We start from the raw sequence: 115,011 nt of genomic DNA on the forward strand, positions 1-115,011 counted from the left end.
GTCCCGTGACTTGCCATGGTGCAGGCGGTACGCCTCGGCGACCTGCCAGCCGACGCTGTAGTACGGGTTCAGCGCGGAGAGCGCGTCCTGGAAGACGAGCGCGATGTCGTTGCCGCGCACCTTGCGGAGTTCGTCGCTCGGCAGGCCGACGAGATCGCGCCCGTCCAGCAGCACCTCGCCGGTCACATCGGCATTGCCCGGCAGCAGGCCCATCACCGCGGCCGAGCTCACGCTCTTACCCGAGCCGGACTCGCCGACGATGGCGAGCGTCTCGCCGGCCGCGACGGCGAAGTCGATGCCGTCCACCGCCGGGACCAGCCCGCCGTCGGTCCGGAAGGTGACGTGGAGGTCGTGGACTTCCAGGACCGGCCTAGCCATGACTCACCCTCGGGTCGAGCACTCCATGCACGATGTCCACCAAAAGATTCGCGAGGATGATCAGGAAGGCCGAGAAGAGCGTCGTACCGACGACGACTGCGACGTCCAACTGAGCGACCGCGCTGATCAGCAGGTCGCCCAGCCCCTGCATGCTGAACACCTTCTCGGTCAGGATCGCGCCACCGAGCAGACCACCGAGGTCGAGCCCGAACAGCGTCACGATCGGCACCAGCGCACCCCGCAGGCCATGCGTCAGGACCACGCGCGCCTCACCGGCACCCTTCGCCCGGGCCGTCGTGATGTGGTCGAGGTTCAGCTCTTCCATCATCTGCGCACGCGTCAGCCTGATGTACGACGCCGCCTGCAGAACGGCCAGCACGAGCCACGGGGTGACCAGGTGCCAGGCCCAGTCGACCGGGCTGTCGGTGAGCGGGATGTAGCCGCTGACCGGGACCATGTTGAGCCAGAACCCGAAGACGAGGATCGCCAGCAGACCGATCAGGAACGACGGCGACGCGACTCCGACCAGCGCGAACCCGACGCTGAGCCGATCGAGCGGCCGGCCACGGTTGAGCGCGGCAACGACACCGAGCGACACCCCGATGATCAACCACAGCACCGCCGCTCCGAGCGCGATCGACGCCGTGATCGGCAGTCGCTCGAGGATGAGCGTGGTCACCGGGCGCGCCAGCGGGAACGAGTAGCCGAAGCAGGGCGCGTTGCAGTGCACGGCCGCGGTGCCGTCGCCGAACGTGCGGCCGGCGAAGATGCCTTTGAGGAAGTTCAGGTACTGCTGGATCGTGCTCTGATCCAGCTGCATGAAATGCCGGGCCTGCTCGAGCCGGTCCGGCGTACACGGTTTACCGCAGGCGAGATTCGCCGGGTCGGCGGGGATCGCATAGAAGATCAGGTAGACGGCGAAGCTCAGCGCGAGCATCACCAGTACGGCCGCGGCAAGACGTCGTACCACGAACCAGGCAAGGTCGGGCATCTCAGTTCGCCCTCCGCAACCGCACGTCGAACGCGTCGCGGACACTGTCGCCGAGCAACGTGAACCCGAGTACGGCGAGGAACAGCGCAGCGCCCGGGAAAACCAGGAACCACGGATCGGCGCCGGTGTAGACCCAGGCGATCGAGTCGGAGATCGAACGTCCGAGGCTCGGCGTCGGCGGCGGTACGCCAACCCCGAGGAACGACAGCGCGGCCTCAGCGCCGATGTAGCCGGGCACGGCCATCGTCGCGACGACGAGCACCGGGCCGAGCAGATTCGGCAGCAGCTCGCGGGTGACGACGTGCCAGCCGGAGGAGCCGACGCTGCGGGCCGCCTCGACGAACTCGCGGGCGACCAGCGAGCGCGCCTGGTTACGGATCAGCCGGGCCAGACCGGCCCAGCCGAAGACGCTGAGCACCAGGATCAGCAGCAGCCAGCGCGGGAACCCGCCCGGGACAATGATGCCGAGGGCAATCATGAAGACGAGCTGCGGGAAACCGAAGAGGAAGTCCACCAGCCGCGAGACGACGGCGTCGTACCAGCCACCGAAGTACGCCGCGCTGATGCCGACCAAGGTGCCGACCACTGTGGTGATGAGGGTCACGACGACCGCGATGAACAGCGACGTCCGGAGGCCGAGCACCACGATCGAGAACAAGTCCCGCCCGGTCAGCGGCTCCACGCCGAACCAGTGGTCGCCGCTGACTCCACCGATCGCACCTTTGGGTGCGTTGCCGCGGGCGGGATCGAGGAGGTCGATGTGGTACGTGTACGCGTCCTGGCCGGCCAGCTTGACCAGCAGCGGCGCCGCGGCCGCGACGACGATCAGCCCGACAACCAGGGCGACACCGGCCCGCGCACTCCGATCCCGCCGTACCCGGCGCAACGCCAGCCGGGTGGGCGAAACGGCCCCGGCGACCGAGGAACTCACAAGCACTCCTCACGATGGAAACATCCAGCCGGCAAACGCTAGGCCGCTTCCACCCGCCACTCCGACCACATCCCAAATCTTGAGAAAGCCGACTCAAGAACTTCACATTGAGCTACGCCTAGGCGAGGCTGATCCACGGCGGAACCGCACCTCCTGGCTGGCTGCCCTCGGTTTCCGGCTGGCCGACGTACGGATGCCGACGAGCATCTGGTTCGGGTCCGGCGACGACCGAGCCCGGAAGTACGCCTACCGCGAACTGCTGCATGGCTTGGCGGCTTTCAGAGCGGCAGCTGATACCGGCTCACCCACGTCGAGGGGCCGTGCCGGTCTGCGACGTCGCCTTGGTGCTGGAAGCCTCGGGACTCGTAGTAGGTCCTGAGTCGCCGGTTGGTGCTGACGCAGTCGAGGCGGAGATAGGCGCAGCCGAGGGCTTGGCTAGTCGCGGTGGCCCAGTCGTGGAGCGACGCGCCGAGACCGGCGGCCGAGCGTCTGACCGCCAGTTGGTGCACGTAGCCGGCGTGGGCCTCAAGGCCGGACCAGGGGGCGTCGTCCCAGTCCAGCGTGATGGTGCCGGCGACGACACCGTCGAGACGGGCCAGCCACGTATCGCCACGGTCGATCGCGGGTGCGATCCACTCCGGCTTGAACCGCTCGGGCCATTGCTCGATACCAGACGCCCGCAGCCAGGCCGCCGCCTCATCCAGTACGGCAAGTACATCGTCGACCTCGATCGCGGGCTAGATGGTCAGCACCTTCCCTTGCCAGTTCATAGCGGTCAGTGTGGTGACTCGGGTTGTGGTTGTCGACGGCAACCGGATCGCCGTACGGGACAACCTGTTTCATCCTCAAGGTGGTGGACAGCCGGCGCGGATCGAGGGTGGATCGGCGCGGGTGAGGTCCGGCCGGTGCGTGTTGAGGACCGGCTGGTGTATCTGGACGGCTCGACTGGCGAGTTGAGTGAAGGCGACATCGTCCGCGCGCGGGTGGACGCAGAGCTTCGGCTGTTGCATGCGGCTCTGCACACCGCCGGGCATGTGGTGGACGGGGTGGCTCGGGCCGAGGGGTGGTCGTGGGCCGGGAACAACCACTTCCCAGGGCAGGCCCGGATCGAATTCACCGCACCCGATCCCGTTGAGCTGACCGGCGCCGCCGAGCGGATCCAAGCGGGTGTTGATGCGGCGATAGCAGCAGACCTGGCTGTGACAGCGGTCGAGAGTGACGGGCATGGGACGGCGCATCAGCGGTGGCAACAGCCTGGAGATCTGGCGACTCCGCCTCCCACCCAACACCTCGGTCGAAGGCGTCCCCCACGCCCCCGGCACCAACGAACATCTCCTGGTCGCCGCCGGGCGCCTGACAGCCGGCCCAACCAACGACCCGCGCGAACTCGCCGCCGGCGACCTCCTGGCTTTCGCCGGCGACGCCCCCCACACCTACCGCACCACCAAGACGGCCGCCGACGTCACCGTCGTCATCGCCTCCCCTGTCCAAACCTGAAACTCAGTGGAGCCCGACGGCCACGCACCCGGACACTGAGATGATGATTCAGGACACAGCACAGGCGGCAGACGTCGCGCGCCGGCTAGTGATGGAGCAATTCCCCAGCGCGCTCGCAGCGTGGCTTGGTGGGAGTGTGGTGCGCGGGGACGCGTCGGCGACCTCGGACCTCGACATCACCGTGCTGCTCGACGGACTGCCGGCACCGATGCGGCGGTCAATCGAGTACGGCGGGTGGCCGGTGGAGCTGTTCGTTCACACAGAGGCGTCACTGGCGCACTTCTGCGAGAAGGACCGGCAGCGTCGACAGCCCACCATGATGCGACTGGTCGGCGAGACAGTCATCCTCACCGACACCGACGGCTCCGGCGCACGACTGCAGCAGGCTTGCCTCGCAGAGGTCGAGGCCGGCCCGTCCGCACTCACCACGGCTGAGCTCGACCTGCTCCGCTACACGATCACCTGCCTCCTCGACGACCTCGCCGATGCGTCGACCGACGACGTACGCACCGCAATCGCATCCGTCCTCTGGCAAGACGCGGCCCGCCTACTACTCACCGGCGTACGGCGCTGGTACGGCACCGGCAAGGGCCTCCTCCGCGAGCTCTCCGCCTACGACGCAATCCACGCCACCAACCATGCCCACGACCTACCCGCCGGCGTCCGGGCAGCAAGCGCTGGAGACAGCAGCACCTTGATCGAGCACACCGAGCAGATCCTGAACCTTCACGGCGGCCGCCTCTTCGCCGGCTTCGAACTCGCCGCCGAACCTGTCTGACGGCGCAGCCGTTGCTCGAGGAGACCGACCAGATCCCGGACCCACACGGCGCCACCTCTTCGCCGGCTTCAGCCTGACCGCCGATCCCGCCGGAGCCGGCCGCTGGTCAGCACCCACGAGCCGACAATGAACACACGAACGCGCGCCCACCCCGCCGGTCGCCCCGAGGACTGAAGGCCCACGCCGTGATCTGGGCGAATTGCTCTGGCCGCGCTGTCCGGGGCGGGACCAGCGCGTCGCTTCGTGTGCAACATCGCGTACGCAAGCTTTCGACATGTGCACCCCGATCGGATTCTCGTGGCGGCTCGGCCGGAGCAGTGGGGCGGGATCTCAGGTGGGGTCGGGCGTTCGTTGTGGCGTGGGGATGCGATGCGTCCCGGTGGGGTCGACGTGGAAGACGAAGCCGTGGGGTGTGGTCCATTCGAGGGTTTTGGGGTCGAGGCGGCGTACCTTCCAGCGGCCATGGGTTTTGAGCCGGTGGTGGTACCGGGTGAGGGGTACGAGGTTGGTGGTACCGGTCTGCTCGGTCGGGTCGAGCGGATCGTAGGGCTGGATGTGGTCCAGGTCGGTGGTGTTGGTGGTCTCCGCGGTGCCGTAGGGGAACTGTTCGGCGGGGTGGATCAGCTTGACCCGTTCCCGGATCCGGTCGGGGATCTCGTAGGCGTCGACGCTGGCGGGCTCGTTGAGGTCGATGACCGGCTTGACCACGTACGGCCCGTGGCCGACGAGTTCGGCGAGCTGGCTGGCCAGGTGCGGGCCGAGTTCCTCGACGCGCAGGACGCCGGTGCCGGTGGCGAGGGTGTGGTCGGTGAGGTGCACATAGATCTCGGTCTTCCCCGGCTGCAGTCGTCCACCACCCGCGCGACGACCCGTGCGACTGCTGGGGCCGCGGGTGCTTGAGGGCACAGCGGTCCCGTCAGTGGGCGTGGGTGTGCCGCGACAGGGCACAGCGGTTCCGTCAGAGGGCATGGGTGTCCCGCCGGAGAGTCTGGGTGTCTCGCCGGAGGGCATGACGGTTCGGCCGGACGGCACAGGTGTCCTGCCCGAGGGCATGGGTGTTGCGCCGGAGGGCATGGGTGTTGCGCCGGAGGGCAGGTGTTTCCCGCTGGGGGGCGTAGGGGTGCTGTTCGTGGTGGCGGCGTTTCCGTGGTGGTGTCTGGTGGTGTGAGCCGCAGGCGGGGTGGTGTGGGCGTCGTGCTTGATCTGGGCGAGCCGGGCCTGGAGGGCTCGCCATGCGGCCGGGTCCATCGGCTGTCCGGTGTCGTTGTCGGTGTGTGAGCTGTCCTGGTCCCTGGGTTCGGGGATGGGGCTGGGGGTGTCAAGGGGGTCGGGCAGGTCGGTTTGGCTGGGGTGGGGTGCATCGCGGTCGGCCTCGTCGTCCGGGCCGGGCTCGCTGTACTCGCTGGCCCAGTCATTGAGCAGGGCATCGTCGTCGCTGGACCTGGGCCTCTCGGCCGGCTCCGGGGAAAGGCGCACTCCTGAACCGTCACTCGGGGTGGAGGCCGCCTGGTGCCTGCTCGGGTCGATGCTCGGGGCAACACTGGATCCGTGGGGACCGCCGCCGGAGTCGCAGGAGTTGGTTGCCGGAGGCACCGGGCTGGGTCCGCCGGCGCCGTGGGTGCGGTCGGTCGTCGCCGCAGAGTCGCTGCCCGCGGCAACCCCGGATTTGGCCGAGTTGTTGTCCGGAGTGGTGGGGTCGGCGTCGCGGTCGGCGTCGCCGTCTTCCGCACTGGCGTCGTCGGGGTCGGCGGTGGATTGGGCGTGGTGGTGTTGGGCTTGGAGGAGGAGTTCTTCGGTGTAGCGGGGGTCGGCGACGATGCCGACGGCTTCGGCGCGGCGGGCGTTCAGGCCGCGGGTGTCGCCGAAGACCTTCAGGGCCTCGGCGATGCCGGCGATGGTGGCGTCGTAGCGCTTCGCGTTGCCGGTGGAGGTGCGGATGTAGATGGTGGTGGTGCCGTGGTCGTTGCCGCGGGCGACGAAGACGCCGCGTTCACGGGCCTTCTCCTCCGCGTCGGCGCGTGCGGCTGCGGCGTCGGCGTGGTACCGGGCGGCGGTGATGATCTTGTTCAGCCGGTACGGGGTGAGGGTGTCGACGATGCTGGCGACGCGCCGGTCGACGTAGCGGGCGGCGTCTTCGGACAGTTTCAGGCAGGCGACAGCGATCTGCCGGGCCTTCCACGGGGTCGCCTCACCGGCTTGCACCTTGGCCCAGGTGAAGGGGAACCGGTGCCGCAGTGCGAGGGCCTCGCCGATCAGCCGTGTCGCGACGCCGGTGGACACCCCGACCACCACGGCGAACTCGGCGGGGGCGAACTCGGCGATCTCGGGGCAGCCGTCGCCGCCGAGCACGATCGCGCGTTCGCGGCCGCCGGACGACTTGCGGCCGGGGCGGGTCGGGCAGTTGTCGGGGTGGAAGCGGTCGGCGTAGATCTGGGCGTGTTCGAGGAGCCGCGCGTCGACCCGGTTGGCCGCGGCGCGGTGGTCGGCGGCGGACTCGAGCAGGTCGGCCGTCGACAGCGAGGTCAGATCTCCTTCGAACATGTGTTCGATCTTACCTGTCCAATTGGCCGCCTGCCAAGTAGCTAAACCGCCAGAATCCCTTATCCACAAGGGAAAACATCACACTGAAAGACCCTGAGAAAACGGATATGCCGCACCGCGCGCTACTCCGCGTCGACGAGTTGCCAGTCGCGTCGCTTCGGGAGGAACCGGACCGCGCTCACCGCGACCACCACACCGAAGAGGAAGCCGGGGATCGTCCAGCGCCAGCCGGTGAAGGGCGACTCGGCTTCTGTGGATGCTGCTTGCGTGGTCTCGGGGGCCGGGGTCTGCGGGAGCTGGCTGGTGGGGCCGCTTGGAGCTACCTCGCCGGAGAGGAGGCCTAGCGAATCGAGCAGCTTGAGTAGGCGGACGGGGTCGGCGGCCCGATGCCAGGTGGGCTCGGGTGTTGGGGAGCCGGGCGTGATTTCGCTGGTGGCGATCCAGGGGCCGCCGGGCGCGTCCGGGTAGATGAAGTCGAGCCGCCACGGCGTCATGTCGTGGATCAGCCAGGTGGCGCGGACGAACCTGCCGACGTCGTGCCGCTCACTGCCGAGTCTGTCGAGCGACTCGATCCCGGTCAGCTTCTGCAGATCGGCGTACCGCTGATCCTCGTAGCCGACGGCAACCAACTTGGGCGGCGCGCTGAGCAGCACGCTGGTCGGACCACCCGCTCCGGCCGGCAGCGCGCCGACGCAACCAACGGCAAGTACAGCAACCAGGAGCCCAACGATGCGGCGGTACATGGCAACCCCTCCCTCGAGACCTACCCCAGATACACCGCCGAGGGTCAGAAGGTTCCGCGGGCCAACCGGACCGCACGGTCCTTGTCGGTGATGCCTTCGAGCCGGAACGTCACGCCGTTGCGGACCCAGACCAGCGTCGGGCCGGCGATCCGCACGCGGCGTTCAGCGCCGGAAGGATCTTCCAGGACGAGCTCGTGCGGGGTGTCGAACCAGTAGCCGCTGACCTCCTGGATGTACTCCAGGCTCGAGTAGTACTTCTTCACGTACAGCGGCGACACCTCGGCCCGGAACTGCTCCAGCCGCACCCCGTCCCAGCCGATCGCCACAAACGCCATAGATGCCTCGACACCACTGGGCGCACCCAGCTCAGCAGGCAGAGCCGGCTTGAACCCAGCAGTCCGCTCTGCATCCTCCAACGACAGCTGACCAGTCACAGCCGGTGGTCCGGCCGCGGCACTGGTCGGTGCGCTCGTGACCGGTTGCGCCCGTACTCCCCCGATGTCCAGCCACTCCGCCACAGCCGCCCGTACCGGCGGCGTCAGCGCAGCACCGGAAAGCAGCACCAGGAAGCCAGCCACGAAGGCCCGCCACCTGTCTCGCAGCCGACGACGCACAGGTACGCCGGCCACCCGCGACAGCACTGCAGCAGTCAGACCCTCCTCCACGGGAGGTACGACGGCAGAACGGCCGAGAGCCCGTAGCTCGTCGTCCAAGCTCATCGCTGCACCTCCTTGTCGGGCAGTGAGTCCCGTAGACGTCCCAGAGCGCGGTGCAGCCGCGACTTAACCGTCCCACGCGGCCAGCCGAGCACCACGGCCGTCTCCTGCTCATCCAGATCCAACAGGTAGCGACACGTCACCACCAAGCGGAAACTCTCCGGGAGCGCCCGCACAGCCGCCAAGAGCTCGCGACGCCGCTCCAGCGACACTGCCTCCTCAGCCGGATCCAGTACGACGTCCAGCGGCGCGGCCAGCTCTTCCCGGCGCGAGCGGCGACTGCGGGACCGGATAGCGTTCCGCGTCTCGTTCGCCACGATCCGCAATAACCACGGCCGGAACGCGGCTCCCGCCCGGAAGCTCCCGAGCGCCCGATAAGCCTTCACAAACGATTCCTGTACGACGTCGTCCGCGTCAGCCCCGGCCCCGAGGAACACCGCCGTACGCTTCGCCACCGAGGCATGCCGCACCACCAGCTCGCCGTACGCGGCGGACTCCCCACCCCGCACCCGAGCCAGAATCTCCGCCTCGTCGATCTGACTGATCGCGCCGCCTCCCAGTCAACTTCCAACTATTGTGACTACACCGTGCGCGGTCGGTGGGTTCCCGTGTATAAGGTCGGGATCGTGCCCGAAGTCGATGCGTCCTTCCTCGCCCTTCCCCGTCACGAGCTCGCCGAGGCCGCCCTGCAGCGGGCCAAGGACCTCGGTGCCTCGTTCGCCGAGTTCCGGCTGGAGCGAATCCGGTCGGAGTCCATCGCCTTACGCGACAGCCTGCTGGAGAGTGCCACGGACGACGAGGACCTCGGCCTCGCGGTCCGGGTCATCCACAACGGCACCTGGGGCTTCGCCGCCGGGGTCGCGCTGACGAAGGACGAGGCGGTCCAGGTCGCCGAGCAGGCCGTCAACATGGCTCAGGTGTCACGGCCGATCAATGCCGAGACGATCGAGCTCGCCGACGAGCCCGTGTACGACGACGTCACCTGGATCTCGTCGTACGAGATCGACCCCTTCAGCCTCCCGCGCGCCGAGAAGGTCGCCCTGCTGACCGACTACAGCGACCGCCTGCTCAAGGCCGAGGGTGTGGCGCACGTGAGCGTGCATGTCGCCTCGGTCCACGAGTGCAAGTACTACGCCAACTCCGCCGGCACCAGCTTCACCCAGCAGCGCGTCCGGATCGGCCCGGACATCACGGCGTACGCCGTCGACGCCGAGACCGGCCGGTTCGACTCGATGTCCAGCAACGTGCCGCCGGCCGGCCGCGGCTGGGAGTACATGACCGGCACCGGCTGGAACTGGGACGAGGAGCTCGCCCAGATCCCCGGCTGGCTCGCCGAGAAGATGGCCGCGCCGAGCGTCGAGGCCGGGGTGTACGACGTGGTGATCGACCCGACCAACCTCTGGCTCACCATCCACGAGTCGATCGGCCACGCGACCGAGCTCGACCGCGCGCTCGGCTACGAGGCCAACTACGCCGGCACCAGCTTCGCCACCACCGACAAGCTCGGCACGCTGAAGTACGGCTCGCCCGTCATGCACGTCACCGGCGACCGCACCGCCGAGCACGGCCTGTCCACCGTCGGGTACGACGACGAGGGTGTCGCCGGCCAGCAGTGGGACCTGGTCAAGGACGGCATCCTGGTCGGCTACCAGGTCGACCGCCGGATGGCCAAGGTGAACGAGGACCTGCTCGGTACGCCGCGCTCCAACGGCTGCGCGTACGCCGACTCGTCGGGCCACATCCCGATCCAGCGGATGGCCAACGTGTCGTTGCAGCCGGCCCCCAACGGTCCGTCCACCGAAGAGCTGATCGGCCGGGTCAAGAACGGCATCTACATCGTCGGCGACAAGTCCTGGTCGATCGACATGCAGCGGTACAACTTCCAGTTCACCGGGCAGCGGTTCTACAAGATCACCGACGGCAAGCTCGACGGCCAGGTCCGCGATGTCGCGTACCAGGCGACCACAACCGACTTCTGGGGCTCGATGGAGGCGGTCGGCGGCCCGCAGACGTACCTGCTGGGCGGCGCGCTCAACTGCGGCAAGGCCCAGCCGGCCCAGTCCGGCGCGGTCAGCCACGGCTGCCCGTCCGCCCTCTTCCGCAACGTCCGCATCCTCAACACCACGCAGGAGGCCGGCCGGTGACGACCGCCATTCAGCTCACCCCGCAGGACACGATCGAGCGCGGGCTGGAACTGGCCTCGGCCGAAGGTGCTGACGGCTGCGTCGTCATCGTCGCCGAGACCTCCAGCGCGAACCTCCGCTGGGCCAACAACACCCTCACCACCAACGGCGCGATGCGCGGCTCCAGTGTCACCGTGATCGCCACGGTCGGAGCCGGCGAGGGTACGGCGGCCGGCATAGTCGGCAGGTCGTCCGTCACCGACGCCTCCCTCAGCGAGATCGTCTCCGCCGCCGTCGCGACCGCCCGCTCGTCGAGCCCGGCCGAAGACGCCCGGCCGCTCGTCGACGGCACGGCCGGAGCGGGCTGGGACGAGGAGCCGGACGAAACCTCCGTCAGCGTCTACGAGAAGTTCGCCCCCGCGCTCGGCGAGACACTCAAGCGAGCCGGCCACGAGAACCGCTGGCTCTACGGCTTCGCCGACCACGAGATCACCACGGTGTACGTCGGTTCGTCCGCCGGACTGCGGCTCCGTCAGGCGCTGCCACGCGGCTTCGTCACCGCGACCGGCAAGTCCGGCGACCTGAGCCAATCGGCCTGGGTGGGTGCGGCGACCCGCGACTTCACTGACATCGACGCCCTCGCGATCGACGCGGAGCTGACCCGGCGACTCGGCTGGGCCACCCGGACCGTTGCCGTCGACCCCGGTCGGCACGCCACAGTGCTACCACCCGCAGCTGTTGCGGACCTGACGACGTACCTCTTCTGGAACCTGGACGGGCGGGATGCGTTCGAGGGACGCAGCGTCTTCTCGAAGAAGTCGGGCGGGACGCGCATCGGTGACACGCTGTCGGAGCAGCCGGTCAACCTCCGGTCGGATCCGCACCTGCCCGGGCTGGAGACGTTTCCGTTCGCGGTGGCGCGCTCGTCGGGCCGGTCGTCCAGCGTGTTCGACAACGGGCTCACGCTGACCGCGACGGACTGGATCCGCGGCGGCAAGCTCGAGGCGTTGATGACGAGCCGGCACACCGCCGAGCTGATCGGCGTACCGGAGGCGACGCCCGACATCGAGAACTATGTGCTGTCCGTGGACGGCGCGAGCGGCAGCACCGACGACCTCGTCGCCGGGCTCGAGCACGGCTTGCTGCTCACCTGCCTGTGGTACATCCGGATGGTCGATCCGCAGACGCTGCTGCTGACCGGTCTGACCCGTGACGGCGTCTACCTGGTCGAGAACGGCGAGGTGACCGGTGCCGTGAACAACTTCCGCTTCAACGAGAGCCCGGTCGACCTGCTCGGCCGGTTCACCGCGGCCGGTGCGACCGTCCCGTCGTTCTCCCGCGAGTGGGGCGACTACTTCTCCCGTACGGCGACCCCGCCACTGCTCATCCCCGACTTCAACATGTCGAGCGTCAGTCAAGCCAGCTAGCACAGCAGAACGCCCCCGCATCGGCGGGGGCGTTCTGCGCTGTACGACGATCAGACGGTCGGGTAACCCGGCTCGGCCGGACCGGCACCCGGCTGGCCGAAGCGCTCCGCGGCCTTCGGGTCGGGACCGTAGTTGTTGTCACCGGCGGTGCCCTCCTGGGCGGCGAGCACGATGTACCAGATCCAGCCGATGCAAGGAACGAGGCTGATCAGGATCCACCAGCCGCTGCGGTTCGTGTCGTGCATGCGGCGGATGCCGACGCCGATCGTCGGCAGCAGCACGGCCAGGCTGTAGATCGTGCTCAGCCAGCCGCTGCTCGACGCGCCGCCGAAGTCCGTGCCGATGATCCGGTCGATGATGCTCAGGATGATCGAGATGATCGTGCTGAACAGCGCGAACATCCAGAACTCCTTGCGCCGTGCCCGCCCGTCGAACACGGTGTACTTCTTGAGGACGTCGAGGTACCACTGCATTGGGATTTCTCCGATGGTCGAAAGGTGAGACGCGGACAGAGCCTGTCGGAACCGGTCGGGTTCGTCAATGCAACTTTTCGGTTTGGTGACGACATCGCAACCTGGCACGCCGAAGCTAGAGTGAACTTCACCTACTCGGAACGCGCCAGCGTGACCCGCCACATCCGGCGGGGCTCCGGACCTTCGTCGTACGGCGTCGCGTCGTCGAGCCGCCACCGGTCGGACAAGTCGTGGATCAGGGCTTCGTCGAAGAACCGGCCGACGAACCCGTCCTTGCGGGCCAGCCCGTCGTCCAGCTCCTGCCAGTGGGCGGCACAGCCGTCGTCCGATGACCAGACGGCGTACACGAAGAGCCCGCCGGGCCGGAGCACGCGGCGGATCTCGGCGACCAGGGAGCGCAGCTCGGCGCGCGAGAATGCCATGTTCAGCAACAGGTTCGCGAAGACCGCGTTGACCGTGGCGTCGGCCGGCGGCAGCGGATCCCGTACGTCGTGCAGCGCGGCCGTCAGGCGGTCGTCGAGGCCCTCGCGCTGCGCGTCCAGCCGCAGTTGGTCGAGTGCGGTCTCGATGATGTCGGTGGCGTGCACACTGAATCCCTGCCTGGCCAGGAACAGCGCGTCGCGGCCCTGCCCCGCGCCGAGCTCCAGCACGTCATCGATGCCCGCGGCACCGAATACCCCGGCCGCCCATTGGGCCGCCACGGACGGTTCGGTGCCGTGCAGGTGCGGGTGCTGCTCGTACGCGGTCTGCCAGCGTTCCTGCTGAGCCCTTGCGAGCTCCACATGCCCAGTACTCATGTTGCTCCCCGTGTTCGTCACGCCGGCCTGGACGACCGGCAGACCGCAGCAGCCTACGCGACAATTTGAGTAGACGTACTCACGCGGGCACCCGTTCCGGCTCGGGATAGTTGATTCGAACCCGAGGAGGAGCGATGCCCACCGCCACCGTGACCTGCCCAACGTGCAACACCACGCTGCAACTCACCGTGGAAGCAATGCCTCCGGTCTACCCGGCGCCTCCACCTCGCGGTTTCCCAACACCCCCGGTCTACCAGCCACCGCCGCCGCCCCCGATCTATCAGCCGCCGGTGCCCCAGCCTGTCGCAGCCCGCGCCACTCCCCCACGTACGCCGGTGTTCTCCGCCCAGCGCCCGCTGCCGCCACCACCGCAACCGGTCAAGCAGGTCAAACAAACGACCCACCACCGTCGCCTGAGCCCGCAGGCCACTCTGCTGAGCCTCGGCGTACTGCTTCTTCTCGCCGCCGGCGTCACCTTCCTCGCCGTGACCTGGGACAGCCTCCCTGTCCCCGTCCAGGCAGGCATCATCGGCACCCTCGCCGCGCTCGCCTTCGCCGGCTCGATCCCCGCGTCCCGCGGCAAGCTCGCCGGCACCGCCGAAGCCCTTGCCATCCTGGGTTGCGGTCTCCTCACAGTTGACCTGTACGGCGCCCGCGCCCTCGGCCTCGTCGATCCGAACGCAATCGACGGCCTCACCTACAGCGCGATCGTCTTCGGATCCGTTGCCTTGGTCAACCTCCTGATGACCCGCCTGGCCCCGAAGGTCGTCACGTACGGCGTCACCACGGTCATCGCCGGTCAGTTGCCGCTGCCGCTCGTCCTGATCGACCGGACCAGCGTGCCGGTCCTGCTGCTCGCCCTGCTGGCGCAGGTCGTCGCCACTGTCTTCCTGTCTTCCAAGGGCACCGCGATCGTACGGCGTACCGGCATCATCACCTCGACGGTCGTGTTCTGCGGCATCCTCGTCGCAGGTGTGGCGCGCGTGTTCGCCGGTCTGCTGACGAAGTACTCCTTCGACTACCGCGACCTCACCGGCGACGTGTTCACTGACGCGGTACTCAGGTCAGTCGTCTTCACCGCAGCAGTCGTTTGCTTCGCTGCCCTGGTCGGCATCGTGCTGCTGCGGAAGGTGTCCGTCTCCCGCGGCGTCGGCGAGGCGGTCTGCGCGATCGCGGCTGGCCTCGCGGTCGCGACCTGCCTCCCGCAACTCCCCGGCCCCGGCCGCTGGCTGACCACGGGCGTCGCCACGGCCCTCGCGATCACCGAGATCCTGCTGCGCTTCCGCCGTACGGCGGCGATCCTGCATGCCGCCGCCATCACTGTTGCCTCGGTCAACCTTTTGGTCTGCGTGGCGCTGGAGGATGCCCGGCAACTCGGCTTCATGGCCGCGATCCTCGCCGTCCTCGCGATCTTCGCCGCGCTCCGCAAGGCCGTCCACGAGGTCCCGGCCGCCGCGGTCGCCGGCATGAGCGCACAGGTCGCCATCGTCGTCTTCACCCTGGACGACTTCATCAGCCTCTGGGCCGGCGCCATCAGCATCGCCCTCGTCGGCGCCTGCTGCATCGGGCTGGCGTGCCGGTACGTCGGTGCGCCGCTCGAGCGCATCCTGATCGGGTCGGCGGCGAGCGCCGTACTGCTGGCCGAGATCGTCGCCCTGATGGTGTCCGCGGACACCGGCACCGGGGTCGTCCTCACCATCGCTGCCGCACCACTGGTTGCCTACGGCATGATGCCTGACCGCCGGCCCGCGCTGCTGCTGGCCGGGTTGTTCCTGATCATCGCGAACACCGCCTTCGTGCTGGCGGCCGGCGGTACGGCGATCGAGTGGTACACGGTGCCGCCCGCGGTCGTGATGATCGCCATCGGCGTGCTGGCCTGGCGAGACCAATCGAGCTGGGTCTTCCTCGGGCCCGGTCTGCTGATCGGCCTGGTGCCGTCCACGTTGATTGCCGATGGCAACGACAGCTGGATCCGGGTGACCTTCGTGGTGGCCGCGGCCTTGGCGGTCGTCGTACTCGGCGCTCAGCTCGGGCTGCAGGCACCGTTCGTGGTGGGCGCCGCCGTACTGGCCAAGGTCGGCATCTGGCAGTTCCTCGAGGTCGCCCCGCTGATCCCGCGCTGGATCACGCTGGGTGCTGCTGGCGCCGTCCTGCTGGCGGTCGGGGCGACGTACGAGCGGCGGCTCTCCCAGGCCAAACAAGCGGCGCGCTGGTTGTCGGCACTCCGGTGAAGTTTCCCCGGTGGCCCGCTGGTCCGCATACTTGGTTCGAGGAGTACGACGCGACTCGGGGGCCGGATGACCAACCGCAGCGACAGGCAGACAGCCGACGTGCTGGTGCTTGCCAATATGCTCGAGAAGCTGCGCACGCATGAAGGTCTCACCGTCGCCCGTCTGCACGCCGGCCGGTCCGGGATCGCGGAGCCGCTGATGGAGCTCGCCGCGACCCGCCGGTTCGCGAGCGTGCACGAGCTCGACGTCGCCACCGCGGCCTTCGACCTGGTCGTGAACTGCGTCCGCGACGACCTGCACGGCACCCAGCAGATCGTCGCCGACGCGATCCTCGCCCTCGGCCTGCACGCCGATACGCACGCCCGCTTCGGCGTCGACGACCGGGTCATCCGCTCCCTCTACAGCACCTCCCTCGGCCGCCGACGGGAAGCGCTGCTCAACCACTGGCACCGGTTGCACGAGGCCGTCGGTCACCAGCCGACCGAGGCCCCGAGCGACCGGGCCCTCCGCGGTACGACGGAACCCGCCGTACTGCGGGAGCTCGCCAACCAGCTCGTCCGCCGCGAGATCTACTCGGTCGGCTCGAAGACCGTCGTGATGCTCGACGCGGCGCCCGCAGCCGCCACCCAGCCCGCCGCGCCGCCGGCCGGCCGGGTCGTGGTGGTCGGCGGTGCGGTGATGGACGCGACGTGGCGGATCAAGAACCTGCCGGCGCCGGAGACGTCGAGTGAGGCCTACGGCTTCGACCTGTCACCCGGCGGCAAGGCGCTGACGCAGGCGGTCGCGACCGCGCGGCTCGGGCTGCAGACGTCACTGATCGCCGCGGTCACCGACGACCGGTTCGGCGAGGAGATCATGCAGTACCTCGAGGACGAGGGCGTGGACACGTCCCTGGTCAAGCGGGTGCGCGGCCGCCGTACGCCGTTCACGGGAGTCTTCGAGAAGGAGCTGGGCGACAGCATCGCGGTCAACTGGCGGAACCAGAGCGACGTACATCTGGCGCCGGAGGACATGGACGAGCGGCGCGATCAGCTGGTCGACTGCGACGCGTTGCTGGTGACCTTCGAGGTGCCGCGGGAGACGATGCAGCGCACGCTCGCACTCGCGCCCCGCGGTGTGGACAACCGGCCGATCGTGGTCGTCACACCAGGTCAGCCGTACGTCGACGAGCGCATCTCGCGGGACGCCTTCCCCCGGATCGACTACCTGGTGGCGCACCCGTGGGAGCTGAGGAATTTCACGTCCCAGGGCCAGATGCCGTTCGATCCCGACCCGGTCGCGCGGAACCTGCTCGCGTTCGGGGTGGAGTCGCTCTGCATGCTGGTCAACGGCGGCTGCACGGTCTATTCAGGCCCCGCCCACGAGGTCATCAGCGTTCCGACCATCCCCTCGATCTACAAGGAGTCGGCGACCTCCCGCGACGCCTTCTGCGCGGCGCTGGCGGCCAAGCTGATCGACAACGGCGGGAAGTTCTCCGGTCAGGTCGCGCTGTGGGCGGCGGCCGCCATGTCCTGCGCGACCGCCGACTTCCCACTCACCAACTCGATGCCGGACCGCAAGCGCATCGACGCATTGCTGGCCCGCTCGCCGTTCACCGTCAACGGCGGAGGCGGCGTCGGCTAGCCGCCGGCACCGGCTCTGTTTCACCCTTGACACGGCAGCAGAAGATCAGCGAGTCCAGCAACTTGGCTCGGCTCTGCTCGAAGCGGCCGCCGGGATTGGCCTTGCGGAGCTCACTCAGATTCGCGCCGCCGAAGCGGGTGCGCAGTTGGCGCGGGCTGGCGTAGACGCTGTCGACGTACAGGTAGGGACGCGCCTCGATCGACATCCATTCCTGCCAGTTGGCAGCCCGGTAGCTGGATCCGGTGAAGCCGAGATTCGGATCGACGGCGGTGGTGAGCAGTTGCACGCCCGGGACCTCGCGCCGGACCACCTGCCGGACTTTCGCCAGGAGATAGGAGATCGCATTCACGGGGGCGACGTCGAAGGAATACACCCGGGACACGTCCCAGACCGCCTGCATCGGTACGTCGAACTGGGTCTGCAGTTGCCGTCCGACCTTCATCCATTCCAGCGGCGAAACGCTGCACAACGTCACCGGCAGCAGGTTCACCGGGTCCACCAGGGCGAAGTTCAGCGAGCCGGCCCGGGCGCTGCGCAGGTAATGCAGATTGCTGAAGATCTGGTCCGCGTCACTGCTCGGAACCCGCACGAAACGCAGGTCGGTGAGATCGAATTTGTCTTTCGGAATGAGACTTTCGATATCGCGTTGATCGCGCCGTAACCGGGCCGCGTTGCGATTCAGTTCGGCGATCACCTGAGTCCGGCTTACTGTTCCGTTGGGCCGCGCCAGCCGGGGTAAGTGAAGCAAGGTCCGGACGCTCAGCGCGCGACTCGGAACGCCGTGCCTGCGCACGGCGTCGGTCAGCAGGTCGGCGAAGCCCGGTGCATGCATTCGGCAATCATCGAGCGAAAGCCGAGGCGCTTGAGGTGGCACTGGGGACCTCGGAGCTACTGGGACTGGAGGCGGTGGGACGACCGCGGAAGCCACCGGACCGGTGGGCGTGATTACCACCCGAGAATGCTAGCGGACAGTTGCCGCGACCTCGCAACTTCCCAAGCAGACGAGTTTTGGCGGCGTGTTGCCACCCTTCCTGCCAGTTGGCAAGCGCAGGTTTGCCAACTGGCGGCGAACGGTACGCCAAAAGCTACCGGCGTATCGCCGGCCGTTGCCAAATCCTCACCTCCCGGTCGGGGCAATGCGCCAAAATCATGTCCGGACAAAGAAGACAGTGCCAAATTTTCTGGATTGACAACCGATTGTCGCGGCGTTCACTGAAAGCGTAACCACCACCGCCGATCAGCCGCCTCACTCTAACCCAGCAGCGGCAAAAGACAAGTAGCCCAAGGGAAGTGAACCGAAGGAAAAGAGGACACGCCATGCCTCCCAACGAATTCGTCGCGACAATCGTCGTCCTGGCCAGCGCGATACTCCTGATCTCCTTCTGGAAACAGATTCTGTTCATTCTGCTCTTCGGAGTGGTCATGGTCTTCTGCTTCGGCCTCTACAACGTCGCAACCGCCATGGGCCGCTGACGTCCCATCGCACGACGCCCCGCCCGGGACTGTCCCGGGCGGGTATTTTTCGTAGGCTCGCAGACGTGAGTGACTCCGCCGCGGATCTCAGCCTGACCGAGGTGCTCCCATTACTGGAGCAGCGCAAACTCTCCGCGCGCGAACTCGTCGAGGATTGCCTGCGCCGGATCGACCTCGCCGAGGCCGCGATTCGGGCCTTCGTCACCCGCACTCCCGGACTTGCACTCGCCGCCGCGCAGCGCGCCGACGAGGCCCGGGCGAAAGGTGAGCCGTGTGGACCACTGGCCGGCGTACCGGTCGCGGTCAAGGATCTCTTCCTCACCAAAGGAGTGCTCACCACCGCAGGAAGCCAGGTCCTCGCCACCTACGTCCCGGCCGAGGACGCCGCCGTCTGGGAGCGTCTCGCTGCCGCCGGAGCGGGCCTGCTCGGCAAGACCACCACGCACGAGTTCGCCTACGGTACGGCGTCCGCGCCGACAGCCAACCCTTGGGACGTACGCCGTACTCCCGGTGGATCGTCGGGCGGATCCGCAGCCGCGCTGGCCGCACGCATGGCGCCGATCGCGACCGGGACCGACACCGGTGGTTCGCTGCGCATCCCGGCCGCGGCCTGCGGGGTAAGCACTCTTCGCAGCGCCCACGGCCGCATCTCCCGGTACGGCGTGATCCCGCTGAGCCCTTCGTTCGACGTCGCCGGGCCGATGGCACGCCGGATGCTCGACATCTCCATCCTGATGCGAGTGCTGGCCGGACGTGACCCCCGTGACCAGGCGACGCGTGACGAGCCATGTCCGTCGTACCCACTCGAACCGCCGCGCGATCTCGCCGGGGTCCGCATCGGCCTGCCGATCGATATGTCCTGGAAGCACGTGGACGAGCGAATCGCGGTCGTCTGCCGGGAGGCGCTCGGACTACTGGTCGCGCGGGGCGCGCAACTGGTCGAGATCGACACCCCGCCGAACGCGAAGGTGGTCCTGGAGAAGTCCACCGGCGTCTTCGACACCATCAACGAGACCGAGGCGCACCAGATCCACGACCCGCTGGTCCCGCACAGCCACCTCTACACGCCGCAGGTGCGCGAACGCGTCCGCAAAGGCGAACAAATCAGCAAGCAGCGGTACGACGAAGCCCTCCGCCTCCGGCAGCTCTGGACGCAGGACTGGCGCAGCATCCTCACCACGCACCGCCTGGACGCGATCGCCCACCCGACAATCGATGCGGCCCCTCCGCTCATCGATCCCGCCGGACCGCCGAAAGGACCACGGATCCGGCTCTCGGTCCCCTGGTCGATCGCCGACTTCCCAGCGCTCAGTGTGCCCGCCGGGTTCGACGAGCGCGGCCTACCGGTGGGCCTGTCGCTGGCAGGACTCCCCGAACGCGAAGCGGAGCTCCTCGGCCTCGCCATCCTGATCGACGAGGAACTGCAACTCTGGCGACACGGCCCGCCTGTCTAAGGCCTGTGCAGTGGGTTCGGGATGCGGCCGGTGGCCGGAATCGGCGGGCGGGTGTCGAGGTCGGCGTACCCGAGCGTCAGGCGGTAGCCGTTGAGGGGGTAGCGGGCGAAGGTTTCGTCGAGGAGGCCGGTCGCGGCCAGGCGGTCGGCGTACTCGGGATGTTGGTCGGTATAGAGCACGACCTCGCCGCGGACCATGTCCCAGAACTCTTTTCCGGAGAGCAGACCGGCATCAGCCAGTAGATCGGACAGTGGGTTGAGGACGCCGAGCAGCAGGGCGTCGACCAGGTACTGGCGGAGGATGTGCCAGGGCTTGCGGGGTAGCACGCGGTCGTGCGAGTCGGGTTCGATGCCGCGGGCAACGACCGGATCGGTGGAGACGTTGATGTCGTCGACCAGGTCCTTGATCACGAGCCGCGCCGGCAGCCCTTCGGGTCCGCAAATCACCGCCAGGTTCTCGCCGTGCGGATTGACGGTGATGCCGTAGTGGTGCATCAGATGGAGCAGCGGCTTGAGCAGGACGGACAGCAGCTGCGCCACCCACGCCCGAGCGTCCGCACCGGACTTCGCGATCAAGGCTTCGACGAGCGGTCCGCTCGGAGTGACATGCAGTACGGCGGCCAGCGGCCAAGCGGACTCGTTGGGCTGCAGCCGGGGGTCGAGCGGATCACGCCAGATGCAGCCGAGCGTCTCCGTCCACTGGTACGGGATGCCAGCTGCGGACAGTTGCGGGTGGCGGACAGTCACAGACGCGACCTCACCGAGCAGCTCGGTGCACCTGAGGACTTCGTCGCGTTGCCAGAGGCCACGCAACCACTGGGTGATCATCGGCGCCGCCAGCGTGCAGTGCGTCGGGATGCCGCGGTACACCGAGGTGTTGAGGATCTTCAGCGGCAGCTTCACCTGGTACCGCTGCGGCTGCGAGATGTTCACCATCGTCCGGATCGACTGCGTCGGCAGGTACTCGTCCGGGCCCTCTCCGAGTACGACGATCTCGCCGCTAGCCAGCTCACGCGCCCACTGCGTCCGTACGACGTGGTCCAGCTGCCACGGGTGACATGGCAGCCACACGTAGTCGTCTAGTTCAGCCTTGAAGGCGTCATGCCCCAACTCACGTGCGACCACAGCATGCTCAGACAGGTCCGGCGTACCCCGGAACTCCGCCAGCCCACGTCGTACGGCGAGCCACACCAACCGCAACGGAGTACGAGCCTCTGGGGCATAGCGCGCACTGTCTTCCGCCGAGAAGCCCAGTCGCCCCTTGTTGGCCACCAGCAACGGATGGCCGGTCAGATGACCCTCCAACCGGCTGTGGTGCAGGTCCAACAGCTCGGACTGGTCAACAGCAGTAGTAGCCATCCGTACGTCGGCAGCCAGCGTGCTGGAGAGTTCTGCGACGTACCCGGCCACCGTGGACCCGTCGATCCCCAGTACGACGGCCGCGTCGACGAGGAACTGCACTGGGTCGGTAGCGATCTCACTCTCGTCGTTGCCCAAGATGCCGGCGGTGGTACGACGTACTGAGTCAGGAGCGACCCGCCAGCTGCCGAACGCGCCGCGGGTGGCGGAGAAGGTGTACGAGACGTGGCCGAGGTCCAGGCGGTTGTCGACTGGCTGCAGCAGGTTCTCCGTGCAGAACTGGGAGATCAGCTTCGCCAGCAGCTCTGACGAACAGCGGGTCCAGACAGTCATGCGGGAATGCTGAAGCTGGTGAAGGCAGTGGACTTGGGCAACCGGAACACCTCACGTCCAGCGACGGCGTTGAGGATCGTTGCGTTCCGGATCGCCCCGATGCCGAGGTCAGGCGCCGCGACGCCGTGGCTGTGCAGATCCGCGTTGGACACGAACAGCCGACCGGCCAGTGCGTCGTCCGTCTCGACACTGTGGTCTCTGTTGATCACCCAGCGCCCTGCGGCGTCACGCCGTACTGAGTCTTCCAGCGAGGTCATGAAAGGCAGTCGACGGTTGCGGTAGCCGGTCGCGGCCACGACCGCCTCTGTCACGTGCTGGAAGGTTTTGCCGCTGTCGGTGTGCTGCAGCGTCATCTCGATGCCGTCTGCTCGAGTAACAGCCGACACCACGGCCACGCCACACTGCAGCTCGACCGGTGCGATCGGCACGGCGCTGAAATCCCGCTGGTAGAGCACGTCGTGGATGTCGTCGAGTGTGTCCGACGAGATGCCCTTGTAGTGCCGCCACTGCTCCTTGACCAGCTTGTCGCGCGTCGACTCGTCCAGCGTGTGGAAGTAGTCGACGTACGACGGTGTCGTCATCTCGAGCACCAGCTTCGAGTAGTCCAGCGGTGCGAAGGACGGCGTACGGGTCAGCCAGGACACTGCGGGTCCGCCGGCTGCGTTGGCCCGCAGCAGGTCTAGCGCGCACTCAGCACCGGACTGACCCGAGCCCACAACTGTCACTCGGCCCGTCTGGAGCAGGTCGTCGCGACGGAACAGGTAGTCGGCAGAGTGCAGGAAGCGCTCCTCGGGGAGTCCGGCGAGCGCTGCGGGCACAGACGGCTCGGTGCCGACGCCGACCACCAGATGCCTCGCTTCAAACGTCTCGATGGAGTCACCGCGCTCCACGGTCAGTGTGAAGGCGTCGTCTTGCCACGACACGTCCCGGACGTGGTGACCGAAGTGCAAGGAGTCCAGCTGCGCCGCGCACCACCGCAGATAGGCCTCGTACTCGCGTCGGGTCGGGTGGAACTTCTCCCGGACGTAGAACTGGTAGAGCCGGTCGTTGTCGCGCAGATAGGACAGGAAAGACAGCGGGTGGGCCGGCTCGACCAGGCTGACCAGGTCGGCGAGGAACGACACCTGCAGCATCGCGTCGTCGAACATCAGCCCGCGGTGCCAGGTGAACTCCGGGCGGCTGTCCAGCACCGCCAGGCGCACGTCGTCCACCCCGTCGGCCAGTGCGGCGAGCCCGAGGTTGAAGGGCCCGCAGCCGATCGCGATCACGTCATACATGTCATGCCTCCCTATTGCTGCATGGTCCTGGTGCGGACCATCAGTAGTGCTGTCTTCTCGGGTAGCTGTAGCTCCCCTTGCTGGACGAACCCGGCCGCAGCGAACGCACGGACGGACGGCGTGTTGTCGATGTCGGGCTCGGCCACGACGCGCTCACACTGTGGATCGGCTCGCAGCAACGCGTCAGCCAGTGCACGGAGCAGCTGGCGGCCCAGGCCTCGGCCGACGCGGGTGACGTCGCCGATGGCGACATGGACTCCCCAGTCGTGGTCGTGGCTGGCGTAGTACTCGGCCAGCCGGTCGTGCCGGACCCGGTAGACCTCTACGTACCCGAAGTCTTGGGAGTCGACTGCGGCGACACATGGGATCGAGTGCTCACCCGCGGACTGTGTGCTGAGCTCCTGCGCCCAGCGCTCCACCGGCCAGTCCTGCTGCCACCACCGCTGGATGTGCGGCTGTGCCATCCACAGCGCGATCCTGGCGGCATCCGCAGGTACGGCGGGGCGGAGGTCGAAGCCGTTGTCGAGATGCAGCATCGGCGCGACCTCACACCTCACTTGTCACCTAGCCGTAGGGGGTTGGGGATGTCTAGGTAGACGGACTGCGCGTCCAGGGGTGCCACGACCTCGTCGATGCCCTTCAGCCGCGTGAGCATGTTCGCCTTACAGGGCAGGGTCTCCGCGTCCAGCCAGCGTCTCGGCAGTCTGTCGCCGTCAGGGCCTGCGGCCTTCAGTAGCGGCAGCGCCAGCGTCAGCCGGTCGCGCACCACTGCGAGCAGCTCATCCTCATCTGCCACACCATCCGCTGCCAGACAGCCCACAACAGCGAGCGCCTGGTTGTGCAGCAGGTAGTAGGTCAGCCGGTCGTCCACAATCGCGTCCTCGACCACAGCCAGTGTGGAGTCCCGCAGACCAGTCACAGCCAGCAGTCCACGCAGGTACGACGAGGCGAGGTAGTAGCCCTGGTTGTCGCGGTAGGCACCACCCTTGATCCGCCCAGCGCCGTCCATCCGCACCAGCGTGTTCTGCTGATGCGCCTCCAGCCCGATCCCCGTCTCGGCGTACAGGTGCAGCATCGGCACCAGCACGTTGTCGATGTACGACGCCACCCACGCGGCCGGGTCCTCAGCGGCGTACTCACTCAGACGGCTGACCCCACCGGGCCGCGGTGCGACCAGTCCGGCGACGCACCCGTAGCTGTCGACGTCAGCCGGCACCTCCCGCACGGCGACGTCCAGGCCGGTGAGCGCCGGTCCACCCTCGTCCAGGGCCACCCAGGCCGGGTCTCGGACGATGGTGAAGCGCGGGTGCGCGGTCGCCGTACCGGCGTTGTACGCCGCGTCCAGCAACCTGTTGATCTCCAGACCGCGCCGCAGCTCGGTCGGAGTGGACTCACGCTTGGAGTTGGTGATGCGCAGCCCGAGGGACAGCTTGAGCATCACCGGCAGGTCCGGGTGGTAGACGGTCCGCAGGCTGGAGGTCGGGTACCACTGGGCTCCCTGCGGACCGAGCGCTTTCACACGGCCCGCTTCGACCAGCTTGGCCACTCGCGGCCGCTGCAGGACCGCCTGAGCCTGCCATGGGTGCGCAGGGATCAGCACTCGCCCAGCCGACGGAGTGATGCCGGCCAGCGCGCCCATCAGCTGCAAAGCGTCCAGTCCCTGCAGCGAGGGCGCGCCGGCCACCTGGTCCGACGACACCAGCTCGGCATCGGCTTCGAACCAGTGCACTGCGAAGCGGCCGCCGAGCTCCGGCGAGTACGCCGCCAGCTCGTCACCGCTCAGCCCATCCCGGCTCTTCGGCGCCGGATGGTTCAGATGACCGAACAGCAGCGCCTGCTCAACCTCCAGAAAGCGACCAGGGCCGCGGTCACCCTGGTCCGCCACGAAACGCGCCACGTTCCGGACCGACTCCGCCGTACGCGCGGCGAGATCGTCGACCTCACCCGGGTCCGCACCCTTGGACAGCAGCCTGACCAGTCCCTCCGGAGCCGGCGGCGTGCCGTCCACCAGTACGTCGGTGAACTGATGCAGGCCGGTCCGCGACGCATGCTCGACCCAAACCGTCACGGTCGACTCATCGGCTTTGAATGTCAGCGGCCCAACCGCGACCGGGATCGCTGTCTCTCTGGTGTAGCACCGCAGGATCGCATTGAGGTGTGCAGCAACCGCTATCGATGTCACGCCGCTCCTTCGCCACTCTCCGCCCGGACGTCGAGACCGGTGGCCACGACCTGATCGAGGAGGTCCTCGATGTCCGACGCGGTGGCGTTCGGGTTCAGCAGCGTCAGCTTCAACGCGACCGCCGCCGGACGGCCGCCGCGGGCCGGCAGCTTGGTCCGGCCGATCAGCACCCGCCCGGACGTCAGCAACCGGCGCCGGACCTCTCCCTGGAGACCGTCCACCTCGGCCGCCTCCAGGCCCTGCCCGGCGACCCGGAACAACACCGTGGTCAGGGTCACCGGCGCCAGCAACTCGAGGTTGCTATCGGCAACGACCCGGGCCGCGGCGGCGTGCGCGAGCTCGTGGCAGGTGTCGAGCATCTTGCCCAGTCCGGCGCGTCCGTATGCCCTCAAAGTGGTGGCGACTTTGACCGCGTCAGGGCGGCGGGTGGTCTGCAGGCTGCGGCCGAGCAACCCGTCGAGACCGGAGTCGATGTCGTCGGCCGGGTTCAGGTAGTCCACCGAACGCCCGAACGAGGCGAACCGGTTCCGGTCCGCCACCAGCAGCACGCTGGTCGCGGCCGGCTGCCAGCCGATCTTGTGCAGATCCAGCGTCACCGAGTCGGCATGCGGCAGCTCGGCGAGCAGCGGCGCGAGCTGGTCGGAGAACAACGCACCGAACCCGTACGCCGCGTCCACATGCATCCAGGCGCCGTACTGCCGGGCCAAGGCCGCGATCTCCGCGATCGGGTCGATCGAGCCGTAGTCCGTCGTACCGGCGGTGGCGACGACCGCGACCGGCGTACGGCCAGGCTTGGCGAGCTCGTCCTCGAGTACGTCGGTCCGCATCCGGAAGTCCTCGTCACTCGCGATCGTAATCGCCGCCTGCTCCCCGAGCCCGAGGGCGGCACAGGCTCGCTGGACGGAGAAATGCGCCAACTCGGAGCAGAACACCACTGGCTGATCGAGCCCCTGCAGCCCATTCCGTCGTACGTCGACACCTGCCGCGGCGGCGGCGCTGTCGCGGGCGATCAGGACGGCGAGCAGGTTGGAGATCGAGCCGCCGGGCGTGAGTACGCCGTCAGCCTCGGGACCGAAGCCGCCCAGCCCGGCCAGCGCCTTGACCACCCACTGCTCGATCGCGAGCGTCGCCGGGCCGGAGTCGTACGTGTCCATCGAGGCATTGCTCGCCGACGCCAGCGCATCCGCATCCACCGCAACCTGCAACACCGGCGGCTGCAGATGAGCCGCCGCGTGCGGATGACTCAGATCAATCCCGCTCTCCGCCAGCAACCCCGCAATCAAATCAAGCGCCGCCGACTCCCCCACCCCGGTCGCCGGAACCCGCGCCTCCCCCAGCACCTGCTGCGCCCGCAGCAACACCTCACCCGGCGACCCGTGCGGCAACGGTCCACGGGCACGATCCGACACAGTCGAGGCCAGCGGCCACGGCGAATCGGAGGGGCTGCGCACGGGCGAAGGCAGCGCGGTCAGACGCGCGAACTGCGGCATCCAGATCTCCCGGGAAGTTGTCGAGTAAGGCAACCCTTACTAAGGCAGCCCTAACTTTTGTCCCGGCTCACACACGGTGTCAACTCCACCACCCCCGACGTGGCGAGACTCACTGATCGTTCAGGTCCTGTTCAGTACGGCGGTCGCACGCTGAGGTCGAGGGAAGGGACCGCGATCATGTTCGCTTGGATCGGTAAGACTGCCGCGCTCACAGCGCTGGCTTTGATCACCGCCGTCATGCCGGCATCCGCCGAGGCGCACCGGCAGTGCCCGTTGCCCGTCTTCGGACCGGGCAGTCAGTACCACCCGCAGTTCAAGCCGTCGCACTTCACGGCCAACGTGACCAACCCGTGGTTCCCACTGAAGCCCGGGCGCACGCTGGTCTCCACCGGCGTAAAGGACGGCCAGAAGGCGCTCGACCTCTTCGTCACCACGTCACGGACCAAGGTGGTTGCCGGTGTCCGCACCCGGGTGGTCGAGGACCGCCTATACCTGAACAACGTCCTGCGCGAACGCACCAGCGACTACTACGCCCAGGACCGCTGCGGCAACGTCTGGTACTTCGGCGAAGACACCGCCGAGCTGGACAGCCACGGCCGGGTCATCAGCACCGAAGGCTCCTTCCACGCCGGCATCGACGGAGCCCAGCCCGGAGTATTCATGCAGGCCCACCCCCAACTCGGCCGCAAATTCCGCCAGGAGTGGTACGCCGGCCAAGCCGAAGACGTCTTCTGGACAATCGACCGCAACGCCAAGATCACCGTCCCCTACGGCACTTTCCACCACGCCCTACGCACCCTCGAGACCACCGCGCTGGAACCCGAGGTCGTCGACACCAAGTACTACGTCAAAGGCATCGGCCAAGTAGCCGAACTCTCCCTCCAAGGCCCCCACGAAGCTTTACGCCTAGTGGAAATCATCTTCTAGCTCACTCGGCTGGCACCAGTGTGGGCCGACGGTCCAGCCGAGCAGCCGTCGGCCGCCGGATCCGATGCGTCCGGAGCCGTCGAACCGACCGCCCTCGATGACCGCCTCCAGACCGTCGACGGCTGGCGCGAAGCGCGGCCCGAGAACAGCCGCACGATCGCGGAGCCGTGCCATCGACTCGCGCTGCGTGGCCGGTTCGCAGAAGCTCAGGAAGAAGATCGCCTGCCGCCAGGCGTAAGCCGCGTTCTTGATCGCCTGCAAACCGCTCACCCAGGTCGGCGCAGGCTGCGAAAGGCGACGCACCAGCCAGGCGAAGGAGCGGTCCGCGAGCTCGCCACCGGCATCGCGAGCCCAGTCGGTCAGGTCCAGCGCATCGACCAGCACTGCAAGATTGTGGCTGGTGAGGATCTGGCTCTGTTCCAGTACTACGCCGTTGCTCGCCACGTAACTGCTGTCGCCCCCGGTCCGGGCCTCCTGAGACCGCTGCACGCACAACGCGGTGAAGTCCTCGGCGGTGGACTTCCGCCAGCGCTTCCGGGCCTTCTCGGCGGCGGGCCATTCGCCGGGAAGGTTGTAGTACCGCCCGTACAGAGTGCCGCTCAGCGTGCGGCTGGCGACTGTCGCGGCATTCCGCCACTTCGTCGTGAACGTCCCCATGAAGATGTCCGCGGCAACCTCTTCGACCAGAGGCAGCCGGAGACCCGCCTGCGAAGTGAGCGCGCTCAGCTCCCGCAGCAGCGGGTTCGGAAGGATCGCCTGTGGAAACGCACCGAGGGCGAGGACGGTCGTCTCTCGGAGCGTCTGATCCGCAGCCCGGGCCACCTGCTCGCGTTCTGCCCGGAACGGCGCGATCGCGGCGATCCACGGCAACTCGTCGAACCGAACCTGGTGCTCGAGGTTGAGCAGCAGCAGGCTGCGGCGCCGCCGGAACGCGCCGTACGTCCGCGCGTACGCCGATGCCAAGGCATTGTCGTCGATGTTCGCGGCGAGCAACTGGGACGTTATCTGGGGCAGGACCTGGGCGAGCACTTCGCCGGACCCGATCACGCCGCGATCCACCAACTCACCGACCGGCGCCTCCAGAGCGCGCGCTGCTTTTGCGAGCAAGTGCGGCGGCATCGGACTCCCAGGGGACGCAACCGATGCTTCCTCCTCGGTGACGTCCGCCGCGATGGGGTCGAGCGACGGCAGTCCACCGTCATCGGGATACCGGTCCATCCGAGCGCTCAGCACCCGGGCGAGCGCGGCGTACGTCGGGCGGACGGCGACAGCTGCCTGAGTGGCCCGCAACGCGGCGCGGGTCTCAGATCCCGGCGCACCGTGCGCGGTGATCGTGTTGGCCAGCACCCGTCTGATCCAGCCGACCTCCCGGCCGGTCAGCGCCGCACTGTCCTCCGGGCAGCGCTCGAGGGCAGACCGGAGCCGGGCGAAGTTGCTCTTCGGGTGCCGATGGGCGTCTGCGTAGCGATTGTTCTCGGCCGCCGCCCGGTAGTCAGCAAGCCACTGCCGGCGTCGCTCGGTCCAGTCCTCCGGCCACATCCGGCAAGGCCATCCACCCACAACCCCGGCAGAACCAGCCAGCTCCGGCAGATCGTCCTCGACGGTCTCGCACCACAGCTCGACGAGCCTGTCGTACAACGGGTTCCAGACCCGCAAGGTCTCCAGCATCGCGGCGATCGCCGGCCTGACGGTTGCCTGGCGCAACGAGTCTCGGATCTCGCCGACCGGCTGGAGCCGGACCACCGCACCGGACGGCACCGACGCGGCCTCGAAGCGCGGGGTGAACCGCAGCCGGTGCATCAACGGGCGCAGCTCGGCGACCAGGTCGAGAGCCGCCGCGTCGCGACCGTGCTCGAGTAGCCACGCGACGACCAGCAACGCCCCTTCCTCGGGTACGTCGATCCGGTACCGACCGGTGCGCAGCGCATCGAGGAGTTCGGCCAGCCCTTCGTCGCCGAGGTACCAGAGGTTGAGGCGCTCACGCTCCGAGGTTCCCGGCGCATCGCCAGGAACTGCGCGAAGTCGCGCGAGCTCGTCGTCACCCAGCGCGGACTCGGCCAGGAATCGTCCGGTCGCGAACCCACCGTGCGCAACCTCCAGGGTCACCCAGGCCGGGGTGTTCGCCACCGGCGTCCGCGAACCGATCGTGAGGCGTCCGGTCGCGACCCCGTCGAGCACAGCACGCCACATCTCGGCCCGGCCGACGGCCCGGCGGCGTACGCCGGCATCATCGGCGGCGAGCGCGCGCTCGAGGGCACGCTGCAACTGCCCCACCGCGTAGGCGGGAGAAGCCGTCACCTCTGCGTCATCCGGCACAGGACTCCCCGTTCTCTCGACCAGACTTGGAGGCGAGGATCGAACTCGCGCCCTCCCGGTTGAGAGCCGGGTGCTCCACCTCTGAGCTACTCCAAGCGACATGGAGGCAGGACTCGAACCTGCGCCCTCCCGGTAAGCAGCCGGGCGATCTACCCCTGATCTACTCCATGAAGTGCGCCACAGCCTAGCCATGTTGCGTAGCGGCGGGCGACCCGTTTCCAGCCACCTGTGGACAACCGGCCCTTCCCGCAGAGGGTCCCGTGCTGCGTGCTCTCAGGCGATCGCGGCGACGTCGCCGTCGTCGAAGTAGATCGCCTGATGAAGGCGACCACCGAGTGCGGACACGTAGCGGAGCAGGACTTCCTGCCCTGAGATCTTCCCTTGCTCGATCTGGGAGATCCGGCCCTTGGTGACGCCCATCCGCTCCGCGACCTGGGCCTGGGTGAGTCCACGGCTGCGCCGGATCTCGGCCAGCCGGTGACCTTGGACCTTGGCAAGCAGTTCCTGCTTCCCGGCCTCGACGCTTTCCTCACCGCCGGCCCGCGCGACCTCGCGATCGCGGATGTCTCGCCAACGCACATAGCCGCTCATCGGGGACCGTAGGGTTCGCGCGTGAGAACGAAGGTGGCGAGATTCAGGTGGGTGATGGCGCGCCCGTCCCGCACCACCCGTAACTTCTCGCCGGCGAAGTAGCCGTCGCGGCCTTGGTAGAGGTCGGGGGCTACGGGTGAGAAGCGCGACGTCAGGCCGCTTGTGAGCTGCAGGATGCCGCTGGAGACCGACATGGTGAGTGGGGTGTTGCCCCAGTACCAGTGGCCTAGGAGTTCCGAGCCTTGGTCAAGGGTTGGTTCCGGGACCCACTCCTGGGGGAGGACTGGCTCGTGGGCGACCAGGGTGCGGAGCAGGTCGGGTGGCAGGGAGGCGACCTTGCCGTACGTCGCGTTGCCCAGGGTTACGGCGCCGATTCGTCGTACTCGGTCGACGAAGAGGCCGGCGAGGAAGCCGGGCATGGAGCCTGTGTGGCCGATCAGGAGGTGGGGGTCGGCGGCGATCAGTCTGAGGCCGAGGCCGTACGACGCGGTGAGGCCTTCGCGTGGGTCGGAAGCCGACGGCGACGCCATCTCCTCGACGCTCTCGCGGCTCAGGATTTCGGGCGCCGGGTCAATCCAGAACATGGCGTACTTGGCCAGATCCTCGATCGTGCTCCACAGCTGACCGGCCGGAGCCATCGCACCCGAGTCGTACGCGGGCTCCTCCACCAGCTGACCGCTGAAGGGATGCACCGAGAAACCCTGCGCCGCCGCACCGGAAGCGAAGTACGTCGTACGGCGCATCTCCAACGGCTGGAGGATCCGCTCCTGGACCAACTCAAGCCAGGACGAGCCGCGCAGCCGGGCGACGACCTCGCCGAGCAACCCGTAGCCGAGGTTCGAGTAGTGATGCCGGCGATCGGCTGGGCCGGCCGCCTGCGACTCGTCCATCGCCGCCGTCAGCTGGTCGAACGTGACGCCCGGATTGCGTTCCCACCAAGGACCTTCGGGCTCGGCGTTCATACCGCCCGAGTGCGCGAGCAGGTGCCGGATCGTCCGGTCCCCGAACGCGATCCCGGGCAGATGCTTGCCCACAGCATCGTTCAGCGAGAGCAACCCGTCATCTCGGCACTGCATCACCAAGAGCGCGGTCATCGTCTTGGTGATCGACCCGATCCGGTACTGCACGTCCGCCCCCGGCGCACCACCGGTGGCGGTGGCGAACTGCCCCCGCGACCCGTTCCACACCAGCGAACCGTCCCGGACCACCCCGGCGTTGACCGAAGGCAGCTTCCACTCACTCTGAGCCGCCGCCACCTCGGCGTACAAGGCGGCGGCGGTGTCAGGACGAACAGAGGTCACTCAAAGGCCTCCGGGGCGGGGCAGGAGCAGATGAGGTTGCGGTCGCCGTAGGCGCCGTCGATGCGGCGGACCGGGGGCCAGTACTTCGAGGTCCGATCGACCGAGCGCGGGAACGCGGCCTCCTCGCGGGTGTAGGCGTGCTCCCACTTGTCGTTGATCACCGACTCGGCGGTGTGCGGCGCGTTAACCAGCGGGTTGTCGCCGGCCGGCCACTCCCCCGCCGCGACCCGGTCGATCTCGTGCCGGATCGCGATCATCGCGTCGCAGAACCGGTCGAGTTCACCGAGGTCCTCGGATTCCGTCGGCTCGACCATCAGCGTGCCGGCCACCGGGAACGACATCGTCGGCGCGTGGAAGCCGTAGTCGATCAGCCGCTTCGCGACGTCGTCGACGGTGATGCCGGTCTCCTTCGTCATCGGCCGCAGATCCAGGATGCACTCGTGCGCGACCAGGCCGTTCTCACCCGTGTAGAGCACCGGGAAAGCGCCCTCGAGCCGGTTCGCCACGTAGTTGGCCGTGAGTACGGCGGCCTTCGTCGCGTCGGTCAGGCCCTTGGCGCCCATCATCCGGATGTACGCCCACGAGATCGCCAGCACACCGGCGGACCCGAACGGCGCCGCGCTGATCGGGCCGACGCCGGACTCCGGACCGGCCTGGTCCAGCAGCGGGTGGTTCGGGAGGTACGGCGCCAAGTGCTCGGCGACCGCCACCGGGCCGACGCCCGGGCCACCACCACCGTGCGGGATGCAGAACGTTTTGTGCAGGTTCAGGTGGCTGACGTCGCCGCCGAACTCGCCCGGCTTCGCCAGACCGAGCAGCGCGTTCAGGTTCGCGCCGTCGACGTACACCTGACCGCCGTGGTCGTGGACGATCCGGCAGACCTCGGTGACGCTCTCCTCGTACACACCGTGCGTCGAGGGATACGTGATCATGATGGCGGCAAGGTTCGCCGCGTGCTCACCAGCCTTCGCCCGCAGGTCGTCCAGGTCGATCGTGCCGTCGTCGTTGCCCTTGACAACAACAACCTTCATGCCGGCCATCACCGCGGAGGCGGCGTTGGTGCCGTGCGCACTCGCCGGGATCAGGCAGACGTTGCGGTCTTCGTTGCCCTGGGCCCGGTGGTAGCCGCGGATCGCGAGCAGACCGGCGAGCTCGCCCTGGGAGCCCGCGTTCGGCTGGATCGACACCTTCGCGTAGCCGGTCACCTCGGCCAGCCAGCGCTCAAGCTGCCCGATCAGCTTCACGTAACCGGCCGCGTCCTCGATCGGCGCGAACGGGTGCAGGTCAGCGAACTCCGGCCAGGTGACCGGCTCCATCTCGGTGGTCGCGTTCAGCTTCATCGTGCAGGAGCCGAGCGGGATCATGCCGCGGTCGAGCGCGTAGTCGTAGTCGGACAGCTTGCGCAGGTAGCGCAGCATCGCCGTCTCGGACCGATGCGTGTTGAACACCGGGTGCGTGAGGTATTCCGTCGTACGGCGAACGGCCTCGGGCAAAGCGGTCGTGTCGAGCGAACCGTCGTACCGGACTCCGAAGGCGTCGCAGACCGCACGCAGCGCGTGGCTGTCGGTCTTCTCGTCGCAGGAGATACCGACGTGGTCGGAGTCGACGAGGCGCAGCCAGACGCCGTTCTGCCGGGCGGAGTCGACCACGTCGGCAGCACGACCCGGCACGCGGGCGAGCACGGTGTCGAAGAAGTTGTCGTGGACAACCTCCACGCCGCCCTCACGCAGCGAAGCGGCGAGCTTGCCGGCGGAGGAATGCACCCGCTCGGCGATCGCCTTCAAGCCGTCCGGCCCGTGGTAGACGGCGTACATCGACGCCACCACAGCCAGCAGGACCTGCGCCGTACAGATGTTGGACGTCGCCTTCTCGCGACGGATGTGCTGCTCGCGCGTCTGCAGCGCGAGCCGGTACGCCGGTGCGCCGTCGGCGTCGACGGATACGCCGACGAGGCGACCAGGCAACGATCGCTCGAGACCGGCGCGGACGGACATGAAGCCGGCGTGGGGGCCGCCGTAGAACAGCGGTACGCCGAAGCGCTGGGAGGAGCCGATGACGATGTCGGCGCCGGCCTCACCCGGTGCCTCGAGCAACGTCAGCGCGAGCAGATCGGAGGCGACGGCAACGAGCGTGTCCCGCTCGTGCGCGGCGGCGATCAGCGGCTCGAGGTCGCGGACGACGCCGCCGGAGCCCGGGTACTGCACCAGGAAACCGAAGAAGTCGCCTTCGGGCAGACCATCGGTGGTGTCGGCGACGACGACCTCGATGCCGAGCGCCTCGGCCCTGGTCTGGACCACTGCGATGGTCTGGGCGAAGCAATCCGCGTCGACCAGGAACCGGTCCGACTTGCTCTTCTTGTTGGAGCGGTGCGCGAGCGTCATCGCCTCGGCGGCCGCAGTGCCTTCGTCGAGCAACGACGCGTTGGCGGTCGGCAGGCCGGTCAGATCGGAGACGGCGGTCTGGAAGTTCAGCAGCGCCTCGAGCCGGCCCTGGGAGATCTCCGGCTGGTACGGGGTGTACGCGGTGTACCAGGCCGGGTTCTCGACCAGGCGGCGGACGATCACCGACGGGGTGAAGGTGCCGTAGTAGCCCTGGCCGATCATCGTGGTGGCGACGCTGTTACGCGCGGCGAGCTGGCGAAGCTCGGTCAGCGCATCCACCTCGGACGCCGGCTCAGGCAGCCGGAGCGCCTCGGCAGACCGGATCGAGGCCGGTACGGCGGCATCGACCAGTGCGTCGACATCGTCGTACCCGAGGGCTTGCACCATCCGCGCGACCTCGTCGGGACGCGGCCCGATGTGGCGGTCGGCGAACGTGGCGGAGAGTTGTTCGGTCATCAAGAGGCTCCGTTGCTGACTGTGCTGCGGTCGCCTCCCCCTCTGTCACGCGGCACGCGCTCCAGAGTTGCCTGTGGCACTCGGTCCATGGGCCTGAGAGGTTCCGGGGAGGAATTGCCCCTTCGGCGCCCGCCTCGACGGGTCTCTCCCGAGTGCTGTCAACAGCTACCGCCGAGGCTATCAGGAATCTCCGAACAGTTCGGGCACCAGCCGCCGTACGACCGGCCGCGCGGCCTCGACGTCGGCCTGGGTCGCGGACGTCATCGGCCAGCGAACCCGCGTGCCGACGTCAGCCCAGCCACCGACCGCAGCCAGGAACTTGTCCAGCGCAGGGTTGGAGAGCCCCGCCTTCTGCAGCGGCGCGATGTGCTGCCCGAAGAATTCCCCGATCCGCCGCTCCACCTCCAGGTCCCGAGCCCACCGGACGGAACCATTGGGCGACAACGCCGCCACATTGGAGTAGCTGCCGTGTGCACCGAGTAGCGACATACTCGCCAGAAAGTGCCCGGGCACGAAGATCGACAGCCCTGACTTGGTTGCCTCGTCGAACCACCTCTTGTCCCCGCCGGCGGTCTTCAGCCCGATCAGCTCCGGTACGACGCGCGCCAGCTCGGCAAGCAACTGAGGGCCGACCTGCGTCTTCGCGTGCGGTGGGTTGTAGAGCACGAGCGGCACGCCGTCAGACGCGTCCGCCGTACGCCGCAGGAAGTCGAGCACCTCGCGATCGTTCAGTGGCAACCAGTCCGGCACGATCACCTGGATCGCACCCGGCTGGAACTCGGCGGCACGCCGTACTCTCGCCAACTGGACCTGCGCCGAGGGATGGCTGGCACCGATCTGGAACGGCTTGCCGGCCCCCGCGAGCACCTCGTTCACCCGATCGAACTCGTCTTCGGACAGCGTCTGAAACTCTCCCGCCGTGCCATGCGCGTACAGGCCGTCCAAGCGACTGGAGCTCAGCACTGCCGCCTGTGCATCGAGGCGGCTGTAGTCGATGGAGTCGTCGGCGTTCAGCGGTAACAACAAAGTCGCCCACACACCGCGCAGGGTTTCGGCGGTGAGTGGGCGCACTGTGTCGTGAGTGGGTCAGCCGGTCATGCGGGCACGGCGGCGGGCGGCCAGTTCGTCGTTGGCGTGGGTGTCGGACTCGCCGTCGGCGCGCTCCTGGGGGAGCTCGGACAGGGAGCCTTCGACCTCGCGCCAGACACCGCCGAGTGCGATGCCGAACACACCCTGGCCACCGGCCAGCAGGTCGATCACCTCGTCCGGCGAGGTGCACATGTAGACCGAGGCACCGTCGCTCATCAGCGTGATCTGGGTCAGGTCGTCGATGCCGCGCTTGCTCAGGTGGGCGATCGCGGTCCGGATCTGCTGCAGCGAGATCCCGGCGTCCAGCAGCCGCTTGATCACTTTCAGCAACAGGACGTCACGGAAACCGTACAACCGCTGCGTACCGGAGCCGGTCGCCGGCCGGACAGACGGCGAGACCAGGCCGGTGCGGGCCCAGTAGTCGAGCTGGCGGTAGGTGATCCCGGCCGCGGCGCACGCCGTCGGACCGCGGAAACCGACATCCTCCGGCATCGGCCGCAGGTCGTCGTCGAAGAGAAGACCCTGTACGCCGGCGGTAGCGGCCGCCTCGGCGTGTGCTTCGGACGTCGACTGCGCCGTCAGATCCGTGTCGCCGGTGCGTGTCACGCCTGAGCCTCCCTGGGTACCGACTGGAACGGGTCACATCCGTGGAGTGACAACACCCCACAACTCCTTCAAGGTAAGCCGCCGACCAGGGAGGGTCAACGATCACAGCCCTGGTCCGAGAGCGTGTCGCAATCCCGACCTCAATTGTTACCTGCCGTGCCTTGTACCAGCCCGTTCAAATCTGGCACCCGCCCGGCTGGTCCCGGTCAGCTCTTGTCGAAGTCTTCTGGCGTCACCTGGTCGAGAAACTCGCGGAAGCGCTCGACCTCCTCTTCCTCCTCCACCTCGTCGGCGCCGGTGTCCTCACTGTCCGGGACCGGAATGCCGGCCTCGGCCAGAATCTCCTCGGTGCAGAACACCGGGGTGCCGGTGCGCAGCGCGAGGGCGATCGAGTCCGACGGCCGCGCCGAGATCTCGGTCTTGTCGTCGAACACCAGGATCGCCTCGAACACACCGTCGGTCAGGTTCACGATCCGGACCTGGCTGAGTGTGTGCCCGAGCACCCGGATGGTCTCCGCGAACAGGTCGTGGGTCAGCGGCCTCGGTGGTTCCATGCCCTGCTGGGCGAAAGCGATCGCACTCGCCTCGGCCGCGCCGATCCAGATCGGCAGATACCGCTCGCCCCCGACCTCCCGGAGCAGCACGATCGGCTGACTCGAGGGCATCTCAACCCGGACTCCGACCACGTCGACTTCGCGCACCCCTTCAGCCTACTCCGCGGGCCAGGCCCGGGCAGGCCCACGGGTGCGCCGATGCCCTCAACGCGGCAGCCGGGACCGGACCAGCGCCGCGTGCAGACGTACGGCGAGGGCCGCGAGCTCCTCGGTGCGGTCGGTCCGCCGGGGCCCGGTGACCTGCTCGATCAGGCCCACTTCGCGGTCGGCCGCCGTACGGAAGGAACGCAGGTGGCGGGGCTCGATGCCGAATCGGGCCAGCTCGCCGGCCAGCTTGGCGATCACGATCGCGTCGCCGTCGTAGTGGTTGCCGCGGGCCACGACCAGGCCGTGACTCTCCACCTGGTCGAGCAGTTCCGCGGCGATGCCGGCGGCAACACGCAACTCGTCGCGGGTCAGTTTGAGCTCGGTGCCGGTGGCACCGAAGTCGTCGGCCACCGGCAGCCCGGCCGGCTCGGGGATGGTGGCCGGTGCGACCGGCGGACCACCGGCAGTCGGCCGGAGTCCGCGGTCCATCGCACCGAGGTGTTCCTTGATCACTTTCAGCGGCAGGTACTGGTCGCGTTGCGCGGTCAGTACGTACCGCAACCGCTCGACGTCAGCGGCGCTGAACTTGCGGTAGCCGGAAGCCGTCCGGGCCGGCGTCACCAGTCCCTCGGCCTCGAGGAACCGGATCTTGGAGATGGTGACATCGGCGAACTCGGCCTGCAGCAGCTGCAGCACCTCGCCGATGCCGCGGCCTTCGACGGACGGCTCAGCGCTGGCCACTGGCGTAGTACACCAGCCGGTACTTGCCGATCTGGACCTCGTCGCCGTTGCGCAGCACGACCTCGTCGATCCGGTCCCGGTTCACGTAGGTCCCGTTCAGGCTGCCGACGTCGCGGACCTTGACGCCGCCGCCGTACTCCCGGCGGAACTCCGCGTGCCGGCGGGACACCGTCACGTCGTCCAGGAAGATGTCGCTGTCCGGGTGCCGGCCGGCGGTGACCACGTCGGTGTCGAGCAGGAAGCGGCTGCCCGCGTTCGGCCCGCGCTGGACGATCAGCAGCGCGGCCCCGGCCGGGAGCTCGCTGACCGCGGCCTCGTCGGCCGGTGACAGCGGCTCGCCGGTCTCGATCCGCTCGGTCTCGGGCTCGGCGCCGATCGGGGTGAGCATCGCGGTGTCGGTGACACCCGGGGTCGCAGGGGTCGCCGCCGGGCGGTCCGCGCCAGGAAGCATCGCTCCGCACTGCGAGCAGAACCTGCTGCCCTCGGAGTTCTCGTGCCCGCACTGGTTGCAGAACGGCATGCTGTGATCCTCCCGATCGCCGGCGGTCCGGCGACGTTTTACTAGACCCCGTATGAACAAGTGTGGACTTCGATCTGCGGACCTCAACCCTCGACCAGCAGTTGAGGTCCGGCCAACCTATCAGTTCTGGTCGAGTTGCCCCTGGTAGGTCTCCGCATCCATCAGTGCATTGACCTCGTCGGCGTCCTCGACGTCGATGTCGAGCAGCCAGCCCTCGCCGTACGGGTCGCTGTTGACCAGGTCCGGCTGGTCGGCGAGCGCCTCGTTGACGGCGGTCACGGTGCCGTTCACCGGGGCGAACAGGTCGCTGACGCTCTTGGTCGACTCCAGCTCACCACAGGCGTCGCCGGCCCGCACGGTGCTGCCGACGTCGGGCAACTGCACGTACACGATGTCGCCGAGTGCGTCCTGCGCGAAGTCGGTGATACCGACCCGCACCGGTCCCTCGCCGTCGGCCTTCACCCACTCGTGCTCGGCCGTGTACTTCAGGTCTTCGGGGTACACCTTTGTTCCTCTTTCACTCAAGTACAGCTACTTGGTCGGGCTGGGCGCCGGGCGAGCGTAGCGATGCTCCTCCGGGGCGTGCAAGGCGGTGATCTGGACGGAGTCCTGCTCGTTCACCTCGGCCGTTCCACCCACCTGCGGACCGGTCACCTCACTGACCAGACCGCCCGGGAAGTTGGCCGCCTCGGCCAGGTTGTGCGACTCCCCGATCGCCTCGATCACGTACGGCGAGGTGACCTTCTGGCCGTCGATCCGGATCCCGGGGGCGTCGTCGACGAAGTCGGTGCTGGCGACCACCCGGACCGAGCCGTTGATCTGGATCGCCTCGGCGCCGGCGTCGCGCAGTTCCTCGATCGCGTCCAGCAGGTTGCTCGACGTCATCTTGCCCTCGGGGTCGTTCAGCGTGATCCGGACCCCGGGACCCGTCGCGGGCAGCGTGCCGGCCAGGATGCCGAGCACCCGGACCTGCGCCTCGGCCTGCTCGCGGGCGGTCTGCGCCTTGTCCGCGCTGGAGGACAGTGAGTTCTTCCGCTCCTCCAGTTCGGCGATCTCGCTCTCCAGCCGGCGGGTGTTCTGGCCGAGGCCGTCGAGGATCGCGATCAGGTCCTCACGGCGGGCGTTCTGGTAGCCGTCGTCGGCCCGGTTCACCCGGACCTGGACGACCGCCATGCAGGCGACGAGCGCCAGTACGACGGCCACGATCGCCTGGCCGCGGGACGGCTTGAACCCGGCCCGGAGCCGCCGCAGCGCCAGGTTCGGCGTCCGCTTCTTCTTCGGCTTCGGCATCGGGGTCGGCGTCACCGGCTCCGGCGGCGACGGCGTCGCCGGCTCGGGTGGATCGGGGGTGGTATCGCTCATATCAGGCCCTGAAGATGTGCCGGCGGATCGCGGCCATGTTGGTGAAGATGCGGATGCCCAGTACGACGACCACACCGGTGGACAGCTGGGAGCCGACGCCGAGCTGGTCGCCCAGGTAGACGATCAGCGCGGCGATCAGCACGTTGGACACGAAGGACACGACGAACACCTTGTCGTCGAAGATCCCGTCCAGGAACGCACGCAACGCCCCGAACACGGCGTCGAGGGCCGCCACCACCGCGATCGGCAGGTACGGCTGGGCCCACTCCGGTACGTCGGGCGCGACCAGCAGGCCGATCACGACACCGATCACCAGGCCGAGCACGGCGATCATCTGGGACTCACCTTCGCGTAGCGCAACGCGATGGTCGCATCGGCCGGCACCAGCAAGGATTCCTCCGTCGTGATCGTCATCCGGACATCGAAGTTGCTGACCAGGTACTGCATCCACTGACCGCCCGAGCTCTGCGCGAACCGGGCCGGCATGGTGGCGTTGTCCCCGATCGCGAGCACCGTGTACGGCGGGGTGAGCGAGCTGTAGTCGACCGTGATCGCGCTGCCCGCGCTGCGGATCGCGGTCAGCGAGGTGAGCCGATGACCGTTCACCGAGATCGCCTCGGCGCCGGCGGTCCACAGGCCGTTGACCAGCTGCTGCAGGTCGACGTCAAGCAGGCGCCCTTCCTTGTCGGCGTCCTTGGCATCGTCGACGACCGCCTTCATCCCAGGCCCGGTCACCGAGATCGCGCCGGTTTGCAGCTCCAGGTCGTCCAGCTTCTGCTGCAGCGCTGCGCCGGAGCTGGTGTTGCTCAGCCCGCTGGCCTGCAAGCCCCGCACCTCGTCGGCGAGATGCGACTGCTGGGTGCGCAGGCCGTTCAGCCGGGTGTCGGCCTGGTTGATCCGGGTGATCAGCTCTTTGCGCTGCTTCTCCGCCTCCGGCGCGCTGCGGTAGTTCTGCGACGCGGCGATGGCGAAAAGGAACCCGAGTACGACGCACGCCACCACGAGCATCACCCGATGCCGGGAACGCAGCGGCTTGCCGTCCTGCTTCGGGCGCGTCCGGGCCGCGACGGCGTACCCCTCGTCGAGCGGGTGCGCCATCAGGTTGTTCAGCAACGACATGGACGCGTCGACGCGGCGCGGCTTCGGTGGAGCTTGCTGGGTCACGGCTTACCCGGCCGGGTCGTTGATCGGTTTCACCGTCTGCACGAGGTGACGCAACTGAGCGAAGTACAAGGCGCCGGCCCAGTAGTACAGCCCGGTCCCCCAGATCGCGAACGCCCAGCCGAACACGCGGGCGAGCAGATTGAGGGTGCTGTCGCCGTCGCCGAGCAGGAGCAGCGGGAACGCGTACAGCAGGCAGAACGTGGCCGACTTGCCGAGGAAGTGCACCGGCAGGGCGTTGAAGCCGCGGCGGTGCAGCGCCGGCAGGGTGAAGGTGAGCAGCAGGTCGCGCAATGGCAGCGCGATCGCCAGCCACCAGGGGATGATGTCGCGCAGCGCCAGGCCGATCACGGTGGCGAAGATGTAGAGCCGGTCCGCGACCGGGTCGAGCATCTGGCCGAGCCGGGTGGTCTGGTTCATCCGCCGGGCGATTTGGCCGTCGGCCCAGTCGGTGAAGCCGGAGATGGCGAGCACCAGCAGCGCCCAGCCGTCCTCCTTCGGCCCGAGGACCAGCCACAGGAACAGCGGCACCCCCAGCAACCGGAGGAAGCTGAGCGCGTTCGGGATCGTCAGTACCCGGTCGGACACTTCCAAATCCGGCACGCGACCCCTCCCTCTCTCACCCTGACACCCGGTCGTAACTCTACTTGTCCCCATCGACAGGTTTACGCCCGGCCACACCGGGGCAGCCCTGCCTTGCCCCTGATACCTGAACGCGTCCCCGAAGTTCCCGCTACGCCCGCTATGAACCGGTGACCCTATCGATACCAGAGGGTGATGGTTAGCTTGATCCAACAGGCTGAACGGGAGGGGTCCTGGTGAAGTTCCTGGTGCTGATCTATGGCAACCCGGAGTCCCGGGCGGTGTGGGACTCGCTGTCCGACGAACAGAAGCGGGAAGGGATGGCCGGGTACGCCGCGCTGCACGAGGCGCTCGCGGCTCGTGGCGAACTGGTCGCGTCGGAGTCGCTGGGCGACCCGGCCGCCACCAAGCAGGTCCTGGTCCGCGACGGCCAGGCGATGACCACGGACGGTCCGTTCGCCGAGGTGAAGGAGCAGTTGGCCGGGTTCTACCTACTCGACTGCGACAGCATGGACCGAGCCGTCGAGATCGTCGCGCAGATCCCGGAGGCGCCGTTCAGCATCGTCGAGGTGCGGCCGGTCCGCGATCTCTCCGCGCTGATGTGATGATCGACGATTTGTTGCGCGAGCAGGCGCCGGTGGTGCTGAGCGCGCTGGTGCGCCGGTACGGCGACTTCGACGCGTGCGAGGACGCCGTACAGGAGGCTCTGCTGGCGGCGTCGGTGCAGTGGCCGGCCGACGGCGTACCGGAGAATCCGCGCAGCTGGCTGATCACGGTCGCGTCGCGGCGACGGATCGAAGTACTGCGGAGTGAGGCGGCGCGGCAACGGCGGGAAGAGGCGGTCGCTTTTGAGCCTTTGGCTGAGCCGGCGTCCTCCGTAGACGACTCGCTGACGTTGCTGATGCTGTGCTGTCATCCGTCGCTGACGCCGCAGTCGCAGGTCGCGCTGACGCTGCGCGCGGTCGGTGGGTTGACCACTCAGGAGATCGCCCGGGCGTTTCTGGTGCCGGAGGCAACGATCGGGCAGCGGATCAGCCGGGCGAAGGCGAAGCTGCGGGATGCGCGGTTCGAGCTGCCGCCGGCCGCGGAGCAGCCGTCACGACTGGCGGCGGTGCTACATGTGCTGTATCTGATCTTCAACGAGGGCTACACCGCCTCGTCCGGGCCGTCGCTGCATCGGGTCGAGCTGAGCGCGGAGGCGATCCGGTTGACGCGGCAGCTGCGGGAGCAGTTGCCGGCCGAAGGTGAGATCGCCGGGCTGCTGGCATTGATGCTGCTGACGGACGCGCGACGGCCGGCGCGGACCACGGCCTCCGGCGCGCTGGTGCCGTTGCCGGAACAGGACCGGTCGTTGTGGGACTCGGCGGCGATTGCCGAGGGCACCGAATTGATCACGGCAACGTTGCGCACGGCACCGATCGGGGCGTATCAGCTGCAGGCCGCGATCGCCGCCGTACACGGTCAGGCCCGAAAGGCTGAGGACACCGACTGGCGCGAGATCCTGATGCTCTACGAACTCCTCGAGTCCACCGCACCCGGCCCGATGGTCACTCTCAACCGCATCGTCGCCGTCGCCATGGTCCACGGGCCGGCCGCCGGGCTGGCTCAGCTCGACGACATCGACCCCGCTCTCACCGAGCACCACCGGCTGGCCGCCGTACGAGCCCATCTCCTCGAACTCGCCGGCGACCATGCTGCCGCCCGGACCGCCTACCAGCAGGCGGCACGCCTCACTCAGAGCCTGCCGGAGCAGCGCTACCTTCAGTCCCGGGCTGACTCGCTTTAGGTCTACCCCAACTCAGCTGGGCGACGATCGTCAGCTCCAGTACGCCGTCCCGCGCGTACGGCGTGAGGACTTCGTGGACCGCGGTGTCGAACTCGGCGGCCTCTTCGGCGGACATCAGATCCCGTGCGAGGGTCGAGGTCGAGTGCATCCACTCGATGTAGTCGGCCACGGTCTTCTGCTGGGTGACTGGGGCGGTCATCTTTTGGTCGGTCAGGTCGAGGAGGCCGCGGTCGCGGATGGCGTCCACGATGTCGAAGGTCGGGTCGTAGCCGGGGTTGCGGGTGTGCTTCTTGATGACCGGCAGCAGCTCGTCGCCCCACGGGACGTCGACCGGGCCGTGCTCGACGATCGCGAGCTGTGCGTTCTGGGTCAGGTGCGGGACAATCCGGTTGAAGGTCTCCTCCCAGGGCATCCAATGGATGCTGGCTCCGGCGGTGACGAGCGCGTAGGGTCCGTTCAGGTCAGCGGTTTCGATGCTGCTGACATGCCAGTGGAGGTTGGCTCGATCGCCTCCAGGTCGGCGGCGGCCGACGTCGACCATCGCCTGGGACATGTCGATGGCGTCCACGCGGTCGACTCTGGGTGCGAGCGGCCGGGCGATCGCTCCCTCGCCGGCGCCGATGTCCAGCACGTTGCGCGGCTCGTCGACGACCAGTGCTTCCAGATGGTCGAACACCTCGTCCGGGTACGGCGGCCGATGCTGGTAAGCCTCCGCGACCGCGTCGTACTGAAAGGTCGTCCTGAGCTCTGTCATGTGTTCCCCCAGACGGTTGCGTGCTCGGCGAAGTAGCCAGGGTCGCTGTGGACCGGGATAACGCAGAACAGGTGGCCGCCTGGCGCTTCGAGGGTGTGGCAGCCCTGCCAGCTCGAGACCTCGACCGCGCCGAGGCCGACAAGTCGTGCGACTTCGGCCGCGACGTCGTCGGTCTCGATGTCCAGGTGGTAGCGCGGCGCGTCGTCGATCGACTGGATCGCCGTCACGTAGCCGGGGATCGCGTCCTCCAGCACGGTGAACTGCGGCTCCCCCGGCGGCGTCGACGTCTTCACTCCGAGCGCACTCGCCCAGAACCCGGTCGCCTGTGCTGTCTCGTCCCGTCGTACGTCGATCAGGAACGTCGAGACCCGACTCCTGTGCATCCACCAAACCTAACCGCCGAGCCCTTGGGTGTGAGGGCCGGTCTTCCCCGGCGGCCTGGCGGCTGCGGGCTGCTCGCCGGCTACCGGTGCTGCGGTCTGGTCGCCTTGCTTGCCGATGGCCCCCTGAGCGGGAGGCGACGCTCCATCCGTCATCAGCTCTGCCAGCTTGGGATCGACCTCGGCACTGCCGACGGTGGCACCGGTTGATGCCTCCGTCCCCGCTTCCGCCTGAGCCTTCGCCCTGGCGTTGGCCTTGGCGGTGACCTTGCCGGCGAGCCCGCGGACCGAGGCTGCGACGGCTGAGTCCCGCGTGCCGGCTCCTGGGTTGCCGTCGCGGACGGCGCGGTTGAAGGCGGATCGGAAGTCCCACTGCGCCAGTTCGCGCAGATCAAACGTGGTCAGGCTGCTGCTCCCCGGAAGCCTGCGAACAATCTCCTGGAAGCGACTGTCGGGCGGGCGCTGGAGGAGAGAGTCGGCATGGATGCCGTAGTGGACAGCAGTCGTCGGGCCGAGCTCTTGCTGCTGCCTGACCTCATCGATGAGATCTCGCACCGCTTGCGCCAAGTCGTCGTCGCGGCCGACGTACGGGTCCGGATCCGGCATCCGAAGTCCGAGCACGCTGGAATCGCTCAGCTGCCACAGCTCGCTGCTGTTCGACTGTGCCCAGGCACGGCCAAGTCCCGTATCGAAATCGGTGTCGGCTTTGGCCAGCATGTCCGGGCGCTGGGCACGCGCACCGGCCAGCCGGATCGCCTGGGATCCCACGTCTTCGGTCGCTGCCATCACCCCGGCCGGTTCCCCTTGCCCACGCAGGGCCGCGGTGATCTGCCCGAGATCCTCGCGCCGCAGGACCAGCGCATCCGTCGGGGTGCTGAAGCTTCTGCCGACGCCTGCCGGCCCGTGCACCTCCGCCGGATCATCGGCCACGACCACTGTTTCGTTCCAGCGGACGGCACGACCATCGGGCAACCGCTCGAGACGATTGGATTCGCGGATGAGGAACTCCACCGTATCGACGACCGACCGGACCCAGGCGTACTCCTTCGCGTCAGGTCTGAGCTGTTCGCTGGCCATTGGCCGACCCTAGCCATCGAGAGGGCGACTGCGGATCAGCGGAAGTCGCGGGATTTGGTGGGGGCGGTCAGGGGGAGGCGTTCGAGGCGTTCGGCGGTGAGGTTGGTGACTTCGCCGGAACGCTCGACCCGGCCGCGGATGATGAGGGCACCGGCGGTGCGGGCGACGGTGGCGTGGCGGTGCCAGCAGCCGACGGAGATGACGATGTTGGCCATACCGGTCTCATCCTCGAGGTTCATGAAGGTGACACCGGAGGCGGTGGCCGGGCGCTGGCGATGGGTGACCACACCCGCCACCCGCACCTTCGCTCCAGGCTCGGCCTCGCGGAGCTGCGCGGCGGACAGGATGCCGTCGGCACGGAGGCGGTCGCGGACCCGCTGGATCGGATGGCTGGTGGTGGTGATCGAGGTCGACCACAGGTCGGCCATGTCGGCTTCGATGTCGGTCATCCCGGGCAGGGTGGGTGGTGGCCCGGCCGCGGTGATGCCGGCCAGCTGACCTGGCCGTTCCTCGGCGGCCCGGCCGGCTTCCCACAGCGCCTGCCTCCGCTCGAGGCCGAAGCAGTCGAAGGCTCCCGCGGTGGCGAGCGCCTCCACCTGGGCCGCGGTGATCCCGGTACGGCGGACGAGGTCGGCCATCTCGGTGTACGGGCCACCGCGATCGCGCTCCTCGATGATCAGCTTCGCGCCCTTCTCACCGATCGTGCGGACCTCCGACAATCCGAGCCGGACCGCGAACGCGCCGTCGCGCCGGTGCCGGGTGGTATCGAACGGCGCCTTCGGGTCGAACGGACCGACCAATGGTTGTGGGTCGACCAGGCAGTCGGGCGTTCCGGTCGGTCCGTCGAGTTCCTGGCCGTCGACCAGGACCTCGAGGGTCGCGTCGACGCCGGAGAGGTGCAGGTCGGGCCGCCGTACCTCGACACCGTGGCGGCGGGCGTCGGCGACCAGCGACTGTGGCGAGTAGAAGCCCATCGGCTGGGCGCGGAGAAGAGCGGCCAGGAAGGCGGCCGGGTAGTGCAGCCGGAGCCACGTGCTGGAGTAGACGAGCAGGGCGAAGCTGATCGAGTGCGACTCGGCGAACCCGAAGTTCGCGAAGGCTTCGATCTTGTCGTAGATCTCGTCGGCCAGCTCCCCGGTGATGCCGTTGCGGGCCATCCCGTCGTACAGCTTCTCCTTCAGGGACGAGATCTTCTCGATCCCGCGTTTGGAACCCATCGCCCGCCGCAGCAGATCCGCCTCGTCGCCGTCGATCTCCCCGACCGCCATCGCCATCTGCATCAGCTGCTCCTGGAACAGCGGCACCCCCATGGTCCGCTCCAGCACCGGCCGCAGCTTCGGGTGCAGGTAGGTGATCGGCTCCTCACCGGTCCGGCGCCGGATGTACGGATGGACCGCACCGCCCTGGATCGGGCCGGGCCGGATCAGCGCGATCTCGGTGACCAGGTCGTAGAACTTGCGGGGCTTGAGCCGTGGCAGGGTCGCCATCTGCGCGCGGGACTCGACCTGGAACACCCCGACCGAGTCCGCGCGGCACAGCTGGTCGTAGACCCCGGCCTCTTCCTTCGGGATCGTGTGCAGCGACCACTCCTCGCCGAGGTGGTCGCGGACCAGTTCGATGCAGTACTGCAGGGCGGCCAGCATCCCCAGCCCGAGCAGGTCGAACTTCACCAGCCCCATCCAGGCGCAGTCGTCCTTGTCCCACTGCAGGACCGTGCGGTTCTCCTTGCGCGCATGCTCGATCGGCACCACCTCCCCGACCGGCCGCTCGGTCAGCACCATGCCGCCGGAGTGGATGCCGAGATGCCGCGGGAACTTCAGCAACTCGGTCGCCATCGTCACCACGCGCGGTGGGATGTCGTGCTCGGTCGAGGTGATCTCCGGACTCCATCCGTCCACCTGTTTCGACCACGCGTCCTGCTGGCCGACCGAATACCCCAGCGCCTTGGCCATGTCCCGGACGGCGGACTTCGGCCGGTAGCTGATCACGTTCGCCACCTGGGCGGCGTTGCGGCGCCCGTACTTGCCGTAGACGTACTGGATCACTTCCTCCCGGCGATCCGAGTCGAAGTCGACGTCGATGTCCGGCTCCTCCGTCCGGGTCGAGGCGAGGAACCGCTCGAACGGCAGGTTGTACAGGATGCTGTCGACCGCGGTGATGCCGAGCGCGTAGCAGACCGCGGAGTTCGCCGCCGATCCCCTGCCCTGGCAGAGGATCCCGTGGTCATGGGCGAACCGGACGATGTCCTCGACGATCAGGAAGTAGCCCGGGAACCCCTTGTCGTCGATCACCTCCAGCTCGCGCTCCAACCGCTCGTACGCATCCGGCCGCTCCGCCCGCGTGCCGTAGCGCTTCGCGGCACCCTGGAAGGTCAGCTGCCGCAGCCACGACATCGGCGTCTCCCCCTCCGGCACATCCCGCAGCGGCAACTTCGGCTTCGCCCGGCGCAGGTCGAACGCGATCTGGTCCGCGATCGTCACCGATCGCGCCACCGCCCCCGGGAACCGGCTGAACCGCTCGGCCATCTCCGCTCCCGACCGGAGGAACGCCGCACCCGCCGGAGGCAGCCAGCCGTCCATCGAATCCAGATCCCGCCGGGCCCGCACGGCGGCCAGCGCCGCGGCCAGCTTGTGCTCGCTCGGCACGGTGTAGTGAACGTTGTTCGTCGCCACCACGGCCAGACCTCGCTCGTCGGCCAACTCCGCCAGCGCCCGGTTGCGGGTCGAATCGGTCGGCAGCGCGTGATCGATCAGCTCCACCACCACCCGGTCCTTCCCGAACAGATGCGTCAGCCGATCCAGCTCCCGCCCGGCCGCGGCCGCGCCATCGGTCTCCAACGCCTGGCGCACCAGGCCTTTGCGGCATCCGGTCAGGATCAGCCAGTGGTCACGACCGACCTTGGCCAGCTCCTCCAGGTCGTACATCGGCCGGCCCTTCTCCCCACCGGCGAGCTGCCCCTCGGTGATTGCGCCCGCCAACTGGTGGTACCCCTCCTGGCCCTCGGCCAGCACCAGCAGGTGACCGCCCTCCGGATCCGCGACGCCGTTCTGCGGGCCGGTCAGCCCCAATGACAGCTCCGCACCGAAGACAGTGGGCAGCCCGTACGCCGATGCGGCCTCGGCGAACCGGGCAGCGCCGTAGAAGCCGTCGTGATCGGTCAGCGCCAGCGCGTGCAGCCCCAGCTCGACCGCGGTCTCCACCAGCGCCTCCGGCTGCGACGCGCCGTCCAGGAACGAGTAGTTGGAGTGCACGTGCAACTCGGCATACGGAACGACGTCTGTGGCCGGACGCTGTTTCGGACGGTGCGGCACGTAGGGCCCGCGATGCTGCGACCAGGCTGGACTGTCGCCACCATCTGCCGTCACCGGACGGCCGCCGTGACTGTCTGGCCGTGACCGGTCCGACAGCTTGCGCTCCAGCTCCGACCACTTGATCGGCGGATTGTTGTAGCCCATCACACACACCTCCCGTCGATGACAAGACTAGAACAAATGTTCGAAGAAGCGGTAATCTGAAAACATGCTTGGGCGGTTCACGGTGCGACTGGCCGACGACGGATCGGACAGATTCGGCGTCTGGGACGGCGCGGTCAACGGGTGGCGGGCAATCGGGATCGACGACGAGACGGAGGCGCACCGGATAGCCAGCGATCTCGACGTCCAGTACGACGCTCACGGTCCACGCCCGGCCGACGCTGTACGGCGGGTGGAGCCGGCCCAGCCGGTGCAGCAGGCCCAGTGGCAGGACGGCGAACTCGACGTCTGGATCCGCGACAACGGCCAATGGCTCGGCCGCGTCCGCGACGAGAACGGCCGCGTCACCTGGATCCCCGGCACCGACCTCCGCCCGCTCTGAGAGCCGCTCAGTCATAGGTCGCTTCGGCGTGCCAAGTCGCCTGGCGGAGGGTGAAGAGCCAGGCGCGGGTGTCGGTGGTGACGAACTGGAAGCGAGCCTGACGGGATTCGGCACTGGCATCCCACCAGCGCTCGTCGGCCAGCCACGGACCGGCCCAGGCGGTGATGTCGACCCGCGACCCCGACCCCACCCGGAAGGCGGCAGGGGCTCCGGAGAGGACACCGCGGGCACTGACAGAGACCTGAGTGCCGTCCTCGGCGAAGACCTGCGCGGGCAGCGGCGAAGGAAAGATGGTGGACGGCGTGAGCGCGGCGCCGATCGACCCCGGCCACGGCTGGTCCGCCGGACGGGCCGGCACCGGGCGGTCGCCCCACGGGACCAGGGTCTGACGTTCCGCTGGTCCCCGGCCGCCGCCGACCACCACCGACGCGACAGCACCATGGCCGAGCATGCTCTGGACCCGGGACAACGCTCGGTGAATCCGCTCGTCGGGTCCACCACCCCAGAGACCGTCCACATGCGCACCGACCGGGTCGACCTGATCAGGGACGAGCCGGAGCCGTACGACGGCAGACGTCAGCTCGCTGGTCGCCGTACCGCTCCCCTGCAGTTGCCAGCGCACCCGGTCCACCACGTCGGCCGGAGTGAACCAGCGTGGGTGCAGCCACTCGCGCTCATGGATCCGGCCGGACTCGGTGCCGACTTCGACCCGGAGCGTCGTACACACCACGCCGAGCTCGGTCAGCCGGGCGATCAGTTCGTCGGCGACCGCGCGGACCGCGAAGGCGACTTGGTCGACCCGGTCCACGGCCGGCTCGAAGTCGAGCGTGCGGGTCAGTTCGGGCGGGATCTCCCGGGCCACCACCGGACGGTCGTCGTACCCACGGGCCAGCCGGTGGGCGAAGGCGCCGTCGGGGCCGAAGCGGGTCAGCACCTCGGTGCGCGGCAGCTGGGCGAACGCGCCGAGCGTCCGGAGCCCGAGCCGGCGGAGCAGGTCGGTGAGCGCGGGCCGCTCGAGGGTGTCGATGCTGAACGGCGCAAGGAACTCCGGGGACTCCCCCGGCGGCACCACCAGGATCCGCGTCCGCGCCGAACTCGACCGAGCCGCCTGCTCGGCGGCGAACGGGCCGTCGGCGATTCCCACCCTGCTCCCCGGCACGTCGAACGTCTCGAGCCGGTCGAGCAGCTTCTCCGCCGCCGCGGACTCAGTGCCGTAGAACCGGGTCGGGCCGCGCGCCTTCAACGCACACATGCCCGGGCGGATCACCTGGATGCCCGGGGTGAGCGCCTCCAGGCAGCCGATCACCGGATCGAACGCGCGCGCGTCGACGACCGGGTCGTACTTCAGTACGACGAGCTCCGGGCATCGCGACTGCGCATCCCGCGCGCGCAATCCTCGCCGTACGCCAACGGCCCGGGCAGCGGCCGAAACCGCGAAGACCTTGCCCTTCTCCAGTACGGCGATCGGCTCGTCCGGGGAATGGCCGGCCGCCACCGCGGCCGCCGTCACCGGCCAGTCCGGCACCCAGACCACCATCGTCCGGGTGAGCATCAGCCCACCGCCTCTTCCTGCCACTCCCCGATCGAGTGGACGGGCTCGACCGAGCGGATGGCGCCGTCCGGCCCCGGCAGCCAGAGGTGGTGCCGACGCGGACGTACGGCGGCTCTACGGCCAGTCACGACGACAGTCGCCTGTCTGGCGGTGAGCAGGCCTTCACCGACACCCAGACCGGTCCAGACACTGCTCTCCACTTCCAGCCGGGCCTCACTACCCGGCCAGGAGCCGACCGCGATCAGCACTGCTCCACGCGTCCGCAGGCGGGCCGCCAGCCGGGACGCCTCCCCCGGCGTCACCTCACCCGGCGGACGGACGACCACCACGGTCAAGGCGTCGACCAGCGCGGCGACGACGCTGAGCCAGTCGTGCCCCGGATCCGGCACCAGGACCAGGCGGTCGAGGTCGACTCCGAGCCCACGGGCCGACTCCGCGCCGAACGACGGCAGCCCGACCACTCCGCACCAGGCACCTTCCGCGGACGGACCGGCCATCAACGCCGTCACCAACGCGGTCGATCCGCGCACCGAGTACGCCGAACCGCCGCGCAGCCCGGCCCCGGACAGCAACTCGGAGACGGCCGGCAACGTCGGCAACTCCCGGTCCGCCTTCGCCGTATCCAGCGCCTGCTGCACCCGCGAAACCTCGGGCGCCTTCTGTTCCTTGGCCCGGGCGAGCAGCATCCGCGCCTGATCCAGCGCGGTAACCTGCGATCCAGGCCGCGCTCGACCGACTGCCGAAGTCCCCGTCACCCTCCCATGTTCGAACACATGTTCGATCCATGTCAATTGCATAGGGTGGGGTTCATGCCGAGGACTATTGCCACCAAGACCAAGGTCGAGCTGGACGGGTTGCTGGAGTTCGTCCGGCCGCGTCATCACATGCTGTTGATCACCACCAGGGCGGACGGTACGCCGCAGGCGTCGCCGGTGTCGGGTGGGGTCGACGAGGCCGGCCGCATCGTCATCTCGTCGTACCCGGAGCGGGCCAAGAGCACCAACGTGCAGCGGGATCCACGGACCAGTGTCGTGGTGCTGTCGGACGACTGGAACGGCCCGTGGGTGCAGGTGGACGGCAGCGGCGAGGTGATCGAGCTGCCGGACGCAGTGGAGCCCCTGGTGGAGTACTACCGGTCGATCTCCGGAGAGCACCCGGACTGGGACGAGTACCGGGAGGCCATGCGAAACCAGGGCAAGTGCCTCATCCGGATCACGCCCCAGCGCTGGGGCCCACTGGCAACGGGCGGCTTCCCCGCCCGGCTGGCCGACTGAGTGCGCCCTGAATGCGCCCTGAATGCGCCCCTGAATGCGCACAGTCCTGGTAATAAACGCACACCCGGACGACGAGGTCTTCGCCACCGGTGCAGCCACCGCCGTCCTGAGCGACGCCGGATGGCACGTCGTACTTCGTGTTGCCACACAAGGGGTCGGCGACGCAGCGGACAAGCTCCAAGCGTCGTGCGACCTCTTGGGCATCGACGAGTGGGACTGGCTGAGTACAAAGGACCGCTGGGTCGACGACGGCGGCCGTAGCGGACCGCAGACTCTAGCGAGTGCGGACCCCAGTGAGGTCGCAGCCGCGGTACAGACGGCGATCAGCGAAGTCTCACCGCAGCTGGTGCTCACGGTCGGGAGAGACGGCCTCACCGGGCACCCGGACCACATAGCCATCTCGCAAGCCGTGCAACAGCAGCCGATTCACGCGTTGGGAGCACGGCTGCGAGCCCAGGACGTGCAAGCCGGCTACCAGCTACTCCACCAATTGCTCCCCGGCGAGCAGGTGGGCTCAGGCCTCGTCACTGGTTGCACCGACGACCTGCAAGAGATCACCGGTGCACCAGAGACACGACGTCGACAGGCACTGGACCAGTACTACAACGGCCTTGGTACGACTGACATAGCCGAGCTGGTAACGACGTACGGCAGACGCGGCGACTCCCTGCTGCTGAGAGCGGTCTTCGACGCGAGCGGGTGGCACACCGACCGGTTCGAGGTGCTCAGTTCTTCTGGTAGCGGCGTTCCATCGTTTCCGTGATGCGCTGCATCGCGCCTTCGAGGTGTTCGCGCAGTGCTGCTTCGGCGCCGGCCTCGTCGTGCGCGATGCAGGCGTCGAGGATGGCCTGGTGCTCACGCCGGGTCTGCTCGATCCGTGCCTTGGTCTGGCGGGACCCGAACCGGTAGCGCTCGCTGTTCTGCCAGACCGGTTCGATCGCGCGCGGCAGCCAGCGTGAGCCGCCGGCCCGGTAGATGGCGAAGTGGAACTCGGTGTGCGCCTGCCGGGAGGCGATGTTGTCGCCCACCTTCGACAGCCGGACGTGCTCGGCGAGCGCGGTCTTGGCCAGGGCTGCATCCGGCTCGGCGAACCGCGTCGCAGCCGCGCGTACGGCGAGGGACTCCAGCGCCAGCCGGGTCTGGTGCGTGTCCTTGAGGTCCTCCATCGACAGCTCGCGGACCCAGGCGCCCTTGTGCGGCACGATTTCGACCAGTCCGAGCGCCTGCATCCGGCGCAGCCCTTCGCGGATCGGCATCTGGCTCATGTCCAGCCGCTTGGCGAGTTCCTCCAGCCGGAGCGCTGTACCACTTGGAAGCTCACCGGACAGGATGAGTTCGTGCAGCTCGGCAGCAGCTTCCTCGGCGAGCGTACGACGGCCTGTCGGCCCCCCAGGCGTAAGCTCAAGTCGTCGGGTCATCGGTTGCGGGCTGCCTCTCTCCTCCACTGCAGAACTCTGGGAGGTAACCGTAGCGGCCATCCGGGACATCTGGGGCAATCGACAACAGATTGCTTACAGAAGGCCGATTGGTCTAGCCCGTTAAGCCTGAAAGAGGCAGTCAGGGCAGCGTGCTCAGGTCCAGTAGCTGGCGGCGGTCGAGTGCTTCGCCAGCCCGCTCGGCCTGCACCAACTCGACGTCCGGACGCACTTGCACCGACGCGGTGTCCGCCAGTGCCTGAGAGACCGCACCGGGCTCGAGAGTGGTGCGCTGCAGGTTCACCGGCAGCACCCGAAGGTCCCGCCCGATCAGCTGATGCAGATCGAGCGTGGTGAACTCACCAGCCGAATAGCCCAGTACGGCGATCCGTCCGCCCGGCGTGACGTGTCCAAGCACCCCACCGGTCACCGGGCCGCCCACAGTGTCGATCGCCGCGTCGCACCACGACAGCTCACGTCCGACCTGCCCGAGCTCGTCCACCCGCACGATCCGGTCGACCAGCCCGGCTACCGCGTCTACTGGCTCACCGGCCCGCGCAAGCCCGATCACACGAGAGGCCTCGGCCGACCGTGCCACCGCTGCACACAGCCGCCCGACCAGTCCGGTGATACCAGTCACCACTACCGTCTCGCCCTTCAGCACCCCGGCAACCCGTCGTACTGCCGTATGGGCGGTCAGTGCGGGCTGCAGCAGCGCCACTGCGGCAGCAGGCTCCAGCGACGGCGGCAGACGATGTACGGCGGCATCCGGTACGACGGCGTACCGCCCCCACAGGCCAGGTCGGGTCACCCCCACGCCCTCGCCACGGACCACTACCGGTGTCCCGGCCTCCAGCACTGACGAGCTGACCACCACGCCGGCGCCTTCTGAGCCAGGCACGAACGGCTGCGTCGGCTGCTTACCACCGAGCACACTGCGGTCCTGCTGCGTCACCGCGGCCACCCGCATCTCGACCAGCGTCTCGCCGGCCGAGGCGACCAGCTCGACTTCCTCAGCCTTCAACTGCTCCCCAGGCCCGTAGCTATGCAGCACCGTGCCCTTCATAAACTCTCCCCGTTCGCAAAGATTTGATATCTGATCACACTGAGGTCCGGACGAACACCGCGTCTCACCGTGCGACGACCTCCTTCGCCAGCGGACGGGTCAGCTCCTCAGCGGCAACGGCCCGCGCAGCCGACACCGCCGAGCTGCCCATCGGGAACGGCCAGTCACTCCCGGCCAGTACCCGATCCGCGCCAAAGGTCGCCGACACCAGCTCGAGTACTGCGGCATCGTGCACCAGATCGTCGACGTAGAACCGTCGCAAGGCGGCTGCCACCGGCAGCGAGAGCGGCGAGATCCCCGGCCGTGCCGTGTCGATCCCCCGCTGCCACCGTCCGGCCAGAGCCGCTGTCACACCACCCCCATGGCACAAGCAGAACCGGATCCCCGGGAACCGCCCGGGCACATCCGCGAAGACCAGTGACGCCGCGGCGAGCCCGGTCTCGTACGGATTCCCCAGGAGGTTCGTCAAGTAGAACGACTCAAGCCGCTCGTCGTCACTGTGGCCGGGGTGAATCAAAGTGAACGCCTCCACGGCGTCCAGCACCTGCCACACCGGCTCCAGCCCCGAGTACGACGGCGTACCGATGGCGAAGCCACTGAAGACGCCCTCGCCTGCCAGCGACGCTGCCACAGCGGGTGCAGCCGGATCCAGCAGCGGCAACTGACCAAGCACCCGCAACCGCGGCGTGGCCAGCTCGCGAAGCCCCTGGTTGACCAACTCGGCCCACTCGACGCCTAGGTCGTAGCGGAACAGCCCAGGTGGCACAGAGACCACAGCACCATCCAGCTGCTGCTCATCGATCCACTGCAGCAAGGCGGCCGGGTCCGCCAGCTTCCCCAGCGGCAGCCGCTCCTTGCCGACCACCAGCGACCCGTGGTCGATCGACAGGCCGAACTCACCGCGGTGCGCGGCAGAGAGCACCGTCGGCGGTATCAGGTGTGTGTGGACGTCCCAGCCGGCCATGTCAGCGGGCGTCCTCGTCGTTGTCGTAGAACGACGGCCGCTCCGGGTAGTGCGGCCCGTCGTACACCTCGAGCAGGACGGAGGTCTCCTCGGCCAGCGTGGGGCCGTGCACGTGGCCCTTGGGGTTCCAGTAGAAGCTGCCCTTGGTCAGCGTCGTACCGGTCGGCAGGTACACGTACCGGCCGGACAGGCAGAACATGAACTGGTTCGACGCGTGCTTGTGCTCCGACGGGATCCCCGACCCCTTCTCGAACCGCACCAGCGCTATCGACGCCTCTGTCTCCGGATCACGCCAGAGCATTTTGTGGGACAGACCGGCCAGCGACTTGTCCACCCACTCCAGGTCTTCCGTCTGCACCAACAGCTCACGCAGTGGCCCGTCAAAAGAGGTCATGGCACCTCCCGGCCGGTGACGCCCCTATACAGCTCAGCAGCGACACCAGCTCGCAGCGGAGCCACAGCAGCGATGTGCCCGTCCGGCCGAACCAGTACGACGCTCTCCGGCGGTACGCCGTACCTGTTCGTCGCGATGCTTCCCGGATCGAACAGAGCACGGTCCCGCAGACCGGAGTCGTGCGGAGCGTCCCACCGCGAGATGGCGTAGTGCTTCAACGCAGGCGAGTCATTCACCGGCACCTCCGGACGCCGCCGTACGTCGGTGAAGTACAGCGCGACAAAAGAACCCCGGCACAGGTCATGAATCGTCACGCGACCACCAGGCCCCTGCAGCGCAAGGTCCGGAGCACGGTCACCAGCCCGTACGGCGGGTGGCTCGGCCGTGGTGGCCACCATCGACCAGTCCCCCTCGCCGGTCACGTCCAGCCGCACACCGAGCAGCGTCCGCGTGTACGCCGTCGCCCAGTCACTACCCGAGGCAGTCACGGCACCACGCTGGTGCGACATGTACTTGCGGGCCGCTTCGGCCATCTCGCCCGACCCGTTGACCGCTACCGGCCGCTGCTCCTGCTCATAGCCGTCCAGCAGCGACGCGTCGGCCCAGCCACGCAGTACCCAGGCCAGCCGCCACGGCAGGTTCGACGCGTCCAGAGCACCCGTGTTGAGGCCGAGCGCCCACATCGGCGTGATCAGGTGAGCCGCATCGCCCATCAGGAACACCTTGCGGTCGACCGCCCACTGCTCCGCGACCCGGTGGTGCACGTTGTAGACCACTGAGCCGAGCAGCTCGATCCGGTCCACCTCACCGATGAACTGCTTCACCTTCACCAGCAGGTCCTCGTCGCCCGGCGGCTCCGCACCCGGGCCGAGGGGGAACAGGAACCGCCAGTTGTCCGGCTGCCGGATCAGCACCATCCACTCGGACCGGTCCGCGAAGTACGCGAGGTACGGGTAGTCACGCGCGTTACTGACGTCCAGGTCGACCACGACGTCGATCAGCATGTACCGCTCGGGCAGGGTCTCCCCCACCACGTTCACCCCGAGTGCGTCGCGGATCTTGCTCCGGCCGCCGTCACACGCGAGCAGATGCGACGCCTCCAGCTCACGCGGACCGTCCGGAGTGTCCAGCTGCAGCACGACGCGATCGTCACGCACCTCGAACGACGTCAACCGGTGCCGGGTGAGTACCGGCTGCGGAAGCGCGGCGGCGAGGATTGGTTCCATCTTCTGCTGCGGCAGGTTGATCACGAACGGGAACTGCGTGTCGTTGACCAGCTCGGCCAGCTGCACCGAGGCCCGCGGGGTGTTGGTGGCCCGGTCGATGTCACCGATCTCGTCGATCCGCAGCGCCGCCGCCAGGATCTCCTCGACGCACCCGTACCGGTTCCAGATCTCCAGCGTCCGGCTGAGCGTCGTACCGGCCTTGGTGTCCGAGGACAGTACGGCGTCCTCCTCGAGCAGCACGAACGGTACGCCGTAGTGCGCCAGCCCGAGCGCCGTCGTCAGACCGATCGGACCGGCACCCACCACCGCAACGGGCAGCTGATCAGCAGTCACTCATCACTCCAGAAAGTCCGTCAGCCGGGCGAAGGCGCGCTCACGGGTCAGTACCGACCCCGTCATCGCCGCCGCGTCGGACAGCAGGAACAGTAATGGGCCTACCACGTCCTCGGGGTCGCCGACTCCTATGGTGTCCTGCCAGAACGCCCGGTCCGCACCGACGTTCGCACTGCGGAACTGCTCGGTGTCGAGGACCCCCGGCGCGACCACGTTCACCCGGACCCGGTGCTCGGCCACCTCGGCCGCCAGCGACTTCGCGAAGGCGATCAACGCGGCTTTGCTCGACGCGTACGCCGCCGCACCCGGATAGCCGGTCACAGCCATACCGGAGGTGAACACCACCACCGATCCCCGACGACGCGACACCATGTGCGGTACGACGGCCTGGCACGCCCACACCACGCCGTCGAGGTTCACCTGCAGCGTCCGGCTCCACTCGGCCGGGTCCATCTCCACCACGGCCGACCGCGGCTGCACGGCCGCCCCCGCGACCAGTCCGTCGATTCGCCCGAAGCGCGACAGCACAGAAGCGACAGCCGACTCCACCGCCGCCCGGTCCGCCACGTCCACCTCGACGTACTCGACAGCCGGTTCCAGCGGCTTCACGACGTCGAAGACCACCGCCGTACCACCTGAAGCCGTGACAGCCCGAGCCAGCGCCGCACCGATGCCCTGCGCACCGCCTGTGATCAGCACGACCTCACCGGTCGCGTCGAAGCTCACCTTCATGACGTCTCCTTCTGTTTCGACGTCATCGTCTCGGTGATCCGCTGCACCGCACCAGCGAGGTGGTTGCGCAACGCCTGCTCGGCCGCGTCCGGGTCGCGCGCCACACACGCGTCCAGGATGGCCTGGTGCTCCGCCCGGTTCCGCTCGATCAGAAAAGCAGTAGGCCGGCTCCCGAACCTGTACCGCTCGCTGTTCTGCCACACCGGTTCGATCGCCCTGGCCAGCCACTGGGACCCACCAGCCCGGTAGATGGCGAAGTGGAAGTCCGCATGCGCCTGCCGGGCGCCGACGTAATCCTCAGCCCGGGACAGCCTCAGGTGATCGGCCAGCGCGGCCGCTGCCTTCTCGAGGTCCTCCTCGCTGAAGCGCTCCGCCGCAGCCCGTACGGCGAGGGACTCCAGCGCCAGCCGAGTCTCATGCGTGTCACGCAAGTCCTCCAGCGAGAGCTCACGGACCCACGCGCCGCGGTGCGGGATGATGTCGACCAGACCGAGCGCCTCCAGCCGGCGGAGCCCTTCCCGGACCGGCATCTGGCTCATCTCCAGCCGACTCGCCAGCTCCACCAGCCGCAACGGCGTACCACTCGGAAGCTCGCCCGACAGGATCAGCTGGTGCAGCTCCGCCGCGGCATGCTCCGCCAACGTACGACGTCCACCCCGGCCCCCGCCCGGCAGCAACTCCATCGAACCGCTCACGTCAGACCCACTCGACGCCACGCATCGAATCACCCCCGGTCATGAGATCACCGCGATCGCGTTGATCTCGATCAGATAGTCAGGGTGCGCGAGCTTGCTGACCTCGACCATGGTCGAGGCCGGCAGCGGCTCCGTGAAGTACTGCGCCCGGATCTCGTGGATCTTGGCGAAGTCCTCCATGTTGCGCACGTACACATCCACCCGGCAGACGTCCGCGAGCGTGCCGCCCGCCGCGACGACCGCCGAGCGCACGTTCTCGCACACCTGCCGGGTCTGCTCCCGGATGTCGCCGACGCCGGCGATGCTGCCGTCCGGACGGCGCGCGGTCATCCCGGAGACGAACACCAACCGCCCACTCGCCTCCACCGTGGTCGCCTGCGAGAAGACTCCGTTCGGAGTGTGCAGAGCGGTCGTCGAAACCTGTGTCTTGGCCATCAGTTCAGCGCCCCTCCCGCCGGCACGACAGCGCCGACAGCCCGTGCCGCCGCGAGCAGCCCGTCCAGCCCCGACCTCTCGATCAGTACGCCGTGAAGCCGCTGCTGCGTGGCTCGCTCCGCCTCGATCTCCCCTGGCAGGTACAGCCGGTCCACGCCGGGTGCAGTCGCACTCTCGCGAACCCGCGCGGCCAGCCCGGACGCCCGGCGCCGGAAGTTCTCGACGCCCCCGAGCAGCTCCGGATCGATCGCCAGGAACAGATGCGCGCAGTCGTTCGGCTGGTCCGGCTCCCGGTACAGCGGCCGCACCTGGTCTCCCCAGCCACCACCACTCAGTACGCCGGTCAGTACGTCGATCATCAGCGCCAACCCGAAGCCCTTGTGACCGGCGGCCGGCAGCAGCATCCCGACGACGGCCTCCTCCGGATCGGTGGTCGGCGTACCGGTCGGGTCGGTGGCCCAGGTGTCCGGGATCGGCCGCCCGGCCGACGCCGCCAGCCGGATCTTGCCCAGGGCAACGGCCGAGAGCGCCATGTCCAGCACGATCTCGACCCCGGCCGAGGTCGGTACCGCGATCGCCAGCGGATTGTTGCCGACGATCCGTTCGGCCCCGCCCGGCGCCGGCATCAGCGGGGTGGTGTTCGACATCGCGACGCCGATACAGCCGGCCTGCCCGGCCTGCATGGCCCACCGGCTGGCCGCACCGAAGTGGTGGGCGTTGCGGACCGACACCAGGCCGATGCCGTACCGGCCGGCCCGCTCGATCGCGTGCCCCATCGCCTGCGGGCTGGACAGCTGGCCCATCCCGCCGCGCGCGTCCACGACCACCGCCGCGCCGGCGTCGTACAGGATGTCGAGCTCGCGTTCCCTGGTCACGCCGCCGGCGTTGAGGCGTTCGACGTACATCGGGACGAGCATGACGCCGTGCGAGCTGACGCCGCGCAGGTCCGCCTCGACCAGCGCGCTCGCGATCCGGGCCGAGTCGGACGGGTCGAAGCCGAGCGCGCTGAAGACGGCCGTTACGGTGGCTTCCAGCCAGGCAGGCCGTACCAGCACCCGGCGGTCGGCATCGGAGGCTTGTGCAGTCACCGCGTCTCCTGGGCCCAAGGCAGCAAGAGGTGCTCGAGCAGGACGAGGCCGTAGAACAAGACGATGCTCATGATGCTGAGCAGCGTGATCGCGGCGAACGCCAGGGAGGTGTCTGCACTCGCGCCGGACTGCTGGATCACATAGCCAAGCCCCTGGGTGGCGCCGACGAACTCGGCGATCACCGAACCGATCACGGCCAGCGAGATCGCCACCTTGAGACCGGTGAAGATCTGCGGCATCGCGTAGCGCAGCCGGAGCTTGAAGAACTCCTGGATCCGGCTCGCGTTCAGGGACCGGAGCAGCTCGACCAGCTCGACCGGCGTCGACTTCATCCCCTGCGCGGTCGAGATCACGATCGGGAAGAAGCAGACCAGCAGCACCATGACGACCTTCGGCCACTGACCGAAACCCATCCAGACCACCAGCAGCGGTGCGATCGCGATCTTCGGGATCGCGTTCACCATCAGCAGCAGCGGGTAGACCAGCCGCTCCAGGATCACTGAGCGGACGATCAGCACCGCGATCGGGACTCCGAGCACGATCGCGAGCAAGAAACCTTCGACCGTCTCGATCATCGACGTACCCGTCTCCTTGAGCAGGTACGCCGGTTGGTCGAGGAAGGTGCTGACGACGTCTTGCGGACCGGGCAGCAGGTACGAGTCGATGCCGAAGACAACAGTCGCCAGCCACCACAGCGCGATCGCGCCGATCAGGCCGACAACCGGCAGCAGCACCGCCGCGACCGGCGAAGTGGTCAGCCAGGACCGCTTGGTGTCCGTCATGGGCGCACCTCGTCGACCGGCCTGGCCTCCTTCTCGGCGAGGAGGCCGTGCAGCAAACCGCTGATCTCGGCGACCTCGGTCAGGTGTGCGTTCCGGCCGAGACTGCGCGGCCGCGGGATGTCGATGTCGACCACCTCGCGCACCCGGCCGGGCCGCGGGGTCAGCACGACCACCCGGTCCGCCAGTACGACGGCTTCCTCGATCGAATGCGTGACGAACACGATCGTGGTGGACAGCTCCATCTTGATCCGCTGCAGTTCCCCGGACAGCTCGGTCCGGGTGAGCGCGTCGAGCGCGGAGAACGGCTCGTCCATCAGCATCACCTGCGGGTCACGGATCAGCGACCGGCACAACGACACCCGCTGCTGCATCCCGCCGGACAGCTCATGCGGGAGCCGGCCCTCGAACCCCTTCAGGCCGACCAGCTCCAGCAGCTCGTGGGCACGGTCGCGGTACGCGGCCCGGCCCTTGTCTCCCTCGATCTCGACCGGCAGCATCACGTTGGACAGCACCGACCGCCACGGCAGCAGGGCCGGCCGCTGGAACATGAACGACACGTCCCGGCGCGGCCGGGTGACGGGCTCGTCCGCCACCCGGACCTCGCCGTACGTCGGTGGGAGCAGTCCCGCGATCAGCCGGAGCAGGGTGGACTTGCCACACCCGGACCGGCCGATCAGCGTGACGAACTCACCCGGCCGGACGTGCAGGTCGATCTCCTCGAGGGCCGTGACCTGGCCCTCGCGTCCGTCGAAGACCTGACCCACACCGTCCAGCCGGATCATCGGTGCGGCTCAGCCCTTCGGTGCGAGGTCGATGGTGACCACGTCGGCGGGCTTGATCGTCCCGGCCGGCTCGATCGCACCGGCCTGGTCGAGCGTGGTCAGGATCTTCTGCACCCGGGTCGGGTCGACCGCGCCGAGCGGCTCGTTGAAGCCGTCCGGCTTCACGTACGGCTTCATCAGCTCGAGTTCCTTGGTGGCCACGCCGACGTCGGTCTGCGGGACGTACTTCTTCAGGATCTCCGCCGCGGCGGCCGGGTCGTCGATGGTGTCCTGCAGGCCCTTGAGCAGCGCGCCGGTGAACTTCTTCACCTGGTCCGGGTGGTCCTTGGCCAGGTCGGAGCGGGTGATGATCGCGTTGCCGTAGAGATCCGGCAGCTTGTCGCCGTACGGGAGGACGACGGCCTTCTTCTTCGCCGCCTTCTCCACCAGCGGTATGCCGACCACGAACTGGCCGATGCCCTGGACCTTGCCCGCGGCCAGCAGGTTCGGCAGGCCGGCCGGCGGCGACGGGATGAACTGGGTCTTGTCCGCCGGGATGCCGGCCGCCTTGGCGTAGACCGGGAACATCACCGTGTTGGTCGAACCCGGCTGGTCACCGATCCGCTTGCCGATCAGGTCCTCGGGCTTGGTGATGCCGTAGCCCTCGAGCGAGACGATCGCGGCCAGCGAGCGCTGGTGGATCATGCCGACCGTGGTGACCGGCAGCTTCTGCTTGCCCAAGGTGATGGCGAAGGCGGTGAAGTCGCCGATGCCGTAGTCGGCCTGGCCGCCGGCGACCAGCTTCATCACGTCCACGGTGCCGGAGCCCGGGCTGATGGTGACGTCGAATCCGGCGTCCTTGAAATAGCCCTTCTCCAGGGCGACATAGGCGTAGGCCTCACGGCCGAAGGTATTGAACGAAGTCAGGTAGCTGACCTTCTGCAGGCCCTGGCTGTCTTTGTCGCCCGAGCCCTCGTTGTCGCTGCTGTTGTTACACGCACTGACCAGGGCGAGCCCCAGGACCGCCATCAGGGCGACGGCGGAACGCCTCAACCTCATATCGACCTCTCTCCTCCGATATTTGATCAAACATCAAATATGGAAGGGTGGTCAATCGGCCCTCCGGGGACTTCACAGCGACTTTACGTCCGCCGTGCCGGGTCCCCGCAGAACCCGCTTGCCACCCGTCCTGGAGCCGTTCCCCATACCTGTCCGCAGCCGGACGGGCATCCCGCCCCGACCACAGACCGTACCTGCCCGGACAGCAGATCGCGACGCCCGCCCGGCTCCGAACCCCTCACTACCCCGACAAATTTGTGTAAACCCTCAGTACTGAGTGATCCACCCCACGTGTCTGAATCAAACGCAAGGGTTAACCCGCTTCCCTCTGGGGAGGGAGGTGGCCCGAGGTGGCTGTTTGACACGATGTGAGGGTGCTGAACCGGGCGTCGACGTACCTGCGATGGGTCTACCTGTTGCTGGGTGCTGCCCTGGTGCTGGCGTTCGTCCTGGTGGACAGTGCGCTCGGCGCGCTCGCGCAGGAGCTGAAGCTGCCGAACGTTGTGACCGGCATCATTGTCGCGATCCTGGTGGCCGGCCCGCCGCTCGCGGTCGGCCTCCTGCCCGCGGTCCGCGAGGTGGAGGGCATCGCGGTCGAGTCGCTGCTCGGCGTGCGGTTCGAGGAGCGCCCCCTGGGTCCGGCCCGGACGTGGCCGCAACGCCGTCGTACGACGATCTGGTTCTGCCTGCACCTGGTCGCCGGTGGCGTCGTCGGGGTTCTCACCACGATGGTGTTCGGCGTCGGCGCGGTGTTGCTGGCGGCACCGTTCCGCGCCACCGGCCGGCACGAGGTGGTGCCGGGCGTGTCGTACGAGATCACCGGTCGCTGGACCGACGTGTGGATGCCCGCGGCCGCGCTCGCCGGGATCGTCGGGCTGTTCCTGCTCTCCTCCGCGACCGGCGCGCTGCTCGCCTACCTGGCGCCACGCGTGCTCGGCCCGACCCCGGCGGAGCGGATCGAGCTGCTCGAGCGCCGTACGGCGACGCTTGCCGAACGCAACCGTTTGGCCCGGGAGCTGCACGACAGCGTCGGGCACACGCTCAGCCTCGTCACTATCCAGGCGGCCGCGGCGCGCCGGGTGCTGGCGACCGATCCGGAGTTCGCGGAGACGGCTCTGGCCGCGATGGAGACGTCCGCCCGGGCTGCGCTCGAGGATCTCGACCACGTGCTTGGCCTGTTGCGCGATGACGGCCGCTCCGGGACGTCCCCGCAGGCGACGCTTGGCGACCTGGACCGGCTCGTCGACACAACCCGGGCCGGTGGCATCACGGTCGACGTACGGAAGGCCGGCGAGCTGGATCGGCTGCCCGCGGCGGTCTCGCGGGAGGCTTACCGGATCGTCCAGGAAGGTCTCACCAACGCGATCCGGCACGCGGGCCGCCCGGCCGGTGAGCTGGCGGTCGACCTGTCGATCCGCCTCGACGGCGCCGGCCTGCGCCTCGAACTGACCAACCCGGTCACCGGTGGAACGGACACCGCGGGCGGCGGACGCGGTCTGGCCGGCATCCGTGAAAGGGTCGCCGTACTGCGCGGCACTGTGGATGCCGGCCTGGATGGCACCGCATGGCGGCTCGCAGTGACCTTGCCGATCGCCGTGACGACGAAGGGATGAGATGAAGCTGTCAGTGGTCGTTGTCGACGATGAGCCGCTGATCCGGAGTGGGCTGCGCGCAATCATCAACGCCGAGGACGACCTGACTGTGGTCGGCGAGGCCGGTGACGGTGCGGAGGTGCTGCCGATCGTCCGTCGTACCCGGCCAGACGTCGTACTGATGGATGTCCGGATGCCCTCGGTCGATGGGATCCAGGCGACCCGGCTGCTGCTGGAGAACCTCGACCCGGCGCCGCGCGTGCTGGTCGTGACGACGTTCGAGAACGACGACTACGTGTACGACGCTCTGCGCGCCGGCGCGTCCGGTTTCCTGCTGAAGCGGACGCCGCCGGACGACATCATCGCGGCCATCCGCACGGTGGCCGGGAGCGAGTCGCTGCTGTTCCCGGAGGCGATCCGGGCGCTGGCGCTGGCTCACGCACCGACGTTCAAGCCGACTGGGCTCGACGAGTACCAGCTGACCGAACGAGAGCAGGAGGTCCTGCGGCTGATGGCTCGGGGGTTGTCGAACGCGGAGATCGCGACGGAGCTGATTCTCGGGCTGCAGACGGTCAAGACCCACGTCGCGAACGTGCTCGGCAAGCTGAATGCCCGGGACCGCACCCAGGCGGTGATCCGGGCGTACGAGTCAGGATTCGTGCCGCTGCACTAGGGCGATACGCCCTCAGCCTCGCCGAGGGTCTCCTCGGCGAGGTCGCAGGCATTGTGCACAGGGTCGACGGCCTGCGCCTGGACGGCGACGCGCTGGAGGAGCAGGCGGAAGGCCGAGCGCTCGGTGTCCTCGAGGCTGCCCAGGACCTCGTCCTCGGCGGCAGTCAGCCGGCGCTCGATGTCGCACAGGGCCTCTCGGCTCTGCTCGGTCGGCACGATCAGCCGGGCTCGCCGGTCGGCCGGATCCGCCTGCCGCTGAACCAGGCCGGCCTTCTCCAGGTCGTCCAGCAGGTAGGTCATCACGGTCCGGTCGACATCGAGTTGCGCGGCCAGGTCGAGCTGCCGCCGCGGACCCTCGGCCGTCACCGTCGCGAGCACCTGATATCCCCGCGGTCCGCCCGGTACGTCGGCCAGCGCGGCGGCCGCGGCTTTGGCGTAGCGGCGGAACACGACACCCAGCGCCCAGCCCAGGTCGGACTCGACCGGGGCGCCACTCGGCTCGAGCCCGCGGATGCGCCGCGTCTCGACGTCAGGCGGACTACTGGTCATGTCCCCCATGGTACGTGGTGTACGCCACTCGAAATACGATCTGACTTGAATATGTTCTGCTTCACAGATTATCTTCGTGACAGCTGAACCCCTCACGTGATGGAGACAACGAACATGACCACCCTGCTACGCGTCGACGCCAGCATCCGGGTCGAAGGATCGGTGAGCCGCGCCCTGGCGGACAGTGCCGAGGCAGCCTGGAAGGCGGAACACCCGGACGGCGTCGTGGTCCGGCGAGACCTCGGCCGCAACCCACTGCCGTCGACGGCCTGGCCGGCTCTCGCCGGCGCGCGCCTCGGCCGCGAATCCGGCTCTGACGTCGAGCGGGCCCAGCTCACCGAGGCGACCGCTCTGTTCGAGGAGTTGCTCGCCGAGCTGAAGAACGCCGACGCGATCCTGCTCGCCGTCCCGCTGTACAACTACGGCATCGCCCAGAACCTGAAGACCTGGATCGACCTGCTGATGCTGGACCGATCGTTCGTCACGGGCGCCAGCCCGGTCGCCGGCCGACCGGCCATCTTCGCCCTGGCCCGCGGCGGCGGTTACAGCGAGGGCACCCCGAAGCACGGCTGGGACCACGCCACGCCGTACCTGGAGCGCATCTTCGGTGACGTCTTCGGCATGAAGATCCACGCCGCCGTCGCCGAGCTCACCCTCGCCCCGGTCACCCCCGGCATGGAGGGGCTCATCGACGCTTCCAAGGTGTCCGAGTCCGAGGCCCACGTCGTCGCTGAGAAGCACGGCACCGTCGTCGCCCGAGAGCTCACCGCCAAGGCTGCCTGACCAGGCTCAACAGTGGTGCCGAGCTCGAGCCGGCATCACTCCCGCCGGTTTACTGGGGCGCACGCCAGGTGGAGAGCGTGACCGACAGCGTGACGATCGCAGGTTCCGGCAGTACGGCGATCTGGTGCGCCAGCTCGCGGTGATTCAGATGACGCGCGCTCGGCGTCATCATCACCAACTGCTCGACCGCGGTCCGGTCGAGCCGCATCGTCTCCTCGACGACCTCACTACCGGTCTGGACGAACTCGCCGGACAACGACTCCTGCAGCCGGCGCTCCTTCTGCTCATCGACCTTGACCAGCCCGAGTACGTCGACCAGTTGCGCCAGGTGCTGCTGATTCGGCGTCACCACGATCAGCGAACCGCCGGGCGCGAGTACGCGGGCCATCTCGGCGGCATTGCGCGGGGCGAAGACGTTCAGCATCAACTGCGCCGAATCGTCCAGCAACGGCAGCTCTCGCCACGCGTCGCAGACCACGGATCCGATGCGTGGGTCCACCTTGGCTGCCCGGCGAGCGGCGTACCGGGAAACATCCAGGGCGATTCCGCGGCGGCCGGCCGCGGTCCCGAGGACGCCGGCCAGGTAGTACCCGGTGCCGGCTCCGACTTCGACGACGACGTCGTCTTCCCGGAGGCCCGCGGCGGCGAGGATCAAGGCGTCGCGGATCGGCGCATAGTGGCCGCCGCCGAGGAAGACGGTCCGGGCGCCGATCATGGCGGCCGAGTCGCCGTCGATCCCAGTGGATGCCGAGGGCAACAGGTTGAGGTAGCCCTGCTTGGCCAGGTCGTAGGAGTGGCCGCTCGCGCACTTCGCCGTACGGTCGATCAGGGTGAGACCGCGCCGGCACGCGGGGCAGCGAAGTACGGCGACCAGGTCGGCATCCACCCGGCCCAGTCTCCCAGAGCGCGTCAGCCGTTGATGTCGCGGCTGGTGATGCGGGCCCAGGCGGCGGCGTAGAAGACGGCCAGGTACCCGGCTTGCAGCAACAGGTTGCGCCCGATCGCATCCCAGTACGGCGGATCGCGCATCAGGTCGGCGAACGACAACCAGCCGTACATCAGCAGCCAGGGGTGGATCACGTCGATCTGCGGGATCGCGCTGAGGATCCCGAGGACGACGAAGGTGCCGAAGGTGGCCGCCATCGCTGCCAACGGGGTCGAGGTCAGCGACGAGACGAACAGCCCGATGCCGGCCAGCCCGAGCAGCGAGGCCGCGATCAGCACGGCGATACCGAGTGCGCGGAGCAGGCCGTCGCCCAGCGAGACCGTCGTACCGGAGAGCAGCAGGACGTCGCCGACCGGGAACAGGACGAAGCCGACGATCAGGCCGGAGATCCAGATCGTCATCGTCGCGGCCAGGCAGAACAGAGCGAGCGAGACCATCTTCGCGGCCAGCAGACGAGAGCGGCCGGCCGGAGCGGTCAGCAGATTGCGGAACGTGCCAAGGCTGGCCTCACCGGCAAGCGACTCCCCCGACATGACCGTGACGGCGGTCGGCAGGAAGAACGGCAGCGACAGGGCCAGGCTGGCCACAATCAAAAAGAACCCGTTCCCGGCCACCTGCCCGAGGAACCCTTCCGCGTCCCCGCCGCCGCCGGCGAACCTGATTGCGCTGCCGATCAGAATCGGCACCGCCGCGAGCACACCGAGCAGTGCCCAACTCCGCGCCCGCCCGAAGACGAGATGCAACTCGGACCGGAACAGCGCCAAGGGATATCGCTTGGTCCTCAGCCTCGGTCCCACCGTGACTGCTTCACTGGGCGACATCGAAGCCCTCCCCGGTGAGGGCCACGAAGGCTTCTTCGAGGCTGGGGCGTTCCAGGCCGAAGCCGTGGATGCGGACGTCGGCGGCGACCAGGGCGGCGGCGAACTTCTCGATGGGGAGCTCGCCGGCGTCGCCCTCGACCGTCTCTGCTGTGGTCTTCAGGTCGGTGACTCCCAGGCTCTTCAGGGTTTCGGCGGCTTGACCGAGATCCGGCGTACGGACGACCAGGCGTGGGCGGAGCTCGGCGCGGAGGTCGGCGACCGTGGACTGGCGGACCAGGCGGCCAAGGCTCATCACGGCGGCGTGTGTGCAGACCTGCTCGACCTCGGCCAGCAGATGGGTCGAAGTGAAGATGGTGGTGCCGTCGGCCGCGAGTTCGCGGAGGAGGTGACGGACTTCGCGGGTGCCCTGCGGGTCGAGGCCGTTGGTCGGCTCGTCGAGGACGAGCAACTCGCGTCGCTGCATCAGGGCGACCGCGATCGCCAGCCGCTGCCGCATGCCGAGCGAGTACGCGCGTACCTTCTTACGCGCGGCGTTGGACAAGCCAACCCGCTCGAGCGCCTCGCCCGCCCGGGCCTTCCGGGTACGCGGGTCGGCCGTCCGGTCGGCCGCGTCGAACCTGAGCAGGTTCGCCTGGCCGGACCAGAACGGGTAGAACGCCGGCCCTTCGACCAGAGCCCCGACTCGCGGCAGCACCCGCAGCTGGGCCTTCGGCATCGACTCCCCCAGCAGCTCGACCGATCCCGCGGTCGGCGCGATCAGCCCAAGCAGCATCCGGATGGTCGTGGTCTTCCCGGACCCGTTCGGCCCGAGGAACCCGAACACACTCCCCGCCGGCACCTCCAGGTCGATCGCATTCACGGCCACCTGCCCGCCGCGAAACCGCTTGGTCAAACCATGAGTGACGACGGGAGGTTCCGACAGAGTGCTCACCTCAGCGAGGTGCCTTGGGTGCGGCGGCAACCAGCGTGTCCGGGGTGACCAGGCCGACCAGGACCCGGCCGTCGTCGGTGATCAGAGCGCTGACCATCTTGCTGGTGATGATCTTGCCCTTGCCCCAGGATCCCTGGACCGTACGAGCGTTCGCCAGGAGCTGGTCGAGCGGCCCGTTGCCGGTGGCCTTGACACCCTTGAGCGCGACCACGGTCGCCCAGCCCTCACCGATCAACGTCGGACGGTCACCACTCGGCTTGACCGGCTTCTCTGGCTTCAGGGTCTTGGGTGGCTGCGCAGGCGTCTTGCGCGCCGGCACCTTCTCTTCGGTCACCTTCACGCCCTTCGGCGGAGTGAACGCGAACGTGCTCGCCGCCGGTACGCCGAACGACACCGAGGAGAAGCCGACCTGGATCGCCGGGTCGTTCCCGGTGCGTGGCATGACCGTCACCTCGAGCGGGACCCACGTCTTCGAGTCGACCGCGAGGGTCACGGAGCCGACGGTCGTCTGGTCCGTCTTCGGCACCAGCCGCAGCTTGTAGGCGTCCCGGCCGGCGACCTCCTCGGTCCCGCTCACCTCGACCTTGGTGGTCGGGTCGATCGCGTCCAGGAACTGCTTCGCCACCGCCTGCGGGTCGTACGACTCGGGCTTGGCGGCCTCGGGCTGGCTCTGATGGGCGGGCAGCGTCAGCTTGACCGCCTCGCGGTCGGAGGAGCTGTAGGCCCACGCGGTCTTGCCGTCGGTGGTCCAGACCCGCTCGGCCATCTGGTCGAGCACGGAGACCCGGGCCTTGTCCGGGGCGGCGAACGCGACGCGCGCGGTGTGCTCGCCGCTGAGCAGGTCCGTGATCTGGTTACCGCCGCCCTCGCCGCCCTGCAGACCTGGGATCACGGGCAGGCCGAGATCGGCGGAGGACCGCACGGTCCCGCTCAGGCCGTCGACCTTCGCGGTCTGAACCTTGGCCAGCAGCTCCTGCGCGGTGATGTCGGGCAGGTTCGGCGTGGCGTCGGCCACCATTGGCCCGAGCCCCCCGATACCTGCCACCACTGCGACTGCCGTGACCGGAACCAACCACCGTCGACCGCGCTGCGCTACTCCCATGTGACAAGGTTCGCACCGGTCCAGGCCCGAACCAAGTCTTCTCAGGGTCGGTTCACCCAAAAGAGTGACCCGCCGTACGACGAGAGTCGTACGGCGGGCCTCCGTGGTACCGACTGGGGTCGCTCGTCAGCGGCTCTGCAGGGCGTCCAAGGCGACGGTCATCGCCGCCGCGACACGGAAGTCGAGGCGCTGGTCCTGGACGGTGATCCGGTAGCGGTCACGGACCGAGATCTTGCGCTCCACCGACAGTACCGGCTGGGAGGTTTCGTGGTCGGTGAAGTCGAAGTGGAAGATGAACGGCAGCGGGATCTCGCCGACGAACGGGACGAACTCCCAGACCCGGCGGACGATCGCGATCGTCGCGTTCCGCTCGGTGCCGGCCGCGTGCAGGTGGCCGCTCGACAGGAGCCAGCTGGACCGCAGCAGGCTCTTGCCGAACTCCTTCTTGAACCAGCCGATCGGCTGCGCGTTCGCGTCGAACACGTCGTACCCGGAGCCGAGGTCGATCGCCTTGCGGGCCTTGAACGAGAACACCGGCTGCGACTTGGTGTCGTCGGTGTAGAAGGTGACCTGCTCCTTGAACGCCATCCGCTTCTGCTGCGCGAACGCCAGCAGCGCGCCGTCGGAGCCGTCCGGGTTGGTGGCGATCAGTTCGTACTTGTTCGCCATGAGGGTGACCCGCTGCTTCATCGAGAACGCGGGCACGTACATGGGCGCTGGGCCTTCTGGTGGAACGGTCATGCGGCCGAGTCTGTCACCCCGACCAGGCCACTCCACACGCAAGTGCGCCCGCCCGTAGCCCTCGTGCCAGTCCGTCAGCCAACTCCGACTGCTCCACTACCTGTACGACGAGTTCCCCGACCCCCTGCAGCGCCAGGTCCCGGGCAACCTCCACACCGAGCTCTACCGCTTCCACCGGCGTACGCGCGGGCCGCCAGAGCACCCCGAAGTCTGCGACCGGCTTCTCAGACCCCAGGTGTACGACGAGTGCGTCCGCTAGCTCCAGGTGCTCTGCTGCGTCGCCGCCGACAACAACTCGCACACTCTGCTTGCCGACAGCTTGAGCCTTTCCAGCCTGTGCTGCGTCGTCCTCGATCGACGTGGTGCCTCGCTGACCCCACTGGTCGTAGTGAACGGCCCACGCGAGTGGTCGCCTCGCAGCCCAGCCTGATCGGACCAGCTCAGGTGCAGGTGCGAACTCCTCCACATGCCCGACGCAGAGGTAGCCGACGAGCTCTATGTGAGCCGGCAGGTCCAGTACCGCCGCGACTTCGCCCGGTTCGAAGAAGGAGACCCAGCCGACGCCGAGCCCTTCGGCGCGTGCGGCAAGCCAAAGGTTCTGGATGGCGATGGCCGCCGAGAACCAGGTGGTCCGTGGATCGGCGTGACGGCCCAGCACGTGCCTTCCGCCGCGGCCGGGGTCGCAGGTCACCGCGATGTTCAGTGGAGTGTCGAGGATGGCCTCGATCTTCAGCCCGTCGAACGCCTGCCGCCGATCCGGCGGCAGCGACGCGGCGAAAGCGTCCCGCTGCGCAGTGGCGAGGTCATGCACCTTCCGCCGCGTGGCGATGTCGCGGATCAGCAGGAAATCCCACGGCTGGCTGAGCCCCACACTCGGTGCACGGTGTGCGGACTCCAGCACCCTCATCAGCAGGTCGTCGTCGATCGGCCGGTCGATGAACCCCCTGCGCACGTCACGCCGCTCGGCGAGCACCCGGTGCACTACCTCCCGCTCTCCCGCTGTGTAAGCCGGTGCAGGCAGCCGACCGACGGCCGCGGTTGCATTCGGCGAGCGGCGCTTCGGCACCAGCAGATCAGCACCCGCCACGAGGACAGCTGCCTCCGCAACGCTTGGAGTGCCGGCCAGCAGCTCGACCTGCTCACTCGGAGTCGGCGCGGGCAGGCGGGACAACTCCGCAGCGGGCACAGTGTGGAGTTCGGCGCCTAAAGCGGCCGCCAGCCGTTGCAAGCCCGGCTCAGCCTCACGGCCTTCCACCGTGACCACCACGCGCACGACTCCCCCGCCCGCCTCGGCCACCACGTCGTTCACCAAGTCGCGCAGTTCCCGGTACGACGTGCCGCCGCGCAGCCCGACACCGACGACCAGATTCACTTCTCCAGCCCCGCATGGACGCGCGCCGCGGCGACGAAGCGGGCTGGGACATCCGGACTCGCCGTCCAGTGCAGATGCAGGTACGACGCATGCACACGCGGCTGAGCGATTCCTTCGACTCCACCCGGGAGGTGCCACGCCGGATTCACCTCAGCGGCGACGTCGACCGTCGTACGGTGGAACTCGTGGCCGCGGACGCGGCGGCCTTCGTCGAAGAACGCGGTCGTGGTCGCGGCGATCGCCGTACGGTAGCCCAGCGTCAGGCGGCTGGTCATCCGGGCCGTGGCGGGGAGTACGCCGGTCATCGGGTGGCCGTCGAGTTCGCGGCAGAGGTACAGCAGGCCGGCGCATTCGGCGATGACGGGAAGACCTGCCGCCACCTCGGTCGCCACCTGACGGCGGAGCTCGACGTTCGCGGACAACGCCTCGGCGTGCAGTTCGGGGAAGCCGCCGCCGAGGTAGAGCGCCGAGGTTGCTTCCGGCAATGGATCGTGCAGGGGGTCGAAGGCAACGACATCGGCGCCGGCGGCAACGAGCAGCTCGGCCGTCTCGGTGTAGCGGAATGAGAAGACCGGGCCGCCGGCAACGGCAATCACGGGACGCCCTTCCTCGGCGGGCACCACTTCGGCGGCGGGATCCCAGGCCTCGGCATCCAGCGGGGGCGCCGTCCGGGCGGCGGCAACGAAGGCTTCCAGGTCGACACCCTGGCGGACGAGTTCGGCGGCCGCTTCGACCGCAGCTGAGGCTTGTTCTCGCTGTTCGTCAGCCGGCACCAGACCTAGGTGCCGGCTGGGCACGCTGAGCCGCGTGTCCCGCCGCAGTACGCCGAGGACCGGTACGCCGGTCGGCGCGACACCGGCTCGCACCTCGGCCTCGTGGCGGTCCGAGCCGACCTTGTTCAGGATCACCCCGACGATCCGGACCTCGGTGTCGAAGGCAACGAAGCCGTTGACCACGGCACCGACACTGCGACCGGCCGCAGAGGCGTCGACGACCAAGACGACGGGTGCCTTCAGCAACTTGGCGACATGCGCGGTGGAGGCGAAGCCTTCGGTGCCGAGGGCGCCGTCGTACAGGCCCATCACGCCTTCGATCACGGCCAGGTCCGCGCCTACTAAGCCGTGCGCGAACAGCGGCGCGACGCGTTCTTCGCCTTGCAGCATAGGGTCGAGGTTTCGCCCGGGCCGACCGGTCGCGACGGCGTGGAAGCCAGGGTCGATGTAGTCGGGGCCGACCTTGAAGCCCGCGACCGTGTGCCCGGCTTGCCGGAGCGCCGCCATCAGACCGACGGCGACAGTTGTCTTCCCGGCTCCCGAGGCGGGGGCGGCGATCACCAGGCGCGGGATCACCACTCGATGCCTTTCTGGCCCTTCTGGCCGGCGTCCATCGGGTGCTTGACCTTCGTCATCTCGGTGACCAGGTCGGCCGCGTCGAGCAGGCGCTGATCGGCGTTGCGGCCGGTGATGACGACGTACTGGTGACCTGGCCGATTCGTCAGTGTCTCGACTACCTCGTCGACGTCGACCCAGCCCCACTTCATCGGGTACGTGAATTCGTCCAGCACATACAGGTCGTGTGTCTCGGCCTGGATCCGGCGCTGGATCTCGCGCCAGCCCTCGAGCGCGTCGGCGGCGTGGTCCTCCTCGGTGCCGGCCTTACGCGACCAGCTCCAGCCCTCGCCCATCTTGTGCCACTCGACCGGGCCGCCCTGACCTGTTGCCTCATGCAACTGCCCCAGGGCCTTGAAGGCGCTCTCCTCGCCGACCTTCCATTTCGCGCTTTTGACGAACTGGAAGACGCCGATGTTCCAGCCTTGGTTCCAGCCGCGCAGCGCCATCCCGAAGGCGGCCGTCGACTTCCCCTTCATCTCACCGGTGTGCACCATCAGCAACGGCCGGTTCCGCCGCTGCCGGGTGGTCAGTCCGTCCTGCGGGACGACGCTCGGCTGCCCCTTCGGCATCAGGCCGCCCTCCGCTCGGTGACGGTCCGGATGAGGTTGCCAGCGGCAACTTCACCGAGATCGAGGTACTCCGCCGACATCGCAGCGGCGAGCTCCGCGGCCAGCCCCAGCCGGACTCCGCGGCGCGGTTCGCAGTCGACCACGACGGTGGCGATCCCTTGCTGGGCAAGCCATCCGGCCGCCTGCTTGGCGCGGGCGAACGCATTGTCCCCGTGGGTCGCGCGCCCGTCGGTGACGAGGACGAGGAGCGGCCGTCTCCGCGGGTCGCGGATCGCGGCGATCCGCAGTACTTCTGCTGTTTGGAGGAGACCCTCAGCGAGCGGGGTTCGACCACCGGTGGGGAGCGACTCGAGACGTCGTACGGCGGTCTCGACGCTGCCGGTAGGTGGCAACGCGACCGTCGCGTCAGCGCCGGCGAAGGTGACGAGGCCGACGGTGTCGCGGCGCTGGTACGCGTCGAGGAGGAGCGAGACGATGGCCGTCTTCACCTCACCCATCCGCTTCTTGGTGCCCATCGAGCCGGACGCGTCGACGCAGAACAGGACGAGGTTGCCTTCACGGCCTTCACGTACGGCGAGCCGCACGTCGGACGTTCGTACGGCGAGACCCGGGCCCGAGCGACCTCGGCTGTGCTGATGAGGCGCGGCAGCCTTAAGAGTCGCCAGCAGGTGCGGGCGGCCCGAGCGCCCTGCGCGGGGACGGTCGCCGACGACCCGGCCGACATCGGTGATCGCTCGTGAGCGGCGGCCGGCGACGCCGGCACCGGCGGACTGGACGCTCAGCAGACGGGCCTTGTAGGGCTCGGAACTGCCGACGACCTCACCTTCGGGCACCGGGCGCTTGTTCGCCGACGCGTCGGGGCCGGCGGGGTCAGATTCGGCGCCGTCGGCGGGATCGGTCGAGCTGCCTGCGTCGGGACCGGCCGGATCGGCGCCATCCGGCTCATCGCCACCAGAATCGGGACTGCCCCCACCCGGTCCATCTGGGTCGTCATCGGGGTCCGGTGGAGGCGTGCTGTTGTTGATCGCCTCTTCGAGTTGCTCGTCGTCGAGGCCGGGCGCGTCGAACGGGTTGCGCCGACGGCGGTGTGGGAGGGCGAGCTTCGCGGCCGCGCGTACGTCGTCCACCTCGACGACCGTGCGACCGGACCAGGCCGCGTGCGCGACCGCCGTACGAGCGGTTACCAGGTCGGCGCGCATGCCGTCGACGTCGAAGGACGCGCAGATCTCGGCGATCTGGCGGAGCGCGGCGTCGGTGAGGATGACCTGAGACAGCAGGTCGCGCGCCTTCACGATGCGCTCGGCCAGCTCGCGCTGCGCACCGTCGTACCGGCTGATGAAGCTCGAAGGGTCGGCCTCGTAGGCCAGGCGGGCGCGCATCACCTCGACGCGTACGGCGGGATCGCGGCTGGCGACGACGTCGACGGTGAGGCCGAAGCGGTCGAGCAACTGCGGCCGGAGCTCGCCCTCCTCCGGGTTCATGGTGCCGACGAGGACGAACCGGGCCGGGTGGGTGACGGAGACGCCGTCACGCTCGACGGTCGCGCGGCCCATCGCGGCGGCGTCGAGCAGGACGTCGACCAGGTGATCGTGCAGCAGGTTGACCTCGTCGACGTACAACAGGCCACGATGCGCGGCAGCCAGCAGACCTGGTTCGTACGCCGTGATGCCCTCGGCGAGGGCCTTTTCCAGGTGCAGTGAGCCAAGCACGCGGTCTTCGGTCGCACCCACCGGCAGCTCGACCAGCCGGGCGGGGCGGAGGGCACGCTCCCCGTGATGTGAGCCGTCGGGACAGGTCGGCTCAGGGTCGTCGGGGTCGCAGGAGAAGCGGCACCCGGCTACGACGTCCACCGGCGGGAGGATCTCGGTCAGCGCCCGGACGGCGGTGGACTTAGCGGTGCCCTTCTCGCCGCGGATCAGGACGCCGCCGATGGCGGGTGAGATGGCGGACAGGATCAGCGCCAGTTGGAGATCTTCCATGCCGACCACGGCGGTGAACGGGAAGCTCTGAACTGCAGGCCGCATCGGCGGGGTCCCTTCGTCGAGCGGGTGTCCACGCCCGCTACGGCTGGTACGCCGTACCCACGGTGCTCGCAGGCCGACGGACGACTGCAGATGTCCTGGCTTCCGGGCCGTAACAACTCCAGCTGGCCCGGTCACAGTGGCGGGACCGCCCCGGACTCACACCGGGTTCCTCCACAACCGTCCGCCCGATAATTGCACACCTCGCCCCCGCCTTCAGCGACCAGGTTCACACCACCCACCCCGCCACCTGTGAACGCAGGGTGGCCGGCAACACGCGCCGAGGCGATGAGGGTGTGTATGACGGGTCTGCCGTTGGGGCGGTTGAGGGTGTTGACTGGGCTCCTATGGGGGGTCTTCGGGCCGATCATCGATTTGCTGGGCGGGATGCCGAGCGGCGGCTGCTTGGCGATGTTGTGCGGGGTCCCGTGGGCGGGGTGCCGGGTGCGGTGGTCATTCATGGTGAGGCGGGCATCGGCAAGACCCGGCTGGCGCGTGAGGTCTGCGCGGATCCGCGGGTGAACGCACTCTGGGCCTCATGTGTGCACTTCGGTGGTGCTTCGGTTCCGTTCGCGCCGATCACCGGGATCCTGCAGGACTGGCTGGCCCGGGCCGATGCCGACGAGAGGGCCGAGATCCTCGCCGGGACAGACGGACTGGCCACCTTACTGCCCTCGCTCGGCAGCCTCAGCGGCGATGCGACTGGTGCGGGCGATACGACTCGGTTGCCGGTGCTGGTTGATCTGGTGGTGAACCGGATTGCGGTGCGGCGGCCGACAGTGGTGGTTGTCGATGACCTGCAGTGGGCCGATGTCGCGTCCCTCGATGTCTTGTCGTACCTGATTGCCGGATTCCGGGACCAGCCACTGGTACTGATCGCGACGTGCCGGACCGAGGAACGACCTGAGGGGCATCCGCTGCACGGCTGGCTGGCAGATATGCGGCGGATGCCGTTGTTCAGCGAAATCACGTTGAATCCGTTGGATTTCGATGCGGTCAGTTGCCAGATCGAAGGGCTGCTCGGCAAACCACCTGACATCGAGCTCGTCAGCGAGGTGCTGGCCAGGTCGGACGGCAGCCCCTACTTGATCGAACTGATGGTCCGCGACCTCACGGGCACGGAGCATGCGCTCCCCATGACTGTCCCGGCCGCACTCCGCGAGGCCCTGCTCGCGGCCTGGCACAGCCTGTCCGAACAGGCCCGCCTGGTCACCAGAATCCTCGCCGTCGGCGGCCGCCCGACATCCTCCGCCGTACTGACTGAGGTCGCGTCCGCGGTCGGACTCGAGGGGGCCGTGATCGTCCCATGCCTGTCAGAGGCTCAGAACCGCGGCGTTGTCACCAGAGCAGGTGGCGACATCTGGTGGTTCCGTCACCCGCTACTGGCCGAGGTCCTGTACGACGGCCTGCCACCAGCCCAGGCGGCGGAGCTACACGCCGACTACATCCGCGTACTCGACGCGCCCGGCGTGACCGACGCGCCGGCCGCCGACCTGGCGGTCCACCACGAGAAGGCCGGGAACATCGACGCGACCTACCGCTGGTCGCTCGTCGCCGCGGACCAGGCGGCGGGTCTGCGGGCTCCGGCCGAGGAAGCAATCCAGCTCCGCCGAGCTTGTGCTCTCTGGGAGACGGTGTCACCGGCTGTCCGCGGAACGCGAGAGGAGAGGATAGACCTGCTGCGACGGACGGCGGCAGTCGGTCTCAGGGCCGGCTGGCCCGACATGGTGATGACGCTCCTCACGCAGGCGCTGAGTCTGGTCGACAGGCAGCAGGAACCGCTGCTGGCCTGCGATCTGCTCGTCACGAGGGCGGACTCCCGCTGGCAATTGACGTCGCCGGGCATTGCTGACGTCGCCGAGATCCTCGAGGCGATCGCGCTGACCGAGGATTTCCCCGATGCTGCGGAGCGCGCCGTCGCGTTCGCCGAGCTTGCTGAGCTCGAGTCGCTGCACGGCCTGCCGGAGGACTCGGTCCACGCTGAGGAGGCCGTCCGGATTGCACGCAGGTCCGGCTCGAAGCAGGCCCTCGGGCGAGCTCTCGGAGCACGCGCGGCCGTATCGGACTATCCGGCGCCCCTGGCTTCGCTCGCCGACGTGGAATTGTCGGAGCAGTTGGCGCGGTCGTGTGGAGATGTGGACACCGCCACGAACGCCGCCATCTGGCGCTTCAACGCCCTCCACGCGCTCGGCCGGCGAGCCGACGCCGTGGACGTCACCCACGCGGCTTACGACGACGCCGTCACCGCCGGCGCGGGCGCCTGGGCCTACTTCCTCGCCTTCCAGACCGCCAGTGAGCTGATCGACCTCGGCCGCTGGGAGGAGTGCCGCGCGATACTGCGGTCGGCGTTGGCCGCACGCTGCACCGGCATCCCAGGAGCAGGTGTCAGGCTGACCGCAAGCCTGCTGGCCGTGAGGTCCGGACGGACGGAGGAGGCACGGCAGCACTTCGACCGGGCGTTGGAATTGATCTCCCACGACTTCAACCCGCTTCGTCCAGTCGTGACCGGCGCGGGCATCGAGCTGCTGATCGCCGAAGGCAGAGCCGCGGACGCCATGACCTGGGCCCGCCCACGTCTGCTCGTTCCGGATCATCCTGAGGCGGAAGACGATGGGGTGCTCCCGGTCTACGCCCGGGCAGCGGCCGAGACCGCCGGTTCCGCTCGGGACAGGGGTGATGAGGGCGTCGCGTCCGCGACAGTGGAAACGGTCGAGAAAGTCATCGGCGAATGGCCATGGGAGCCTTTCGTCCACGCCTTGGGTGGCATGGACGTGCAAGCCATGAATCGGTCGCGCCTCGCGGCCGAGCTCGCCCGCTGCCGGAATGCTCCCGATCAAACCTCGCACTGGCACCGCGCCGTCGAAGCCTGCGGTGTCGCTGGAAATCGCTGGGACCAGGCGGTTGCCCAGTGGCGCTGCGCTGAGGCAGGCCTGACCGGCGGCTGGACCCCGTCGAAAGCGCGCGATCTCCTGCGTAAGGCGCATCACTGCGCGGTCGAACTCGGTGCGCGGCCCTTGCAGAACGATGTGGAATCGCTGGCCCGGCGGGCGAAGATCGATCTCCGTACGCCAATTCCGGTCGCTCCGGTGGCCGACGACCCTCGGCTGGCGGCACTCACCGACCGCGAGCGGGAGGTGCTGGCTTTCCTGGTGGCGGGCCGGTCCAACGGTGAGATCGCGAAGGAGCTCTTCATCAGTGACAAGACGGTCAGCGTCCATGTCTCGAACATCCTTCGGAAGACCGGCACCACGAGCCGGGTGGCGGCCGCCGCCCTGGCCGAACGGCGGCTGCTTCCGGATCAGTGAGCGCCGAGTGGATGGCGACGCCGATAGGCCCAGAGAGCTGCCATGGTGATGCCGGCCCCACCGAGGGCGGCTGCTCCTGCTTGCAGTCCTTCGGCGACGTTGTCGTCGACCTGGACCGTCGGACCCGGGTCGTGGACGACCACGACACCCGGCCCAACGGACCCGTCCGGAGGAGGTTCTTTCGCCGAGGCCGAGTCGGACACGGCCATGACGACCCCACAGGTCAGGATGGGCAAGGCCACGAGTGTACAAATGTGCTTCATGATTCCTCCTCACGGCGGGGATCGCCGTCTGCATCCACCGTGCGTCGAGGTCCGCGACCACCACATGAGGCGCTCCCCCTCAGATTCGCGGCGTACCCCCTTAGATGGCGGGCTTCAGCGGAGGCGTTTGGCGAGGGCGGTGGCGGCGGAGTCGTCGTTGACCTCGCGGATGCCGATGATCGGGGTCACAGTGACGAAACCGGACGACAGGAGGACTTCGTCGGAGTCGGCGACTGGGTTGGCGGCGGGTGGTTCGAGTTCGATCATGGGTTCGCCGGTCGGGGCGGTGGTGCCGACGATGCGGGAGCGTTTGATCGGGGCCAGCGAGGCGTGGCGGACGCCGGCCAATTGATCGAGTGGGCGGTCTGGGACGTTGATGGTCAGGACTGTTCCGGTCGGCTCCGGCACGATCCAGGTGAGGGCTTCGCCGGCGACCGTGGCGGCGGTGCCCCAATAAGAAGGGTCCTCGGAGTCGATGCTGACGGCAACGGCCGAGGTGCCTTGGCCGGCTGCGGTGAGGGCCGCGGCGACGGTGCCGGAGTGGAAGATCGGTACGCCGACGTTGTGGCCGCGGTTGATGCCGGAGACGACCAGGTCGGGCGCTGCCCCGAACGCCCCGACGGACGCCAGCGTCACCGCGAGGGCCGGCGTACCGTCGATGCCTGTGTAGGTGATCCCGCCGAAATCCTCGGTCGCAGTCCGGATCGGGCGGCCGACCATCCCGGCCCGCGCGGAGCCGACGCCGCTCTGATCGTCCAGCGGTGCGACGACCAGGACGTCGTACCCGAGCTCGGCGATCGCCGGTGCGAGCGCCCGGATCCCCGGAGCCTGGTAGCCGTCGTCGTTGGTGATCAGGACTCTCAGCTGCTCGGGCGCCATGTTGCTACCCAATCAGCCGCGGTCCTCGATGTCACCCTCCGTCTCAAGCACAGCGTTCCGTAGCGTCTCAAGTGCTTCGTCGGAAGGCGCAGACCACAGGCCGCGTTGCGCCGCTTCAAGCAGTCGCTCGGCGATCCCGTGGCGTGCCCACGGGTTGGACTTGCGGAAGAACTCCGCCATCTCCGGATCGGCGACGTACTCCGTGGTGAGCGTCTCGTACATCCAGTCGTCGACCACACCCGCGGTCGCGTCGTACCCGAAGAGGTAGTCGACCGTCGCCGCCATCTCGAAGGCGCCCTTGTACCCGTGCCGCCGCATCGCCGCCATCCAGCGCGGGTTCACCACCCGGGCCCGGAAGACCCGCTTGGTCTCCTCCTCGAGCGTCCGCGTCTTGACCTGCGCCGGCACGGCGGAATCCCCGACGTACGCCTTGGGGTTCGAACCGGTCAGGTGGCGGACCATCGCGATCATGCCGCCGTGGTACTGGAAGTAGTCGTCGGAGTCCATGATGTCGTGCTCCCGGGTATCCGCGTTCTTCGCCGCCACCTGGATCCGGGCGTACGCGCGTTCCATCGACCCGCGCGCCTCGGCTCCGTCGAGGTCCTTGCCGTACGCGTAGCCACCCCAGACCGCGTACACCTCGGCCAGCTCCGCGTCCGTCCGCCAGTTGCGCGCGTCCACCAGCGGCAGCAGCCCGGCGCCGTACGAGCCGGGCTTGGAGCCGAAGATCCGGGCCGTCGACGACCGGGCGTCGTTGCCTGCCGCAACATCAGCCTGAACGTGTTCGCGCAGATAGTTGCCAGGTTCATCCAACGCGGCGACCGTACGCACGGCCTCGTCAAGCAGGGCCACCACATGCGGGAAGGCGTCCCGGAAGAAGCCCGAGATCCGCACGGTCACGTCGATCCGCGGCCGGCCGAGTTCCTCGACCGACACCACCTCGAACCCGGTCACCCGGCGGGACGCCTCGTCCCATACCGGGCGGCAGCCGAGCAGCCACAACACCTCGGCCAGGTCGTCGCCCTGGGTACGCATCGCCGACGTACCCCACACTGTCAGCCCAACCGACCGCGGCCACTCCCCTGTCTCGGCCTTGTGGCGAGCCAACAGCGAGTCGGCGAGGGCGACACCGACATCCCAGGCGTTGCGGCTCGGGATCGCCTTCGGGTCGACGGCGTAGAAGTTCCGGCCGGTCGGCAGCACGTTCACCAGACCGCGGGTCGGTGAACCCGACGGCCCAGCCTCGACGAAGCGGCCGTCCAACGCGCGCAGTACGTTCGTCAGCTCGTCGCCGGTCCGCGCGAGCCGCGGCACGACTTCAAGCGCGGCGAAGCTCAGCGACGCCTCGACCCCAGCGGATGACCGCCCGAGCACCTCAGCCACCACGACCGGGACCTTCGCCGCGTCCCAGCTCAGCGTCTCCATCCCGACGACGAGCTTCCGCGCGACCGCCTCGAGCAGGTCGACGCCATCGGCAGCGGTCACCGCCGGCAAATCCGCCAACGTCGCCAGGTCCTTCAGATCCCCCACGTGACCTGCCAGCAAGGCCGCCTCGTCGACACCGAACGTCTCCCCCAGCGCGGTCCGCAGCCCAGGGATCGAATACGAACCGCCCCACAGCTGACGAGCCCGCAGTACGGCGAGCACCAGGTTGATGCGGGCTTCGCCGGCCGGCACACCACCGAGGATGTGCAGACCGTCGCGGATCTGCACGTCCTTGATCTCGCACAGGTAGCCGTCGAGATGCAGCACGAACTCGTCGAAGGCCTCGTCCTCAGGCTTCTCGGACGTGTGCAGATCGTGATGCAGTTGCGCGGCCTGGATCAGCGTCCAGATCTGCGCCCGCAGCGTCGGCACCTTGTCCGGGTCCAGCGCCTGCACGGTCGCGTACTCGTCGAGCAGATACTCCAGCTTGGCCATGTCGCCATACGTCTCAGCTCTGGCCATCGGCGGCACCAGGTGGTCGACGACAGTCGCGTGCGCCCGCCGCTTGGCCTGCGTACCTTCACCGGGGTCGTTGACGATGAACGGGTAGACCATCGGCAGGTTCCCGAGTACGGCGTCCGGCGCACAGTCAGCCGCCATCCCGATGCCCTTACCTGGCAGCCATTCAAGCGTCCCATGCTTCCCCAGATGTACGACGGCGTGCGCCCCGAAACCACCATCTGACGGCGCAGCCTCCAGCCAGCGATACGCGGTCAGGTAGTGATGCGACGGCGCCATGTCCGGGTCGTGATAGATCGCCACCGGGTTCTCCCCGAACCCGCGCGGCGGCTGGATCATCAGTACGACGTTCCCGAACCGCAGCGCGGCCAGCGCGATCGCCGGCTCGTCTCCGGATGTGTCGACGTACAGCTCACCCGGCGCCTCACCCCACGCCCCGGTCATTGCCTCGCGCAACGATTCCGGGACCCGCCCGAACCATTGCGAATAAACCGACAGCGGGACCTTCGCGACCGCGTTCGCCAACTGCTCGTCGGTCAGCCAGTCGACATCGTGACCACCAGCCGCGATCAGCCGGTGGATCAACCCGTCGGCACCATCCGGCCCCTGCAACTCGCTGAGATCCAGACCGCCGAGGTCGTAGCCGGCTTCCTGCAACTGACCGAGCAGAACCACCGCCGAGGCCGGCGTATCCAGGCCGACCGCGTTCCCGATCCGCGCATGCTTAGTCGGGTACGACGACAACACGAGCGCCAGCCGCTTGTCCGCAGCGGGCACGTGGCGGAGACGGGCATGCGCGACCGCGATCCCGGCCAGCCGCGCGCATCGCTCCGGGTCCGGCGCATACCGGGCCAAGCCGTCCGCGTCGTACGACTTGAAGGAGAACGGGATCGTGATCAGCCGCCCGTCGAACTCGGGGATCGCCACCTGGGTCGCAGCATCGAGTGGGCTGATCGCGGCGTCGCTGGCCAGCCACTGCTCGCGAGTCGAGGTCAGGGCGAGTCCCTGGATCAACGGGATGTCGAGCGACGCAAGCGCACCGGCGTCCCACGCGTCGTCCGAACCGCCCGCGCTCGCTTGAGCCGCCACGGTGCCGCCGGCCGCGAGCAGAGTGGTGACCAGAACGTCGCACTTGCGGAGCAGGTCGAAGAGGCCGGCGTTCTCGGCCGAGGTCGGATCGAGTCCGCGCAGTGTCCCGCAGTACACCGGAAGCGGCTGCGCACCCGCCTCGGAGACCGCGGCGGCCAGCGCGTCGACGAACGCGGTGTTCCCGGAGATCTCGTGCGCGCGGTAATAGACGATCCCGACCACCGGCCGCTCGTCCTGCTGGAAGTCACCGCGTACGCCGTACGCCGGGAGCGCACGCGGCGGGTCAAAGGCGTCCCCGGTCAGCAGCAGGGTGTCCCGCAGGAAGCCGGCGAGGTTGCGCAGGTTCTCCGAGCCGCCTTCGCGCAGGTAGGCGAGCGCCTCGGTCACCGCGCCGGCGGGCACGGTCGACAGGGACATGAGCTCGGCATCGGGCGCGGCCTCGCCGCTGACCACCACGGCCGGCTTGCCCGAGGCGAGGACGGCATCGAGGCCCTCTTCCCAGGCGCGGCGACCGCCGAGCAGGCGGACCACGACGACCTCGGCGTCATCGAGTAGTGGCGTGAGGTCGGCGAGGTCGAGCCGGGCGGGGTTGGCGACCTTCCAGCCCGCGTCGGCCTCGGCGGCGGCGAGCAGATCGGTGTCGGCGGTGGAGAGCAGCAGGAGGTTCGCGCGGCTCTGCTTGACGGTGAACTCGCTGCGCTCGTCCACAGGCGACCGTCCTTCCTCGGGGTGTCCACGCCCCGTCCGGAGGTTCGACGGCGGCAGTTCCTGACTCCCCGCTCGGTGGCGGGTCACAGTGGCGGGACCGCCCCGGACTTTCACCGGGTTCCTGCTGATGCCGTCGGTTGACCCAGCGACTCTATCCGACCGCCGCGTCTGCCCGCGGAGCCGTCACCTGTGCATGGCGTAGTGGGCGGCGAGGAGGTCGGTGCCCCAGTCGTTGCGGAGGTCGCGCCAGACGGAGTGGATGTGGTTGGCGTTGTCCTGGGTGTTGTCGTACTCGGCGAGGAACGTGGGTCCGGCGATGGAGTAGTAGTGCGGATGGCCCTCGCCGGGCTGGGTCTGGCCGGCCCAGGCGAAGGTGAGGCGCTCGATGCCCTGATCGGTGATGTCCTGCCAGGTCTGCAACCCGATCGGGCCGGCCGCGCGTCCGACGTACTGGCCGATGAGGAGGCTGAGGAGTTGCCGCTGGTCCGCGTTCATGTCGCCGTACGGGAGGCCCCGGTGGAGACGGGACGGATCGGCGACCGGGTCGTGCCGGGTGAGTATGTCGTCCGGCGCCTCGTCCGATACGACGGCTATCTCCAGCTGACCGGGTTCGAGCGCGTGCAGCAGTTGGAAGCCGAGGTCCTGCTCGGCGGCGAGGAAGCGGCGGCCGGCGTTCGGGCCGGTGCGGACCTCAGCCGGGTTCGAGCCGAAGAACTGCGGGGTGAACGAGATGGCGCCGTCGACGAGCGTGACGTGCAGCGCGAGGTGGTGGCCGTTGAGCCGCCAGGCCCAGGGCTCGTCCCCGGCCGGGTCGCCGAGCACACGGAAGTAGTAGCGATCGCCGACCGTCGACCCCTCCCATCCACCGGTCTCCGCGACCTGCAGAGGATCCTTGAGACCACGGACGATGATCTCGGCCACCATCACCCCGCGGAAATCGGCCAGGCCGCGCTCGCTGTAGACGAGTTCGAGCAGGCGCACCGCCAGGGCCTCCTGCGCCGCGGACAACTCGTGCAGCGGCAGACCGGGAACAGCGCCGGGCAGGTAGGTCCAGACCTGGTGATCGGGTGTGTCGAAGGGCGCCGAGATCTTCTTGAGTTGCTCCGGCGTCAGTGCGGCCAGCAGGTCCTGAGTTGCCGCGCGGATCTGGTCCACCACCATGCGATCGCTCCCGTCGGGTTGCCCTCTTCTCAGGACCCTACCCGCCGCTCGCTTTCAACGCTCAGGCTTTCGCGGTGGCGGCCACGCGGGCGTACGGCCAAAAACGGGCTGGCAGAATCCCTACAACCAGGCCGATCGCTCGCGTTCGGTCGGCTCGTACGGCGTCCACTGTTCGAACGGCCGGTCGAGCTTGTACCGGAAATCCGGCTGCCGCAGCAGGACCCGGGTCTCCGCGTTGTCCGGGTTCCGCAGCGTCTCGAAGAAGCGGACCGACCAGTGGAACCAGCGCATGCAGAACAGCCGCATGGTCAGGCCGTGTGACACCAGTAACACGTTGCGCGGCGCATCGGGCGTCTCGAAGTCGCGATGCATCGTCTCCAGGAAGGTCGAGACCCGGTCATAGACGTCGGATCCGGACTCGCCGTGGGTGAAGCGATAGAAGAAGTGGCCGTACGAGTCGCGCAGTACCTTCTGCCGCTCGATGTCCTCGGTGTCCTGGTAGTTCGCCCAGTCCTGTTCGCGCAGCCGCGGTTCCTCCCGGGGTACGCCGATCAGATCGTCCAGGCCGAGCGAGTCGAGTGTCTGGTGGGCCCGCAGGTACGGCGAGACGTACACGCGGACCGGCTCATTCTCGAACAGCTCCCGGAGCCGCTTGCCCGCCGCTGCCGCCTGCTCGTGTCCGTGTGGGGTGAGTGGGATCGCGTGGTCGGGGACGCGCTCGAAGATCGTCTTGTCCAGGTTCGCCTCGGACTCGGCGTGACGGATCAGGGCGATCCGCAACGGTCGCCGGCTCAGATCCATCGTCACCTCTTCCGGGTTGCCACAGCCAGGATCGCGGCGATTCCGGCGGCTGCCAGCCCGACGCGCCGGGCCAAGGCGGCAGTACGCCGTACGTCGGCGACCGTCGGGGTGGGTCCGTCGCCGAGGGTGCCGCGGTCTTCCCGGTAGTCGCCGTACGAGTTGGTGCCGCCGAGCTGAAGGTCGAGCGCGCCGGCGAACGCGGCCTCGACCGGGCCGGCGTTGGGGCTGGGATGCTTGGGCGCGTCGCGCTTCCAGACGCTGATGGCTTCCCGCGGACGCCCCGCCACCAGCCCGGTCAGCAGCGCGCAGACTCGGGCGGGCAGCAGGTTCAGTACGTCGTCCAGCCGGGCGGAGGCCCAGCCGAAGTTGAGGTACTTCGCGGACTTGTAGCCGACCATCGCGTCGAGGGTGTTGGCGGCGCGGTAGCCGAGCAACCCCGGTACACCAAGTACGCCGCCCCAGAGCAGCGGTGCGACGCAGGCGTCGGAGGTGTTCTCGGCGAGCGACTCCACTGTCGCGCGGGCGAGGTCGTCGGCTTCCAGATTGGTCGCGTCCCGCGCGCAGAGGTGGCTCAGGCGTTCACGGGCCTCCGGAATGTCCTTCTCCTCGAGCAGCCCGGCCATCGCCTCGGCCTCGCGGTCCAGGCTGCGAGCGCCGAGCACGGTCCAGGTCGCGGCCGCGGTGACCAGGGTGTGCGCGACGGGGTGATTCCTGGTCAGGCGCTCGGCCGCCAGCCCGGCGACTGTCGCCGTACCGACAAGGGTTGCGGTGTACGACGCTCCGGCCGCGCGCGTGTCGTCGTACCAGCGAGCCTCGACGCGTGATGCGACCTGGCCGAAGCCTGCGACCGGGTGGAACCGGCGCGGATCGCCGAGAACGCGGTCGGCGGCGAAGCCGAGGAGGAGACCCAAAGCTCTGGACACCCTGGGAAGTCTGCCAGTCGGGCGTGTGGAAGGGTGAGCGGCATGGGAATCGCGGATTTGCTCCGGGAGGTCGACGGGAGCGGCGAGTTCGGGGTGTGCTTGGGGCGGCTGGACGGCGTACCGGTGTTCGAGCATGACGCCGAGCGGACGCACTACTCCGCTAGCACGATGAAGTTGCCGGTGGCGATGGCGATGATGCGCAAGGTCGAGGCCGGTGAGCTCGCGCTCGATCAGCCGGTGACCGTGCACAACGACTTCACGTCGGCTGCCGGTGGGCGATTCGGGGTGAATCCGGCCGAAGACGAGGCGCCGGCGACGTGGAAGCAGATGGGTCAGCAAGTTTCGCTGGGTTGGCTCGCGACCGAGATGATCACGCGGTCGAGCAATCTCGCGACCGATCTGGTGCTCGAGCTGGTCGGTGTCGAGGCGGCTGATGCGGAGCTGGGTGGTGGGCCTAGCGCGATCCGGCGTGGCATCGACGACGCGGCGGCGCAGCGGGCCGGGATCAGCAACGAGATGAGCCCGGCCGGGCTGGCGCGCGTACTGGTTGCTGTCGGCAATCAGAAGGATGCCTCCGGCGACTATCTGCGGGACCTGCTGGCCGGCAACCAGTGGAACGGCGAGATCCCGGCAATGCTGCCGGAGGGGACTCGCGTGGAGCACAAGAACGGCTGGGACACCCGGATCCGGCACGACGGCGGCATCATCCGGCCATCAGACGCATCTCCGTTCGTACTCGCGGTCTGTACGACGTCCGACCTACCGGACGCGGAGGCGCAGAAGCTGATCGCCTCGATCGCCCTGGAAGCCTGGAACCACCGGCACGACCTGGAGGCGATCCGATGAAGATCACCACGCATCTGGTGTCTTCGCCGCTGCACACACCGTTCGTGACCGCCTTGCGTACGGCGACGCATGCCGAGTCGTTGCTGGTCGAGATCAGCGACGGCTCGGTCAGCGGTTGGGGCGAGTCGCCGCAGGTCTGGAAGGTGACTGGCGAATCGCTGGCCGGCGGGCAGGCGTGCGTCGAGGGACCGATCAGCGCGGCGCTGAACGGGCTCGGCCCGGACGACCTGACCGAGGCGTTGCGCCGAGTCCAGAACGCTGCCGCCGGCAACTACGGCGCCAAGGCCGCTGTCGACGTTGCGCTGCACGACCTTGCCGCGCGTCGTCGCGGCCAGACGCTGCACGGGTTCCTCGGCTCGACAGTCGACACCGTGCCGACCGATGTGACGCTGTCCGCCGGTGACGCCGACGCGTTGGCGGCTGCTGGCCGCGAGCGGGTCGCCGACGGGTTCGACGTACTGAAGGTGAAGGTCGGCACCGGTGATGCGGCCGCGGATGTCGAGCGAGTCCGGCGGATCCGGTCCGCGATCGGGCCTGGTACTCGGCTGCGCCTTGATGCGAACCAGGGCTGGACGCGCCGCGACGCGGTGGCCGCGATCCGGGCACTGGAGGACTGCGACATCGAGCTGGTCGAGCAGCCGGTGCCGGCGGCCGATCTCGAGGGGATGGCGTGGATCACCGATCGCGTCAGTACGCCGATCCTCGCCGACGAGTCCGTGTACGACGTACGGGATCTGGTGGCGGTGATCCGGCATGGTGCCGCTGACATGGTGAACGTGAAGCTGGCCAAGTGCGGCGGTCTCGCGACGGCCCGGACGCTGCTCGAGCTCGCGCGGGAGCACGGAGTGGGAACGATCGTCGGGTCGATGATGGAGTGCCAGGTCGGCGTGGGTGCCGCGGCTGCGCTGGTATCGGCGTACCCGACCTCGGCGGTGAACGATCTCGACGCCGCGTGGTGGCTGGCGGAGTCGCCGGTGACCGGCGGGATCCGGTACGACGGCTCGCTGATCCACCTGCCTCCGGCTCCTGGGCTCGGCGTGACAGGCTTGTCGGCATGAAGCTTGTGGCAGCCAAAGTCCCGGTCAGCACGGTGTGGACCTCACCGGACGCGCCGCGGGACATCGACGCTCCGGCGATCGCCGAGCAACCTGACGTGGCGGCGTGGGCGAAGGCGATGGACACCGAGACCCGCCTCGGTCTGCATGGGCGGACGCTGACCCAGTTGCTGTTCGCGGAGCCCGTGCTGGTGCGGTCGGAGCGGGACGGGTGGTCGGAGATCGTCGCGCCGTGGCAACCGTCGTCGCAGGATGCGCTGGGGTATCCGGGGTGGGTGCCGTCCAGTCACCTCGGTGAGCTGCCGGGAAGTGCTTCCGCGCCGGTGGCGATCGCCGTACCTACTGCGTCGCTTCTCGCTGAGCCTGGTGCTGGGGCGGCGGTGGCGGAGTTGTCGTTCGGTACCGTGCTGGCGTCGGTTGAGCACGTCGACGGTTACACGCGAGTGGCGACGCCGGATGGTGGGTCCGGGTGGCTTTCTGAAGACGTACTGCGTTCTGTGGAGCAGCCGTCTGGTGCCGAAGACCGGCTCCGGCTGGGGGCGCTGTTCCTGGGGCTGGAGTACCTCTGGGGTGGGACTTCGGCGTACGGGCTGGACTGCTCAGGTCTCATCCACACGGTCAGCCGGGTGCTGGGCGTGAGGATCCCCCGTGATGCCCACGACCAGGCGGACATGCTGGAGAACATCCCCGTCGACGAGGCCCAGCCCGGCGACCTCTACTTCTTCGCGCGCCCCGACAAGCCCATCCACCACGTCGGCTTCGTCTCCCCCGAGGGCATGCTCCACGCCTCCGAAACCGGCAAGAAGCTGGAAGACGCCGCCCTCACGGACGACCGCCGCTCGACCTTGGTCACCGCCGCCCGCCTCTGAACACCATGCGTCGCCCCGAACCGTGGGGTCCGGGGCGACGTGATGTTCAGGTCAGGACTTCTTGGCGTCTGACTGCTCGGGCTCGCGGATGGCGTCGAGCTCGGCCTTGGTCTTGGGGTCGAGGTCCGGGGTGGGGTTGTCCACCGGGACGGACTCGTCCAACTCGCCGCCGCCGGCGGAGTCCGGCTTCGGCATGTCGCGGGACTTGCGGAGGCTCGCGATCGTGGTGATGCCGAGGGTGATGATGATGAAGCCGAGGGAGACCCAGATCGGGATCTCCGGAGCCCACTCGATGTGGTGACCGCCGTTGATGAACGGCAACTCGTTCTCGTGCATCGCGTGCAGGATCAGCTTCACGCCGATGAACGCCAGTACGACGGACAGCCCGATCGACAGGTACACCAGCCGCTTCAGCAGGTCGCCGAGCAGGAAGTACAGCTGCCGCAGACCCATCAGCGCGAACACGTTCGCGGTGAAGACCAGGAACGGCTCCTGGGTCAGACCATAAATCGCCGGGATCGAGTCCAGCGCGAACAGCAGGTCGGTGGTGCCGAGCGCGATGATGACGATCGCCATCGGGGTGACCAGGCGCTTGCCGTTCTTGAGGATGGTGAGCTTGACGCCGTTGTACTCGTCGGTGGCGTTCAGCCGCTTCTTGGCGAACCGGATGACCGCGTTCTCCTTGTAGTCCTCATCGTCGTTCTCACCCTGCATGGCAAGGTGGACCGCGGTGTAGACCAGGAACGCGCCGAACAGGTAAAAGATCCAGGAAAAGTTGTTGATCGCGGCCGCGCCGACGGCGATGAAGATGCCGCGGAAGACCAGCGCCAGGATGATGCCGACCAGCAGCGCTGTCTGCTGATACTTCCTCGGCACCCCGAACCTGGACATGATGATCAGGAAGATGAACAGGTTGTCGACGCTGAGGCTGTATTCGGTCAGCCAGCCGGCGAAGAACTCTCCTGCGTACTGGCCGCCGGAGAACACCCAGACCCCGAGGCCGAAGACCACCGCCAGACCGACGTAGAACGCGATCGCGGTCGCTGACTCGCGGGTGGTCGGCTCGTGCGGGCGCCGTCCGATGATGAAGACGTCGAAAGCGAGCAGCGCCAGCAGCACGCCGACGGTGATGTACCAAACGTAGTCAGCAACGTGCACAGGAAACCTCCGGAGCGCAGAACGAAACAGGACTCCGAAGGTCTCTTCCGCCTGGCTCTCTTACAGAGAAGAGCCTGGCCGGCGGCACCGGGCGCAGGGACAGGGCCCTATGACCGTGATGACGGCACCACCGCGAAGGAATACTCCCCTTCCGTACCCCATTCTGGCGGGTCGGTGTCCAAGACGCCAAATCCGGAGCGCCGAATCCACTTGTCGGGATGATCACAAGCCCGTCAGGGAATAGTCGCGCTGTGTGATCAGTTGGTACTGACCGGACGTTTGCTCTTCGGCAGTTTGGCCACGATCGTCTCGTACGACGTGTCGATCAGCTCCAGGAGCTCGTCGTCCGGCACGGCCCCGCCGAGGCGGACGGTGTTCCATCCCGACCGCCCGATGTAGGCCGACTTGCTGACGTCCCCGGGGTAGGTGCCGACCAGTTCGTCGGCTTCCTCCCGGTTGGCTCCGCACTTGATCCCGACCGACTCGCCACCGCCGAGGAACGCGAAGATCTTGTCCCCGACCTTCGCGACCACGTCCCCTTCCCACGGCTCGTCCTGCCACGCCCCGGGTTTCGCCAGGCAGTGCTCCAGCACGTCCGCCCCGGTCAGCCTCGCCATCTCACCCTCCGTGGCTCACGGCCTCGACGTTGTTGCCGTCGGGATCGCGGACGAAGACGGCGTAGTAGCCGGGGTGGTACTCGGGCCACTCCCGTGGCTCGTGCAGGATCTCTACTCCCAGCTCTTGGGCAGCGGCGTACACAGCGTCCACCGTGGCGCGGTCAGCGGCGGTGAAAGCAACGTGGATCTCCCGCTGCGGCCCGCCTGTCGTCGTCTTCCCGAGCCAGAACTTCGGGAAGCCGTCCGGGCCGGCCAGGCCGAGGGTGTCACCGAAGTCCATCGCCACCTTGATGCCGAGCGGCGCCAGTAACGTTTCGTAGAAGCTCCGGCTCGCGGGCAGGTCGTCGCATTGCACCGAGAGGTGATCGAGCATCCCCTGGCTCCTTCTACTTGGCGCCGGCGGCGGTCATCTGGCGGAGTTCCTTCTTCAGCTCGGAGATCTCGTCGCGGTAGCGCGCGGCGACCTCGAACTGGAGCTCGGCGGCCGCGTTGTGCATCTGGTCGGTGAGCTGCTGAATGAGGTCGGCCAGGTCCGACGACGGCAGGCCGCCGGCCAGTTCCTTCGCCTTCTCGCCGGCCTTCGCCTTGCCGCCGCCTGGGACCGGAGCCTTGCCACGCGACTGCGTCCGGCCGGAGCCGAGCAGCTCGGCGGTGTCGGCGTCCTCGCGGGCGAGCATGTCGGTGATGTCGGCGATCTTCTTCCGCAGCGGCTGTGGGTCGACCCCGTTCGCCACGTTGTACGCGATCTGCTTCGCCCGGCGCCGGTTCGTCTCGTCGATCGCCTGCTCCATCGACGGGGTGATCTTGTCGGCGTACATGAACACCTGGCCGGACACGTTCCGGGCCGCGCGGCCGATGGTCTGGATCAGCGACCGGCCCGACCGCAGGAAGCCTTCCTTGTCCGCGTCCAGGATCGCGACCAGCGACACCTCCGGCAGGTCGAGGCCTTCCCGCAACAGGTTGATGCCGACGAGTACGTCGTACTCGCCCATGCGCAGCTCGCGGAGGAGCTCGACCCGGCGGAGGGTGTCCACCTCGCTGTGCAGGTACCTGGTCCGGATGCCCATCTCCAGCAGGTAGTCGGTCAGGTCCTCGGACATCTTCTTGGTCAGCGTGGTGACCAGGACCCGCTCGTCCCGCTCGACCCGGATCCGGATCTCGTGGATCAGGTCGTCGATCTGGCCCTTGGTCGGCTTCACGATGACCTCGGGGTCGACCAGGCCGGTCGGCCGGATCAGCTGCTCCACGAAGCCGTCCGACTTGTCCTGCTCGTACTGGCCCGGGGTCGCGGACAGGTAGACGGTCTGGCCGATCCGCTCCAGGAACTCCTCCCAGCGCAGCGGCCGGTTGTCCATCGCCGACGGCAGCCGGAAGCCGTGCTCGACCAGGGTCCGCTTGCGGGACATGTCGCCCTCGTACATCCCGCCGATCTGCGGCACGGTGACATGCGACTCGTCGATGACCAGCACGAAGTCCTCTGGGAAGTAGTCCAGCAGGCAGTGCGGCGCCGACCCCGGCTCGCGGCCGTCGGTGTGCCGCGAGTAGTTCTCGATGCCGGAGCACGTCCCGATCTGGCGCATCATCTCGATGTCGTACGTCGTCCGCATCCGCAACCGCTGCGCTTCCAGCAACTGACCGTTGCGCTCGAGCTCGGCCAGCCGCTCGGCCAGCTCGGCCTCGATCGACTGGATCGCCCGCTCCATCCGCTCCGGCGCGGTCACGTAGTGCGTGGCGGCGCCGATGTAGACCTCGTCCTCCTCGCTCAGCACCTCGCCGGTCAGCGGGTGCAGCGTCATCACCCGCTCGATCTCGTCGCCGAAGAACTCCACCCGGACGGCAAGCTCCTGGTACACCGGGAACACCTCGAGGGTGTCGCCCCGGACCCGGAAGGTGCCGCGGGTGCCGGCCAGGTCGTTCCGCGCGTACTGCACTCCGACCAGCTTGCGGAGCAGGCCGTCGCGGTCCATCTCGGTGCCGACCTTCACGTGGATCATGCGGTTCAGGTACTCATCGGCGGAGCCCAGACCGTAGATGCAGGAGACGGTCGCGACCACGATCACGTCGCGGCGGGTCAGCAGCGACCAGGTCGCCGAGTGCCGCAGCCGCTCGACCTCCTCGTTGATCGAGGAGTCCTTCTCGATGTAGGTGTCCGTCTGCGGGACATACGCCTCGGGCTGGTAGTAGTCGTAGTACGAGACGAAGTACTCGACGGCGTTCGCCGGGAAGAACTGGCGCAGCTCGTTCGCGAACTGGGCGGCGAGCGTCTTGTTCGGCTGGAGGATCAGCATCGGGCGCTGGATCCGCTCGGCCAGCCAGGCGATGGTGGCCGTCTTGCCGGTGCCCGTCGCACCGAGCAGCACGACGTCCTGCTCGCCGGCGTTGATCCGCCGCTCGAGGTCGGCGATCGCGGCCGGCTGGTCACCGGCCGGCTCGAAGTCGGACACGACCTTGAGCGGCGCGACCATACGCTGAAGATCCGAGACCTGTCTCATGCCCTACACGGTACGTCGGCCCGCCGACAGTTTCCGAAAAACGGGAAAAGCAACCGCCTCGCTACGCTCGGCGGGCTGAGGTGGGAGCCGCCCCGCCTTGTCGGGAGCGCCGACGCGGGGCGGTGGGTCAGGGGCTACGTGATCACAGGCTGTCGACGACCGACTTCTTCATCGGTGCGGCGTCCGCCTCGGCCTTCGGCGCGTAGTCGACCCGGGTCCGGAAGTCCAAGGCGGTGACCACCTTGTCCTTCCGCCGGTACGCCTCCACCCAGCCCTGGACCTTGACCTCGAGGCCGTTCTTGTCCTTCGTGGTGGAGGTATAGCTGATCGCGACGCACTCCTCCAGGACGTCCTTGGGGCACGGGAGATTCCGTACGCTGCCGAGCTTGGCGATCTCGTTCTCCGTCTCGCCCTCGACGATCGCGACCAGGTACGCCTGCGCCGTCACGTTCTCCTTCTGCCGGACCCAGAAGAACGCCCGCGCCTCACCGTTCGGCGCGTACGTCACCAGTTCCTTGCCGCGCTTCTCCGCCTCCAGCACACTCCAGCCCTGCACCGGTACGACGGACACGCCGTACCCGACCTGGACTGCATTAGCCGGCGGGGTGTACGACGTGGTCGGCGTACTCGCGGTCGGCGTCGGACTCGGCGACGGAGTGGGAGTCTGGCCTCCGGTGTCGTCGCCACCACCCGACAGCAGGACGAGCGCGACCGCGACCAGGGCAACCACAACCAGGCCGGCGCCGATCGGGAGCAGGATCGGCGGGATCCGCGGCTTCTTCTTCTGCGGCGGCGGCCGGCGCAGCGACGGCGGCCCAACGTTGTCGCCCCACGGCGAGCTCGTCTCCTGCGCCGGACCGTCGCTGCCGCTGTTGGTCCACGGGGAGGGCGGAGGTGGTACTTCGAGGTTCCACGGGGACGGCGGCAGCTCCGGTTCGGCCGGAGCCGCCGCGTCCTCGTCCTGGTCCTTGTTGACCCAGGGGTTGCCGCTGGAACCCTTGTCGCGCTTACCAGTCACTGACTCTTGACCACCGACTGCAGCATCGAGGTGGTCGCCGTCTGCACGGCGGCCGCCTTGTCCTGACGCCCGTACACCCGGATCATCGTGATCACGCCGTCCTCGCGCTCGATCACGCCGACGAACCCGATCACCGGCAGGCTCCCGTTCTGCGTGGTCGCCACGCCGGAGTAGCTCTGGGTGGTGACGACCTTGACCGGCGTGTTGTCGTCCTCGCCCGGCTTGGTCACCTTCTCGTCGTTCGTCTTGACCGACGACAGGCCCTTGGTCTCCAGCTTCAGCAGCTCGGGCAGCAGGGTCGAGGTGTTCTCGCCCTCCTCGGCCTTCCACGCGTTCACCATGAAGTACGCCTCGCCCTGCTTGAGCAGGTAGACGCCGGTGAACTTCTCCAGGCTCTTGCGGACGTACCCAGGCGCAGGCTTCACGTAGACGCCCTGGGCGACCTCGATGCCCTCGTCGACGTTGGTCGGCTCGGTGCTCTGGCTGTTGGTCGGGGTCGGGGTCGGGCTCGGATCGGCCTTCTTGTCGTCGCCGCCGAAGATCAGCGCCAGGACGATGCCGATCACCACGACGATGGCGAGTCCGCCGCCAGCCAGGAGCACGATCTTGTTGCCGCCCTTGCCGCGCGGCGACTGACCGCCGTACTGGCCCCACTGCTGCTGACCGCCGTACTGCTGTTGCTGGCCCGGGTACCCCTGCTGCTGCGGGTAGCCCGGCTGCTGCTGACCCGGGTACTGCTGCTGGCCTGGGTACTGCGGCTGCTGCGGCTGCTGCTGGCCTGGGTAGGGCGGCTGACCTCCCTGGTACGGCGGCTGGCCGTAGCCCGGAGGCGCCTGCGGCGGACGCTGCTGCCCGTACCCCGGCGGAGCCTGAGGCGGCTGCTGGCCATACCCCGGCTGGCCTTGCGGCGGCTGGCCTTGCGGCGGCTGCTGGCCGTAGCCCGGCTGGCCGCCGTACGGCTGCTGCGGCGCCTGGCCACCCTGTCCTGATCCGTAGGGCGGTTGCTGGTTGCTCATGCCTGCGTCTCCCCGGTCGTCGCGTCGTAGCCAGTGGCAGCAGCCGGTACCGCCGTACCTCTGGCGGACTTCGGCACGGATCGCACCGAGTTGCCACAGGCGGAGCAGAAGTCGGAGTGCGGCAGCAGCGGCATCTCGCAGCGCGAGCAGAAGGCCTGGTCACCGGACGCGTGGTTCGAACCGCCTCGCGCGGCCGCTTCCAGGGCTGCCTCGAGGAGACCCTTGTGCAGCACCGTGCGGACCCGGATGATCAGCGCGCCGAGCAGTAGCAGACCCCAGACCACGCCGAGGATCGAGCCGATGGTCGAGCCGTGCCCGCCGACGAACCCGAGCAGGTAGACACCGCCCTGGAACAGCGCGTTCACCGCCATCGCCTGGATCAGACCGGCCACCCAGCGTGGGGTGAACCCGTCGTAGCCCTCGCCCAGCCCGGAGAACTCCGCACCCGCGAGTCCGGTCGCCGAGCCGTAGACCAGCGGCTTGATGAACCCGTGCAGCACGACCACCGAGATCCAGGTGCCGACGCTGCTGCCCGGACCGGCGAAGCCGCCGCTGATCCAGCCCCAGAACAGCACCAGGGTCTCGAAGCACGCGTAGCCGACACCGGCCACCACGCCGAAGGTGAAGCCGTCCATCAGGTCGTCGTACCGCGGCCGCGAGGCCAGGATGAGCGGGCCGACCTGCCGGATCAGCTCCGACACCACCGGCACGAGCAGGAGCAGGAGCAGCAGGTCCCGGCCGGCCGGGCTGCCGTCGTTGCCGCCGAAGGTGCTCGTCGACAGCTGGATCTTGTCCGACCACAGCCAGGTGAACACCGCGGCCAGTACGCCGGTCAGCACGAAGGCCGCGGCGACCACCGGGATCGGCTCGTCCTCCCAGAGGTTCACGTCGTACAGGTAGAGGATGTAGACGATCGGGATGGAGAAGGCGGCCACCATGATCGCCACCGGCAACGCGCCGAGGGCCGCCGTCACGACGGTCAGCAGCAGCGCGATCCCCAGGGCGACCTTGTACGTGTAGGGCTGCCTACCCGAGCCCTGCGGCATGATCGTCGAGACCAGCCGGAACGACGCCACCGGCTCATCCGGCCTGGCGGCGTACGCCTTCTTCCGCTCGGCGTCCCCGGAGCGCACGTCGTTGCCACAGTGGTGGCAGAAGTGCGACACCTCGGGGACGTCTGAGTTGCAGCGCGGACAGACCACGCCATCCTCCCAACCTCGGACGTCCTGGCCGGCGCGGGGCGCGCCGGCCGGGGTGGCGACCCAGTCACCTGGGCCGGACCGGGACAGATTCTCGTACAGCCCGCCCGGGATTCATCATTTACCGCGCAGGGGTCACCTTTTCGTGTCCTGACCGTGCCCTGCACGCTTCTGGAGCGTGGCCCATATCTCGTCCACGCGGCGATCCAGGTCTGCCAGCGAGCCGGAGTTGTCCACCACCAGCCCTGCCACCGCGAGCCGATCCTCCCGCGACGCCTGGCTCGCGATCCGCTGTTTCGCTTCCGCCTCAGTCATCCCGCGCTGCGCGGTGAGCCGCTCGAGCTGTACGTCAACCGGCACATCGACCACCAGTACGACGTCGAACCGGTCCGCCTGACCGGTCTCGACCAGCAGCGGGATGTCGTGCACCACGACCGCGTCGGCCGGTGCCGCCGCCTCGAGCTCGGTCGCCCGGGCCCGGACCCGCGGGTGAATGATCGCCTCCAGCTTCCGCCGGGCAGCCTCGTCGCCGAACACGATCCGGCCGACCGCCGGCCGGTCCAGCTCCCCGTCAGGCGTCAGTACGTCGTCCCCGAACGCCTTCACCACCTCGGCAAGCCCGTCGGTCCCCGCCGCGACGACCTCCCGCGCCAGTACGTCGGAGTCGATCACCAGCGCACCCCGCGCCGCCAACCGCGCCGACACCGCACTCTTCCCGGACCCAATCCCCCCGGTCAGTCCCACTCTCAGCACCCCAGCACCCTACCCACCCCACCCCAGCCCGGCTCCGCCGGTCAGCGAGCGGATCTGGGGAGCGCTACGCGGCGAACGACCGGCTCCTGGTGACCTTGTGCACACCCGGCACGAGAGCCACATTTGGTGGGTTCACCTACCAAATGGGGGGTTTGCCCACCGGATGCGGGCGGTGAACCCACAAGGTGGTGGGTGAACCCACCAAATGGCTCGGCGCGGGGCGAGGGGGGCCGGACGTGCGAGACCCCCGCATCCAGTACGGGGATGCGGGGGTCTCGAGCGTTACGGAACAGCTCAGCCCTGGCCGGTCAGCTTCTCGCGGAGAGCCTGCAGCGCCTCGTCGGAAGCGAGCGCGCCCTCGACGGGAGCGTCGTCCTTCGGAGCCGCGGCCGAGGAGTACGTCGACGCCTCGCCGGCCTCGACGTCCGCCGTCTTGGCGTCCTCGATCTGCTTCTTGTGGGCCTCCCAGCGCGCGTGGGCCTCGGCGTACTGCCGCTCCCACTCCTCACGCTGCTTGTCGAAGCCCTCGAGCCACTCGCCGGTCTCCGGGTCGAAGCCCTCGGGGTAGACGTAGTTGCCCTGCTCGTCGTACGTCGCGGCCATGCCGTACAGCGTCGGGTCGAAGTCGTCCGAGACCGGGTCGACACCCTCGTTGGCCTGCTTCAGCGACAGCGAGATCCGGCGCCGCTCCAGGTCGATGTCGATGATCTTGACCATGACGTCGTCGTTGACCTGGACGACCTGCTCCGGGATCTCGACGTGCCGCTCGGCCAGCTCGGAGATGTGCACCAGACCCTCGATGCCCTCCTCCACCCGGACGAACGCACCGAACGGAACCAGCTTGGTGACCTTGCCGGGCACGATCTGACCCATCTGGTGGGTCCGGGCGAACTGCTGCCACGGGTCTTCCTGGGTCGCCTTCAGCGACAGCGAGACTCGCTCGCGGTCCATGTCGACGTCCAGCACCTCGACGGTGACCTCCTGGCCGACCTCGACCACCTCGGTCGGGTGGTCGATGTGCTTCCAGGACAGCTCCGACACGTGCACCAGACCGTCGACGCCGCCGAGGTCCACGAACGCACCGAAGTTGACGATCGAGGAGACGACACCCTTGCGGATCTGGCCCTTCTGCAGCTGGGTGAGGAAGTTCATCCGCACCTCGGACTGCGTCTGCTCCAGCCACGCCCGGCGGGACAGGACCACGTTGTTGCGGTTCTTGTCCAGCTCGATGATCTTGGCCTCGATCTCCTGGCCGACGTACGGCTGGAGGTCGCGGACCCGGCGCATCTCGACGAGCGAGGCCGGCAGGAAGCCGCGGAGGCCGATGTCGAGGATGAGACCACCCTTGACGACCTCGATGACGGTGCCGGTGACGACGCCGTCCTCTTCCTTGATCTTCTCGATGGTGCCCCAGGCCTTCTCGTACTGGGCGCGCTTCTTCGAGAGGATCAGACGGCCTTCCTTGTCCTCCTTCTGGAGAACGAGGGCCTCGACGTGGTCGCCGACGTTGACGACCTCGTTCGGGTCGACGTCGTGCTTGATCGACAGCTCGCGGGAGGGGATGACGCCTTCGGTCTTGTAGCCGATGTCGAGCAGGACCTCGTCCCGGTCGACCTTGACGATGGTGCCCTCGACGATGTCGCCGTCGTTGAAGTACTTGATGGTCTGATCGATCGCCGCGAGGAAGTCTTCCTCCGACCCGATGTCATTGACCGCTACCTGCGGGGTGTTGCGCACTGCGGGGTCGAGAGGTGCCTCGATGCTGGCCGTCATGTGGTGGGTTGCTCCGTGGACTGGTGGTGTCGTGCGGTCGCGTCATGAACCGTTGGATCGCACCAAACCGCTGGATTGCCTGAAGAGGACAGATTCACCACCGACTGCTGCGAGCACGAGCCTGCTCCGTCCGAGGTCGCGCGGGCCCATAGCGCATCTCACAGGATACGGGTATCGACGAAGGCAGAGCAACCCGGGGCACCCGGCCCTACCGGCTGCCCGCCGAGTGCTTTCCCGACGTGCCATCTGATCTCAATGTACGACGTCCAGCTTGGGTCGTCCTGCTGCGAGGGTCCCGGTGTCCGCCATTCGAGAGACCACCGAGTGCGCCTCCGCCGCGACCTCGTGCTCGGTCCACCTCGCGGCCAAGTCCAGCAGTGCCCACAGATCCGCCGCCCGCCCGAGTTCCACCAGCGGCTCCCCGAGGTCCAGCCCACTCCCCCGTACGACGCTCAGCACGGCGCCGGCGAGCACCGGATCCTGGCAGAACCGGAAAAGGTTTCCCAGGTCCGAGTACGGCGACCCGGCATGGGCGAACTCCCAGTCGATCAGCCCGGTGATCCGCGCGGTCGCCGGGTCCACCAGCAAGTTCTTCGGATTGAAGTCGCTGTGCACCAGGCAGACCCGGTCGGTGCCTCCCGCCAGGTCGTCCTCGGCGCTCGCGATCACCTCGAGGAGGCTCCCCGCTTGTCCCGGACCGAACCCGAGATCCGGGATCAGGCTCTCGAAGAAGTCTCCCAGCTCACCGAGCCCGAACGGCTCGATCGTCAGCTCGCTGCCGCGGAACATCCCGGACGTGAGAAACGGCATCCCGCTCAGCCGCACCAACAGCTCACCGAGCTGCGCCCCGACCTTCCGTCGCTCGTCCTCCCCCGCGGTGTCCAAGAACACCTGCAGATTGATCCCGGGCAGCCGCTCGGTCAGCAAGTACGGCGGATCCTCCACCGACCCGTCGCGCTTCAGATCTAGAATCCGTGGCACCGGCAACAGCCCATGCACCAACCGCAGCAACGCCGCATCCACCGCGGCCCGCTCCGGATCCTTCACATACATCTTCAGTACGGCGTCCTCGCCGCCGGCGCTGACCGCATACGTCTGACCGCCGTACCCGCCGCTCAAGGGGACCGCACTGGCGAAATCGCTCATCCGTAGAGTGTGCGCCATGACAGGGCCGGTGCGGGTGGAGCTGACCGAAGCTCAGTCGTCACGAGCCAGCCGGACTTACTGGGATTCGGCAGCCGGCGAGTACCTCGCGGAGCATGGTGAGTTTCTCGGGGACGACCGGTTCATCTGGTGCCCTGAGGGTGTCGACGAGGAGCACGCCCAGCTGCTCGGGCCGGTCCGAGGTAGACGCGTCCTCGAGGTCGGGTGTGGCGCGGCGCAATGCGCGCGCTGGCTGACCAAGCAGGGCGCGAACGTGGTTGCCTTTGACATCTCGGTCGAGCAGCTCCGGCTCGCACGACAGCTCGATGCCCGGACCGGCACCTCCGTTCGGACCGTCGCGGCGGATGCGACAGCGTTGCCGTACAAGAACGCCACCTTCGACATCGTCTGCTCGGCGTTCGGCGCGCTGCCGTTCGTGGCCGACGCCGGGGTCGCTCTCGGCGAGATCGGCCGGACATTGAAGCCGGGCGGGCTGCTCGTCTTCTCGGTGACGCACCCGATCCGCTGGGCCCTGCCGGACGACCCGACCCCGGCCGGCCTGCGGATCACGCACTCGTACTTCGACCGGACGCCGTACGTCGAAGTGGACGACGCCGGTACGCCGGTCTACGTCGAGCACCACCGCACCACCGGCGACTGGATCCGCGAACTCACCAGCGCCGGCTTCGTCATCGACGACCTGCTCGAGCCGGAGTGGCCGGCCGGACACGACCTCGTCTGGGGCGGGTGGGGACCCGCCCGCGGCCGCCTAGTCCCCGGCACCGCCATCTGGTCTGCGCACAAGGCTTGACCGCACCGCGACGAACGCGAGCAGGAGCAGGCCGAGGATCAGCGAGACCAGCGGAATCCAGAAGCCGATCAGGTTCAGCTGCGCCGCCTTCGACTGGTAGCCGCCCTCGGCGACGCCGTTCACGGTCGCGCCCTTGACGTTCTTGGTCACGGTCGCGTCGTCGTACTCGATGGTGACCTGAGTCGCCGTCAGCTTGTCCTCGCCGTCGTACGCGATGGTGGCGAGCTGCTGTTCCTTGCCCTTGATGATGGCGCCGGTGACCGGCTCGACCCACAGCGTCCGGGTGTTCTTGTAGGTGCGCTGCACCTCGACCGAGTCACGGCCGGGCTCGTTGATCACGCTGCCCGGCACGATCAGCGGCTTCGCCAGCGGCACGTCCTGCTTGGGCACCTCCTGCTCGAACACGTACACCTTGAGCCCTTGCAGCGTGGCCTCTTCCTTGAACTGGATCGGGAACGCCTTGCGCAGGGTGGTGTCCCAGAAGTCGTAGGTCTTCTTCTCGGTGCCGAACGGGAACTTCAGCACCAGACCCTCGTGTCCCTTGAAGAGCGGGCTGGTCTGATCGGGCTTGAGCCGGTCCGCCTTCTCCAGCGTGGTGGCGATGTACTCGCCGCTGTTGTCGTCGCCGGACGGATTCCAGCGCACCGCCTCGCCGGTGTGTGCGTCGAGTACGACGCGTTCCTGTACGAAGCTCAGCGGCAGTTCGGCGGTCAGCGTCGAGTCCTTGGGGAACTGGTAGTTCTTCGAGTCGTCGGTCACCACCGCGGTGTCGAACACGACGACCTTGCGATTCAGCGCCTTGCTGATCTTCTCTGCCGCCACCACATCGCCGCGGACGGTCCGGCGTGCTTCGAGCTCGACGCCGCCCTTCTCCTTCAGCTCCGCGATGCTGAAGATGGTGGCGTCCTTGCCGGTCGACACCGTGTGCGCTTTCTGGTCCGCGGGCGCCACCGCCAGCGCCGGATACGCGTAGAACCTGGCCAGCGCCGCGACAGCGACGAAGAACACCCCGAGCCCGATCACGAGCACGCGACTACGAGTCCCCACAACATCCCCTCCCGGTCTGTCCGCGGGACGCTACCAGCGGGTAGCCACCTTGAACAGACGAGGAGAACAACAAATTCGCGCTGGCATATAGTCGCGCCACATGAGGGGGAACTCAGGACTGCCAGCGACACCGGATTCATCGGTGCTCCGGGCGGTCGTGGTGGCGATCGCTGTCGTCCAGTCGACCGTTCTCGGGCTGCTCGCGCGGCGTGGTTCGTGGCTCAGCGACGACCTCGACTTCCTGGTCCAGGGCGCTCGCGGGTTCGCGCCGGCGGAGCTGCTGACGCCGGTGAACGACCACATCGCGCCAGGTCTGCGCTTCGTGTACGCCGGGTTCGTCTGGATCGCGCCGTTCAATCACGACGCCACGGTCGCGTGGCGGATGCTGATGCAGGCCGCGGCCATCACACTGATGGGACTGTTGCTCCTCCGCCTGCTCGGCTCGAACTGGTGGGTGGTCGCCGGCACGCTGTTCTACGCGATCACGCCGCTGAGCATGCCGTCGTTCATGTCGCTGTCGAGCGGCGTGAACAACCTGTGCGCGCACGTCTTCGGCCTGCTGTTGCTGCACGCAACCATCGACTGGTACGACGGCCGCCGTCGCCGAGCAGTTGCCTACGGCCCACTCTCGCTGCTCATCTCCTTGGCCTGCTGGGAGAAGTCGGCTTTGATCGTGGTGACGGTCGTTGCACTGGCTCTCTATCTGCGAGATCGGCCGATCCGCTATTGGATCCAGTACTTCGTTGCCTTGGCTGTCGGTGTAGTTGTCTTCGGCATCCTCTACTTCGTGTACGGCAACCCGTCGCAGGGTCACCTGCCTGGACCTCGTCAGCTGTTCACGGCCCTGGCTCGCGGCTTCGCCGTACCAATCGGTGCGCTCGTGGGTGGGCCGTGGCGGTGGCAGAACTTCACCATCATGGGCACGGCGGCGGCACCGGCCGCGGCGGTCATCCTCGGCGGTCTCGTGTTTGCGCTGATCATTGCGATCGCGTGGCGGCGGGAGCGGCGGGCCTTGCTGCTGTGGGGTTCGGTCCTGGTCTATGTCGTGGTGACGGTCGTCCTGGTGGCGTACGGGCGATTCACGTTGTTCGGTGATCTCTTCACCTCGCATTACCACTATTGGTCCGATCTCTCGGTGCCGTTGACGTTGGCCGTCGTACTGTCGCTTCGCACGGTGCGGATGCGATGGGCCGTCGTACCGATGGCAGCGCTGTGCTGTCTGGTGGCCGTGTCGGATGCCGGGTTTGCCCGGACTTGGGCGAAGAACCCGGCCAAGGAGTACTTCGCGACGGTCACCGCTGAGCTCGAGCAAGCCGGGCCGAACGTCAATCTGTGGGACACGGCGATGCCGCAGCCGATCGTGAACGCGCTGACGAACGACCTCAGACTCTCGCCGGTACTGCGGATGGCGCACATCCCGTTCCGGTTGCAGGAACCGGGCAGCGAGCCGTTGATGGTCGACGAGCAAGGACACCTCCGGCCGGCTCAACTGGCGGTGTGGTCGCGCGGCGAGCCGCCGTCCAGGACCAACCCGTTCTGCAATCTGCTCCTGCATGGGACCGAGCCATTGACGGCGCGGCTCAAGTCGACCCAGCCGGAGGTGGCGACCGCGAACTGGTTCGTCAAGGCCGCGTACTTCTCCAACCGGCAGAACCGGGTGTCGATCGAGTTGGCCGATGACGACGGGAACGTCGCCGCGCTGCCGGCGGCCGACTGGCCCGCTGGAGTCGGCAGCATGTACTTCGGCCCGTCGCAGCGGATCAAAGCCACCCAGCTTCGGCTACGCTCCTCCGATCCCGCGACGAACCTGTGCGTGGAGAACTTCGACATCGGACTGCCAAGGGTGAACGGATGACACGGACGAGATTCCCGGCGCTCGACGGGTTGCGGGCGATCGGCGCGCTCGCCGTGCTGACGACGCATGCCGGGTTTCACAGCGGCGCCTCGTTGAACGGCCCTTTCGCCGGCGTGCTGTCCAGGCTCGACGTCGGCGTGGCGATCTTCTTCGCGATCTCCGGCTTCCTGCTGTACCGGCCCCATGTGGTCGCGTGGTTCGACGGCACCCTGCCTCCACTGACGTTGCCGTACCTGCGCAACCGTGCGCTGCGGATCCTGCCGGCGTTGTGGGTCGCCGTACTGCTGGCTGTGCTGTTGGTCCCGCACAAGGCTGAGGTGAGCTGGGCGACCTACCTGCAACACGCGACCCTTACCCAGATCTACTTCGGTGGGCTGGCTGCGGACGGGCTCACGCAGCTGTGGAGTCTGGCGACGGAGGTCGCGTTCTACCTGCTGCTGCCGTTCCTGGCGAAGCTTCTCACCGGCTATGACCGTCCGACTCGTCGCAGCGTGCGCTGGCGGCTCGCCGTACTGGGTGCGTTCACTCTGCTCGGGCCGGTGTGGATGGCAGGTGTCAACGCGACCGGGCACCCACAGGCGGGGCTCTGGCTTCCTGGGTACGTCGGCTGGTTCGCGGTCGGCATGGGGTTCGCGCTGTGGCAGGTGGCTCGCAGCAGCGGCCGGCTCGGGCCGTCCGCGCTCGACACCCTGACCAAGGTCCCCGCCACGGTGTGGGGTGTCGCCGTCGCGCTGCTGCTCATCGCGGCGAGCCCAGTGGCAGGCCCGTACAACCTGACTGCGGCCTCACCGGGCCAGGCGTTCGTCAAGAGCCTCCTGTACACCGGCATCGCCGCCTGCGTGCTCTTCCCGGCCCTGACTCCGACAGCCCGGATCACCAGAGTGCTCGGCGGCCGAGTCGCCCACGTCGCCGGCGACATCTCGTACGGCGTCTTCGCGTACCACCTGATCGTGTTGAGCCTGGTCGAGCGGATTGCCGGGTACGAGGTATTCACAGGGCAGTTCGCGCTGCTGTTCTTCCCGACGCTGGCGCTGTCAGGCGCTGTCGCCGCGGCGAGCTACTACGGGATGGAGCGGCCGATCATGCGGCTAGGCCGACGCGACCGGGACTACGACGTCTCGCCGGCCGACCGTGACAAGAGGGCCAGCGCACAGCCGAACAAGATCGATGCCTGGACCACTCCGGAAGTCAGCCCGGCTCCCCCGTCCGGCCAGGGCTGAACCACCGCGATCAGCGTTCCCACCGTCACCACCGCGGCAAGTACGGCTAGCAGCACGCGCGTCGACAGGAACCAAGCGCACACCGCAGCGACAGCCACTGCGGCAAAGCCGATCCAGCCGGACATGAACGTCCCTGCCGCCAGGCCGAGGCCCAACGCAACCCACGGCCCGACGCTGCGCCCTTCACGCAGGCGGTGCCTGGAGTGCCGCGACCTACGCCGGAAGAACACCGCTGCTGCGATCACGACCAGCAGACCGAGCAGTCCAACGAGCAGCCCGGCACGGTACATGCGGTCAGGCATGAAGCGCGCGGTGACCACCTGCTCCGGTCCAACCGGCAGTATCCAGCCCTGCTGCCAGCCATCGACGCGAATCGGCGTCAGCTTGCGCCCGCTGCTGTCGTACGCCTCCCAGCCCTCGTTGTAGTTCTGGGCGACAGTCAGGACCGACCGCTCGTCGGCAGCGGGCACCTCGACAGACAGCTCGGCTGGATTTGGCCGCCAGACGTCGACACCTTGCACTGGCGTCTGGGAGACGTTGCCGTAGCCCGCCTTGGTGAAGGTCGCTTCAACCGGTACGAACGCACCTGTGGACAGGACATCCAGGTTGTGGCGCCCGGCCTGCAGCGGCACGTTCTCACAGGTCGTGTAGGTGACCGGACGCCGCTGCAGCAGGTCCCCAATCGTCGCCTTCAGCTGTGTGTCAGCCGGTACGCCGTCAACGCGCACGCCCGGGCCATAGCCGCAGTACGCGCCCGTCTCGCTGTCCGGGTCGAGGGCCTTGCGCAGGTCGTCAGCACCGAGCACCCGCACCTCGGCGATACCAACCGGCGCTGTCTGCGCGTAGCCGGTCGCGGAGTCGAAGTCGACCAGCGGCTTGATGCCGGTGAAGGTCAGCTCGATCGTCCGTGCCTTCCGCACACCGAACCGGACATAGCCCTCAGCATCGACCATGCGACGGACTGGAGTGCCGCCGTCGAAGCTCAGAGCGACCTCGGCCGGCTGGGACGCGGCCAGGTACGGATCGGTGAGGAACTGCAGCCCGCTGAGCTTCCGTGCCTCGGGCAACTTCAGGGTCAGGGTTGGATGCAGATCGCTGGAACTCGCGACCCACCCGGTGCCCTGATCACGGTCGACCGCTGCGCCGGGCCGACCCTCCGGTGCGGTGATGGCGCGGGACGAGGCCGACGCCGTGATGGCACCGGGCACTGTCAGCATGCCTTCAAGCGCCGCACCGTCCTTGGGTAGCGCGGTCCCCTGCAGCTGGTACGACGCGGCCTGCGGCAGCTCCACACTTCGCAGGAGGCCGGTTGGCTCTTCGGAGTCCTTGGCGAAGACTTGCCTGCAGAGCGGACGGGTGCCGGCGTGCAGGCAGGCAGAGCGGCCGACCTGCTGGTTCCTGAACACCAGAGCACTTGGCTGACGATCCTCCGACGGCACCAGTAGCCGGCTGACCGGTCGCAGGCCGGGCAGAGTGATCTCCGCGATCGAGACACCGTTCGGGTTCTTGCCGTCCGTCACCCCGACGCTCAGCCGCAGCCGCTGCGTCTTTCCGGGTGGGGTCGGGATGTTCTGCGGATCGTTCGTACCCGCGACCACGCTGGTCAGCGAGCCTGCGTCCGTCTCCACCTGCAACGTGCGCACTGGCTCGGTGGTCGGCGCTGCCAGCGAGAACTGGACCTTCAGGCCGTCCACAGTCCGCGGCGACGCGAAGGTCAGCTCCAGCCATTCGCCACTGCTGCGTCCGAAGGTTCCCGAGATCCAGCGACTCGACGGATCGCCATCTACAGCTGCTGCCGGCCCGTTGCCAGGCCCGGTCCGCAGGGTGGCGTTCGCGTCCGAGGCCGACGACGACGCCCGTACGTCGACAACGCCGCCACTCCAGGTCCGCGTCGTACTGGACCCGTCGACGTCGTACCCGAGGGTGCGGCGGCCTTGACGTCCGGCTTCGGTTGCGGTCAGCACGGGCGAGTAGTTCTCGGCTGGGCGGCCGACCGACACCTCGCGGCGTTGCGTGCCGTCCGTCTGGATCAGCGGCAGTCCAGTGAGTCGCCCTGCGACGTCAGAGCTGGTCACGGCCTCGCGGTCGCCGCCAAGGGCGGTCAGAGCGGCCGGCACGTCTTCAGCCGCGCCCCGGACTTCCATGAGCTTCGACTGCGGGATCAGCCGGCCCGCGCTCGTGTCGCCGACGTCGTAGATCTCCACGCTCGGATAGGGCAAGCGGGTGTGGCCGTCGAGGGTGACTCCCGGCTGCTCGATGGTGCTGCCGGTGCTCGGGCCGAAGTACGCGACTCGCTCGATACCTGACTCGGCCAGGCTCTCGTGGACTGCCAGAGTCGGAGTCACCTGTGCGTCGTACCGGAGGTCGTTGCGTACGACGACGTACCTGACTCCGGCACGGCTGAGTGCCTGCTGCAGAGTGCTGTCGCCGACGCCAGAGCCGAGGCGCCGCTCCACCTCGTCGAGCCACCGCGTCGTCCCAGCAGACCCCAGCGGTACGGCGTCCCGCACGGCCATCGGGCGCTTCAGGAGCGCCTGGAACGGCTCGTCCTTGGTGGAGCCCCAGGTGAAGTCAGCAAATGACGCAGCGGGTACGACGAGGACGCTGCCGCTGGTCGTCTGGCTGTCGAGCCAGGCCGCGGCTTCCAGCCAGTGCGAGGGGATGGCGTCGTACCCCTCATGCCTCGGCAGCTGACCGAAGATGGCCGGCGTTGCGACGGACACGACCAGGCAAGCAGCAAGGACGGGCACTACCCGGTGATGTAGCCCTCGGACTGTCGACCACACCCTAAGTCGGCTCAGTGCGTGGGCTGCGGCCAAGACCAGCGGTAGCCGTACGACGAGCTCGAACTTGTGGGTGTTGCGGAGCGCCGCAAGCGGTCCGTCGAGCAAGTCCTGCAGCTGCGGAGCCAGGGGTGAGCCGGCGGAACCTGCATGGCCGAGTGTCACCAGCAGCAGGCCAACGACTAGTGAGAGTCGCAGGAAGCCGCGGTGCTTCAGTGAGCCCATTGCCAAGCCTGCAAGGCCCAGCAGTGCGACCACGGCGGTGGTGAGGATCAGCATCGGCTGAGTCACATACAGCCAGCCGGCAGGCCAACTTGGCCCGTTGCCTCCGGAGAGGAAGTTCAGCCACTGCGACGTACCGCGGAACGACTCGAACACACTGGCCGAGCCGGTCGTGACCGCCGCATCCTCGATCCAATCAAGGAACGGCGGACTGTAGCGGCCGAGCAGCATGAGCGGGACGAGCCACCAGACCGACACAGCGGCCACACACCCGAGCCAGCCGACGGCCACCTTGAGAGTGGACCTGTCCAGCCGTCGGGTGATCAGCCAGAGCGCGGGCAGCACCAACGTCGCACCTGTCGCGACTGCGTTGACTCCACCGACCAGTGCGAAGGCGACTGCGGACCAGCCGACTCGCCACCAGCCTGAACGGGCGCGTGGTGTCACCAACGGCAACAGCACCCAAGGAGCCATCGCCATCGGCCACACCTCGATCGAGGTGATGGACACCTCGCCCAGCATGCGTGGGCTCAGTGCGTAGAGCAGCGCGGCGGCGAAGCGGGTCCAGGGCACTCCTAGGTCGAGGGCATTGCACAGCTTCCACACACCGAGGAAGGCGACGCAGAGCACGACCGACCACCACAGTCGTTGCGTCACCCAGTCCGGCACCGACAGGCTGTCCAGCAGCCAGTGGAACGGACCCATTGGCAGCAGGTAGCCGTACGCCTGGTTCTGCAGCTGGCCGAAGGCTCCCTGCGGGTCCCACAGGTGCATAGCGCGGGCGAGGAAGCCACCGGGCCCTGCGGTGAGGTCGAGCTTGGTGTCCGGCACGATCTTGCCGGGCGCCTGGTGGAAGCACAGGGCAATCAGGATGAGGCAGCCCAGCACGAGTCTTGCTCGCCAGACCACCTGCTCGGAACTTCCCGCCTTCAGTCTCCTCATCGGCGCCGCAGCACCAGGACGAGGTTCCAGGTCACGACCTCACGCAGGCCGGGCACGGCGAGTACGCCGTACGCCCAGCGCGGGTGATATCTCGGTACGGCGGCCACGAGATCCGCCTGCGTGCACTGACGAGCCCAGCGCAGCCCGCCGGCGACCGTGATCGGGAAGAGCGACTCGCCGAACCGATTCTTCGGCGGATGCGCTTGCCGTCGTTCGTAGCGGCGAGCGGCCCGGTGTCCGCCGAGGTAGTGCCAGGGCGCCGTCTCGTGGCCGCCGTGCGGTCCCCACCAGCCGGTGTACGACAGGAACACCGTGCCGCCTGGCCGGGTGACGCGGACCATCTCGTCGGCCATCAGCCAGGGGTCGGGCACGTGCTCCAACACGTTCGACGAGAGGCAGATGTCGACTGTGCTGTCAGCGACCGGAAGCGCCATACCGCTGCCGAGGACAGTGCCGGGTGCGGGTTCACCGCGACCACTCAGCTCACCCAGGTCGGAGTCGATCGCGTAGTACGTCGCACCGGCCTGCCGGAACGCGTCCGCGAAGTACCCCGGTCCACCACCGACGTCCAGCATCAGCTTGCCGTTGAGATCGACGTACTGCCTGAGGTGGCCGACCGAGTCCGCGGCCAGCGTGCCGTAGAAGCGATCAGGGTCGGTCTGCTCGACGCCGAACGCCCGGAACAGCCGGACGGCACGGCCGAAGTCGGCCGTCCACTCCGGGTGCGTTGTGGGGTTCGTCATCACTGGCACAGGCGGGACATTAACGGATCTCGTGAGGTCTGGCGGACATCGTTACTCCTTGGTAACGTCCCCGCCCATTACCTCGGGGGAGGTTACCGGAGGGGTGGGGCCATCAGTGCGTGCTCAGACCGTGCTGCTGTTGAACTGGCGGGACACGACAAACCCTGAGGGTGGGGGTTCGGAGCGGTACGTGGAGGAGGTAGCGAAAGGCCTTGCGGCATTGGGCTGGTCGGTGACCGTGCTGTGCGCGGCCTACCCAGGCAGTCCGCGCGAGTCGCGTCGTGACGACGTGCGATACATCTACCGCGGCACCAAGGTCACGGTGTACCTGCGTGGCCTACTGCACACGCTGCTGCAGCGACCGGACCACGTGGTGGACGTGCAGAACGGCCTCCCATTCTTTACCCGGCTCGTACGTCGTACTGGCGTCATCGTACTGGTGCATCACGTGCACCAAGAGCAGTGGCAGGTGGTGTACCCGGGCTGGCGCGGCCGGCTGGGCTGGTGGCTCGAGTCACGCGTCGCACCGCGCCTGTATGACGACTGCGCTTACGTGACGGTGTCGTCCGCCTCACGGGACGAGCTGACCGGACTGGGTGTCACTGACATCGAAGTGATCCACAACGGCACCGACCCGGCACCGCCACGGCAAACCCCGCAGGCGCCGGTCCCGACATTGGTGTGCGTGGGCAGGATCGTGCCGCACAAGCAGATCGAGCACGCCGTCGACGCGATCGCAGAGGCCCGCAAGGTGCTGCCGCACGCGCGACTGGTCGTTGTCGGATCAGGCTGGTGGGAGGACTCACTCCGCGCGTACGTCGAGGAACGCGGACTGCTGGATGCAGTGGAGTTTCGCGGGCATGTCAGTGAGGACGACAAGCACGCGGCGTACGACGAGGCGTGGGTGCTGGCCCTGCCCAGCCTGAAGGAGGGCTGGGGGCTTGTCGTCGGTGAGGCCGCGGGTCACGGCGTACCCACTGTGGCCTATCGGAGTGCAGGTGGTCCGACGGAGTCCGTGCGCGACGGGGTGTCCGGTGTGCTTGTGGACAGTCCTGGTGACTTCACCGCGGCGATCATCGAGCTGCTGCAGGACGGAGAGCTCCGGCAGCGGTTGTCCGACGGGGCAGCCGCCAGTGCGGGCACTTTCACCTGGTGTGCGACCGCACTGGCTTTCGATCGGCTGCTGACTACTTCACGCCGTACCCGACCACCGGAACATCAGCCTGTCCCTGGGTCTGTCCCTGCGGCGGCTTCGGGTCGTCCCGCACCGATTGAACGACCCCGACAACCGTGGTCGTAGCCACCGCCAGCCCAGCGAGTACTGCGATGGCCGCACCGATCAGTGATCCCATGAAGCGTGTCCCCTCCCGGATAAGTGAACCGAAGAGTAACAACCGCTCAGCGACTCCGCCAGACCGTGGAACGCCGCATCACCGCACCGACGATCGCGGCCGCCAGAGTCGCCCCCGCGAGCGCCCACGCGGCCAGTACGGCGATCGTCCGCCAGAGCGGATTGCGCTGCGGCACAGGAGTTCCCGCGAGCCGGTACACGCTCACGGTCGGACCGGAGAACTCCTCCGTGAGCCCGGGCATCAGGTCACGCGGCGACGGGCCACCGGCTGGGCGATCGACGACCAGCCAGCCGACGCCCTGCTGAAGCAGCGCCGTGGTCGGGTCGCCGCCACCGCGCAGCCCGGCACGGAGGGCGGACGCGACAGCCGCGGCTCGCGGGTCCTCACCGGCCAGACGATGCCCGTCCACGATCAACTCGTCAGGCACAACCGAGGACTGCGCGAAGTAGCGCGGCATCGGATCCAGCACCGGCCGCCGGCCGTTCCACGGCGGCGCACGGTACGACTCGAACGGCCAGGGAATGAAGGAGCCGGCCAACACTCGCCGCGCCTGCTCCCAGTCATCCGGATAGTGCGACACCTTCAGCCCAGGCCCACCGGACAGTGCAGGCAGAGCCGCAAGAGGCAGCAGTACGGCGGTCGCGCCGACCACTCGATGGAGTCGCACATGCCGAAGCAGAGCGACGACGGCGACGCCGAAGCCCAGTGACTCGAGCAGCGCCAACGGAGCGAGGTAGCGCTGGCCGTCGCGGAACAGTCCGGCGCCTGGAACGTGCGCGACGACCTGCGCGAACGCACCCGGCGCCACGACACCGACGAGGCCCAGCAACACGGCAACAACGGCTGCCACGACGAGAGCGCCAACCAGGCGGTCGCGCCGCCACCAGATGACCACACCGGCCAGAGACATCAGCAGCATGAGAAACGCGATGATCAGCGGCAGCAGATCGCCTCTGTTGCCTGGCACAACGTCCGCGTTCCAGACACCGCCCAAGGTGAGCAGAGTCGGCAGCACTCCCCCATAGCGTTCATCACGAGCCGCGAACGCAGTCACCGACGCGGGGTCGACCGTCGCGACCCCGCCGTGCACCAGGCCGGCCACCAGCCATGGCAAGTTCAGCAGCACTGCTCCGCCGAGCGGGACCAACCCCCGTCGCTCCCCCGGCCACAGGAGGATGAGCGCGGCGACGAGAAGGCCGGTGATCCCGCCCGAGGCGGTCAGCGCACAACCGGCTGACGCGAGGAGGAACCCAGGCCACCCCACACCGGACCTGCGCAGCCGGATCGCTGACCGCACCAGCCACGGCAGAGCGGCGTACCCGAGCAGGAGCGCCCAGGCGCCGAGGCGGAGGCGTTCGGCGACGAACGGGTTCCACAGATATAGGGTCGCCGCTGCGGCGCCGGGCAGCGCGCCACCGAGACGCAGCTCACGCCACAGCGCGGTCAAGCCGAGCCCGGACAGCAGTGGGACGGTGATCAGGACGACTTTATTGAGCAACTGGCCGCCGAGGACCTCGTCCAGGAGCGCGACGATCACATCCGACGGGACCGCTCGGGGCATGGCGGTTGTGAGACCGAACAGGTCTAGTCGTACGGTGAGGTCCGGCACGAACACCATGTCGTAGCCGACGACGTACCCCGGAGCGAGCAGCGGAGCAGTGATCAACAGGGTGAGCAGGACAGGCCACAGCCAGGGCAGGACGCGCACGGCACGTTCTGACATGACCACCTCCCACCCGGTCCCCGCATCTCGAGGCAGTAGAGCATGAGTTCACACACCACGCCTGAGCAAGAGCCCAGAGCACCTCGGTTGGCGTTCCTTCGCAGCGCCACCGTCGTCGCCGTCGGCATGGCCATCATGAATGCGGCCGCCTACGGTTTCACCCTGGTTGGCGTCCACCGGCTCGTGCCGGAGCAGTTCGGCGCCATCACCGCACTGCTCGGCATCCTGCTGATCGGCAACGTCGCATCCCTCGGGCTGCAGGCGGCCGGCGCCCGCCGTATCGCCACGCACAGCGGAGCGGGCGCGTCCGAGCTGGCCGACGCCATGCTCAAGGCAGGTCGCCGGGCCGCTCTCGGCCTCGCTGCCATCACCCTGCTGGCCACGCCGCTGCTCGTATGGCTGCTGCACATCGACTCCGTCATCGCCGTACTCCTGATCGCGCCGACGCTCGGCTGTCTCACGGTGATGGGCTCACAGCTCGGCGTCCTTCAAGGTGGTCAGCACTGGACCGAGCTGGCCGGCATCTACACCGCCGTCGGCGCCGGGCGTCTGGTGCTGGGCGGCGGTGCGCTGCTGATCCACCCGTCGCTCACCTCGGCTATGACCGGCATCGCGCTGGGTGCCGCCGTACCA

At 68.3% G+C, this 115,011-nt stretch carries 105 protein-coding genes, 2 tRNA genes, 1 pseudogene and 3 riboswitches (2 of these 111 cut by a window edge); of the genes and pseudogenes, 26 read left to right on the forward strand and 82 right to left on the reverse strand.

Translation table 11 applies throughout. The features are described 5' to 3' along the window. From EV646_RS02785 to EV646_RS02800, 5 genes are all read right to left on the reverse strand, one after another. A protein-coding gene (locus EV646_RS02785; RefSeq protein ID WP_132143547.1) for an ABC transporter ATP-binding protein crosses the window boundary here: on the reverse strand, positions 1–378 show its beginning. 630 nt of this gene lie to the left of the window's left edge; only the first 378 of its 1,008 coding nucleotides appear in the window; the start codon lies at positions 376–378; the stop codon falls past the left edge of the window. Then, positions 371–1,369, reverse strand: coding sequence for an ABC transporter permease (locus EV646_RS02790; RefSeq protein ID WP_132143549.1), 999 nt, complete (start codon positions 1,367–1,369; stop codon positions 371–373). The genes EV646_RS02785 and EV646_RS02790 overlap by 8 nt, the downstream gene beginning before the upstream one ends. A 1-nt stretch (position 1,370) precedes the next feature. Next, the gene (locus EV646_RS02795) at positions 1,371–2,300 is read right to left on the reverse strand and encodes an ABC transporter permease (protein ID WP_132143551.1); all 930 of its coding nucleotides are present in this window, start codon (positions 2,298–2,300) and stop codon (positions 1,371–1,373) included. 118 nt (positions 2,301–2,418) lie between these two features. Then, a complete protein-coding gene (locus tag EV646_RS38745; protein WP_158290889.1) occupies positions 2,419–2,565 on the reverse strand; it encodes a hypothetical protein in 147 nt (48 codons plus the stop codon). Between the two features lie 13 nt (positions 2,566–2,578). After that, the gene (locus EV646_RS02800) at positions 2,579–3,031 is read right to left on the reverse strand and encodes a GNAT family N-acetyltransferase (RefSeq protein WP_132143553.1); all 453 of its coding nucleotides are present in this window, start codon (positions 3,029–3,031) and stop codon (positions 2,579–2,581) included. Positions 3,032–3,524: 493 nt separating this feature from the next. On the opposite strand from EV646_RS02800, the gene EV646_RS02805 reads away from it, so the two are divergent. After that, positions 3,525–3,797: a cupin domain-containing protein gene (locus EV646_RS02805; RefSeq protein ID WP_199236757.1), complete on the forward strand. Its 273-nt coding sequence runs from the start codon at positions 3,525–3,527 to the stop codon at positions 3,795–3,797. A gap of 43 nt (positions 3,798–3,840) precedes the next feature. After that, complete coding sequence (locus EV646_RS02810; protein WP_132143555.1) at positions 3,841–4,575, forward strand: nucleotidyltransferase domain-containing protein; 735 nt, start codon at positions 3,841–3,843, stop codon at positions 4,573–4,575. Positions 4,576–4,905: 330 nt separating this feature from the next. Here EV646_RS02810 and EV646_RS39800 read toward each other — a convergent pair whose 3' ends face one another. The 4 genes from EV646_RS39800 to EV646_RS02830 all read right to left on the reverse strand — a co-directional run bounded on the left by EV646_RS39800 (position 4,906) and on the right by EV646_RS02830 (position 9,084). Then, positions 4,906–7,116: an HNH endonuclease signature motif containing protein gene (locus tag EV646_RS39800; protein ID WP_132143557.1), complete on the reverse strand. Its 2,211-nt coding sequence runs from the start codon at positions 7,114–7,116 to the stop codon at positions 4,906–4,908. Between the two features lie 122 nt (positions 7,117–7,238). Further along, the gene (locus EV646_RS02820; RefSeq protein ID WP_132143559.1) at positions 7,239–7,859 is read right to left on the reverse strand and encodes a hypothetical protein; all 621 of its coding nucleotides are present in this window, start codon (positions 7,857–7,859) and stop codon (positions 7,239–7,241) included. Positions 7,860–7,903: 44 nt separating this feature from the next. Beyond that, complete coding sequence (locus EV646_RS02825; protein ID WP_132143561.1) at positions 7,904–8,578, reverse strand: hypothetical protein; 675 nt, start codon at positions 8,576–8,578, stop codon at positions 7,904–7,906. Further along, positions 8,575–9,084, reverse strand: coding sequence for an RNA polymerase sigma factor (locus EV646_RS02830; protein ID WP_241995175.1), 510 nt, complete (start codon positions 9,082–9,084; stop codon positions 8,575–8,577). The genes EV646_RS02825 and EV646_RS02830 overlap by 4 nt, the downstream gene beginning before the upstream one ends. A 117-nt stretch (positions 9,085–9,201) precedes the next feature. On the opposite strand from EV646_RS02830, the gene EV646_RS02835 reads away from it, so the two are divergent. Both EV646_RS02835 and EV646_RS02840 read left to right on the forward strand, forming a co-directional pair. After that, entirely contained in the window at positions 9,202–10,719 is a 1,518-nt protein-coding gene (locus tag EV646_RS02835; protein ID WP_241995176.1) for a TldD/PmbA family protein, read from the forward strand. Then, entirely contained in the window at positions 10,716–12,125 is a 1,410-nt protein-coding gene (locus EV646_RS02840) for a TldD/PmbA family protein (RefSeq protein WP_132143565.1), read from the forward strand. The genes EV646_RS02835 and EV646_RS02840 overlap by 4 nt, the downstream gene beginning before the upstream one ends. 50 nt (positions 12,126–12,175) lie before the next feature. On the opposite strand, the gene EV646_RS02845 is transcribed toward EV646_RS02840, so the two are convergent. After that, complete coding sequence (locus EV646_RS02845; protein WP_132143567.1) at positions 12,176–12,598, reverse strand: DUF805 domain-containing protein; 423 nt, start codon at positions 12,596–12,598, stop codon at positions 12,176–12,178. 131 nt (positions 12,599–12,729) lie between these two features. Then, positions 12,730–13,395: a class I SAM-dependent methyltransferase gene (locus EV646_RS02850; protein ID WP_132143569.1), complete on the reverse strand. Its 666-nt coding sequence runs from the start codon at positions 13,393–13,395 to the stop codon at positions 12,730–12,732. A gap of 290 nt (positions 13,396–13,685) precedes the next feature. Between EV646_RS02850 and EV646_RS02855 the strand changes: the two genes are divergently transcribed. Continuing rightward, entirely contained in the window at positions 13,686–15,626 is a 1,941-nt protein-coding gene (locus tag EV646_RS02855; protein ID WP_241995177.1) for an SCO7613 C-terminal domain-containing membrane protein, read from the forward strand. Between the two features lie 66 nt (positions 15,627–15,692). Then, complete coding sequence (locus EV646_RS02860) at positions 15,693–17,249, forward strand: carbohydrate kinase family protein (protein WP_132143571.1); 1,557 nt, start codon at positions 15,693–15,695, stop codon at positions 17,247–17,249. On the opposite strand, the gene EV646_RS02865 is transcribed toward EV646_RS02860, so the two are convergent. Further along, complete coding sequence (locus EV646_RS02865) at positions 17,224–18,081, reverse strand: Mom family adenine methylcarbamoylation protein (protein ID WP_132143573.1); 858 nt, start codon at positions 18,079–18,081, stop codon at positions 17,224–17,226. The two genes, EV646_RS02860 and EV646_RS02865, sit on opposite strands and share 26 nt — an antisense overlap. Before the next feature lie 485 nt (positions 18,082–18,566). On the opposite strand from EV646_RS02865, the gene EV646_RS38750 reads away from it, so the two are divergent. Both EV646_RS38750 and EV646_RS02870 read left to right on the forward strand, forming a co-directional pair. Beyond that, positions 18,567–18,722: a hypothetical protein gene (locus tag EV646_RS38750; RefSeq protein ID WP_158290890.1), complete on the forward strand. Its 156-nt coding sequence runs from the start codon at positions 18,567–18,569 to the stop codon at positions 18,720–18,722. A 65-nt stretch (positions 18,723–18,787) separates the two neighbouring features. Beyond that, positions 18,788–20,176 (forward strand): amidase, encoded by a 1,389-nt coding sequence (locus EV646_RS02870; protein ID WP_158290891.1) that lies wholly within the window; start codon positions 18,788–18,790, stop codon positions 20,174–20,176. Here EV646_RS02870 and EV646_RS02875 read toward each other — a convergent pair. Genes EV646_RS02875 through EV646_RS02895 form a run of 5 tightly spaced genes read right to left on the reverse strand, consistent with a single transcriptional unit; the run spans position 20,173 to position 26,816 of the window. Then, on the reverse strand, positions 20,173–21,867 hold the full coding sequence (locus EV646_RS02875; protein ID WP_132143577.1) for an IucA/IucC family protein: 1,695 nt from the start codon (positions 21,865–21,867) through the stop codon (positions 20,173–20,175). The two genes, EV646_RS02870 and EV646_RS02875, sit on opposite strands and share 4 nt — an antisense overlap. Further along, entirely contained in the window at positions 21,864–23,144 is a 1,281-nt protein-coding gene (locus EV646_RS02880; RefSeq protein ID WP_132143579.1) for a lysine N(6)-hydroxylase/L-ornithine N(5)-oxygenase family protein, read from the reverse strand. Before EV646_RS02880 ends, EV646_RS02875 begins: the two co-directional genes overlap by 4 nt. Before the next feature lie 11 nt (positions 23,145–23,155). Then, entirely contained in the window at positions 23,156–23,680 is a 525-nt protein-coding gene (locus tag EV646_RS02885) for a GNAT family N-acetyltransferase (RefSeq protein WP_241995178.1), read from the reverse strand. Between the two features lie 17 nt (positions 23,681–23,697). Beyond that, entirely contained in the window at positions 23,698–25,326 is a 1,629-nt protein-coding gene (locus tag EV646_RS02890; protein WP_132143582.1) for an IucA/IucC family protein, read from the reverse strand. Next, a complete protein-coding gene (locus EV646_RS02895; RefSeq protein ID WP_132143583.1) occupies positions 25,323–26,816 on the reverse strand; it encodes a pyridoxal phosphate-dependent decarboxylase family protein in 1,494 nt (497 codons plus the stop codon). Before EV646_RS02895 ends, EV646_RS02890 begins: the two co-directional genes overlap by 4 nt. 177 nt (positions 26,817–26,993) lie before the next feature. Here EV646_RS02895 and EV646_RS02900 point away from each other — a divergent pair, with 177 nt between their 5' ends. Continuing rightward, positions 26,994–27,743, forward strand: coding sequence for a hypothetical protein (locus EV646_RS02900; RefSeq protein WP_132143584.1), 750 nt, complete (start codon positions 26,994–26,996; stop codon positions 27,741–27,743). Here EV646_RS02900 and EV646_RS02905 read toward each other — a convergent pair. The 16 genes from EV646_RS02905 to clsA all read right to left on the reverse strand — a co-directional run bounded on the left by EV646_RS02905 (position 27,723) and on the right by clsA (position 41,571). Next, the gene (locus tag EV646_RS02905) at positions 27,723–30,059 is read right to left on the reverse strand and encodes a hypothetical protein (RefSeq protein WP_132143585.1); all 2,337 of its coding nucleotides are present in this window, start codon (positions 30,057–30,059) and stop codon (positions 27,723–27,725) included. The two genes, EV646_RS02900 and EV646_RS02905, sit on opposite strands and share 21 nt — an antisense overlap. Before the next feature lie 24 nt (positions 30,060–30,083). Then, positions 30,084–30,155 (reverse strand) — tRNA-Glu (locus tag EV646_RS02910). Positions 30,156–30,157: 2 nt separating this feature from the next. Next, positions 30,158–30,229: transfer RNA gene (locus EV646_RS02915), tRNA-Ser, on the reverse strand. A gap of 103 nt (positions 30,230–30,332) precedes the next feature. Then, positions 30,333–30,650 (reverse strand): helix-turn-helix domain-containing protein, encoded by a 318-nt coding sequence (locus tag EV646_RS02920; protein WP_132143586.1) that lies wholly within the window; start codon positions 30,648–30,650, stop codon positions 30,333–30,335. After that, positions 30,647–31,951, reverse strand: a complete 1,305-nt coding sequence (locus tag EV646_RS02925) for a serine hydrolase domain-containing protein (RefSeq protein WP_132143587.1) — start codon at positions 31,949–31,951, stop codon at positions 30,647–30,649. Before EV646_RS02925 ends, EV646_RS02920 begins: the two co-directional genes overlap by 4 nt. Further along, positions 31,948–34,788, reverse strand: a complete 2,841-nt coding sequence (gcvP, locus tag EV646_RS02930; RefSeq protein WP_132143588.1) for an aminomethyl-transferring glycine dehydrogenase — start codon at positions 34,786–34,788, stop codon at positions 31,948–31,950. The genes EV646_RS02925 and gcvP overlap by 4 nt, the downstream gene beginning before the upstream one ends. A 71-nt stretch (positions 34,789–34,859) precedes the next feature. Further along, positions 34,860–34,949: riboswitch (glycine riboswitch) on the reverse strand. 19 nt (positions 34,950–34,968) lie between these two features. Further along, positions 34,969–35,859 (reverse strand): dihydrodipicolinate synthase family protein, encoded by an 891-nt coding sequence (locus tag EV646_RS02935; protein ID WP_132143589.1) that lies wholly within the window; start codon positions 35,857–35,859, stop codon positions 34,969–34,971. A gap of 15 nt (positions 35,860–35,874) precedes the next feature. Beyond that, positions 35,875–36,483, reverse strand: coding sequence for a MerR family transcriptional regulator (locus tag EV646_RS02940; RefSeq protein ID WP_132143591.1), 609 nt, complete (start codon positions 36,481–36,483; stop codon positions 35,875–35,877). A gap of 206 nt (positions 36,484–36,689) precedes the next feature. Continuing rightward, complete coding sequence (locus tag EV646_RS02945; RefSeq protein WP_132143593.1) at positions 36,690–37,184, reverse strand: bifunctional nuclease family protein; 495 nt, start codon at positions 37,182–37,184, stop codon at positions 36,690–36,692. Positions 37,185–37,241: 57 nt separating this feature from the next. Beyond that, positions 37,242–37,925: a transcriptional regulator FtsR gene (gene ftsR, locus EV646_RS02950; protein WP_132143595.1), complete on the reverse strand. Its 684-nt coding sequence runs from the start codon at positions 37,923–37,925 to the stop codon at positions 37,242–37,244. Continuing rightward, positions 37,912–38,445: an FHA domain-containing protein gene (locus EV646_RS02955; protein ID WP_132143597.1), complete on the reverse strand. Its 534-nt coding sequence runs from the start codon at positions 38,443–38,445 to the stop codon at positions 37,912–37,914. The genes ftsR and EV646_RS02955 overlap by 14 nt, the downstream gene beginning before the upstream one ends. A gap of 120 nt (positions 38,446–38,565) precedes the next feature. Next, complete coding sequence (gene gcvH, locus EV646_RS02960; protein ID WP_132143599.1) at positions 38,566–38,949, reverse strand: glycine cleavage system protein GcvH; 384 nt, start codon at positions 38,947–38,949, stop codon at positions 38,566–38,568. Between the two features lie 27 nt (positions 38,950–38,976). Continuing rightward, complete coding sequence (locus EV646_RS02965) at positions 38,977–39,807, reverse strand: DUF881 domain-containing protein (RefSeq protein WP_132143601.1); 831 nt, start codon at positions 39,805–39,807, stop codon at positions 38,977–38,979. Between the two features lies 1 nt (position 39,808). Then, positions 39,809–40,141 carry a small basic family protein gene (locus EV646_RS02970; RefSeq protein ID WP_131352136.1) on the reverse strand — a complete coding sequence of 111 codons (333 nt, stop codon included), beginning with the start codon at positions 40,139–40,141 and terminating at the stop codon, positions 39,809–39,811. Then, positions 40,138–40,971, reverse strand: a complete 834-nt coding sequence (locus EV646_RS02975) for a DUF881 domain-containing protein (RefSeq protein WP_241995179.1) — start codon at positions 40,969–40,971, stop codon at positions 40,138–40,140. Before EV646_RS02975 ends, EV646_RS02970 begins: the two co-directional genes overlap by 4 nt. Before the next feature lie 3 nt (positions 40,972–40,974). Next, positions 40,975–41,571, reverse strand: a complete 597-nt coding sequence (clsA, locus tag EV646_RS02980; RefSeq protein ID WP_132143603.1) for a cardiolipin synthase ClsA — start codon at positions 41,569–41,571, stop codon at positions 40,975–40,977. Between the two features lie 215 nt (positions 41,572–41,786). On the opposite strand from clsA, the gene EV646_RS02985 reads away from it, so the two are divergent. Then, positions 41,787–42,155 carry a YciI family protein gene (locus EV646_RS02985; protein WP_132143605.1) on the forward strand — a complete coding sequence of 123 codons (369 nt, stop codon included), beginning with the start codon at positions 41,787–41,789 and terminating at the stop codon, positions 42,153–42,155. Further along, the gene (locus tag EV646_RS02990; protein ID WP_132143607.1) at positions 42,155–43,336 is read left to right on the forward strand and encodes an RNA polymerase sigma factor; all 1,182 of its coding nucleotides are present in this window, start codon (positions 42,155–42,157) and stop codon (positions 43,334–43,336) included. Before EV646_RS02985 ends, EV646_RS02990 begins: the two co-directional genes overlap by 1 nt. Here EV646_RS02990 and EV646_RS02995 read toward each other — a convergent pair. Genes EV646_RS02995 through EV646_RS03010 form a run of 4 tightly spaced genes read right to left on the reverse strand, consistent with a single transcriptional unit; the run spans position 43,281 to position 49,002 of the window. Further along, entirely contained in the window at positions 43,281–44,090 is an 810-nt protein-coding gene (locus EV646_RS02995; protein ID WP_132143609.1) for a class I SAM-dependent methyltransferase, read from the reverse strand. The two genes, EV646_RS02990 and EV646_RS02995, sit on opposite strands and share 56 nt — an antisense overlap. Continuing rightward, positions 44,087–44,473 (reverse strand): VOC family protein, encoded by a 387-nt coding sequence (locus EV646_RS03000; protein WP_132143611.1) that lies wholly within the window; start codon positions 44,471–44,473, stop codon positions 44,087–44,089. The genes EV646_RS02995 and EV646_RS03000 overlap by 4 nt, the downstream gene beginning before the upstream one ends. A 9-nt stretch (positions 44,474–44,482) precedes the next feature. Continuing rightward, entirely contained in the window at positions 44,483–45,547 is a 1,065-nt protein-coding gene (locus EV646_RS03005; protein WP_132143613.1) for a hypothetical protein, read from the reverse strand. Between the two features lie 35 nt (positions 45,548–45,582). After that, entirely contained in the window at positions 45,583–49,002 is a 3,420-nt protein-coding gene (locus tag EV646_RS03010; RefSeq protein WP_132143615.1) for an error-prone DNA polymerase, read from the reverse strand. Positions 49,003–49,066: 64 nt separating this feature from the next. Between EV646_RS03010 and EV646_RS03015 the strand changes: the two genes are divergently transcribed. Then, the gene (locus tag EV646_RS03015) at positions 49,067–49,402 is read left to right on the forward strand and encodes a hypothetical protein (protein WP_132143617.1); all 336 of its coding nucleotides are present in this window, start codon (positions 49,067–49,069) and stop codon (positions 49,400–49,402) included. A gap of 7 nt (positions 49,403–49,409) precedes the next feature. Here EV646_RS03015 and EV646_RS03020 read toward each other — a convergent pair whose 3' ends face one another. After that, a complete protein-coding gene (locus EV646_RS03020; protein WP_241995180.1) occupies positions 49,410–50,954 on the reverse strand; it encodes a DNA polymerase Y family protein in 1,545 nt (514 codons plus the stop codon). Next, complete coding sequence (locus EV646_RS03025) at positions 50,954–51,709, reverse strand: hypothetical protein (protein ID WP_241995181.1); 756 nt, start codon at positions 51,707–51,709, stop codon at positions 50,954–50,956. Before EV646_RS03025 ends, EV646_RS03020 begins: the two co-directional genes overlap by 1 nt. A gap of 54 nt (positions 51,710–51,763) precedes the next feature. On the opposite strand from EV646_RS03025, the gene EV646_RS03030 reads away from it, so the two are divergent. Both EV646_RS03030 and EV646_RS03035 read left to right on the forward strand, forming a co-directional pair. Continuing rightward, entirely contained in the window at positions 51,764–52,228 is a 465-nt protein-coding gene (locus tag EV646_RS03030) for a PPOX class F420-dependent oxidoreductase (protein ID WP_132143619.1), read from the forward strand. Between the two features lie 34 nt (positions 52,229–52,262). Next, complete coding sequence (locus EV646_RS03035; protein WP_132143621.1) at positions 52,263–52,991, forward strand: PIG-L family deacetylase; 729 nt, start codon at positions 52,263–52,265, stop codon at positions 52,989–52,991. Here EV646_RS03035 and EV646_RS03040 read toward each other — a convergent pair. The 12 genes from EV646_RS03040 to EV646_RS03095 form a co-directional block, all read right to left on the reverse strand. Then, entirely contained in the window at positions 52,954–53,646 is a 693-nt protein-coding gene (locus EV646_RS03040; protein ID WP_132143623.1) for a GntR family transcriptional regulator, read from the reverse strand. The genes EV646_RS03035 and EV646_RS03040 overlap by 38 nt on opposite strands. A 139-nt stretch (positions 53,647–53,785) precedes the next feature. Then, positions 53,786–54,709 (reverse strand): quinone oxidoreductase family protein, encoded by a 924-nt coding sequence (locus tag EV646_RS03045; RefSeq protein ID WP_241995188.1) that lies wholly within the window; start codon positions 54,707–54,709, stop codon positions 53,786–53,788. Between the two features lie 64 nt (positions 54,710–54,773). Next, positions 54,774–55,673, reverse strand: a complete 900-nt coding sequence (locus EV646_RS03050) for an amidohydrolase family protein (protein WP_132143625.1) — start codon at positions 55,671–55,673, stop codon at positions 54,774–54,776. A 1-nt stretch (position 55,674) separates the two neighbouring features. Then, positions 55,675–56,067 carry a cupin domain-containing protein gene (locus EV646_RS03055; protein WP_132143627.1) on the reverse strand — a complete coding sequence of 131 codons (393 nt, stop codon included), beginning with the start codon at positions 56,065–56,067 and terminating at the stop codon, positions 55,675–55,677. Beyond that, positions 56,064–57,626 (reverse strand): FAD-dependent monooxygenase, encoded by a 1,563-nt coding sequence (locus tag EV646_RS03060; protein ID WP_132143629.1) that lies wholly within the window; start codon positions 57,624–57,626, stop codon positions 56,064–56,066. Before EV646_RS03060 ends, EV646_RS03055 begins: the two co-directional genes overlap by 4 nt. 3 nt (positions 57,627–57,629) lie before the next feature. Further along, positions 57,630–58,358, reverse strand: coding sequence for an SDR family NAD(P)-dependent oxidoreductase (locus EV646_RS03065; protein ID WP_132143631.1), 729 nt, complete (start codon positions 58,356–58,358; stop codon positions 57,630–57,632). Further along, positions 58,355–59,053 carry a GntR family transcriptional regulator gene (locus tag EV646_RS03070; protein WP_132143633.1) on the reverse strand — a complete coding sequence of 233 codons (699 nt, stop codon included), beginning with the start codon at positions 59,051–59,053 and terminating at the stop codon, positions 58,355–58,357. Before EV646_RS03070 ends, EV646_RS03065 begins: the two co-directional genes overlap by 4 nt. A 39-nt stretch (positions 59,054–59,092) precedes the next feature. Further along, positions 59,093–59,488: a RidA family protein gene (locus EV646_RS03075; protein ID WP_132143635.1), complete on the reverse strand. Its 396-nt coding sequence runs from the start codon at positions 59,486–59,488 to the stop codon at positions 59,093–59,095. Next, positions 59,488–60,576, reverse strand: a complete 1,089-nt coding sequence (locus EV646_RS03080; protein ID WP_132143637.1) for an Ldh family oxidoreductase — start codon at positions 60,574–60,576, stop codon at positions 59,488–59,490. Before EV646_RS03080 ends, EV646_RS03075 begins: the two co-directional genes overlap by 1 nt. After that, positions 60,573–61,358 carry an ABC transporter permease gene (locus EV646_RS03085; protein ID WP_132143639.1) on the reverse strand — a complete coding sequence of 262 codons (786 nt, stop codon included), beginning with the start codon at positions 61,356–61,358 and terminating at the stop codon, positions 60,573–60,575. The genes EV646_RS03080 and EV646_RS03085 overlap by 4 nt, the downstream gene beginning before the upstream one ends. Then, positions 61,355–62,140, reverse strand: a complete 786-nt coding sequence (locus tag EV646_RS03090) for an ABC transporter ATP-binding protein (protein ID WP_132143641.1) — start codon at positions 62,138–62,140, stop codon at positions 61,355–61,357. The genes EV646_RS03085 and EV646_RS03090 overlap by 4 nt, the downstream gene beginning before the upstream one ends. A gap of 9 nt (positions 62,141–62,149) precedes the next feature. After that, positions 62,150–63,178, reverse strand: coding sequence for an ABC transporter substrate-binding protein (locus EV646_RS03095; RefSeq protein WP_132143643.1), 1,029 nt, complete (start codon positions 63,176–63,178; stop codon positions 62,150–62,152). 374 nt (positions 63,179–63,552) lie between these two features. On the opposite strand from EV646_RS03095, the gene EV646_RS03100 reads away from it, so the two are divergent. Together EV646_RS03100 and EV646_RS03105 are read left to right on the forward strand one after the other, a co-directional pair. After that, a complete protein-coding gene (locus tag EV646_RS03100; RefSeq protein WP_241995190.1) occupies positions 63,553–64,791 on the forward strand; it encodes a sensor histidine kinase in 1,239 nt (412 codons plus the stop codon). A 1-nt stretch (position 64,792) separates the two neighbouring features. After that, positions 64,793–65,443, forward strand: coding sequence for a response regulator transcription factor (locus EV646_RS03105; RefSeq protein ID WP_132143645.1), 651 nt, complete (start codon positions 64,793–64,795; stop codon positions 65,441–65,443). Here the strand turns inward: EV646_RS03105 and EV646_RS03110 are convergent. Further along, positions 65,440–65,991 carry a MarR family winged helix-turn-helix transcriptional regulator gene (locus EV646_RS03110; RefSeq protein WP_241995191.1) on the reverse strand — a complete coding sequence of 184 codons (552 nt, stop codon included), beginning with the start codon at positions 65,989–65,991 and terminating at the stop codon, positions 65,440–65,442. The two genes, EV646_RS03105 and EV646_RS03110, sit on opposite strands and share 4 nt — an antisense overlap. Before the next feature lie 114 nt (positions 65,992–66,105). On the opposite strand from EV646_RS03110, the gene EV646_RS03115 reads away from it, so the two are divergent. Next, positions 66,106–66,774: an FMN-dependent NADH-azoreductase gene (locus EV646_RS03115; protein ID WP_132143649.1), complete on the forward strand. Its 669-nt coding sequence runs from the start codon at positions 66,106–66,108 to the stop codon at positions 66,772–66,774. Between the two features lie 49 nt (positions 66,775–66,823). On the opposite strand, the gene EV646_RS03120 is transcribed toward EV646_RS03115, so the two are convergent. The 9 genes from EV646_RS03120 to EV646_RS03160 form a co-directional block, all read right to left on the reverse strand. Continuing rightward, positions 66,824–67,660, reverse strand: coding sequence for a putative RNA methyltransferase (locus tag EV646_RS03120; protein ID WP_132143651.1), 837 nt, complete (start codon positions 67,658–67,660; stop codon positions 66,824–66,826). Between the two features lie 23 nt (positions 67,661–67,683). Further along, on the reverse strand, positions 67,684–68,517 hold the full coding sequence (locus EV646_RS03125) for an ABC transporter permease (protein ID WP_241995194.1): 834 nt from the start codon (positions 68,515–68,517) through the stop codon (positions 67,684–67,686). A 10-nt stretch (positions 68,518–68,527) separates the two neighbouring features. Beyond that, positions 68,528–69,400, reverse strand: coding sequence for an ABC transporter ATP-binding protein (locus EV646_RS03130; RefSeq protein WP_199236760.1), 873 nt, complete (start codon positions 69,398–69,400; stop codon positions 68,528–68,530). 73 nt (positions 69,401–69,473) lie between these two features. Next, positions 69,474–70,490 (reverse strand): LolA family protein, encoded by a 1,017-nt coding sequence (locus EV646_RS03135; protein WP_241995196.1) that lies wholly within the window; start codon positions 70,488–70,490, stop codon positions 69,474–69,476. Positions 70,491–70,700: 210 nt separating this feature from the next. After that, on the reverse strand, positions 70,701–71,315 hold the full coding sequence (locus EV646_RS03140; protein ID WP_241995197.1) for an LURP-one-related family protein: 615 nt from the start codon (positions 71,313–71,315) through the stop codon (positions 70,701–70,703). A gap of 13 nt (positions 71,316–71,328) precedes the next feature. Next, a complete protein-coding gene (bluB, locus tag EV646_RS03145; protein WP_132143659.1) occupies positions 71,329–72,687 on the reverse strand; it encodes a 5,6-dimethylbenzimidazole synthase in 1,359 nt (452 codons plus the stop codon). After that, positions 72,684–74,036 carry a cobyrinic acid a,c-diamide synthase CobB gene (locus tag EV646_RS03150; protein WP_132143661.1) on the reverse strand — a complete coding sequence of 451 codons (1,353 nt, stop codon included), beginning with the start codon at positions 74,034–74,036 and terminating at the stop codon, positions 72,684–72,686. The genes bluB and EV646_RS03150 overlap by 4 nt, the downstream gene beginning before the upstream one ends. After that, positions 74,033–74,647 carry a cob(I)yrinic acid a,c-diamide adenosyltransferase gene (cobO, locus tag EV646_RS03155; protein WP_132143663.1) on the reverse strand — a complete coding sequence of 205 codons (615 nt, stop codon included), beginning with the start codon at positions 74,645–74,647 and terminating at the stop codon, positions 74,033–74,035. Before cobO ends, EV646_RS03150 begins: the two co-directional genes overlap by 4 nt. Beyond that, entirely contained in the window at positions 74,647–76,671 is a 2,025-nt protein-coding gene (locus EV646_RS03160) for a putative cobaltochelatase (protein ID WP_132143665.1), read from the reverse strand. Before EV646_RS03160 ends, cobO begins: the two co-directional genes overlap by 1 nt. Before the next feature lie 68 nt (positions 76,672–76,739). Then, a riboswitch (cobalamin riboswitch) is annotated at positions 76,740–76,865 on the reverse strand. A 150-nt stretch (positions 76,866–77,015) separates the two neighbouring features. Here EV646_RS03160 and EV646_RS40540 point away from each other — a divergent pair. Then, complete coding sequence (locus EV646_RS40540) at positions 77,016–79,973, forward strand: helix-turn-helix transcriptional regulator (RefSeq protein ID WP_132143667.1); 2,958 nt, start codon at positions 77,016–77,018, stop codon at positions 79,971–79,973. On the opposite strand, the gene EV646_RS03170 is transcribed toward EV646_RS40540, so the two are convergent. From EV646_RS03170 to EV646_RS03195, 6 genes are all read right to left on the reverse strand, one after another. After that, a complete protein-coding gene (locus EV646_RS03170; RefSeq protein WP_132143669.1) occupies positions 79,967–80,236 on the reverse strand; it encodes a hypothetical protein in 270 nt (89 codons plus the stop codon). The two genes, EV646_RS40540 and EV646_RS03170, sit on opposite strands and share 7 nt — an antisense overlap. A 114-nt stretch (positions 80,237–80,350) precedes the next feature. Next, complete coding sequence (surE, locus tag EV646_RS03175; RefSeq protein ID WP_132143671.1) at positions 80,351–81,115, reverse strand: 5'/3'-nucleotidase SurE; 765 nt, start codon at positions 81,113–81,115, stop codon at positions 80,351–80,353. 12 nt (positions 81,116–81,127) lie between these two features. Then, complete coding sequence (cobN, locus tag EV646_RS03180; RefSeq protein ID WP_132143673.1) at positions 81,128–84,856, reverse strand: cobaltochelatase subunit CobN; 3,729 nt, start codon at positions 84,854–84,856, stop codon at positions 81,128–81,130. A 34-nt stretch (positions 84,857–84,890) separates the two neighbouring features. Continuing rightward, positions 84,891–85,025: riboswitch (cobalamin riboswitch) on the reverse strand. A gap of 14 nt (positions 85,026–85,039) precedes the next feature. Then, the gene (locus tag EV646_RS03185) at positions 85,040–86,017 is read right to left on the reverse strand and encodes a DUF3500 domain-containing protein (RefSeq protein ID WP_132143675.1); all 978 of its coding nucleotides are present in this window, start codon (positions 86,015–86,017) and stop codon (positions 85,040–85,042) included. 120 nt (positions 86,018–86,137) lie between these two features. Beyond that, positions 86,138–86,818: a histidine phosphatase family protein gene (locus tag EV646_RS03190; RefSeq protein ID WP_132143677.1), complete on the reverse strand. Its 681-nt coding sequence runs from the start codon at positions 86,816–86,818 to the stop codon at positions 86,138–86,140. 2 nt (positions 86,819–86,820) lie between these two features. Next, positions 86,821–87,741 carry a cobalamin biosynthesis protein gene (locus tag EV646_RS03195; RefSeq protein ID WP_241995199.1) on the reverse strand — a complete coding sequence of 307 codons (921 nt, stop codon included), beginning with the start codon at positions 87,739–87,741 and terminating at the stop codon, positions 86,821–86,823. A gap of 42 nt (positions 87,742–87,783) precedes the next feature. Between EV646_RS03195 and EV646_RS03200 the strand changes: the two genes are divergently transcribed. Genes EV646_RS03200 through EV646_RS03210 form a run of 3 tightly spaced genes read left to right on the forward strand, consistent with a single transcriptional unit; the run spans position 87,784 to position 90,511 of the window. Continuing rightward, on the forward strand, positions 87,784–88,587 hold the full coding sequence (locus EV646_RS03200; protein ID WP_132143681.1) for a serine hydrolase: 804 nt from the start codon (positions 87,784–87,786) through the stop codon (positions 88,585–88,587). Next, positions 88,584–89,645 carry a mandelate racemase/muconate lactonizing enzyme family protein gene (locus tag EV646_RS03205; protein ID WP_132143683.1) on the forward strand — a complete coding sequence of 354 codons (1,062 nt, stop codon included), beginning with the start codon at positions 88,584–88,586 and terminating at the stop codon, positions 89,643–89,645. The genes EV646_RS03200 and EV646_RS03205 overlap by 4 nt, the downstream gene beginning before the upstream one ends. Continuing rightward, positions 89,642–90,511, forward strand: coding sequence for a C40 family peptidase (locus tag EV646_RS03210; RefSeq protein ID WP_132143685.1), 870 nt, complete (start codon positions 89,642–89,644; stop codon positions 90,509–90,511). Before EV646_RS03205 ends, EV646_RS03210 begins: the two co-directional genes overlap by 4 nt. Positions 90,512–90,562: 51 nt before the next feature. Here the strand turns inward: EV646_RS03210 and EV646_RS03215 are convergent, their stop codons facing one another. The 10 genes from EV646_RS03215 to EV646_RS03260 form a co-directional block, all read right to left on the reverse strand. Then, the gene (locus EV646_RS03215) at positions 90,563–91,669 is read right to left on the reverse strand and encodes a TerC family protein (RefSeq protein WP_132143687.1); all 1,107 of its coding nucleotides are present in this window, start codon (positions 91,667–91,669) and stop codon (positions 90,563–90,565) included. Positions 91,670–91,926: 257 nt separating this feature from the next. Continuing rightward, on the reverse strand, positions 91,927–92,286 hold the full coding sequence (locus tag EV646_RS03220; protein ID WP_199236761.1) for an MmcQ/YjbR family DNA-binding protein: 360 nt from the start codon (positions 92,284–92,286) through the stop codon (positions 91,927–91,929). 1 nt (position 92,287) lies between these two features. Beyond that, positions 92,288–92,659 (reverse strand): VOC family protein, encoded by a 372-nt coding sequence (locus EV646_RS03225; protein ID WP_132143689.1) that lies wholly within the window; start codon positions 92,657–92,659, stop codon positions 92,288–92,290. A gap of 13 nt (positions 92,660–92,672) precedes the next feature. Next, a complete protein-coding gene (uvrB, locus tag EV646_RS03230; RefSeq protein WP_132143691.1) occupies positions 92,673–94,778 on the reverse strand; it encodes an excinuclease ABC subunit UvrB in 2,106 nt (701 codons plus the stop codon). 142 nt (positions 94,779–94,920) lie between these two features. Then, positions 94,921–95,796, reverse strand: coding sequence for a hypothetical protein (locus tag EV646_RS03235; protein ID WP_132143693.1), 876 nt, complete (start codon positions 95,794–95,796; stop codon positions 94,921–94,923). After that, positions 95,793–96,812 carry a hypothetical protein gene (locus EV646_RS39185; protein ID WP_199236762.1) on the reverse strand — a complete coding sequence of 340 codons (1,020 nt, stop codon included), beginning with the start codon at positions 96,810–96,812 and terminating at the stop codon, positions 95,793–95,795. Before EV646_RS39185 ends, EV646_RS03235 begins: the two co-directional genes overlap by 4 nt. After that, positions 96,809–97,945 carry a PrsW family glutamic-type intramembrane protease gene (locus tag EV646_RS03245; protein WP_241995201.1) on the reverse strand — a complete coding sequence of 379 codons (1,137 nt, stop codon included), beginning with the start codon at positions 97,943–97,945 and terminating at the stop codon, positions 96,809–96,811. Before EV646_RS03245 ends, EV646_RS39185 begins: the two co-directional genes overlap by 4 nt. 201 nt (positions 97,946–98,146) lie before the next feature. Then, complete coding sequence (coaE, locus tag EV646_RS03250) at positions 98,147–98,761, reverse strand: dephospho-CoA kinase (protein ID WP_241995395.1); 615 nt, start codon at positions 98,759–98,761, stop codon at positions 98,147–98,149. Positions 98,762–99,058: 297 nt separating this feature from the next. Then, entirely contained in the window at positions 99,059–100,537 is a 1,479-nt protein-coding gene (gene rpsA, locus EV646_RS03255) for a 30S ribosomal protein S1 (protein WP_132143699.1), read from the reverse strand. A gap of 252 nt (positions 100,538–100,789) precedes the next feature. Beyond that, positions 100,790–101,683, reverse strand: coding sequence for a phosphotransferase family protein (locus tag EV646_RS03260; RefSeq protein WP_132143701.1), 894 nt, complete (start codon positions 101,681–101,683; stop codon positions 100,790–100,792). A gap of 16 nt (positions 101,684–101,699) precedes the next feature. On the opposite strand from EV646_RS03260, the gene EV646_RS03265 reads away from it, so the two are divergent. Beyond that, the gene (locus EV646_RS03265) at positions 101,700–102,491 is read left to right on the forward strand and encodes a class I SAM-dependent methyltransferase (protein ID WP_132143703.1); all 792 of its coding nucleotides are present in this window, start codon (positions 101,700–101,702) and stop codon (positions 102,489–102,491) included. Here EV646_RS03265 and pgfA read toward each other — a convergent pair. After that, positions 102,450–103,538 carry a cell envelope lipid trafficking protein PgfA gene (gene pgfA, locus EV646_RS03270; RefSeq protein WP_158290892.1) on the reverse strand — a complete coding sequence of 363 codons (1,089 nt, stop codon included), beginning with the start codon at positions 103,536–103,538 and terminating at the stop codon, positions 102,450–102,452. The genes EV646_RS03265 and pgfA overlap by 42 nt on opposite strands. 100 nt (positions 103,539–103,638) lie before the next feature. On the opposite strand from pgfA, the gene EV646_RS03275 reads away from it, so the two are divergent. Next, the gene (locus EV646_RS03275) at positions 103,639–105,393 is read left to right on the forward strand and encodes a hypothetical protein (protein WP_132143705.1); all 1,755 of its coding nucleotides are present in this window, start codon (positions 103,639–103,641) and stop codon (positions 105,391–105,393) included. Continuing rightward, positions 105,390–106,613: an acyltransferase family protein gene (locus tag EV646_RS03280; RefSeq protein WP_132143707.1), complete on the forward strand. Its 1,224-nt coding sequence runs from the start codon at positions 105,390–105,392 to the stop codon at positions 106,611–106,613. Before EV646_RS03275 ends, EV646_RS03280 begins: the two co-directional genes overlap by 4 nt. On the opposite strand, the gene EV646_RS03285 is transcribed toward EV646_RS03280, so the two are convergent. Together EV646_RS03285 and EV646_RS40545 are read right to left on the reverse strand one after the other, a co-directional pair. Continuing rightward, entirely contained in the window at positions 106,502–110,560 is a 4,059-nt protein-coding gene (locus EV646_RS03285) for an alpha-(1->3)-arabinofuranosyltransferase (protein WP_241995203.1), read from the reverse strand. The genes EV646_RS03280 and EV646_RS03285 overlap by 112 nt on opposite strands. Beyond that, complete coding sequence (locus EV646_RS40545; RefSeq protein ID WP_132143709.1) at positions 110,557–111,303, reverse strand: class I SAM-dependent methyltransferase; 747 nt, start codon at positions 111,301–111,303, stop codon at positions 110,557–110,559. Before EV646_RS40545 ends, EV646_RS03285 begins: the two co-directional genes overlap by 4 nt. A gap of 130 nt (positions 111,304–111,433) precedes the next feature. Here EV646_RS40545 and EV646_RS03295 point away from each other — a divergent pair, with 130 nt between their 5' ends. After that, positions 111,434–112,603 carry a glycosyltransferase family 4 protein gene (locus tag EV646_RS03295; protein WP_132144773.1) on the forward strand — a complete coding sequence of 390 codons (1,170 nt, stop codon included), beginning with the start codon at positions 111,434–111,436 and terminating at the stop codon, positions 112,601–112,603. On the opposite strand, the pseudogene EV646_RS39820 reads toward EV646_RS03295, so the two are convergent. After that, positions 112,560–112,655, reverse strand: a pseudogene (locus EV646_RS39820) (DUF2613 family protein); the annotation flags it as partial. The gene EV646_RS03295 and the pseudogene EV646_RS39820 overlap by 44 nt on opposite strands. Before the next feature lie 46 nt (positions 112,656–112,701). Continuing rightward, positions 112,702–114,378, reverse strand: a complete 1,677-nt coding sequence (locus tag EV646_RS03300) for an MmpA family trehalose lipid delivery protein (RefSeq protein ID WP_132143711.1) — start codon at positions 114,376–114,378, stop codon at positions 112,702–112,704. A 42-nt stretch (positions 114,379–114,420) separates the two neighbouring features. On the opposite strand from EV646_RS03300, the gene EV646_RS03305 reads away from it, so the two are divergent. Next, a protein-coding gene (locus EV646_RS03305; RefSeq protein ID WP_132143713.1) for a lipopolysaccharide biosynthesis protein crosses the window boundary here: on the forward strand, positions 114,421–115,011 show its start. 672 nt of this gene lie beyond the right edge of the window; the window shows 591 of its 1,263 coding nt (coding positions 1–591); its start codon is at positions 114,421–114,423; the stop codon falls past the right edge of the window.

It is taken from the genome of Kribbella antiqua, from assembly GCF_004345665.1.
In the GTDB taxonomy this organism is placed as follows: Bacteria; Actinomycetota; Actinomycetes; order Propionibacteriales; family Kribbellaceae; genus Kribbella; species Kribbella antiqua.

Bases quoted from the DNA above. Each gene is read 5' to 3' on its own strand.
- EV646_RS02790 (WP_132143549.1), bottom strand. From the start codon at position 1,369: ATGCCCGACCTTGCCTGGTTCGTGGTACGACGTCTTGCCGCGGCCGTA.
- EV646_RS38745 (WP_158290889.1), bottom strand. From the start codon at position 2,565: ATGCAGCAGTTCGCGGTAGGCGTACTTCCGGGCTCGGTCGTCGCCGGA.
- EV646_RS02805 (WP_199236757.1), top strand. From the start codon at position 3,525: ATGGGACGGCGCATCAGCGGTGGCAACAGCCTGGAGATCTGGCGACTC.
- EV646_RS02810 (WP_132143555.1), top strand. From the start codon at position 3,841: ATGATTCAGGACACAGCACAGGCGGCAGACGTCGCGCGCCGGCTAGTG.
- EV646_RS39800 (WP_132143557.1), bottom strand. From the start codon at position 7,116: ATGTTCGAAGGAGATCTGACCTCGCTGTCGACGGCCGACCTGCTCGAG.
- EV646_RS02820 (WP_132143559.1), bottom strand. From the start codon at position 7,859: ATGTACCGCCGCATCGTTGGGCTCCTGGTTGCTGTACTTGCCGTTGGT.
- EV646_RS02825 (WP_132143561.1), bottom strand. From the start codon at position 8,578: ATGAGCTTGGACGACGAGCTACGGGCTCTCGGCCGTTCTGCCGTCGTA.
- EV646_RS02845 (WP_132143567.1), bottom strand. From the start codon at position 12,598: ATGCAGTGGTACCTCGACGTCCTCAAGAAGTACACCGTGTTCGACGGG.
- EV646_RS02850 (WP_132143569.1), bottom strand. From the start codon at position 13,395: ATGAGTACTGGGCATGTGGAGCTCGCAAGGGCTCAGCAGGAACGCTGG.
- EV646_RS02860 (WP_132143571.1), top strand. From the start codon at position 15,693: ATGACCAACCGCAGCGACAGGCAGACAGCCGACGTGCTGGTGCTTGCC.
- EV646_RS02865 (WP_132143573.1), bottom strand. From the start codon at position 18,081: ATGCATGCACCGGGCTTCGCCGACCTGCTGACCGACGCCGTGCGCAGG.
- EV646_RS38750 (WP_158290890.1), top strand. From the start codon at position 18,567: ATGCCTCCCAACGAATTCGTCGCGACAATCGTCGTCCTGGCCAGCGCG.
- EV646_RS02875 (WP_132143577.1), bottom strand. From the start codon at position 21,867: ATGACTGTCTGGACCCGCTGTTCGTCAGAGCTGCTGGCGAAGCTGATC.
- EV646_RS02880 (WP_132143579.1), bottom strand. From the start codon at position 23,144: ATGTATGACGTGATCGCGATCGGCTGCGGGCCCTTCAACCTCGGGCTC.
- EV646_RS02885 (WP_241995178.1), bottom strand. From the start codon at position 23,680: ATGCTGCATCTCGACAACGGCTTCGACCTCCGCCCCGCCGTACCTGCG.
- EV646_RS02895 (WP_132143583.1), bottom strand. From the start codon at position 26,816: ATGCCGCAGTTCGCGCGTCTGACCGCGCTGCCTTCGCCCGTGCGCAGC.
- EV646_RS02900 (WP_132143584.1), top strand. From the start codon at position 26,994: ATGTTCGCTTGGATCGGTAAGACTGCCGCGCTCACAGCGCTGGCTTTG.
- EV646_RS02920 (WP_132143586.1), bottom strand. From the start codon at position 30,650: ATGAGCGGCTATGTGCGTTGGCGAGACATCCGCGATCGCGAGGTCGCG.
- gcvP (WP_132143588.1), bottom strand. From the start codon at position 34,788: ATGACCGAACAACTCTCCGCCACGTTCGCCGACCGCCACATCGGGCCG.
- EV646_RS02955 (WP_132143597.1), bottom strand. From the start codon at position 38,445: ATGCCGTTCTGCAACCAGTGCGGGCACGAGAACTCCGAGGGCAGCAGG.
- EV646_RS02965 (WP_132143601.1), bottom strand. From the start codon at position 39,807: ATGAGCGATACCACCCCCGATCCACCCGAGCCGGCGACGCCGTCGCCG.
- EV646_RS02970 (WP_131352136.1), bottom strand. From the start codon at position 40,141: ATGATCGCCGTGCTCGGCCTGGTGATCGGTGTCGTGATCGGCCTGCTG.
- EV646_RS02990 (WP_132143607.1), top strand. From the start codon at position 42,155: ATGATCGACGATTTGTTGCGCGAGCAGGCGCCGGTGGTGCTGAGCGCG.
- EV646_RS02995 (WP_132143609.1), bottom strand. From the start codon at position 44,090: ATGACAGAGCTCAGGACGACCTTTCAGTACGACGCGGTCGCGGAGGCT.
- EV646_RS03000 (WP_132143611.1), bottom strand. From the start codon at position 44,473: ATGCACAGGAGTCGGGTCTCGACGTTCCTGATCGACGTACGACGGGAC.
- EV646_RS03005 (WP_132143613.1), bottom strand. From the start codon at position 45,547: ATGGCCAGCGAACAGCTCAGACCTGACGCGAAGGAGTACGCCTGGGTC.
- EV646_RS03010 (WP_132143615.1), bottom strand. From the start codon at position 49,002: ATGGGCTACAACAATCCGCCGATCAAGTGGTCGGAGCTGGAGCGCAAG.
- EV646_RS03015 (WP_132143617.1), top strand. From the start codon at position 49,067: ATGCTTGGGCGGTTCACGGTGCGACTGGCCGACGACGGATCGGACAGA.
- EV646_RS03020 (WP_241995180.1), bottom strand. From the start codon at position 50,954: ATGCTCACCCGGACGATGGTGGTCTGGGTGCCGGACTGGCCGGTGACG.
- EV646_RS03030 (WP_132143619.1), top strand. From the start codon at position 51,764: ATGCCGAGGACTATTGCCACCAAGACCAAGGTCGAGCTGGACGGGTTG.
- EV646_RS03035 (WP_132143621.1), top strand. From the start codon at position 52,263: ATGCGCACAGTCCTGGTAATAAACGCACACCCGGACGACGAGGTCTTC.
- EV646_RS03040 (WP_132143623.1), bottom strand. From the start codon at position 53,646: ATGACCCGACGACTTGAGCTTACGCCTGGGGGGCCGACAGGCCGTCGT.
- EV646_RS03045 (WP_241995188.1), bottom strand. From the start codon at position 54,709: ATGAAGGGCACGGTGCTGCATAGCTACGGGCCTGGGGAGCAGTTGAAG.
- EV646_RS03050 (WP_132143625.1), bottom strand. From the start codon at position 55,673: ATGGCCGGCTGGGACGTCCACACACACCTGATACCGCCGACGGTGCTC.
- EV646_RS03055 (WP_132143627.1), bottom strand. From the start codon at position 56,067: ATGACCTCTTTTGACGGGCCACTGCGTGAGCTGTTGGTGCAGACGGAA.
- EV646_RS03065 (WP_132143631.1), bottom strand. From the start codon at position 58,358: ATGAAGGTGAGCTTCGACGCGACCGGTGAGGTCGTGCTGATCACAGGC.
- EV646_RS03075 (WP_132143635.1), bottom strand. From the start codon at position 59,488: ATGGCCAAGACACAGGTTTCGACGACCGCTCTGCACACTCCGAACGGA.
- EV646_RS03085 (WP_132143639.1), bottom strand. From the start codon at position 61,358: ATGACGGACACCAAGCGGTCCTGGCTGACCACTTCGCCGGTCGCGGCG.
- EV646_RS03090 (WP_132143641.1), bottom strand. From the start codon at position 62,140: ATGATCCGGCTGGACGGTGTGGGTCAGGTCTTCGACGGACGCGAGGGC.
- EV646_RS03095 (WP_132143643.1), bottom strand. From the start codon at position 63,178: ATGAGGTTGAGGCGTTCCGCCGTCGCCCTGATGGCGGTCCTGGGGCTC.
- EV646_RS03105 (WP_132143645.1), top strand. From the start codon at position 64,793: ATGAAGCTGTCAGTGGTCGTTGTCGACGATGAGCCGCTGATCCGGAGT.
- EV646_RS03110 (WP_241995191.1), bottom strand. From the start codon at position 65,991: ATGACCAGTAGTCCGCCTGACGTCGAGACGCGGCGCATCCGCGGGCTC.
- EV646_RS03115 (WP_132143649.1), top strand. From the start codon at position 66,106: ATGACCACCCTGCTACGCGTCGACGCCAGCATCCGGGTCGAAGGATCG.
- EV646_RS03135 (WP_241995196.1), bottom strand. From the start codon at position 70,490: ATGGTGGCCGACGCCACGCCGAACCTGCCCGACATCACCGCGCAGGAG.
- EV646_RS03140 (WP_241995197.1), bottom strand. From the start codon at position 71,315: ATGACCGTTCCACCAGAAGGCCCAGCGCCCATGTACGTGCCCGCGTTC.
- cobO (WP_132143663.1), bottom strand. From the start codon at position 74,647: ATGCCGAAGGGGCAGCCGAGCGTCGTCCCGCAGGACGGACTGACCACC.
- EV646_RS03160 (WP_132143665.1), bottom strand. From the start codon at position 76,671: ATGCGGCCTGCAGTTCAGAGCTTCCCGTTCACCGCCGTGGTCGGCATG.
- EV646_RS40540 (WP_132143667.1), top strand. From the start codon at position 77,016: ATGGGGGGTCTTCGGGCCGATCATCGATTTGCTGGGCGGGATGCCGAG.
- EV646_RS03170 (WP_132143669.1), bottom strand. From the start codon at position 80,236: ATGAAGCACATTTGTACACTCGTGGCCTTGCCCATCCTGACCTGTGGG.
- surE (WP_132143671.1), bottom strand. From the start codon at position 81,115: ATGGCGCCCGAGCAGCTGAGAGTCCTGATCACCAACGACGACGGCTAC.
- EV646_RS03185 (WP_132143675.1), bottom strand. From the start codon at position 86,017: ATGGTGGTGGACCAGATCCGCGCGGCAACTCAGGACCTGCTGGCCGCA.
- EV646_RS03190 (WP_132143677.1), bottom strand. From the start codon at position 86,818: ATGGATCTGAGCCGGCGACCGTTGCGGATCGCCCTGATCCGTCACGCC.
- EV646_RS03200 (WP_132143681.1), top strand. From the start codon at position 87,784: ATGGGAATCGCGGATTTGCTCCGGGAGGTCGACGGGAGCGGCGAGTTC.
- EV646_RS03205 (WP_132143683.1), top strand. From the start codon at position 88,584: ATGAAGATCACCACGCATCTGGTGTCTTCGCCGCTGCACACACCGTTC.
- EV646_RS03210 (WP_132143685.1), top strand. From the start codon at position 89,642: ATGAAGCTTGTGGCAGCCAAAGTCCCGGTCAGCACGGTGTGGACCTCA.
- EV646_RS03220 (WP_199236761.1), bottom strand. From the start codon at position 92,286: ATGGCGAGGCTGACCGGGGCGGACGTGCTGGAGCACTGCCTGGCGAAA.
- EV646_RS03225 (WP_132143689.1), bottom strand. From the start codon at position 92,659: ATGCTCGATCACCTCTCGGTGCAATGCGACGACCTGCCCGCGAGCCGG.
- uvrB (WP_132143691.1), bottom strand. From the start codon at position 94,778: ATGAGACAGGTCTCGGATCTTCAGCGTATGGTCGCGCCGCTCAAGGTC.
- EV646_RS39185 (WP_199236762.1), bottom strand. From the start codon at position 96,812: ATGAGCAACCAGCAACCGCCCTACGGATCAGGACAGGGTGGCCAGGCG.
- rpsA (WP_132143699.1), bottom strand. From the start codon at position 100,537: ATGACGGCCAGCATCGAGGCACCTCTCGACCCCGCAGTGCGCAACACC.
- EV646_RS03260 (WP_132143701.1), bottom strand. From the start codon at position 101,683: ATGAGCGATTTCGCCAGTGCGGTCCCCTTGAGCGGCGGGTACGGCGGT.
- EV646_RS03265 (WP_132143703.1), top strand. From the start codon at position 101,700: ATGACAGGGCCGGTGCGGGTGGAGCTGACCGAAGCTCAGTCGTCACGA.
- EV646_RS03275 (WP_132143705.1), top strand. From the start codon at position 103,639: ATGAGGGGGAACTCAGGACTGCCAGCGACACCGGATTCATCGGTGCTC.
- EV646_RS03280 (WP_132143707.1), top strand. From the start codon at position 105,390: ATGACACGGACGAGATTCCCGGCGCTCGACGGGTTGCGGGCGATCGGC.
- EV646_RS03285 (WP_241995203.1), bottom strand. From the start codon at position 110,560: ATGAGGAGACTGAAGGCGGGAAGTTCCGAGCAGGTGGTCTGGCGAGCA.
- EV646_RS40545 (WP_132143709.1), bottom strand. From the start codon at position 111,303: ATGACGAACCCCACAACGCACCCGGAGTGGACGGCCGACTTCGGCCGT.
- EV646_RS03300 (WP_132143711.1), bottom strand. From the start codon at position 114,378: ATGTCAGAACGTGCCGTGCGCGTCCTGCCCTGGCTGTGGCCTGTCCTG.